We start from the raw sequence: 115,343 nt of genomic DNA, 5'->3' as shown, positions 1-115,343 counted from the left end.
TCATTTTTTGAGGAGCTTGTGCAAAAAGTATACTGAAAGTAGATAATAATAGTACGATAAGAGTAGTTTTTTTCATTTTGTTAATTGTTATTTTTTGATAATTTTAAAAGTTTTTATTGTCTTTAAACCATTTGTTATGGTAAGAAAGTAAATACCGCGTTGTAATTCTTGCATCGATATGCTTGTTTCAGAAGTTATCATTTTTTGAAGTTTTGATAATGTTTTGCCATTAAGATCAAAAAGCTGATAAGACATCCCGCTCCATTTTTCATCGCTCACTACAAGATTAAGAACATCTATAGTTGGGTTCGGATATGCAGACATGACAAGGTTAATTTCTGCAAAATCATTATTGCCCAACGTTACAATTTCATAAGCTTGTTGAACTCCTGCAGTAACATTTCCGCCAGAACTTATTTGACTTGTAAAAGTTGTTTGCCCAATAGAGTAACTGGCAGTTCCACCCGTTCCTGTTGCAGTACCGCCAGAAACAGTCACGCTTTCTTGCGAATAGCTTTTAACGACTGAAATACTTGTGAGAAATAGAATAAATAGATAATAATTGTTGTTTTTCATTTTAAATATAGTTTTTTAATGAAATTAAGACTACGAACTTTACAAAGGTGCATTTACAATCTTCTTGTATTATAACACCTGCAATTTGAACCAATTTAATTTCTTGCACAATACCCACTTTTAATGATATTGTACAAAAAAAATAGGACAAACTTGCCCATAAACAAATTTGTCCTCTTCTTTTTTTTAAAACCAAAATTTTACATTTTCTTCCTCATTCTCGCTACAGGAATATCCAGTTGTTCTCTGTATTTTGCAATGGTTCTTCTTGCAATTGGATACCCTTTTTCTTTAAGAATTTCGGCCAGTTGATCGTCTGGAAGTGGTTTTTTCTTGTCTTCTTCTTCAATGGTGTTTTGTAGAATTTTTTTGATTTCTAATGTCGAAACGTCTTCACCTTGATCATTTTTCATAGCTTCTGAGAAGAATTCTTTGATCAATTTAGTGCCATATGGTGTTTCTACGTATTTACTATTGGCCACACGAGAAATGGTAGAAATGTCAAGACCCACCATATCAGCAATGTCTTTTAAGATCATTGGTTTCAACTTGGTTTCATCACCATCAAGAAAGAATTCTTCTTGGTAATGCATGATCGCATTCATGGTAACAAATAAAGTTTCCTGACGTTGACGAATGGCATCAATAAACCATTTAGCCGAATCCAGTTTCTGCTTAATAAACTGCACTGCATCTTTCTGCTGCGCTGATTTATCGCGTGAATCTTTATAGGTTTGCATCATTTCCTGATAATCCTTGGAAACGTGCAGCGATGGCGCATTACGTCCATTAAGAGTCAGCTCCAGTTCGCCATCTACAATTCTAATGGCAAAATCAGGAACTACATTTTCGGTTACTTTATTGTTTCCGGTAAATGAACCGCCTGGTTTTGGATTCAGTTTCTCAATTTCGTGAATGGCTTTTTTAAGCTGTTCATTAGAGACACCGTATTTTTGAAGTAATTTGTCGTAATGTTTTTTAGTAAAAGCATCAAACTGATTTTCGATGATATCGATAGCTAAATCAACGGACTCAGTAGGTGTTTTGTGCTTGAGTTGTAGCAGTAAACATTCTTGCAAATCTTGTGCACCCACACCTGATGGTTCTAGTTCGTGGATAACATGGAGCATTTTCTGCACCATTTTTTCATCAGTGTAAATGCCTTGCGTAAACGCCATATCATCAACCATATCCGCTATACTGCGGCGGATATATCCCATGTCATCAATACTTCCTACTAAGAATTCAGCAATTTCGCGCTCTTCATCATTTAAGATAAAAGTATTCAACTGATTGATTAAATCTTGGTGAAAACTAATTGGCGCAGCAAATGGTGTTTCGCGATCATCATCATCGTCACTGTAATTGCTGGTTTGTGTTTTATAATCAGGTGTTTCATCGTTGCTTAAATACTCATCTATATTGATATCTTCGGCATCAATTCGTTCTGATTCGGCATCGTCATAATCATCGTAATCTTCGTTTTCGAACTCGTCTTTTTCGTATTCATCTTCTTCCTTTCCTGATTCCAGTGCAGGATTTTCGTTCATTTCTTCGAGTAAACGTTGCTCAAAAGCTTGCGTAGGCAATTGAATTAACTTCATCAGCTGGATTTGCTGTGGAGATAATTTTTGTGATAATTTTAAATTTAAGAATTGCTTTAGCATTTTATATTTTGTTGTTTTTGTTTCAGGTTTAAAGTTTCAGGTTGTTGAACTTGAAACTTTAAACCTTGAACTTGAAACTTTTTTTAGAATTCCGCATTCATTGGTGTTCTTGGAAAAGGAATTACGTCACGAATGTTAGTCATTCCGGTTACGAACAATACCAATCTTTCGAACCCAAGTCCAAAACCAGAGTGAACTGCAGATCCGAATCTACGAGTGTCTAAGTACCACCATAATTCTTCTTCGTCAATTCCTAAGGCTTTCATTTTTTCGACTAAAACATCAAAACGCTCCTCACGCTGAGATCCACCTACGATTTCTCCAATTCCAGGGAACAAGATATCCATAGCGCGAACTGTTTCTCTGCCAGGTTCTGTATTGTCATTCAAACGCATGTAAAATGCTTTGATATTGGCTGGATAATCAAACAAGATTACCGGACATTTAAAGTGTTTCTCTACCAAGTAACGCTCGTGCTCACTTTGTAAATCAGCACCCCATTCGTTGATGATATAGTTGAATTTTTTCTTTTTATTTGGTGTAGAATCTCTTAAAATATCAATAGCTTCTGTATAAGAAACGCGCTTGAAATTGTTCTCTAAAACAAAATTCAATTTTTCTAGCAAAGCCATTTCACTGCGCTCCGCTTGTGGTTTTGATTTTTCTTCTTCTAACAAACGACCTTCTAAGAATTTCAAATCCTCTGGACATTTGTCCATTGTGTATTTTATCACGTACTGAATAAAATCTTCAGCTAAGTCCATGTTGTCATTCAAATCATTGAAAGCAACTTCTGGCTCAATCATCCAAAACTCCGCAAGGTGTCGCGAAGTATTTGAGTTTTCAGCTCTAAACGTTGGTCCAAAAGTATAAATCTGACCCAAAGCCATTGCAAAAGTTTCTCCTTCTAATTGTCCAGAAACCGTAAGATTGGTTTCTTTTCCAAAGAAATCTTCTTTGTAATTTACTTTCCCATCCTCAGTTCTTGGAGTGTTGTCAAATGGCAAAGCAGTAACTTTAAACATTTCACCAGCACCTTCAGCATCAGATCCTGTGATGATAGGTGTGTTTACATACACAAAACCTTTCTCTTGAAAATAGCTATGAACGGCATAAGAAAGTACAGAACGTACTCTCATAATAGCACCAAAAGCATTCGTACGCACACGCAAATGCGCATTTTCACGCAAGAATTCTAGTGAGTGCTTTTTAGGTTGCATTGGGAATTTCTCCGGATCAGAGTCTCCTAAAATTTCCAATTTTGTAACCTGAATTTCAAATTTTTGACCTGCTCCTTTACTTTCTACCAAAGTTCCCGTTACAGATACTGCAGCTCCGGTTGTAACACGTTTTAAAGTTTCGTCTGGCGTATTTTCAAAATCCACCACGCATTGAATATTATTGATTGTTGAACCATCATTCAACGCGATAAATTGATTGTTTCTAAAAGTTCTCACCCATCCTTTTGCATTTACTTCATGAAGTGTCGTTGTACTGTTTAGTAAGTCTTTAACTTTTGTATGTCTCATTTTATGTGAATTGTTGATATTAAAAATTGTCTCGTGACTGAACTGCAAATATAAATGATTTGTTTGAAAAGTCCTTGTGTAAAATTTAGGAATGAGGAGCTGCTTCCCGCTATTCATTACAATCTTATTGTTTTTTGCAAGCAACAACAATAAGGATTTCCATTTCTATCGGGGCTAGGGAGCTAGTTTCAGGACCTATTTTAGATTAATAATTGGAAGTATCTTCTTTTTGAAGCTGTTTAAAAACTTGGCTATCCGCACAACACTTTGTATTTTTGCCCCATGAACGACAATTTTGTAACAGAGTATTTCGGCATTGGCATCCAAAACGGTAAAACACCCGAAAATCTTGGTGTATTGTGGCGCACCGCACAAAACCTGGGTGCAAGTTATATTTTCACCATAGGAAATCGATATGCCAAACAGGCTTGTGATACGCACAATGCTGTAAAATCTTTACCGTATTTTCATTACGAAAATTTTGAGGATTTCTACAACAACTTACCCAAAGGTGCTCGATTGGTAGGCGTGGAACTTGATGAACGCGCTACCGATTTAGAAACATTTGAACACCCTAGACGCTGTGTCTATTTATTAGGAGCTGAGGATAACGGACTCTCCAAGGCTGCTATTGCCAAATGCCATCATTTAGTCAAATTCAAATCTGAGAAAAGTTTGAATGTATCTGTTGCAGGCAGTATTGTACTTTACGATCGTGGCCTTGCAAAACCAAGATCGTAAAGCATGAAGTGAAATTCTAATACTGATTTAATTTATTTTTTTTGTTCTAATTCGTCAATTTCGGCATCGCTAGGTTCAATGATGTCAATTTTAGGCTCAATAAAATCTTGTTCGTTTGCCAATGTTTTATTTAAGGTAAGCACCAATGCAGGTAGTAACATTAAATTAGATAGCATTCCGAATAATAATGTCAAGGAAATCAATCCGCCTAGTGCAATAGTACCTCCAAAACTAGACAACATAAATACCGAAAAACCAAAGAACAATACAATAGAGGTATAAAACATACTCAAGCCCGCATCCGTAAAAGTTGCATAAACGGATTTACGAATCTTCCAGTTATTTTTCTTTAATTCCTCTCGATATTGCGATAAGAATCGGACGGTGTCGTCTACTGAAAGTCCAAACGCAATTCCAAAAACCAATATGGTTGACGGTTTTAAAGGAATATCAAGAAAACCCATCAATCCAGCGGTAAGCATCAACGGAAGTAAATTTGGAATAATAGAAACCAAAACCATCTTGAACGAACGGAACATAAATGCAATTAAAAGCGCCGTTAACAAAAATGCAAATGCCAGCGACGAAAGTAAATTATCTAGCAAGTAACCAGTTCCTTTTTGGAAAACCAAAGCTTTTCCTGTAATGGTTACTTTATATTGATTGGCTGGGAAAATCTTATCCGCTTTCTTCCGAATTTCCGCTTCTATTTTAGCAATTTTATCGCCACTTTCATCACGCATGAAAGTAGTAATTCGGGCATATTGACCGGTTGCATCCACATAGCTTTTCATTACATTATCTTTCGAATTTTTAGTCGAATTTTTAGCATACGATAAAATAAAAGATTGTTCCTGTGAGCTAGGCAATTCATAATAATCAGGATTTCCGTTGTAATACGCTTGCTTGGAATACTTAACCAGATTGACAATTGAAATAGGCTTAGACAATTCTGGAACCTCATCAATAGCTTCCTCAAGTTCCTCCATTCGCTTCAGGGTAGACAATTTCATAACCCCTTTTTTGCGCTTGGTATCAATCATAATTTCAAGCGGCATCACTCCATCAAACTCTTTTTCAAAAAAAACAATATCCTCAAAAAAGGCTTCTTTCTTAGGCATGTCCTCTATTAAACTTCCCGAAATTCGCATTTCATATATCCCTATAATACTCACAACTAATAGAGATACGGCTACTACATAGATTGAAAATCGATTGTATTTTACATTTCTTAAAATCCAATCCATGAAAACTTTAACGTAGTTGCGATCCAAGTGCTCAATGTGACGCTCCTTAGGTGCTGGAATAAAACTATGAAAAATAGGGATTACAATGATACACAAAAAGAAAAGCGCCATAATATTGATGGATGTTACCACTCCAAACTCTAATAACAATTGATTGTTTGAAGCAATAAAGGTGGCGAAACCTATGGCTGTGGTAAGATTAGTCATTAAAGTTGCCATTCCTACCTTTGTAGTTACACGTTGTAAGGCTTTAGCCTTATTATGGTGAATTTTATATTCTTGATGGTACTTATTGGTCAAGAAAATACAATTCGGGATTCCAATTACGATGATTAAAGAGGGAACTAAAGCCGTTAAAACCGTAATTTCATAATTCAACAATCCTAAAAACCCAAAAGACCACATCACACCAATAATTACAATAATCATAGATATTAAAGTGGCTCTAAAACTTCTAAAAAAGAAAAAGAAAAGCAATGAAGTTACCAGTAAAGAAGCACCTATAAAAATGCTAATTTCATCCGTAATGGTTTTTGCATTCAAGGTCCTGATGTATGGCATGCCCGAAACTCGCAAATCAATTCCGGTTTCTTTTTCAAAAACTTCGACTGCAGGGACTAGTTTCTCTAAAATAAAATCTTTTCTGGCGGCTGTATTTACAATTTTCTTGTCCATGTATACCGCAGAACGAATACTTCCTGATCTTTTATTAAATAGCAAACCCTCATAGAAAGGCATATCATTGATAAGTTCCTTCTTTATGGTTTGTAAATAGGCAGGATCCAATGTTTTATTTTGGTCAATAAAAGGAACTAGTTCAAAGGTTTCAAGGGATTCATTTTTTTGAAGCTTTTTTAAATCATTAAGAGATACCACAAGATCTACAGCGGCATCCTTTTTTAAAGAATTCATCATTCTAGACCAAGAAGCGAATGCCTTTGGGGTGAATATAGCATCATCTTTGACACCTATAATGACAAGATTCCCTTCTTCTCCAAATTTATTTAAAAAAGCATCGTACTCAACGTTTACAATATTGTCATTAGGTAATAAATTTGCCTCGGTAAAAGTAAAATGAATATTTTTCCATTGTAAAGCTAAAAGTGCTGTTATTACCACAATAATAGACAGCATTAAAATTCTATTTCTAAGGACAATACGAGCAATTAACTCCCAAAATCCCAAACTAAACCACTTGATCATATTTCCTATTTATCGGGCGCAAAGGTAATTAAATCGACTTCAAATCATGGGTAATCTTTAAAAGTTTTTCTTGTGTTTACTGGATTTTAACGGTTGTTTTTTATATTTACAATTAATTAATTTTAAACTGTAAAATTTATACATTTGGTTTTACCATCTTTGTCATAATTAAAAAAATAATTTGTATCCACAACACTATGAAAAAATATAAAAACTCAATTTTTTACTTGGTTGTGACTGGCGTATTTCTCTTTTTGATGTATCTCATTATCAATAAAGGAAAAACGCTCGAAGCTAATGAAACAATTGTATCCCCAATTAGTGACAAAGGATCTTGGGGCGATTTCATTGCCTCTATGCTTCATAATTTTCAGGATCCATTGGCCATACTATTGGCTCAAATTATCACTATTATTCTTGTAGCACGCATATTTGGATGGATTTTCAAAAAAATTGGTCAGCCCTCAGTAATAGGAGAAATTATTGCTGGTATTGTTTTGGGACCCTCTTTATTGGGTTTGTATTTCCCTGAAGTATCTGCTGCATTGTTTCCAGTAGCATCTCTAGGAAATTTAAAATTTTTAAGCCAAATAGGACTGATCCTTTTTATGTTTGTAATAGGTATGGAGCTGGATTTAAAAGTCTTAAAAAACAAAGCTAACGAAGCCATTGTAATCAGTCACGCTAGTATTATTATTCCGTTTACACTGGGCATAGGGCTTGCCTATTTTGTGTACAATCAATTTGCTCCAGAAGGCGTTAAGTTTTTATCTTTTAGTTTGTTCATGGGTATTGCACTAAGCATCACTGCTTTTCCAGTACTGGCGCGTATTGTGCAAGAAAGAGGCATACACAAGACAAAATTAGGCGCTATTGTAATTACTTGCGCAGCAGCAGATGATATTACTGCTTGGTGTATTTTAGCAGTAGTAATTGCAATTGTAAAAGCGGGAACCTTTGTCAGTTCACTATACATTATCATGCTTGCAGTACTATATGTTGCAGCAATGATCTATATCGTAAAACCATTTTTAAAGAGAATTGGAGATTTATATGGAACTAAAGACAGCATTGTAAAACCTGTTGTAGCCATCTTTTTTTTGGTGTTAATTGTATCCTCTTATGCAACAGAAGTAATTGGAATTCATGCTCTTTTTGGAGCTTTTATGGCAGGAGCTATTATGCCAGACGTGCCTAAATTTAGAACCATATTTATAGAAAAAGTAGAAGATGTTGCCCTTATCCTACTTTTACCGCTATTCTTTGTGTTCACAGGATTAAAAACCGAAATTGGTCTTTTAAACGATCCTTATTTATGGAAAATAACGGGTTTCATAATTCTTGTAGCCGTTGTAGGTAAGTTTTTTGGAAGCGCACTAGCAGCCAAATTTGTGGGTCAAAGTTGGCGCGATAGTTTTACAATAGGAGCCTTGATGAACACCCGAGGATTGATGGAGTTAATTGTATTGAATATAGGTCTAGAACTAAAAGTACTTACACCCGAAGTTTTTACAATGATGGTTATAATGGCACTCGTAACTACATTTATGACAGGGCCTGCACTAGATCTTATTAATTATATTTTTGACACAAAAGATGGTCCCGAACAAGCTGATCTATCAGATGATTCCAAGTTTAAAATACTAATCTCTTTTGGCAACAATGAAAAAGGAAAATCACTGCTGAGAATTGCAAATAGCTTGGTAAAAAAACAAAAAAATACCGCTAGCGTTACCGTTATGCACTTGTCTTTAAGCGACGAAGTACATAGTTTCAACCTAGAGGACAAAGAAAAAAACAGTTTTCACCCTTTGGTTGAAGAATCTCAAATTCTAAAACAAGAAATCACTACCGTTTTCAAGGCTACAACAGATATTGAAACTGAAATTGCCGATGTTGCTAATCAAGGAGATTATGATTTATTGCTAATAGGTTTAGGAAAATCTATTTTTGAAGGTACTATCCTCGGAAAAGTGATTGGGTTTACCACTAGAATCATTAACCCTGACCGTTTAATAGATAAGTTTACAGGTAAAGAAGGCTTGTTTGAAAATTCACCATTTGATGAGAGAACAAGACAAATCATTTCCAAAACCAAAATGCCGATTGGAATTCTTATTGATAAAGATCTACAACAAGTAAATCAAGTTTTTATTCCGGTTTTTAGTTCTGAAGATTATTTTTTAATGGACTATGTTCAAAAATTAATTTACAATAATAATTGCAAAATTATACTCTTAGATGTTAATGGAAGATTAACTACTAATTTTGTGATGAATAGCGCCATCCAATCACTAGAACAACAATTCCCGAACAACATCAGTGTTATTACCGATAAGATTATCAAAAAAGATTTCTTAGATCAGCAAGATTTAATGCTTATTAGCCTTGAGAGCTGGAAAGCACTTGTAGATTCAAGAAGTACTTGGTTGAGTGGTGTTCCTTCGGTATTAATTGTTAAGCAATAATTATGAATTGGGTCTTACTGGTAATTGGGGGTCTTTTTGAAATAGGTTTTGCAACCTGTTTGGGCAAAGCCAAAGAAAGTTCAGGTGCTACAGCAACAATATGGTTGATAGGGTTTTTAGTGTGCTTATCTATAAGCATGCTATTACTTTACAAAGCCTCTCAAACATTACCCATAGGAACTGCCTATGCCGTTTGGACAGGAATTGGCGCAGTAGGAACCGTTCTTGTTGGGATTTTTGTATTCAAAGAACCCGCTGATTTCTGGAGGATATTTTTCATCACGACCTTAATAAGCTCCATCATTGGATTAAAATTGGTGTCCAGTCACTAATATTTACATGACTGTTAACCCAATTAGGATGGAAAATGATTACTTATCGTACTTTTTAATTTCAAAATTCTCTCCATCAAAAACGCCATAGGTAAAATATACAATCCAATCTCCTAAGTTGACATACTCTGCATTTTTACCAACGGAAACTTTCATCGGTAAATGGCGGTGACCAAAAATAAGGTAATTGTAGTGCTTGGTTTCTAGTTTTCTTTTGGAATACAGAATAAGCCATTCTTTGTCTTCGCCAAGAAAAGTCACATCTTCATCACCCGAAATCAGTTTGTTTTTGACCGATAAATATTGTGCCAATTTCACTCCAATATCCGGATGCAACCACCTGAAAAGCCATTTGAAAAAAGGATTAGTAAAAACTTTTTTCATGCGTTTGTAACCCTTATCACCAGGACCTTTTCCGTCTCCGTGACCAATGAGGAATGTTTTGTCTCCAAAAGTGTATTCTTGATTGTCATGAAAAACTGGAATGTTCAATTCCTTCTGGAAATAATCAGCCATCCACAAATCATGATTTCCCACGAAAAAATAAATAGGAATCCCACTATCTCGCAGTTCTGCAAGTTTACCCAAAACACGGATGAAACCTTTTGGGACAACCGTTTGATATTCGAACCAAAAATCAAATAAATCGCCTAATAAAAATAGGGCATCGGCATCACTTTTAATTTCGTCCAGCCACGCTACAAATTTTTGTTCTCGGGGATAACTTAGCTCAGGCGTTGGCGCACCAAAATGCTGATCAGAGGCAAAATATATTTTTTTGTTAGGAGGTACAGTCATGAAAATAAACTAAATTTTAGATATTGTCGCTCGCAAACCATTCTGCAAAAGACGATTCAGTTTCTTGTAATTTCAACGAAAAGAGCGCAATTCCTTCTGGAAGTCTATTACTGATACGTTGCGCAAAATCAATAACCATGTTCTCACTTGTGGGTTGATAATCAACTAGAATAACATGATGCCCGCGGGCGATCAACTCATTAGCCAGATCAATATGAGGTGTTGTTCCGTTAAAAACTGTGGCGTGATCAAATTGATCTACAATTTCTTCTTTTACAATTTTCTTTAAATCCGTAAAGTCAATTACCATTCCGAATTTCACGTTAGAACGGTCAGTAATTGGCGTACCTATCACGGTTACTGACAATTTATAACTATGTCCGTGCACATTTTTGCATTTGCCGTCATAGCCATACAAAGCGTGACCAGTCTCAAAACTAAATTGTTTTGTAATTCTAATATTGCTCATTGGGATACATTTTGGTGCAAACTTAGTGATTTTTTGAGTTCCCGAATAATCTTTATGCACCAATACACTTTAATCCCAATAAAACGGCTAACTATCAGAAATAAACACATTAGAATAACAGGTTATATCCGATTAAAATTTACAATAAATTAACACACTAAAACTATTTTCTTACATTTATATTTTATATTTGATATTCAAATAATTGATATTAAAACGGTAGCCTTTTTATTTTATATAAAAAGTGCCTAGTAGGCATTTTCAATAATTTGAGTAAACTAACTAACCAATACTATTTACTTTTATGAATAAAATTACTTTAGCTTTTTTTCAAGCAAAAAACAAAACAACAATCAAAGGATTGTTACTATTGTTTGCCTTTTTATTTTTGAATACACAAGCGAGTTGGGGGCAGGTTAACATTACTCCTGTTCGTACAGATGTTTCAGGTTTTGCAACTTGGACTGATACAGGTCTAGCGGGGACTACTTATCTACAGTTGTTGACTGCATCATCGCAAACAATTAGCCCCGCTATGGATTTTGATGGCTACACAGGTGAAACTTTAAATTTTAAGGCAAGAACTTTTGGAACAATAACTTCTGGTGAGCACGTAATCACTGTTTGGATTTCTATTGATAATGGAGCAAATTGGACTAATTTGGGAACAGTAACTCCAACTTCTGGAACTATGACTGCACAAACTCCTTTTAATATAAGTTCATATAGCGGTACTCAAGTCAAAATAAAATTTACTGTTGGTGGAACTTCAAATACCATTGGAGTAGGTATTGACGACATTTCAATAACAGGAATTGTATCTTCTTCTGGCCCCGAAATCAACATAAAAGGAAATGCTGTTTCTATTGTTGATGGAGCAACACCAGCATCTACAAGTAACGCTACGGATTTTGGTACAGTTGCCACAAGCACCAATGTTACCAAAACCTATACAATAGAAAATACTGGCTCTGCAGATTTAGTTTTAACATCCCCTTTTGTACAAAAGTCATTAGGACTAACAGAATTTACAATCACACAACCAACATTAACTACAATTCCTGCAGGAAGCTCAACTACTTTTTCGGTTGCTTTCAACAGTTCAACAGCAGGAACTTTTAACGAAAATATTGAAGTATTGTGTAATGACACAGACGAAGGTGTGTATAATTATGCCATCAAAGCAATAGCAGAAGTGCCAACACCAAACATTGCTGTCAAAGGGAATAATATTAATATCGTATCAGGAGACAGTACTCCAAGTGCTACAGACCTAACTGATTTTGGTACTTCAATTATTAATACAAGCTCATCTAAAAACTTTACAATAGAAAATGCTGGAACCGGTCCTTTAACTGTTAATAGTATTACAATGAATACTGGGACTTCATATACTATAGCAGGTATTGCACTTCCTGCAACAATAGCGGTAGGTGGCTTTACTACATTTACTATAAATTTCAACAGTTTGGTAGCAGGTACTTTTACAGATACTGTGATTATTACAAATGACGACCCAACGGACTCCTCTTATACTTTTAGAGTTACTGCTAAAGCTGTTCCACTCAACTTTGGAGTTGGCGATATTAGCATTATTGCTATGACAACAGATGTTCCTGATAGTTTCTCTTTTGTAAACTGGGTGCCTATTCCTGTAGATGCTGAAATAATTTTCACAGATAACGCATTTGAAGCAGGAGCATTAAAAAACAATGAAAATTCATTAATTTGGAAAAACAACACAGGTACAACAATTTCAATTGGGACAGTTATTCTTATAAATGACACACCATTAACAGATTTAGGTACAATTGTTAGTGGTAACTTGAACGGTTTATCTTCTTCATCTGAAAATCTTTTTATTTACGAAGGATCAGCCTCCAGTCCAAACTTTATTTATGGCTTATCAAACCTTAGTTGGATAACTAGTGGTACGGCAAACACCAATAATTCGTATCTACCAACAGCTTTAAATACCACAAACGGTAATATTGTAACTGGCGATTCTGACAATGTTGAATATAGCGGAACTTTATCTCCAAAGGACGAAAAATCTTCATTCATAGCATACAAAATATTGGTTAATGACCCTGCAAATTGGACAAAAAACAATACTTATTTCGCCCTAAATAGTATAGATTTTGAACTAGCATCCGTATGGGAAACTGCTGCTTGGACAGATGGACTAACTCCAACACTAGCTTTAAAAACGGTAATAAATGATACTTACGGTACAAGCACAAACGGCACATTTACTGCCAAAAAATTAACTGTAAATTCAGGAAAATCTTTGACAATAAACTCTGGAACAAACCTCACTATTCAAAACGAAATCATAAATAATGGCACCGTTACATTAGAAAATAATGCCAACTTAATCCAAGTAAACAATACTTCAAACACAGGTGAAATCACTGTCAATAGAAACGGAGCTTCACTTATGCTTTTAGATTACAGTTTATGGTCTTCACCAGTAAGTGGTCAAAAATTAAAAGCTTTTTCACCTAATACGCTAGACAATCGTTTTTATACGTACAATTCAACCACAAACATTTATGTACCAGTGGCTGCTCCAGCTACTACTGATTTTGCATCAGGAAATGGGTATTTAATTCGTGTTCCAAATGATCATCCTACCACACCTACTATCTGGAGCGGAATCTTTAGAGGGGTTCCAAACAATGGAAACATCTCTGTTCCTGGTTTGACTTCAGGAACTTTTAATGCAGTAGGAAATCCTTATCCATCTACCATCAGCGCTGATGCTTTTATCACTGTTAATAACCTTACAGAACCGTTGTATTTTTGGAGAAAAACAAATGCTGCTACAGGAACTGCTTACGCTACTTATACAATGGCAGGAGCTGTGGGGACACCAGGTAATGGCGGAATCACGCCAAACGGAACTATTCAAGTAGGACAAGGATTTATTGTAAAAACAACTTCAAATTCAGTTGCATTTGCTAATACAATGCGTACTGCCAACAATTCAAATCAAATACTAAAAACTACTACAACTGAGAAAAACAGAATCTGGTTGAATCTATCTAAAGGTACTGAACCTGTGAACCAAATGATGGTTGCTTACATGGATGGCGCCACTAGCGAAATTGACAATACATTAGACGGAAAATACATCAATGATAATGAAACTGCTCTAACCAGTTCTTTAAAAGGAGAAGAATTTGTTATTCAAGCCAAAGGATTACCATTTGATTCTGGTGACATTGTTCCTTTAAGCTTTAAAACAGAACTTGCGGGTAGTTTTACCATTGCAATAGACAAGGTAGACGGTTTGTTTTTAGGAAACCAAGAAATTGTACTTAAAGATCTAAAAGCAGGAACAGAGCAAAACCTTAAAACAGGTTCATACACATTTACCAGTGAAGCGGGAACTTTTAAAAACCGTTTCGAAATTGCTTTCAAAAACAACCAAACTTTAGATATCAACACTCCTTACTTTGATGAAAATAGCGTAATTGTCTTCAATCAAAACGGAACATTAAACGTATCTACAGGAAAAAATGCTATCAAAAACATCCGCGTTTTTGATATAAGAGGCGTTTTAATTGCAGAACAAAAAGAGGTAAATGCAAATACAGCAAGTATCAAAAACGTTACGGCAAGCAAACAAGCTGTTTTAATCCAAATTACTTCAGAAGATAATAAAACGGTAACTAAAAAAGCTATTTTTTAGGCTGTAGCCAATAAAAAACACATACTGGAATTAAAATTTTAAAATTAAATCATGAAAAACATAGTAATACAATTTTATATCGTTGCTTTTTTTATACTCTCTAGTGTTACCATGCTAGCACAAGCTCCGGGAGACACTGATGGTACAACCGGCGGACTAGAAGGAGCTGATGCTCCTGCAGCACCAATAGATGATTACCTTTTGCCAATGGCACTAGTGGCTATTTTTGCGGGATATAAATATTCTAAAAACACGGCTCAAAAAACAGTTTAAATAGAGTTGATTTTAAAACTGTAACCCAATAAAACCCCCCGAAAAAATAATTTTCGGGGGTTTTGCTATTTTATATTGAGATACTAAATCATGAATTTGAATGGCTCGTTATTTCATTCTATTTTTTAAACTGTGCTAAAGCATTTTTAGTAAATTCAGACAAAACCAACTTCCCCGAAATAGCGGCACGATCTAATAAAAGCGTGTCCCAATGTTGTGTTCCTTCCCACAGTACTTTTTTCATTTCCAGTAATGCCTCGGGGTTATAACTTGACAAGGTATTGCTAAAGTTACTTACTGCAAGATCCAGCTCCTCTATACTATCACAAACTACGGCATAGAGCCCTTTTGATTTGGCCCAGTCAGCCGACTTCCACTCTTGTGCCGCAAGAGTCATTTCAGACATTGCTGTTTTCCCTATTTTTCGGGTCACAGCAGGTTCAATTACAAACGGACCTATTCCTATGGCTAGTTCTGATAATTTAATTGCGGCATGCTGCGTAGCCATCGCGTAATCACAAGCCGATGCAATTCCTACTCCACCTCCTACTGCTTTTCCATGCACTCTACCAATAATAAGTTTAGAACAGTTGCGCATGGCATTTATCAAGTTTGCAAAACCAGAGAAAAAATGTGTCCCAGCAGCTTCATCTTGTACTGCAAGCAACTCATCAAAAGAAGCACCTGCACAAAATACTCCAGTACCACTACTTTGAATCACAATTACAGACACGTTTGGGTTTTGGTCTAATGTGCTAAATTCAGCTGTCAAGCGATTTAATAGTTCTCTTGGAAAGGAGTTACTCGAGGGATGACTAAAAGTTACCGTTGCTACTCTATTATTGATGCTGGTCTCTAAGGAACCCATTGCGTTTTCAGAAATCATACTTTTTTTGGGTAAAGTTAAAAAAAGTAATGCGGAATTCACCAACTCCTTGTAAGAATGAATTTGTCTTTAAAATTTGTTTTTTGGTAGATTTAAATAGTATATTTGCGCACACCTTGGGGGATTAGCTCATTTGGCTAGAGCGCTTGCCTGGCAGGCAAGAGGTGGTCGGTTCGAATCCGATATTCTCCACCAATGATAACAAGGCTTTACAGAAATGTAAGGTCTTTTTTAATTTTACGACTGCAACTATACTGCAACATTTTATATTTTTGTATTTATGGCTGACCAACAAAACTATATTATCCTTTTTAATTTACAAAATCTACTAACTTTTAAAAATATTGATTTTTTGAAAGAAACATTTATTTTGAAAAATCTAAAACATGAAGAAACTCCTATACATTTAAATACTGACATTGGTATAATTGAATACTATGACGATTATAATGAAGAATACATAACGATAAAATTTGAAGACCATTTAAAAGAGATACTTTGGAATGAAACTCAAATTATTAAGAAGGATATAGATTCAGTAATTATTTCATCAGATTCAATTCAGAAGAATAAATTTATAGAATATATAAAAAAAACTATCAGCTATATTCAAAGTAAAGAGGATGATTTGCTTCAAAAATTCACTATTTGCCAGAAACCCTTTGAAGAAATTGTTTCATATTTGAACGAAAAATATAAAATTGATTTATATAATACAGCTTTAATAAACTTGACCAATTCTTTCTTTAAAGTTAAAGTAAACATTAAAAAGAGTAAGTTTTACGAATTATATAATATTACTGCTGATAATGACATAATTGATGCCGACCAAATTTCTAAAGAATCTTTTGTTTCGGTTTTAACCGATAATGACACTAATGAAAAAATTCAATTCAATTGTAAAAACGGATTAGCAATGAAATATCTTGAAACAATAAATGTTTTATTTGATAATTTAACTGGTAAATCAATTGAAAGTTCTAAAAGATTTTACACAAAAGGAGGTAAAACACTAATAACCGAAACTAATTACAACAAGGCAAAAAATGATATTTCAGATAAGGAAATTGATAAACTATCTTCATTTATTAAAGATTTCAAACTATTGTAAGCCAAAAACATTACACTTCCCCTTACACCTTTCTTACACTTTTTCATAATACGCTTTTTTGTAAATTATCTTTGTACAAGATTTTTGCAAAAATCAACGAGTTTTCTTTTAATAATTTAATTTTAAGAATATGGAGAAGAACACTTTATCAATAAGTGATGAGTTCCAAAATATGGTAATATTACCACAAAAGGAAATGTTGAGTTTCAAACAAGCATTGGATTATTTAGACGTTAGCATTAGTATGTTGTACAAACTAACATCAAGTAGATTGATAACTTATTCCAAGCCAAATGGTGGCAAACTCTACTTTAAAAAATCCGATTTAGATGATTGGATGAAACAAAATGAATTAAAATCTATCAGAGTTTTAGAGAATGAAATAAATAACCATTTAAAAAAATAAAGATGGAAAGAAGATTAATTAGTAAAGAAATTTACAAAAACTTACCAGAGGAATTAAAATCAATAACTGAATCATTTGAAGGTCGAGAAAAGGATATTGTTTTAATGTCAAGTATTGGAGTATTGAGTAATTGTTTACCAAACATTAAAGGTTATTATGATGGCGATGATGTTTATTCAAATCTTTATGTTTTAATAGTCGCCCCACCTGCTAGTGGAAAGGGTGTTATGAATTATTCGAGAATTTTAATAGACAAAATCCACAACAAAATATTAGAAGACAGCAAAGCTGAATTAATTTTGTGTGAGAACAGCAAAAAAGGGAATAAAGAATCAAAAAATGAAGTTTGCCCTAATATCAAAATAAAAATTTTACCAGCAAATGTAAGTACAGCAGAAGTATATTCATTCTTAGGTAGTTCAGAACACGGATTATTAATAATGGAAAGCGAAGCCGACACACTTTCCAGTATGTTAAATAATGATTGGAGTAATTATTCTGATGTCCTGCGTAAGGCTTGGCACCACGAACCTCTTTCTATTAGCAGAAAGATGGATAGTGTTTTTGAAGAAATCAGTGAGCCGAAATTGTCAATGGTAATTTCAGGCACTCAAAATCAACTACAACCACTAATAAAATCAAAGGACAATGGTCTTTTTTCAAGATTTATAGTTTACAGCTTCGATGAAATAGCAGAATTTAAAAATGTATTTGCTGTAAAATCAAAAGAAAACAGAATCGCATTTGAAAATTTATCAAATGATATTTTTAATTTATACGGTGAATTATCAAACTTGAAAAAGCCAATAGAATTTCAATTTACAGAAAATCAAATAAAAAGATTTACCAGTAGGTTTAAATATATTAGAGCATTTATAATAGATAAACATTCTGAAGCTTTCTTGTCTAATCTTAACAGACATGGATTAATTATGTTCAGAATATCAATGATTCTAACTGCATTAAGATTTAAAAGTAAACTTGCAGAAACAGAAACTTTAGTTTGTACAAATAGAGATTTTCTAATTGCATTAGAATTAACAGATACTCTTTTAAGACATTCTCAGTTTACTTTTGACACCATTGAAAGTGGCGTTTTATCAATTCAAGATGAAGAAATTTTAGATGAATTGAGAGACCAATTTACAAGACAAGATGTGTTAGAAGTTGGAATAAAAAGAAATATCCCGAAAAGGACAATTGATGATAAATTATCACAATTTCAAAAAAAGAGATTTATCAAGAAAGTTAAAAAAGGAGTTTTTAAAAAATTATAATGTAAGTATGTAAGACCTGCAACTTATGTAATACCGCCCCTATCCTTGGGGCGGTTTAATCTAAAAATTTAAGAAATTATGACAAATGCAAGTATCAAAATCGTACTTGGTAGTAAACCTATGTCCAATGGTTATCATACGGTATATTTAAGTGTAATAAAAAATAGGAAACGAAAAAATATCAGTTTGGGATTAAAATGTTTAAAAGAAAATTTTGGAAACGAACAATTCACAAAAAAGCACAATGACTATAAAGCCGAAAATTTACTTTTAAACAATTATAAATCAAGGGCAAACCAAATTATTAGAGATTTTCAATTAGATAATTTAAATTATACTTTGGCAGATTTTGAAGTAAAGTTTAGAGGAACTGATGCTATAGAAAAAGACATCAATGTTATTGATTTTTACAATGAAATTATTGATGAAATGACAAGGTCAGGAAATATAAGTAATGCCAGAGCATATCAAAGCACCCGAGATTCAATTGTAAAATTTAAAGGAAAAAAAATAAAATTCAAAGATATAAACACAACATTTTTAGAAAAATATGAGGTGTTTCTTCGTGAAAATGGAAATCAAAATGGCGGAATATCATTCAAAATGCGAGGCTTTAAAGCACTATTCAATAAAGCAAGAAATAGGCAAATTATACCTAAAAATCCTTACCCATTTGAAAATTACAAAGTTTCAAAATTGAAAGGGGCTACTACTAAAAGAGCATTGACGATTGAAGATGTTAAGAAGGTTTTAAAAATAAATATCTTGGAATATCCACATTTACAAAATACGTTTAATTATTTCTTGTTTTCTTATTATTGCAGAGGCATTAATTTTATTGATATGATGAAATTAAAATGGTCTAATATACAGGGGGAAAATATTTACTATACTAGAAGTAAAACCAAGAGACAATTTGTTATAAGAATACTTGAACCAGTTAGTTTGATTTTAAACTATTACAGAAAATCACAAATTAATTCACAATTCATTTTTCCAATTTTAGTCGATGAAAATATGAATCCGACACAATTTGCAAATAGGAGAATAAATACTTTAAAAAAATTTAATAATGACTTAAAGGAATTAGCAAAAATAGCTGGAGTTGATAGTAATATTTCCAGTTATGTAATCAGGCATTCATACGCAACAAATATGAAGTTTTTAGGGGTATCGTCTGACATTATCTCACAATCTATGGGGCATTCAAACGTAGAAATTACACAATCTTATTTAAAAGAATTTGAGAATGTTACGTTAGATATTGAAAACGAAAAATTACTGGATTTATGATGAATTTTAACCTGTTTACTCAAGATTTGGATATTATTGTAGGTCCGAATAAATTTCACAATTTTAGAGAAGCTGCCGAAATTATTAATCAAAAAGGTCTAGGTCAAAAAAATCTCTTTAAACTTTTGCGAGAGAAAGAAATACTTGACAGATACAACTTGCCATTAGACGACTGGAAAGAAAGTGGTTTTTTTGAGGTTACTCAAAACCGTTACCTTACTGTTTTAATATCATCATACGGTATAAAGTATATTCAAAAATACATTTTGTAATTATACAACTTACATTTTTAACCAAAGGTTAATTTCATTTTGAGATTAACCTTTTTTCATTTAAAAATTAATCAATTCAAATTAATATTAACAATTTTAAACATTTAACTCATGGAATTAAGGAAGTCAGAAAGGAAGAAAGCCAAAATAAAAATGGCAATACAAGGTCCTAGCGGGTCAGGTAAATCGTACTCAAGTTTACTTTTAGCACAAGGACTTACAAATGGAGATTTTAGTAAAGTAGCTGTAATTTGTACAGAAAACGGTAGTGCAGACATCTACAGCCATCTTGGGCAATATAATGTACTTACATTGAAACCTCCTTTTACTTCAGAAAATTATGTAAAGGCTATTGAAGTTTGTGAAAAAGCAGGAATGGAAGTAATAATCGTCGATTCTATGTCACATAACTGGGAGTGTTTGTTAGAATATCACAGTTCATTAGCTGGAAATTCGTTTACCAATTGGTCAAAAATTAAACCATTAGAGAAATTGTTTATTGACAAAATTCTTCAATGTGATGCCCACGTTATAGCTACAATTCGCACAAAACAAGACTACGTTTTAAATCAAAAAGATGGAAAGTTCATTCCTGAAAAAGTTGGCTTAAAAAGTATTCAACGTGATGGTATTGATTTTGAATTTACAATTGTATTCGATATTGATATTAAAAATTTTTGCGTCAGTTCAAAAGACAGATCAGGATTATTTTTTGGTAAACCAGAGTTTATAATCAATTCCAATACAGGTAAAAAAATATTGGATTGGTGCAATAGTGGAACTAATTTACAAGATGCAAGAGGTAAAATCACAGCCACTAAAACCATTGATGAATTAAAAGTTCTCTACAACCAATACAGCAGTTGGAGGGAATTATTGGAGTATGATTTCAAACTTCAAAAAGAAACTATCAATGCAAAAGAATTATTGTTAAACCCTCAAACTTTCTCAACAAATGGACACACTCACCATTGAATCAAGAATTAATCAGGATGTTTATGTATTACAACCTGTAAAGCCAGTTTTAAATTTGGAAACTATCAGTAATCATTTTAAACCTACTGGTAATTTAGAAGTTCCAACCGTTACCACAACAGTAGTAAAAAAATCTATAAACAATCCTTTTATCGAAGCCAATACAGAAGTTTCAACTTTATATCAATTAGAAAATGAATGTACTACAAGTATTTTTGCCAAAGATAACGAATTGACAATTCCACATCAGGATTTTATAAAAGCTACCCAAGATTGTGTTCATGAAGTTTTTGGTAACGAAGAAATATTAGAACCTGATATTCGTGTGTCCCATATTTTAAAAGGGAGGACAGCCGAAGCATTAAGAAAACCAGTACATGAACTTTTGCCACATGAAAAAACTTTGAATTGGGAACGTATGGCTTTTTGTATAGAAATTCCATCAATTACTAGAGTGATTGGCGGGAATACGTTGACTTTATGCGTTGGTGGTGTGAGAGCTTTGAATCATCAAAATTTGTACAGTAAAAAAAGTCCAGAACGCTTTAAAGCATTTATTGGCTTCAGGAATTTAGTTTGTTTAAATACTTGCATTTCTACAGATGGTTTTTTGAGTGATGTAAAAGTTATGAGTGTTGATGAGCTAAAAAAGCATATTTTGCAATTACTCAGTTCATACGATATGGAAAATCACTTTACACAAATGCAAAGTTTAGAAAACCAGTATTTGACTGAAACTCAATTTTGTCAAATCTTGGGTAGAGGAAGATTATATCAACATTTACCAAAGAATTTAAAAACAGAAATCCCAGAACTTCAATTTAATGATGGTCAGTTAAATGCAATTGCCAAAGCCTATCTTGAAGATGAAAACTTCTGTAAAGAAACCAATGGCAAAATAAGCCTATGGAAATTCTTTAATCTTTATACTGGTGCAAACAAATCAACTTATATCGATTCATTCCTAGAGAAAGGATTGAATGCGTTTGAGTTTACTCAAGGCATTCAAAAAGCACTAGTTGGTAGTGGAGACTACAATTGGTTCTTGAATTGAGAAGAACCCAACTCCTTAATTGGGGTTGGGTTTTATTTACAAAAAAGCAATAAGAATTTTTTAAATATTAAGTTTTTAAACACTGTTTTATCTCCATAAAAAGTATTTGGCATAAGGCTTTTATCCACTTTAAAACTCCATAAATTAATATCTTTTTTTTGGCATAAACTGTGTAAAGTAACCAAATTATGATGAAATTTATACAAAGAAAAACTTAGTTCATTCATGGTTTGAAAATTCCAATCTGGAGTAAAATAATAACCTTCTATTTTTTCTTTTCTTCTATTAATAAATTCTTTAACCCTATGATTTCCGTCAACGACAATTAAATTACCAATTGGTAAATAATAGGAAACGTAAATTGGTTTAAAATCTTTTTCATCTTTATTTGAATAAAAAAGGGATTTATTTGGGTCAAGATTTTCTATATCTGAAAAAAGACTTTTAATATTAAAATGTACTTTTGGCAAATTATTTTTAGAAACTAAATTATCTATTTTCCCAATTAACCAAGAAACAATATAATGGTCATCTTTTATTCCAGTATCTATTACTTGAAAGTATTCTTGAAATAAATCAATATTTGAGTTTTGTTTATCAGAATTATAAATTATTTGATTATACTGTGAAAGCAACTCTTCCTTAAGCTTTGGAAAAACCCTAAAAAGTTTTTTATTTTCAAAAAATGAAAAATAAAAATCTATGGTGTTTTTTAATTGCATATTTCTTTTAGGAAATCTGATTGTTTTGTATTTACTAAACCCCAAATACCATTATTAAAGTATTTAAAAATATTACAGTCATTGCTTTAAGATGTCGTTCAAAAGATTTACAACATTAAATAAACTCAATTGGTTTACACAAATTATTCCCCATTCCGAAAGGAACTAATTTTAAATGTTGTAATCGTCCAATTATAACAGCTGGATGGGTTTGAAATTTTTTGGCAAATCTAATTACATCTGTTTCAGTTAATCTATGATTGCTAATAATTTCATTTTCTTGCCCTTTATTCAACAATAAATCAGCAGAAAAAGCATCAGCTTCTTTCTCGTAAACTTGATTTTCTCCATCATATTCAATATTTTCAATTGAAATGTATTTTTTACCGTGAAGCAAAATATGCCCTATTTCATGAAAAAATGTAAACCAAAAAATATCATTTCTTTTATAGCGCCCACTTAATTGAACTAATGGAACATCATTTAACCATCTTGTAGAACCGTGAATTGGTGCTTTTGGCAAACAAGGCGTATGTACAACCTTTACGCCTGCATAATTGCATAATGATTGAATCTGACTAAAAAAATCATTTGGTTGAGATGCCATTATTGCTTTTAATTTTGGTAAAATCTCGGTTAACTTCTTTTTATCAAATTCTGGAATATTAAAAGCATCTGCTTGAATTTCTCCTTGTCTTAACCAAGCAGCTATAGCTCCCGCATTTTCATTTTCTTTTAATGAAATTCTAAAATTGACTAAAAGCTTTTGATTATGGTAAAAATCAAAATATCCTTTAGTATTTGAGACTTGAAAATATTCAAATAGATTAATGACTTTTACTTCTTTTTTTGTAGTTGGTTTTACCCAACCTAATGACGCCATTTTTGCATAAGGAAAAGTTTTTGACCATTCTATACCTTCTTCTATTGTTTTTTGATATTCAACTCTTGCTAAAAATTCATCATAAGTTCGTTGCCTATTAATCCAAAAATGAGAAGGAATTTTTAATACTTGTTCAAATAAAATCCCCATTTCGGGAGTAATACTGCTTTTTCCATTCAAAACATCCGAAATTGTTTTTTCTGGTTTTCCTGTTCTAACCGCAAATTCTTTTGCTCCCATTTCTTTTTCAACTAAAATCTCAGCTAAAGTTGTACCGGGATGCGAAACTGTTTGAGGGTAGTATTGATTTAATGTTGCCATTTGTTTTTTTGTTAGTGATAATCTTCAATTTCAATTATTTCAACTCCTTTTATCTCTATCCAGAGATATTGACCGTCTTCATTTGTTGGGATTGGGTCTTCGTGAGGCTCAAAAATTAATCTGTAAGGATGAACTAAATTACAAGCCCATTGTCCTTTTCTGTTCCCAACTAATTCATGGTATTTGCCAGGTAAATTTCTAACATCTTCTAAAGTTTGTGCTGCTTCTAAATCATCTAGTCGCTGTTTGTATAATACAGCTTCACGTTTGCCAAGCTTCTTTTCTGCTAATCTATCGTCATTAGCATACTTCTTTAATTTGTTATTATCAAACGTAATTTTCATGCAAATATATTTTTTTTTGTTAACAGATAGTGTTAATAAAAATATTTTTTTGTTAATATTTTATTATTTATAATTGATTTAAATAAAATAATTTTATTTGAATTCTTTCAATCAATTGTATGCTGTGCTAATCTGAAGTTTTAGGTTTTTGAAAATTTCAACATTCAAATCTATACTTTATACAAAATGACTATCCTTTAGAAACACTCATAAATCCTAGCTTGCATTCGTTTTTTAAGTTATTGTAGTGATATTTTCCAAAGGCACTATCTATTCGATTACTATTGTTTAATTTTCATTAATTATTTCTTCGGAATCTTCATATACTTCAAGTTCCTGATTTGAAGTTTCTTGAGGTATAATCATTTTATTAAGTGCATTTGCAATTCTTTTTAATCGATTGTTGTAAAATAAATCGTAATCATTTTCCCAAATACCATCTTTTTCAATATCAATAAAATGAGTTTTCATTGTTTCTGCTAATTCATCATTTTTTGAATTAAAGCTTTTCATATAAGTTGCTGGACTTTTTGCTTTTATTACATTCTTATTTAAAAAATCATCTACGATAGTTATATTAACAATATGATTTACAAAAAAATAGTCTTTTTCTTTTTTATTTTTAGCCATCCATGATTTTGGAAAAAAATGATGGTAATTTTTACTAGAAGCAATTTTTAACCAACTATTGTCAATAATAACATCTAAATTATTATCAAATGATTTCGGTTTTTGTTTTGCAAATAAACATAAAATTGCCTTATTGAAAGATTTACCAGTACTGAACCAACCTTGAGACTCAACAAACTCTTTATTAACAGTAACACCCCATTCATATTTTGGCAATTCGTTAGCAATTATTTTATCAATTTTTGCAATGTCTTGAACTAATTTACCTTCAACTCCCGAAGAATACCTAAAACCTAATGAAACACGCCAAAAGAAATCTTCTAATCTTTTTTTCATATCTCCAGTTGGATTATTCTTGTGTTTATAAAAGAAATAACTAAAAGGTACTAATAAAGCATTATACGGTAAAATTCTTCCTACTACAATTCCATAACCTCTAAAAAAATCTATACTACTTTTAATACAGTTACAAGCATCATCCCAAATTTGAATAAATTCCATTTTATCAAGTTTTAGAATTGTTTTTCTGGTACAATCTTTTTCTAATAAAATTGAAACGACTTGTAATATTGTTGCTGAGGGGATTGTATCATAATGACTTGCACTTAATTCGGCTGATAATTCTTCATATTTAACTGATAAATCAAATATTGCTTCTTCATCATTGCTTTTATTTTTTTGTTGAAAAATATGATATGTTTTTGCTACCATAATTTCAAATAAAGTTAAAGCCTTACCACCAACGTTCAATCTTGTGAATACTTCGGTTGCTACATCAATTTGAGCGTTTTTTAAATTAATAACAGAAAAAGTATAACCTGTTAAGACTTCCTTTAAATATTCTAATTTTGTATGATATTCCTCAGGATACAATTTAAAAATTGCATAACCACCTTTCATTAAATCTGTTATTTTTATTATTTGTTGTGGATTTCTTCCTTCAATTTCGGTTGTTACAATTTCATCATCTTCAACGGCTAATAAGTCAACATAAATTTCTGAATAATCAGTTGTTTTACCATCTTCTTCACCAATTCTAACACCTTTTAATGCCGCATAAAGCGATGTTAATCTTTGTTGACCATCTAAAACATAATTTACAAATTCACCATTGTTTGGTTCTGGCAAAGTAATATTTCCTAAATTTCTAACAGACCTTAAACGCTCATTAGTTCTCCAATAAATAAAAGTCCCAATTGGGTAACCTTTCATTATACTATCTAGCAATTTTGCAGAAGCTTTTATGCCCCAGACGAACTTTCTTTGAAATTGAGGTATTTTTACTTGCCCTGTTTCTATTTCACTTAATAAGTCAGAATATTTAACTGATGTGTTTTGTAATGATGTATTCATATATTTATTTTTATTGAATTTTTATATATTAATTTGGTTTTTAGTAGTTCACTTTTCTTTAGTAATTAGAATTATAAACATAGTGTAATATGGTTTAAAATTACTTTTTCCAATCATACTTTGCAGCATCACAACCACAGCGAATTTTTTGAGCTACATTATCATAATTTTGTAAACTTACTTTTGGTCGTTTACAATTTACTTCTTGACAAAGAAATATTTTTTCTAATTCAATAATATCATTCCAAAATGCTTTAAGATCTCCCAATTTAGGATTAAACGGATTATCGTGTGAAAGTAAATTACCCATCAGTGCAGAATTACCTACACGTTCAATTATTGGTATTTTTACTTTAAGCTCTGAACTTTTACCATTAATTCTAGATTTTATCTCACCAATAAGTTCATCTACCATTCGCTTTTCGTTTTTATCATTTAATCTAAAACTAACTTTAACATCAAGATTTAAACAAATTTCCTTTAAAAAATGTTCAAGATATATTCTAATCGGGTTTCCTAGATTTTCTATGTTACTATTTGCAATAGAATTTTCAATGAAAGTTCTTGTTTCAATTGGTTCTTCTTCAATATGAGTTCCTTTGGTTTCTGTCCATTTAATTTCATTTGTAAGCCAACCTTTTTTCTTTGCAAGTGGACTTACAATATTTGTGAACCATTCTTGCTCGTGGGTAAGCAAAATTATTTGATATTCTGCAAATTTTTCAAATAACAATTCTGCAAATCTTTTACGATGTGTTGAATCAAAGCTAGAAATTACATCATCAAGCACAATAAATTTATTTTCTTTATTGAATGCCTCTACAGATGCTAAAAAAAAGGATAATCCAAAACAATTCAAATGTGATTCACTGAAATATTTTTGAGGCGGAGAAACCCATTTTTCATTATATTTATATTGTATCGTGATACCATCTAATTCATCATCTTCTCCAATAGTAATAATTTTTATTTCATGAAAAGGCTCGTCAGGATTCATATATTGATAAAACTCATTAATTTTTCCAGAGAATGTATTTATAAAATTTTCAAGACCTTCTTTTTGCTTTTTCACAAACTCATTATAAATAATCTCTAATGTTTTACGTTGTTTTTCTAATATATCTTTTTGATTTTCATACTTTTTTATATTTAAAAACGCATCTTTTGAAGCCGTAATATTTGAATATAAGACCGTGGCGTTATCTCCTTTTTGTAATTCCTGTATTTTTAAAACTCTGTCATTAATTTCTTTTTGAATATTATAATCAACAACTTGTAATTTTAACTTTTCAGCAGTTTGCAATTTTTCGCCTGATGTAACTTTTACAATACTAGCTTTTTGATATTCGGATATTTTGGTTTTAACAGCAATTATTGCGTCTTTTATCTCCTTGTTTTCTTCTTTATTTATTTCGTTATTTGCAAGTATAAAATCTAATCTTTTAATTCTCTCTAATGCAATATCGTTAACTATTTTTTTTGCTTTTTCAAATTCAGCTTTTTTCTTTGATGATTCTTCAATTTCAATCAATCTTTCTTGAATTTCTATTTGAAGATCATTGGTGTTTTTTGTTTGTAAACAAAGCGGACAACTTTGGTCTTTATGATACTCTTTAGATAAAACAGTTTTTCCTATATTAAGTAATTCACCCAAAAATGTCTTCATTATTGCATCAACATCATTGGCTATTTTTTCAAATTCCTTATAATATTTCTCATACTCTGAATTAATTAAATCTGTTTCACTGATTAGGACAGCCAAAGCATTTTTTGTGTCTTCTAAAAACTTTAATTCAACTTGTTGGTTATTATTGACAGACTTGTTTAAGTGATTGAGTAATGTATTTATTTCCTCAATAGATTTTACTTCTATACCAGTATTTAGTTTTTTAGCTTTATCATTAATAGTGTCAAAAAGATTTTTTTCTTGACTAATTGATGCACCTAGCTTATCAATTAGAATCTGCTTTTGATTATTTATTTGATTTTCAAAGTTTTGGGCTTTAATTTCACTTTTTAATGAATTATGAGATTTTTGCAATACAATTTTTTTGTTGGTTACTTCTTCAAATCCTATTATATCAGATAAGTATTTTAGTTTTTCTCCAAGTGTATTATCAACAAAATTTCTAATGTCCTGGTATCGTAATGATAAATTTTCACTTTCTGAATCAATAATATATTTTCCAAATTCATCAGAAGTATTTAAAATTTCTGTTATTAATTTATTCTTTTTGAAGGTAAGGGTTTTTGTTACGTTAAAATTTGATTTACTAAATGAAATTGCTACTTCGGATGTATCCAAATCAGTTAAAGTGGCGTTTCTAATAGCATCCTTTAAATCTATTTCTTTGCTAGATAAATGAGAAACCTTATCAGTATAAAACCATTCAATAGCATCTGAAATACTACTTTTTCCAGTACCATTATCGCCATAGAGTAAAATAGATTTTCCGTTTAATGGCAACTCTAAAGTTTCTTTTGCACCTCGAATACCTTTAATTTTGAGATTATTAATTTTAATTGCCATCTTTTATTCGAAGTTTTGGAAGTTCATTTTTAACATTCACATCAGTAAGCTTATTTTGCTTGTACAAGTCTGCCAGCATTTTTGCTATGTCTTTATCAACATTTTCGATGTTTTCAATATTTTCAAAAAAATCATCTAATATTTCTTTACCAGATTTTACTTTATTTTCCATAGTATGTTATTTAAAATAATCCCAATCAATTTTAAAACTTGTTGAGAGTGTATTATTTAGAATTTCAAATCCTGTTTTGTTATTACAAATAGGATAGACACCATAATGCTCTACAAAATTTAATAAAAAAAAACTTTCTAAATCTTCAATCCTAAAATGCCAAATATTTTGTAACATTTCAAAATTGATATAAGTAAATAAAAGAGGCTCAACTTTTCTATAATTTGTTAGCCCTATGTTTTTGGATTTACCATCAAAATGCCCAGATAATCTACTAGCTATACTATTTGTCTTTTTTTCGCTCATTCCAATATATAACAATTTTGATTTATCGAAAGGATATTGAATATCAATAGATTGACTAAATATAAAATACAATCCAGCAATCCCATTTAAAGGTCTTATGTTAGCCAGTTCAAATGATTTTGGACTATCAAAAAATATAGTTACTTCTATACTCATTTCTAAAAAAATTGTTCAAATAATTATAATTCTTAAAATATTTTTTCTTTCAAATATTCTTTCTGAAAAGTTGGGAAAGAAACTTCTTTTTTTACATTTCTATTAGCAATATTCTTCCTCTACGTTTTTAATAATTCTGGAATAAAATACAATTGAATTGGTTTCTTTTTTATTAAATAAATTACCCTTGTTAAAATACCAAGCATCTAAATAACTTCCGTAAATTTTGACCAAATAAGGGAAATCTAAAATTAAATTACCAATAAATTCAATATTGTTTTTTGCCAATGCAAGTATAAAGTAGCCTTCAATAAGTTCCTTATGGTCGATAGTAAATTTTGTGTTTTCTTTTAAAAAATATTGATGGTGTTTTTCGGCTTCTTTAAACTTATCATTCCATAATAAAACACAGCAAATTATATGAAATCCTGCTGCTTTACTAAATTCATCATTATCATTCAAACACATTTCAGTAGCAATATTTACACTTTCTAAAGCAAAAGATTTTAGCGTTTTTATTTTTTGACTTAGTATGAGATATGATAATTTAATTAATGCGGTATGACTTTGATTGCTATTTATAGTTTTAAACAATAAATTTATAGTATCATTATTTACAACTCCTAAATTGAGTTCGTTTGTGGCTATAGTTTCTGAAATTACTGCAACAAAATCTTCATCTAAAAACGATAATTCGCTTATTTCATCTAATGCTTTTATTAGATATTCATTAGATAACTTTTTGTTGTTTAAATTTTTATGCGCGAAACCAATGATAATCCCAGAATAAGGAAATATGTCAATTATCGTTTCAAGTATTCCTATACATTTTAAATTATCGGTTCCTAAATAACTGTATCCTAAATTATAAACCTCCTTTGTACTCTTTTTTGATAGTTGAACAATAAATTTATTATCTAAAATATCATAGGTTTTTCCTTCATCAATTTTATCTAAAAGCAGTAAAAATTTTATTACTATATTTTTTTGATTATCAATTGTAAATTCAAAATTATCGGCTAACTTAAAAATATTTAGAAACCCTTCAAAACAAAAGTTTCTCCAGTTAATATAATTATTTTGATAGTATTTTTTGTGTACTATTTCGTTATAAACTGTTTCAATAAAAGTGCCTTTAATTTTTGTAGCCTTCCAATTTACTAAAAATTCAAAATGGGAACTTTTATATGTCATGGATAAGTTTAGCTTTGTTTCGGTATTTAAAATAGTATAGTTTGGTAAAACTGCTATATCGTGCAGTAAACTATTGAAGCCTTTACAGTAATTATCGTTTAAATTGAAATGTTTAGAAATAACACTGGTGTTAATATTACTGTAAATACTTTTCCACATGAAGTCATTATAAAAATACTGTTTCTCCATAACTAGCTTTTCTCTACAATTTCTATTTCATCATCACTTAACCCATACAACTCATAAACCTTTTTATCAATTGCTTTATCAGTAGTGTCAATTTCATTTTTTAAGACTAAAACTTTGGTGGCTTCTTGCGTAAAATAATCTTCCCATTCTGCTTCTTGCGAAAGGCCAAGTTTTATTTTTAGTTTGGTTAACTCTTTTACAAAATCTGTATAAGACAATAAATACCAATCTTGTAGTTTTTTAGGCAAATTTTCAATCTCAAATTTTCTTTGAATGGTTCTTTGAAACTTTTGGGATTGTTGAATTAACTCTTTATTCAAAGACAACATTAAATCCACTTTTTCAATAAATGGCTTCTGTTCTATTGTAGGTATTTTTTTTATTGGCAAAGGATCAATATATATGATTTTTACTTGAGCAAAAACTTTTCCTCCTTCATTAATTTGAGATTCATATAAAAATCTTAATAATTTACTATTTAGAATTGAAAGAATAAACTTCAAACTAAACTTATCATTGATTAATAAGCCATTGTGAACAGTATCTAAAGTGTAATGCTTTTCATTATCAATCATACAAATAGGATATGCCCCAGTTTGTCTTAATAAAATTTTCTCTTCAACTTCAAAAACTTCTCTTTTTCTTGGTCTATGCAATTCCTTTGTATCATATAATATTAGCTGATTCGTGTCATGTAATAAATACCTATTAAAATCTGAACCTGTTAATATTTTTTCTGTGATTTCAGATTTTACAGTAGTTAAGTATTTACTATTTCCCCCTGTAATTATGCCTTGATTGAAATTTACTATTTCCTTTAATGGAATTGTGTTTTTTGTAACCCTTTTAATTAATTTGTCATTTATTGTAATAAGCATTGATAAATCTTCATTTGATAATATTTCAGACAACTTAAAATTATCAATTGTATAAGATTGGTTTTCAAATGATTTTATATTTGAAATCTGTTTAAACTCATATTTATCACTAATTTTCTTTTCAAGAATTAATATTATTGAATCAACAGCAGCATCTTGAAAAACTAAAATACCTTTGAAATCTATTAATTCTATTATTGTTGAATTTTCAAGTATAAACTTTCTGGATTCTTTATAATATTGATTTTTTAATATAGTGTATGGGGTAATGTAACCAAGAACTCCATTATCGCTCAATACTTTTAATCCTTTTTCATAGAAAATAGGATATAAATTCATTCTACCATATGCAGATTGATAATTTTTTTCTAAATAAACTTTATCATCATCACTTATATATTCAGTTGGAACATAAGGAGGATTCCCAATAACCACATCAAAACCCCCTTTTTCAAATATTTGAGGAAATTCATTTTGCCAATTAAATGCTTTGTCTCCTGCAATTGTGGCATCGTCTATCAAAGAGTTACCACATTTAATATTGTTGTTTAAATCATTTAGTTTTCTGTTGGGTTGTGCAGTGCGCAACCATAAAGATAGTTTGGCAATTTCTACACTTTCTTCGTTTAAATCTACTCCAAACAAGTTATTCTCTAAAATGCTTTTTTCAACATCACTTAAAATTAAGGCATCTCCAAAAAGTTTGGCTTGTAATTCATCTATATAAGTGTGTTCAGCAATTAAAAAATTTAATGCTTCATTCAAAAAAGCACCAGAGCCACAAGCAGGGTCAATAATAGTAATTTGTAATAACCAGTTGCGGTATTGGGTCAGTTTGTCTAATAAAGGTTGTTTGGTTTTATTGGTTCTTTTCTTATCTGTAAAATAATCTGCTTCTGTAATAATTATTTCCAATTTCTTTTCGGTACACAATTTACCAACTGTGTTTTCTACTATATATTTGGTGATGTATTTTGGGGTATAAAAAACGCCATCTTTTTTGCGTTTAGTTGTGGCTTTTTCAATGATAGCGCCTTCTAGTTGGGCTTTCATCTCATCTAATTCATTAAGAGAATTCTCGAAAATATGCCCTAAAATATTCACATCAACTTCGCTAGCAAAATCATAACCAGAAAGTTTTAAAGTGTGATTGTATAATAAATCATCGTCAATTTTAATGTCGTCTAAAATTTCATCAGGTTTAAAAAGTCCACCATTATAGGCAAAAACATCATATCTTTTGCCTTTGTAACCTGTGTTGAGGTATTCAAAGTATTTTTTAAATCTATCGTATAAAGGGATTTCTACATCTCTATCTTGTAAATCTTTCCAATCGGCAAGTATCAATCTTACCGAGTTTGGAGGTAACAATTGTCTGTCTTCTGCAAAAAAAAGAAATAAAAAGCGGTCTAATAATTTTTGTGATTTTTTAAACAATTCTAAAGGTTCATAATTAGCATTTAAAGCCGTTAGATTATGAAATAAATTGTTTTTAAAAAGAGAATAATCCTTGTACAATTCCTTTGTTATTTTATCCTCTTGGCTCAAAGATTCCTCTTTAAGTTTCTTGGGTATATGCGCAGAAATATTGGTATAAGCCAAACACAAATGCAATATTTCAAATTGGTTGTAAGTCAATTGAAATAAGTTAAACTCTATGTGTTCAATAGCATTGTCAATATAAAAACGTAGTTTTTCAAAGTTAGAAGTAATTACATAAACACAATCTTTCTGATTGTTTTTATAGCCAAATGCCTGAACTTCAATTTTGTTTAAATCGGTGGTGTTTGTTCCTTTTAGTTCTATTACACCAAAAACTTTGTCATTTACAATAATTCCGCCATCGGCTTTTTTGCTGTCTTTTTCGTTTTTTAATTCGGTAGTTAAATTAAAATTTGGAGTCGGATTTTTGGTATAGCCCAAAACATTCACAAACAAATCAATAAGAAATTCGCCTTGATATTGTTCTTCTTTACTATTCCTAATATTCTCTTGAATAACAGGATTTAGAAAATGATTTTTGTAAATAGTCCATTGCTGTAAAATAGTGTTTTTATCTTGCGCATTGCTATATTTGGTAACTACGGAGTTTTGGAATAGAGGCATAAAAAAAATTAAACGCTAAATATACTACCTTTTTTTAAATTTTTTTTGGTAAAATTTTCGAGAGCTCAACTTACCCCAAACAAATACCCGCACCAATGTTGGCATCTGAAACTCCCCGCCCAATATTTATCAAGTTACTTTTTTTACCAGGAGTAAATTAAACTTTAAAAATATTCAATTCCTTTACAATTCAAATCAAATATTTTCAACCTTGAACAATAAAAATATAGTTCATTTTAAAAATGAATGACTTCATAAACATATAATTCTATTGACTACTGGTACAATTGTTTATGATAGAAATCTTGTTGAAATATAAAAACTGTATTAACCAAATCTATATTATTTTACAAAAGCCCAACCTCCTTAAAAACCCTCACTTATTTTGAGCAATGACAATCATTGTGCTAAAAGTTATATAGATAATAGGCTCAAAATTCAAGGTGATAGTTGAAATTTCAGAAAAATTGAAAATATTCCTTTGGCAAAAAACTCAATTCAAAGACTCAAAAAATGGTAACAATTATTAATTTTAAAGAAAGAGAGACAGAAGATGGAAAATCATTTTTTGTTTTAGAACTGCAAGGTGGCATAGAAATGGTGCAAAGCAAAGCCACAGGCAAATTTTATGCAACAGCAAGGAAAACATCAATTGCAACAACCTTTGATGAAATGACTTGCAAAGCACTTATTGGCACTCAAATGCAAGGAGAAATCATTAAGGAACAATGTGATGCTTACGAATTGACTGTAAAGGAAACTGGCGAAGTGATGCTATTAAACCACAGATTTGTTTATACCCAACAAGTACCCGAAACCAAAAAGCCACAAGAACCAGTTTATGAAAACTTGAAACCTAATGTTGAAAGTTTCTCGAAAAATGGCAAACACGAATTAGAATATGCTTAACAAATTAGGAATTAACCTGTTCTATATTGAATTGATTTTCAATATAGGGCAGGTTTTCCTTTTTTTTAAAATTTTAATTTATGGAAGTAGCAGAAATAACAGTTTCCTATTCTACCAGTAACGATAACAAGATTAAATTATCTACTTGTAGCCAAACATTTGAATTTATTTTATCTCAATGGAATTTGGATATTATAGAATTTCAAGAAGAATGTAAAATTATACTGCTCAATAGAGCAAATTTTGTTTTAGGTATTCACGAACTCTCTAAAGGTGGCATTTCAGGAACTGTGGTTGATATTAGAATTATTTTGAGCGTTGCTTTAAAATGCAATGCATCAGGTATTATTTTAGTACACAATCATCCAAGTGGAAATTTAACACCAAGTGAAGCAGACAAGAAAATTACTAGAAAGTTGTTTGATGCTTGCGAATTGATGGAATTTGTTCTGCTTGACCATTTCATTATTAGTAAAAACGATTTTTACAGTTTTAAACGAGATGGTTTTTTCTAAATTACCTATTCGTGAAAGTAACTTGATTTCTGATTTTTAAGGTAATTTAAAAAACCTGAAAAAATCAATTATAGGTATTAATAGCGAAAACTTTAAATGCCGAGAGGTTTAAAGTTCAATAATTCCGAAGTTTCAACATTAAGTTTTAATGAAATAGAATACAAAACGTAGGCAGATGGATTTATGTTTCCTGCTTCAATTCTATTCATATTTGACCTTTCAAACTCACACAAGTTGGCTAGTTCAGTTTGAGACAAATTTCTTTCCTCTCGCAACTGCTTTATCCTTTTACCAACCAATATTTGAAACTCTTTTTTAGTCAAAACTTTTGAAAATTAATTTTCAAAATTTGAACTAATTATTAAATTTGTTGTTATCGGATTGGTTAACAACGTATATTTGTAAACTTTTTAAAAATTAATTTTATGAGAAAATATCTGTTACTACTTCTAATACTTATGGTTAATGAAGTTTTTAGTCAAAAAAATATTGGAGTGCCAATTTCGAGTATTAAGAAAAAATATAAAGAATCGAAATATCAACTTAAACAAAATAAGGAAGATAACGGCACAATTACAATAGATATTAGATTACAAAATGCAGCTGCGACATATACTTTTGATAATTCAAAATTAAGCACAATGCTTGTTATTACTCCTTTTGACCGAAAATCGTTGAATAAATACATTTCAGAATATGATTCAAAATACAAGCGATTAAATTCAGAGACTACAAAATGGGAAGTTGAAACCAAATATAGTGAAGAGGTATCTATTGTAGAACATATTATATTATCACAAATAACAGCAAAAAATGGAGAAATTTGGTATAACCTAATTTGGGTATTTGAATGATTTTCCAATTTCCTTAACATAAACAAAACAACTACTTTAAAACTCTTAAAACAAAACGTATGTATTTAATTTATTGCCTAATTGCAGTGCTAAGTTACTTTTGGTTTATTGCAAATTATGAAATTGCCGAAAAAGAAAAAAATTTCGCATCCATAAACAAATCTTTAGGAATGGCTTGGTTTGGGATTACAGGATTACTTTTACCAGTAATCGTTTTATTCTATAATTTGAAATGGTATATAGCGATTTTGTATTTTATCGGAATTGTGGTAATAATAAATTTTTTATCTAAACTTTTGATTGGAATTTATGATTCATTTTTTCCGCCAACATTCACTAGAATAGATTTTAGACCAACCGTTGTATTGAGTTTATTGTCAATATTTTTACTTGTATTTATTGCATTTAGATGAATCCAAAAATCTCACTACAAAATCATTTCAAATTCAGTTATAAAAAAGAAATTGATAAAGTATATCAATTATCTGCAATTAATAAAATTTTAGAAAAGTGGAAGGATGATTATAAATTAATGGTAGAAATTGACAAAAACAATAAATGTATTTGCAATTCAGAAATGCATTGGATTCACAAACTTCAATGTCCAGAAAAAGTTTATAGTGAAGGTTATGAATTTAAAAGACTTTATGAATCATTAGTTTTTGCCACCGAGGTTGGAAAAATAAACAAAGATTGTTTAAATCTTTACAATGAATATTTAAGTTTTCAGCACAGCCCAACTCAACTAATTGAATGGGAGCAAAGAATGGAGTATTTCGTCAATATAAATAAATCAATATTTGATACTATTTGGTTTAAGCTTGTTTTCAAATACCAAGATGGTAATAAGTTATCATCGGCAGAGCCATTTTTAAGTGATGATTTTGATTTTGAAATTCAGATTAGTCCTGATAATTTTCAAGGAGTATCGTCTTTGTTTGGACTTTTGTATTCTGATTATCCGCAACATATTAAAATTTAAAAATTAACTAATAAATACATCTAAACATGAAGAAAACAATCTATTTTATTAACATGCTATTAAGTTTAGCTTTTTTTACCAATTGCTCAAAAAATGATGATACAACAACACCAACTTTAAATGAAAATGGGCAAAAATTAATTGGGCAATGGTATTTTAAAGACCCAAGTACAAATCCTACAACAAATAACAGTTTTACTTTCTCAACTGATGGAAAAATAATTTACAGATATTCAATTCCAAGCGGTACTAGCTATGATAGTGAAACAGGCACTTATATTGTAAATGGGGATAAACTAACAATGACATATCCTCAAACTGTTACTTTAGCATATATTCAAAAAATGGTTTTTATAACAGACAAAAAAGTGCAATTTGTAGCAACAGGAAATCCTAATGAAACCCCTTATAATGGAACTTATTACAAGGTTAATTAAACTTAATTTTGTAAATGTTTAAAAACTGACAAAAAAGTAATTGATGTAAAATTATTTTATTAGTTTTACACCAATTGCAAGAGTTACATACTTACATTAAATAAAATGTTTTTAAATTTTGACTGCAACTATACTGCAACAAATTGCTAAATAAATGAAATTTAATGAAAAAAAATGAAAATCAGAAACAACTTAAATTGTTCAATTTCAAATAATTGAAAGAGAATGAGAAGAAATGAAAACGAATTATTTCTGCCTGGCAGGCAAGAGGTGATCGGTTCGAATCCGATATTCTCCACTAGTAAAATTTAAGCCTTACAGCAATGTGAGGCTTTTTTTATTTTAAAGCCTATGTTTTATACTTACATTATTTTTTCTAAAACTTTGGATAAATATTACACTGGGTCCTGTGAAAATATTCAAAATAGACTTAATGATCATTTAAATAGTAGAAGTGCTTATACAAAAGTGGCTAAAGATTGGATATTAGTTTATTTTGAAATTTTTGATTCTCGTTCATTAGCTGTAAAAAGAGAGATGGAAATCAAAAAGAAGAAAAGCAGAAAATATATTGAATTTTTAATATCAAATAAATCATTTGAATAGAGCGTCCCGAAAGCCTTCGGGAAGGTAATCGGTTCGAATCCGATATTCTCAACCAATACAATTAAGCCTTACAGCAATGTGAGGCTTTTTTGCTTCATATCACTTTAATATAAAAGTTTTTTTGATTTCAAAACACAAAAAAACTGTAATAACTACTAACTAGCTATTACAATTTTTTTTTACAAATCTACTCTATAACCCCAAGACCTACTTAGGATAATTGACTTTACCTACAGTCCTCATAACCCTAACAATTTTAGCTTTTCGGTTGTTAATATACGTTGAGGAACTTGTTGCTGAGTATTTACGCGGGTTAGGTAATATGGCAGCTATACCAGCAGCTTGCTTCGGGGTCAAGCTTGAAGCTCCTTTTCGGTACCAGTGTTCGGCTGCAGCTTGCGCTCCGTAAACACCATTACCCATTTCAATACTGTTCAGGTATACCTCCATGATGCGTTCTTTGTCCCATATAAGTTCAATCAAAACTGTGAAATACGCCTCTAAACCTTTTCGTAAATAACTACGGCCTTGCCATAAAAATACATTCTTAGCTGTTTGCTGTGAGATAGTGCTTCCGCCCTTAATACGCCTACCCCGTTCATTATTTTTGAAGGCTTTTTGCATGGCAACAAAATCAAAACCATTGTGCGTCAAGAACGTCCCATCCTCACTAGCAATAACTGCTTTTTGTAAATTCATGGAAATATTCTCAATGGGCTCCCAGTCGTGACTGAAAAAAACTTCTTTACCAGCAACTTTATTTTCAAAAACTCTAATAACCATCAAAGGCGTAAAGGGCACTGGGACAAACTTAAAAAAAACCACAAAAAAAAGAGATAGCCCAAAAAACCAAAGTAATACTTTGAGCAAAAACCTACTGATCTTACTGCCAATAGAGCTTGTGCTTTTTTTGACGGGTTGTTTGGATTTTTTTGGTGTAATTCGTGTTCCCATTATAGTAAATCTGCTAATTCTGTACCTATTAAACTCCCTATTGCCACACCCATCCCTCCTAGACGCACACCGCAATATACGTTGTCTGAAAGAGCCGAAACAATGGGATTCTTACTTGTTCCTATTCCCATGATTCCGCTCCAGCTATGCGCTATTTTAAAATCATGATTTGGTAAAATTACTTCTTTTAAGAGTTGTTCCAATTTTTTTTGTATAATTTCTGTCTGACCAAATTCAGTGGTGTTTTCTGTTGCAAAATCTAGATTTCTGCCGCCACCTAATAAAATCCTATTGTCAATATTCCTAAAATAATAATAACCTCGGTCTAGATGAAAAGTTCCTTTTATGTCTAAATCAGCTATCGGCTCTGTAATAACAACCTGAGCTCTTGCTGGCTGCACCGCATTTTCTGTTAATTTTTGAGCAAAACCATTGGTAGCAAAAAACAATTTTTTGGTATTAAAACTAAACGATCCTAAAGCTACAGTAACCTGGTTTCCATCGTCATGAAAATCAGTAACCGTTTGTGTATTTAGGATTAAAATATTCTTATCTATCGCCTCTTTGAGCAGGGCATGCATCATTTTTCCGGTATCAATTTGTGCCTCAAAAGGATTAAAAATAAGGTATTCATGAATTCCTTTAAACCCAAAACGATCTATTTCTTTTGCAAAAACATCCGATTTAAACAAAGGTTTTAAAACATCATTCACAAAAGGGAGTTTCACCATACAGTCCTGAAAAACATCTTGGTCTCCGTCTAGAAAAAGCTCATAACCGCCATGAGGTTTAAAATCAATGGCAGCATCCCCAAGTTTGTTTCTCAGTAATTGAAGTCCTTGCCATCTTTTCTGTATCAATTGAACAACTTCTTCCTCTGTGTGTGTTCTTAAATCGTCTATAACCTCAGAAAGACTACCAAAACAAGCAAAACCAGCATTCTTAGTGCTTGCTCCCTGTGGCAAAACACCTTTTTCAAGAACTAAAATCTTACTGTCTGGAAATCTTTCGCGCAAGCGCAAAGCAGCATGCAAGCCCACGATACCACTTCCTACAATGGTATAATCTACATTAGTAAACCAGTTTTTCAATTCCCAGTAACTCAGGTCCATTTCGAAATTTTTTTATAAAAATAATACTTTTTAGGAGCTAATCCCGCTATCCGTTGCAATCTTTCTAGTCTTACACACATTTCAGCGACCTGAAATACGTGTAAGACTAGAAAGGATTTCCACTGCTATCGGGGCTAAAAAACCTTCCTCTACAAGACTAAAATAGGAAAAAAAGAGCTATTTTTAACATCCTAAAAAAGCAATTTTACCCATGAAAAAAACACTTTTTATATCCTTACTAATGATCAGTTTAAACACAATGGCACAAAATACAATGACTCCAGAATTACTCTGGAAACTAGGTCGAGTAACCCCACTAGGAATCTCCTTAGATGGTAAAAATGTGATTTACAAAGTAAGCACGCCTTCTGTTTCAGACAATAAATCGGAATCAAAAATGTATGCGCTTCCCTTAGATGGTGGAAATCCTACTGAAATTAAAGATACAAAAGACATTCTGAAAGACAAAAATATTTCGCCAGATGGGAAATACGTGGTGTACCACGAAGAAGTAAAGGTTGAAAAAGTGCACGGAAAAGATTTTTATCCAGAACTTCAAAAATCAGAGGTACAAATCTACGATGGATTGAATTACCGCCATTGGGACACTTGGAATGAAGGCAAATACAACCATGTTTTTTTTAAAGAAAATAAGGAAGGTGCACTAGGAATTGACATCCAAGAAGGAGAAAATTTTGATAGTCCACAAAAACCTTTTGGTGGTGACGAAGATTATATTTGGTCGCCAGACAGCAAAAATATTTATTACGTGTGCAAGAAAAAAGCGGGGACTGAATATGCTATTTCTACCAACACCAATATCTTTGAGTACAATCTAGAGTCAAAAAAAACTACAAACATAACCGAAGAAAACCAAGGTTATGACACTACTCCACAGTTCTCACCAAGCGGAAATTTAACATGGCTACAAATGAAACGCGATGGCTATGAAGCGGACAAAAATGACATCATTGTTCTCTTTAAAGGAATAAAAATAAACCTTACCGCAAATTGGGATGGCACAGTGGATCATTATATGTGGAGTGCTGATGGAAAGAAAGTTTATTTTGTAGCCCCAATTGATGGGACAAAACAGCTTTTTGAAGTGAATTTTCCAGGTGCAACACGCATAGCCATAACCGTTCGTCAACTAACTGAAGGTGATTTTGATGTAAATGATCTTATTGGTTTAACTGGTGAAAACATTCTAGTGACACGCACCGATATGAATCATGCTTCAGAAATATATTCTTATAATTTGAGTAAAAACACTTGGAAACAACTATCGAATGTTAACACCACTACGTACTCCACTTTGGCGCTAAGCAAAACAGAGAAACGATATGTAACCACTACAGATGGTAAAAAAATGTTAGTTTGGGTGGTACTTCCTCCTAATTTTGACGCTTCAAAAAAATATCCAACACTCTTGTATTGCCAAGGCGGACCACAATCTGCATTGACACAATTTTATTCCTACAGATGGAATTTACAATTAATGGCCGCAAATGGATATATTGTAGTAGCTCCTAATCGTCGTGGAATGCCGGGTCATGGAGTGGCTTGGAATGAGGAAATCAGCAAAGACTGGGGCGGACAGGTTATGGATGATTACCTATCAGCCATTGATGCTGTGGCCAAAGAAAATTATGTAGACAATACTAGATTAGGATGTGTGGGAGCGAGCTATGGAGGGTATTCTGTTTTTTATTTAGCAGGAATTCACAACAACCGTTTCAAAACATTTATCGCCCACGATGGGGTCTACAATACTCAAAGCATGTTTGGAACAACTGAAGAAGTTTTCTTTAGCAACTGGGATTTTGGTGGAGCATATTGGGAGAAGAACAATACCACTGCTCAAAAAAATTATACCACATTCAACCCTATGAATTTAGTAGAAAAATGGAACAAACCAATTTTAATTATCCAAGGTGGGAAAGACTTTCGTGTACCAATAGGACAAGGACAGGAAGCTTTCCAGGCAGCTCAACTTCGCGGTTTAAAAAGTAGATTTCTATACTTCCCCGAAGAAAATCACTGGGTTTTAAAACCTCAAAACGCTTTAGTTTGGCAAACTGAATTTTTCAAATGGCTGAAAGAAACGTTGTAAAATAGGTAAACAATAAATCAAAAAATCCCGTCAAAAAAATATTTGACGGGATTTTTTATTGTGATCTAAACAGATTCTTATTCAGGATCGTTCATTTTAAAAGTATCCATAAAAGCAGTAGTATAATCTCCTGCAATGTAGCGTGGATCATCCATCAATTGTCTGTGGAATGGAATGGTAGTTTTTATACCTTCAATTACAAATTCATCTAATGCTCTTCTCATTTTACTAATTGCTTCTTCACGAGATTGAGCAGTAGTAATAAGTTTTGCAATCATAGAATCGTAATTTGGAGGAATTGTATAACCAGAATACACATGTGTATCTAAGCGTACACCATGTCCGCCTGGCATGTGCAACGTAGTAATTTTTCCTGGCGAAGGACGAAAATCATTATAAGGATCTTCGGCATTAATACGACATTCAATAGCGTGTAGTTGCGGTAAATAGTTTTTACCAGAAATAGAAACACCAGCAGCAACAAGGATCTGCTCACGTATCAAATCATAATCAATTACTTGCTCAGTAATAGGATGTTCTACTTGAATACGCGTATTCATTTCCATAAAGTAGAAGTTACGGTGCTTATCTACTAAGAATTCTACTGTTCCAGCACCTTCATACTTGATAAACTCAGCAGCTTTTACTGCTGCAGCACCCATAGCTTGACGCAATTCGTCAGTCATGAAAGGCGAAGGAGTTTCTTCGGTAAGTTTTTGATGACGTCTTTGTACGGAACAATCTCTTTCAGATAAGTGACAGGCTTTACCGTAAGCATCACCCACAACTTGAATTTCGATGTGACGAGGTTCCTCGATTAATTTTTCAAGATACATTCCGTCATTACCAAAAGCTGCAGCCGACTCTTGACGAGCACTTTCCCATGCTTTCAATAAATCTTCTTCTTTCCAAACGGCACGCATTCCTTTTCCACCACCACCGGCAGTAGCTTTTAACATAACTGGAAATCCAAATTCTCTTGCTAACCCTAAAGCTTGCTCATACGATTCTAAAATTCCAACTGAACCTGGAACACATGGAACACCTGCTTCAATCATAGTTGATTTAGCAGAGGCTTTATCACCCATTCTATCAATCATTTCTGGCGAAGCACCAATGAATTTGATTCCGTGTTCTTGACATATCTTTGAAAATTTTGAATTTTCAGATAAAAAACCATACCCTGGATGAATTGCATCTGCGTTTGTAATTTCGGCAGCTGCAATAATATTTGACATTTTTAAGTAAGATAAATTACTTGGAGGAGGTCCTATGCAAACCGCTTCGTCAGCAAATTTCACGTGCAAACTATCAGCATCAGCAGTAGAGTATACTGCAACTGTTTTTATGCCCATTTCTTTACACGTTCTAATAACGCGCAATGCAATCTCACCTCTATTTGCAATTAGTATTTTTTTAAACATCTTATTTGAAATTTTAAATGTAAATTTTAAATCTAAGTTCTATTGATTTTCGAAATATTCGATATCAAAAATAATTTTATAGTTTAAAATTTCTTTATGATGGATCAACTAAAAATAACGGTTGATCAAACTCAACTGGCGACATATCGTCTACCAATATTTTAACAATTTTACCTGAAACTTCAGACTCAATTTCGTTAAATAATTTCATGGCTTCAATTACACATAAAACATCACCTTTTCCAATTGATTTACCTACTTCAACAAACATTGGTTTGTCTGGTGATGGTTTTCTATAAAAAGTTCCAATAATTGGTGACTTAATAGTAATATAATGTGCGTTTTCTACAACTGCTGCTTCTGGAGTTGCTGCAACTGGAGCAATTTGCTGAGGCGCTACTGCCTGAGGAATTGCAGCCTGAACTGGCATTTGTTGCACGTACGTAGTCTCAGTTACATTTCCTTCTAAAGTGGTTCTAATGGTAATTTTTACATCATCCATTTCTAATTTAACTTCTGCAACACCTGAATTTGCTACAAACTTGATTAGATTTTGAATTTCTTTTAAATCCATGATTATTTGTTTTTAGTTTAAATTTATTTTTTATCGTAAGCCCATTTTAAATAAATAGATCCCCAAGTGAACCCACCACCAAATGCTGCTAAAATTATGTTATCCCCTTTTTTTAACAAGTGCTCAAAGTCATATAAAACTAAAGGTAAGGTAGCTGACGTGGTATTGCCATATTTCTCAATATTCACAAGTACTTTAGAGTCTTCAAGCTCCATTCTGCTTGCTGTAGCGTCAATAATACGTTTATTTGCTTGATGAGGAACCAACCAATCAACATCAGTATTGGTCAAATTATTCCTTTTTAGTATCAATTCACTAGCATCGGCCATGTTAGTTACTGCGTATTTAAAAACAGTTTTACCATCTTGTACTATACTGTGTTTTTTATCTCTAACTGTTTCAAATGATGTAGGGGTTATAGACCCACCGGCATCTATCTTCAAGAAATCTCTACCTACTCCATCGCTACGCAAATACTCATCTTGCAACCCTAATCCTTCGTAATTAGGTTCAAAAAGTACCGCTCCAGCACCATCACCAAAAATGATACAAGTAGCTCTATCTGTATAATCTACAATAGAGGACATTTTATCAGCACCTATTAATAGTACTTTTTTATATTTTCCTGAAGCTATGTAAGCAGATGCAGTAGACATCCCGTATAAAAAACTAGAGCAAGCAGCTTGCAAGTCATATGCAAATGCATTTGTAGCACCTATTTGGGTGGCTACATAAACCCCAGTAGAAGCTACAGGCATATCTGGTGTAGCTGAGGCCAATATCACCATATCAATTTCAAGAGGATCAATATTAGCTTTTGCTATCAAATCTTGAGCAGCTTTTATAGCTAAAAAAGAGGTTCCTTTATCGGTATCCTTAAGTATTCTTCTTTCTTTAATTCCTGTACGTGAAGTAATCCATTCGTCATTGGTATCAACCATTGTTTCTAATACTTTGTTCGAAAGTACAAAATCAGGTACGTAGGCACCAACAGCGGTTATTGCGGCTGTGATTGTATTCATTGTTGCATTTATTTCAAGTCAAATGTTTCCATTTGAAAATTTTTTAAAAGACGTGAAAATTACAAAAAAAATTTCATTTTTTTCTGAATGTGTTGTTTTATAATTAGCTCTAATTATGATCAACAAAAAAAACTCTCACGATGTGAGAGTTCGAATATCATTTACCGTAATGTATTAAGCAACAGCTACAGATTTATCTATAACAACTTGCCCTCTGTAATACATTTTACCTTCGTGCCAGTATGCTCTGTGGTATAAGTGTGCTTCTCCTGTGATAGGACAAGTTGCAATTTGTGCTACAGTAGCTTTATAATGTGTTCTTCTCTTATCTCTTCTTGTTTTGGAGATTTTTCTCTTAGGATGTGCCATTTTACTATATTATTTATCCGTTAATAGTTGCTTTAATTTGTCCCATCGCGGGTCAATATTTTCTTCTTCTTTAATTTCTTCTTTCTCTTCGCTTACAGCAAGTTTACTAAGTTTTTGCAAAGCTTCTGTTTGCAAAGTACCATCTTTTACGCCAGGATGAACCCGTCTTAAAGGCACTGACAACACAATCATTTCATAAATATACTGCGCTACGTCAATCTCAAACTCTCCGTGAGGAAGTATTAATAACTCCTCATTATCATTATTAAATTCTTCACCAAAACGAACTATAAGTTTCATTTTTCCTTTTACAGCCAAGTTAAAATCTTCACTGGTCAAGTCACAAGGAACATTTACGTATCCTTTGTGTTTAAAACTTAATTCTAGAAATGTACTTTTTTTATCTAAAACTACATTTACTTTGATATTTGAATCTTGATATTCATTGTAATCAAAGATTTCAAAGAACTTATTATCAATTTGATATTCAAAATTATGTTCCCCTAGCTTCAAACCTATAAAAGGTATCAAATATTCTTTCGTGTTCTTCATTTTAACCACAATTTGACCCTAAACTTCGGGAGTGCAAAGATATAAATTTATTGCAAATCTAATAATCTTATTCACTTTTTTTTGTTCACAACTGTTTTTCTTTTATTCTAAGCGGTTTTTTACTGATTTCCGCATATTGATTTCTAGAATGAAACACGTCTATAGCTAAATAAACCGCCTCTTTAAATGAATTGAAATCAGCAATACCTTTACCCGCTATTTCATAAGCAGTTCCATGATCTGGCGAAGTTCTAATTTTATTTAAACCTGCTGTATAATTCACTCCTTTACCAAAAGACAATGTCTTAAAAGGTATCAATCCTTGATCATGATAGGTTGCTATTATGGCGTCGTATTTTTCATATTGATTGCTTCCAAAAAAACCATCTGCTGAAAAAGGCCCAAAAACAAGTGTTCCTTTATCAAATATTTTTTTCAAAACAGGATTCAAAACTAAGTTTTCCTCATTCCCTATTACTCCACCATCACCACAGTGAGGATTCAACCCCAACACTGCAATTTTAGGCTTGTTTATACTGAAATCTTGAATTAAAGACTGCTTGATTGTTTCAATCTTTCTAACAATTAACTCCTCAGTAAGATGCGCTGCTACTTCACTTAAAGGAATATGATCTGTAAGCAAACCTACCCTCAAATTATCTTGAACCATCAACATCAATGCATTTCCCTCTAATTCTTGATCCAAGTAATCTGTATGTCCCGGAAATGCAAACTCTTCAGATTGTATGTTAGATTTATTAATAGGAGCCGTCACTAACACATCAACTCCACCTTCCTTTAATGCCTTTGTAGCCGCAACAAAAGACTTTATTGCATACTCTCCTGCTTTACCATCAGATTTACCAAAATTTAACTCAACTCCTTCTTTCCAAACATTTAAAACATTGATTTTTCCATGGACCAATTGGTCTAATTTATCAATTCCGTGCAATAAAGAAGTTGATTGAAATGATTTTTTTACAAAAGACAACATTTTTACATTTGCAAAAATAACCGGAGTACACATTTCTAACATCCGAGAATCCTCAAATGTTTTCAAAACCACCTCGCTTCCAATACCGTTTAAATCTCCTATAGAAATCCCTACAATTATATTTTCTGCATTTTTCACCATGACTACCGTTATTTATTGCTAATTTTGAAGTGCAAATTTAGTAAAATAAAACAAGAAATGTTTACAGGAATCATAGAAACACTTGGCACCATCCAAGAAATAAGAAAAGAGAATTCTAATGTGCATATTACCATCAGCTCCTCTATAACAAACGAACTTAAAATAGACCAAAGCGTAGCACATAACGGCGTATGTCTGACAGTAGTAGCCATACAAGATGACCGCTACACAGTAACTGCTATAGATGAGACTTTACAAAAAACCAACCTATCTCACTGGAATGCAAACGATATTGTAAACCTGGAACGCGCCATGAAACTCGGCGATAGGCTTGACGGACATATTGTACAAGGTCATGTTGACCAAGTAGGAACTTGCATTCTTGCCGACGAAACCAACGGGAGTTGGAAATACACATTTGAATACGACAGTAATTTAAATAACATCACAATCGAAAAAGGATCGATAACAGTAAACGGCGTAAGCTTAACCGTAGTAGATTCGCAAAAAGATAGATTTAGCGTTGCCATTATCCCGTACACGTATGAACATACCAACTTCAACACTTTTACAATTGGCACAAAAGTAAACTTAGAGTTTGATGTTATTGGCAAATACGTATCCCGACTTCATCAAACAAAATAAGACACATATAAAAAAAGAAAACCTTTAGCAAATCTAAAGGTTTTCTTTTTTTATATGACGTCCAATGAGGTAATATCCTAAAAACACCGCCCCGATTACTGCTATAAAAACATAATCATCAACTGGAAACTCTGGTGGATCACCAGGTGGTGGTAAAATTGGCGGCTGAGCCTTTGCAAAAATCACAAAAGCCAACGAGAATACGAATGAAAGGTGGTATTTATTTAAAAGTCGCTTCATATCGCAACAAATATAAACAAACTTCACCACACAAAAAAACAACTAACATATATTAACTTGTTTTCCACCAATACCATTGCCTTTTTTACAACAAAATAACCATTATCGTACAAGAATAATAGTCATCAAGCGTTCGTAAATTTTATTTCTGATTCTGATTTTAAAATAGATTAAATAAAACTTTAAGCACTTTACTAACTTATTAAAACAAACAAAAAAGCCTCTACATTTCTGTAAAGGCTTGATTTTAAAAGTGGTCCCACCTGGGCTCGAACCAGGGACCACCTGATTATGAGTCAGGTGCTCTAACCAGCTGAGCTATAGGACCGGTTATGAGGTTGCAATATTACTACTATTTTTTAATTACTACAAATAAATTTGACATAGTTTTTTAGTGTTTTATAAAAAAAAACACAAAGCAAACCGAATGCATTGACTACTAACAACCTACATTTTACAAAAATTCTAATTACTGTATTTCTTGACACAATTCTATTAAAACACCATTGGTACTTTTAGGATGCAAAAACACAACTAACTTGTTATCAGCTCCTTTTTTTGGAGTTTCATTAAGAACCACAAAGCCTTCTTGCTTTAATCGAACAATTTCGGACTCAATATCTGCTACATCAAAAGCAATATGATGAATCCCTTCACCTTTTTTCTCTAAAAACTTAGCTATTGGACTGTCTGGATGGGTTGCAGCCAGTAATTCAATCTTATTAGGACCGCTCTGAAAGAATGAAGTAGTAACGCCTTCGCTCAACACTTCTTCAAATTTATAGGCGGGAGCTCCAAACAATTTTTCAAAAACCAAGTTAGAAACCTCTAAATCTTTTACAGCAATTCCAATGTGTTCTATTTTTCTCATGAATGAATTTATTTTTATTTTAAAAAATCCTGTATTTTACCTCAATAACCAATTCTGTAAAATTAGTATTTATATTCATAGACCAAAATTATCACTAATCTATTGCAGCTACTATTGATAATAAATCCTTAAAAAATTTCGAAAGCATAAATTATAGTCGTTATTTTGTAAATTGAAATCAGAATTTATCATGTTGAAAAACAATCTCAAATACACATTTTTTTTAATTGCAATACTCCTTGCCAGTTGTGCAAAAAGAGGAAACATCACTGGAGGTCTCAAAGACACTATTGCGCCAGTGCTAAAAGTTAGTTTTCCTAAAAATTTCAGCACTAATTTCACAGGAAACAAGATTCAGTTGGTGTTTGACGAAAATATTAAATTGAAAAACTTAAACAAGCAACTTATCATTTCTCCACCCATGAAAAATGAACCTCTTGTTCTTCCTACTACGCCTACAAAAACGTTAACAATTACGCTCAAAGATACTTTACAACCTAATACTACTTACAGCCTAAACTTCGGTCAAAGTATTGCTGATAATAACGAAGAGAACCCACTAAATCAGTTTAAATACGTGTTCTCTACAGGAGCAACCATTGATTCTTTGCAACTAGGAGGAACCATAAAAAGCGCCCTTGATAAAGAAGTAGAATCTTTCGTTTCGGTTATGCTGTATGAAGTAAACGAAAAATTTAATGACTCTGTAATTTACAAACAAAACCCAAGATACATTACAAATACTCTTGATAGTTTGAAAACTTTCAAATTAGAAAACCTTAAAGCAGGGAAATATTTACTTGTAGCACTTAAGGACTACAATAACAATAATAAATTTGACCCTAAGAAAGACAAGATTGGGTTTGTAAAAGAATTTATATCTGTACCAAACGATACGCTTTATGAACTTGAGATCTTCAAAGAAAAGCTACCATTTAAGGCTATTAAACCAGTACAAGCCGCTGGAAATAAACTTATAATGGGTTTTGAAGGAACAGTAGACAACCTAAAGGATCTACCTAAAATAACACTGAAAAACAATAATACCGAAATAAATCACTTGGTTACCAAATTTCCAAAGAAGGATTCACTACAAATATGGTATAAACCTATAAAAACAGATTCCTTGAAACTTTTTGTAAAAAAAGATAAGTATGAAACTAAATTTTCCTTTAAAATTAAGGATCAAAAAAAAGACACTTTAAGTATTACTTCTTTACAAATGGGCGACTTGAAATTCAGAGAGCAGTTTACTCTTGAGACCAGCACACCGTTAATCAATATTGCAAACGAGAAAATAACTTTATTGGATAAAAACAAAAAATCAATTCCATTCAAAACTGAGTATGATGAATACAATCAACGCTTGTATTTTGACTTTAAAAAAGAACCTTCAGAAAACTACGTAATGACCGTTTTACCTGAAGCTTTCACTGATTTTTTTGAAAAGAAGAACGACACCTTAACGTATAAATTCAGCACTAGAAACACCTCAGATTATGGAAATTTGAGTGTGAACCTTCAAAAAGTTAAAAGTTATCCTGTACTTATTGAGTTAACAAATGCAAAAGGAGATGTGCTAGCCTCTGAATACACCACAGAAAACAGCACTGTCAATTTCAACTTAGTAGAGCCCGCACAATACACGCTTAGAGCCACTTATGATTCCAATAAAAACGGCAAGTGGGATCCGGGAGATTTCCTTAAGAAACTGCAAGCCGAAGAAGTGATCTATTTTTCGAAAGAAATGGATGTGCGCGCCAATTGGGATGTTAATCAACTCTTTGATCTAAGTATTCCGTACACCCCCGAAATTAAAAAGAAAGCAACAAACAAAAAACGACTTTAGTTATCTTTGATCTCAAATGCATCACGATCATTTAGAAAACCAAGTTTCTGTCTCGTTTCAACTAACTTTTCCTTATTTAATGTTACTACAAAACTACCTTCAATTTGGGTAGGCTCTTGTAAATAATGACCTAAAAAATCAACGGCTTGAGAATGCCCTACATATTCATACCCATTACCATCAGCTCCTAATCTGTTAACTCCTACAACATAACACATGTTCTCAACAGCTCGAGCCTGAAGTAAAATATCCCAAGCATTTACCCTTGTTTTGGGCCAGCTTGCTACATAAACTAATAAGTCATAATCCTCTGTGTTTCTGGAAAAAACAGGAAAGCGCAAATCATAACAAATTAAAGGACAAATTTTCCAACCTAAATAGTCAATAATACACTTTTCTTTACCTGCTACATAGGCTATATTTTCACCAGACAATGTAAACAAATGTTTCTTGTCATAATACTCTACCTTTCCAGTAGGCGCAACAAAAACGAACCTGTTAAAAAAATGATCATCCTCTGTGATCACGAGACTACCCATAAAAGCACAATTTCTACTAGAAGCAAGTTGTTTTAACCAAGTTAAGGTTTCACCCTGCATACCTTCAGCAACACGTTCAGGATTCATGGTAAAACCACTAGTAAACATCTCTGGCAAGACTATTATTTGTGCATCAAGTTGTATTTCATTGATTATGGATTCGAAATACACACGATTTTCCAAAGGGTTTTCCCATGATAACGGAGCTTGAATGAAGGCTATTTTCATTTTTTCTAATTTTCTATAAAAATAACAATTCTATACGAACCATAACTTCCTTACATTAGCAAAAAAACAACTCATGAAAAAAATATTAGTTGCCCTTGTGCTATTAACTCAGTTAATACTTCAAGCACAAGAAAAAACGGGCGCGCAACAATTTTGGGAAAACCTACAAAAACAGTGTGGTAAATCGTTCGAAGGAGAAATCAAAGAAGGTGCTTCTAATGATACTTTTAGGGATAAAAAACTAGTAATGCACGTAAGAAGCTGTACCAAAAATACCATTAAAATTCCGTTTTTTGTTGGCGAAGACAAATCAAGAACTTGGGTTTTAACGCTTGAAAACGACAAAATTAAACTTAAACACGATCACAGACACGAAGATGGAACTGAAGATAAAGTAACACAGTACGGCGGTACTAGTCCTAATTACGGCAGTGCTGGTATTCAATTTTTTCCAGCAGATCAAGAAACATTAAATTTAATTCCGAGCGCCGCAACTAATGTTTGGTGGATTACAATTGATGAGACCTCGTTTACCTATAACTTAAGACGCATAGGATCTGATAGATTGTTTACCGTAAAATTTGATCTAACAAAAACAGTATCAACACCCACTGCTCCATGGGGATGGATAGACTAGAACACTTTTTAACCCTAACATTTAGATAAAAATTTATTTAAAAAAAAAAAAAACGCATTCAACTTTGAAATTGAATGCGTTTTTTATAATTATGAATTGTTTGTCCTAAGAATTTAATTATTAAGACTAACTGATTAACCTTTTAAACTAGCCGATAAATATTCTCTATTCATTCTGGCAATGTTTTCAAGAGAAATTCCTTTTGGACATTCTACTTCACATGCTCCAGTATTAGTACAGTTACCAAAACCTTCAGCATCCATTTGAGCAACCATGTTCATTACACGATCAGCAGCCTCAACTTTACCTTGTGGTAATAAAGCATACTGTGATACTTTTGCAGAAACGAACAACATTGCCGATGAGTTTTTACAACTTGCAACACAAGCTCCGCAACCAATACAAGTAGCCGCATCAAATGCTCTATCAGCATCGTGTTTAGGAATCAAAATAGCGTTAGCATCTGTTGGTTTTCCTGAAGTATTTACTGATACAAATCCTCCTGCATGTTGAATTCTATCAAAAGCACTTCTGTCAACAACTAAATCTTTAATTACTGGAAAAGCTTTCGCTCTAAAAGGCTCGATAAAAATGGTATCACCATCTTTAAACATTCTCATGTGTAATTGACAAGTTGGTACACGTCTGTCTGGACCATGTGCTTCACCATTGATATACAAAGAACATGAACCGCAAATTCCTTCGCGACAGTCATGATCAAAAGATACTGGTAAATCTCCTTTCTCTATTAAGCCTTCGTTAAGCACATCTAGCATTTCAAGGAAAGACATGTCCTCTTCAATACCATCTAATGGATACTCTACGATTTTACCTTCTGCTTTGGCGTTGGCTTGACGCCATATTTTTAATGTAAGTTTCATATTTTCTTTCGTTTGAAAGTCAAAGAGCATAAGCGGATTTCATTCCATTTATTGCTCAAGGACAGATTCCTATTTATAACTACGCGTTACTAGTTTAACATTGTCATAGACTAATGGCTCCTTATGAAGTATAGCTTCACTTGGTTTACCCATGTACTCCCATGCAGCAACATAAGCATAGTTCTCATCATCTCGTTGTGCTTCACCATCCTCAGATTGGTATTCTTCACGGAAGTGACCTCCACAAGATTCGTTACGGTGCAATGCATCTTTAGCAAACAACTCTCCTAACTCTAAGAAATCAGCAACACGACCAGCTTTATCAAGCTCTTGATTGAAACTGTATGCATCTCCAGGAACTTTTACATCTCTGTAAAATTCTTCTCTTAATGCTGCAATTTCTTCAATTGCTTCTGTTAATCCTTTTGCGTTACGAGCCATACCCACTTTGTTCCACATGATTTTTCCAAGTTTCTTATGGAAATAATCAACAGAATGCGTACCGTTGTTATTGATAAACTGATCAATACGTGCTTTTACATTTTTCTCAGCTTCAACAAATTCAGGTAAATCAGTAGAAATTGTTCCTGTTTTAATGTCTGGAGCTAAGTAATCACCTATTGTGTATGGCAATACAAAATACCCATCAGCCAAACCTTGCATTAAAGCAGAAGCTCCAAGACGGTTGGCACCGTGATCAGAGAAGTTAGCTTCTCCAATACTGAAACAACCTGGAATTGTAGTTTGTAAGTTATAATCAACCCAAATACCACCCATAGTATAGTGTACTGCTGGATAAATCATCATTGGGGTTGTGTATGGATCCTCATCAACGATTTTCTCATACATTTGAAATAAGTTTCCGTATTTATTAGCCACGATAGCAGCTCCTAATTTTGTTACTAACGCTTTGTCATTGGCATCAAAACCTTTAACATAAGCTTGTTCTTTACCGTAACGCTCAATTGCTGCTGCAAAATCTAAGTAAACTGCTTCACCTGTTTTATTCACACCAAAACCAGCATCACATCTTTCTTTAGCAGCACGAGAAGCGATATCTCTAGGTACTAAGTTACCAAAAGCTGGGTAACGACGCTCTAAATAATAATCTCTGTCAGCTTCGGCGATTTGTGTTGGCTTCAATTTACCTTCACGAATAGCTTGTGCATCCTCTAATTTTGCAGGAACCCAAATACGACCATCATTACGCAATGACTCAGACATCAAAGTCAATTTAGACTGGTGATCTCCAGAAACTGGGATACAAGTTGGGTGAATTTGTGTGTAACATGGATTAGCAAAGTAAGCTCCTTTTTTGTGCACTTTCCAAGCTGCAGTAGCGTTACTACCCATTGCATAAGTTGACAAGAAAAATACGTTACCGTAACCTCCAGAAGCAATTACAACTGCGTGTGCAGAGTGACGCTCTAGCTCACCTGTTACCAAGTTACGAGCAATAATTCCTCTCGCTTTACCATCAACAAGAACTAAATCTTGCATTTCATGACGTGTGTATGATTTTATCTTACCACGACCAATTTGACGATTCATTGCAGAATAAGCTCCTAATAATAATTGCTGTCCTGTTTGTCCTTTTGCGTAAAAAGTTCTAGCCACTAATGTTCCACCAAAAGAACGATTGTCTAACAAACCACCGTACTCACGAGCCAAAGGCACACCTTGCATTACACATTGGTCAATAATATTTACAGAAACCTCAGCAAGCCTGTGAACGTTTGCTTCCCTAGAGCGGTAATCTCCACCTTTTACCGTATCGTAAAACAAACGGAAAGTAGAGTCACCATCACCTTGATAGTTCTTTGCTGCGTTGATACCACCTTGTGCAGCAATAGAGTGCGCACGACGAGGTGAATCTTGAAAGCAAAAAGTTTTAACGTTATATCCTAATTCAGCTAAAGTTGCAGCAGCAGAACCACCTGCAAGTCCCGTTCCAACAACAATAATATCAATATTACGTTTGTTCGCTGGGTTTACTAAATTAATGTGATTTTTATAATTTGTCCATTTGTCCGCTATTGGACCATTTGGTATTTTTGAATCTAAAGCCATTTATAATTTAATATTAATGATTAAAATGATGAAATAATGCAATGAAAATAAAGCCAACAGGAACTACAATTGCAAAAGCATATCCCAATTTGTGTAATGATCTAGAGTATTTATTGTTGAACCCTACAGATTGAAACGAAGAGTTGAAACCGTGCCACAAGTGCAATGATAACAAAACAAATGACACACAATAAATAGCAGTACGGATAGGATCAACAAATTTATGTTGCAACTCACCAAAATAACGAGTCTCATCAAGTGGATTTACCTCTACATACTTGTAAACCATTTCTGGAATCCAAAAATCGTAAAAGTGTAAAAGCATAAAAGCCAATACTACTAAACCAGAAATAATCATGTTACGTGACGCCCATGATGAACTTGCTGCACCATTATTTTTCACATATTTAATAGGTCTAGCACTTTTGTTTTGAAAATCCAAAACGATACCCATGATAAAGTGAAAAATAACACCTATAATAAGGATCGGTTGAATAACAAACTGCACCAACGGGTTATTTCCCATAAAATGAGAAATAGAGTTAAAAGTATCAGGACTAAAAACCGAGGTACTGTTTATAAAAAAATGTTGTGCTAAAAATAAAATTAAGAAAAGTCCAGAAAGCGCCATAGCAACTTTTTTTGCAATCGATGACTTTAATAATGAAGATTTTGCCATAAGAATTTAGTTGTATTAATTTAAAAAATCATACAAAAATAGGGCAATTAGAAATGAACTACAACCTTTTCGCTATAATTTATAATCATTTTAAAGTGTTGTATCACAAAACTAAATAAACCCATATAAATCAAGACCTAGAACAATACAAAACAAGAATTTCGTTAGACAAAACCAAAGAAATCAAAAATCTTTACGAATCAAACAAAAACATAATTCTTAAAAAATTTCAGGTTTTTTATGACATCAATAATATATGTAAATCAAAAATTTAAATTTACTAAAAGTAGACCGAAGGCAGTTTAAAAAACACAAAATAAAAAAAGATTAGCGCGCTTATTTCTAATTTTATAGTCAAAACAATTTAAAATGAAAATCGGAATCGATGCCATCACTTATGATGTTGCAAAAATACATTTATCAATTGGCGCATTGGCAAAAGCCAGAAATATTGACCCTGAAAAACTGCAAAAAGGACTTGGATTAGAAAAAATGACTCTTCCGGATGCACACCAAGATGTTGTAGTTTTTGGAGCCAATGCCTTGACCAAGTTAATCCTTGACCACAACATAAATCTAAATGAAATAGCTCGTATTTATGTGGGTACCGAGAGTAGTATTGACAACTCAAAACCCATTAGTTCATTCTTAATTTCATTGATGGAACAAAAATTTGGAGAAAACACTTTGTCAGAATGCGATGTGGTTGATTTTACTTTTGCCTGTATTGGCGGCGTAGATGCGATGCAAAATTGTATCGATTTTATTCGACTCAACCCAACTAAAAAGGCCATTGTTGTAACGACAGATTTTGCCAAATACGATTTAAACTCTACCGGAGAATACACGCAAGGTGCCGGAGCTGTTGCCCTACTAATAACCTCAAACCCCCGAATTATCGCTTTTGGAGAGGCTTGGGCAACGAGTACCAAAGGTGTTTTTGATTTTTTTAAACCTTACAGAACATTAGCAAAAACGGCCATAACTGGAAACCAAGCAAACGACGCTTGGTTTGATAATTTAGAAAGCGAAATAGAAATCCACAAGGATCAACCTGTTTTTGACGGTCAGTATTCCAATCAATGTTACATGGATAGAACCCGAGATGCTTATTTTTCGTTCAAGAAATTAAAAAAATTATCTCAAACGGTTTATGACACATGGACCAGCATTGTCATGCACTTACCTTACGCGTATCAGGGCCGCAGAATGCTTAGTGAAATTTATGCTTTGGATGCCTCCAATAGTACCTTTTCAGTAAGTCAAGATACTGCAACCTACCAAAACAAACTCAAAGAAATCAGTAAATCAGAGGCGTACTCAGAATTTGTGTCTAAAAAATTAAAGCCAGCAGAATTAGCTTCGTCATTGATAGGGAATCTTTATACAGGTTCTATTTTTATGGGCTTACTATCAACATTAGCTCATTTTTATAATTCTAAAAAAGAAATTTCCGGAAGTGTATTTGGCTTTCTAGCGTATGGAAGCGGCTCGAAGTCAAAAGTATTTGAAGGAACCATTCAAGCAGAATGGAAAGAAGCACTGGAGCGTGTATCCTTATTTGAAACCCTCGAAAAAAGCTTTGAAATTGACTTTAAAACTTACGAAAAACTCCATAAAAAAGAACAACACCAAAGTATTCGTAGCCCAAAAAACGAATGGATTTTAGATCGTATTGAAAGCGAAAAACCCAACTTACTAGGCGCTCGTTATTACAAATGGGTTGAATAATATGGTTTTTAAAAAGAAAATTCTATTAAAAAAAAACACCGATTTCACCGATTTAAAATATCCATCGGCGGAATCTGTGTTTAATATTGGTACTTAATTTAAAGCTCTTTTTTAACTAAACTTCGTCATGTATTTCTGGACAATAGCTTCGGTGTTTTCATTTCTTATTTTTTGTTCCAATTGAACAGGAGGCGAAGCACGTTCTAGACAATCTTTTACAGCACAAGTTTCACAAGTAACTCCTACTATTTGCTTTTTGAGCGATTCATTCTCGATGAACGTAAATTTCTTTTTCATTCCCGGCGTAATTAATATTCCAACAGAAATACTTCGAATACAATTCGTTTTAAAAGGATCTGGCGTAGCCGATGAAAAAACAAGATACTCATTTTTACTGTTTTCGTAACTTGAGATTTGAGCGTCAAAAAAATGACTCTTATCCTGTTTTATAGACTCTTCAATCGTACGTATAGAAACCCACCTACGACAATAATGCTCATTCATTTCATTAGCATGCGGCTCTTGTTGATTAGTAATGTGCAACTCTTTGTTTATTTGATAGGTATCTGTTCCTTTTTGATGCGAAAGTCGTAAGAAGAACAAATTTTTGAGATTAAAATCTTTTGGTAAAATATTAGTTAAGCGCTGGTAAAAAGATTCGGGAGACACATTAAACTGATTCATCAACTGAACCATTTGTTGCGGTTTAGGATCTTCAAGAGCTAAGAACACATTTAGCTCATCTATTAGATGTTGACGCGGCAACAATAAAGCGCCTGCAAAATAAGAGGCATAAAAATTATTCAAAACTTGGTCAAAATTATCAAATTTAATCCAGCTAAAAGTATACAAACGCTCCTTGATTTCCATGAAGTTGTACGCTATTTCTTTAGCCAAAATAAACGCTTTTTGCCCTTCATCAATATCCTTTGAGAGCAACAAGGTTTTACTAGAGGCTACAAAAATGGAACGTAAATCACCCAAAGCTTCGTGCTCTGTAAAAACCAACTCCTGTATGGTGTAGCCGTATTCCTCAACCAAAATTGCCTCAAGCTCTGTGATAGAAATATTAGTAGTTAAGTCAACATGAAACGCTTTGCAGAACAAAAGAACTTTCTCCTCTAAATCTTCAAAATAATTATTATGGGCCTCTTGATAAGAACGAAGCGCTGCCAAGAAAAAACTTTCTCTGGTGAGGTTATAGTGTTGCGCGATTTCGATAATGGTACTTATAAAAGCATTGACTTTAGCAGGTGCATTGGCAATAATATCAATTAAATCAGCTTCTTGAATTCCAAACAGCTCCAGCGGAATCTCTTTTAAAATCCCTGATTTTAGTATTTCACCAATAGGCGCCAAATTATTATCCAGTTTCAATGAAACCATGTGATCATAAGTAACATCTAATTTTTCAGCCAGTAAAATAATCTTATCGGTTTTAGGATATTTCTTTCCTTTCTCTATTTCGTTCAAATACGATTTGGAGAGCGCTGTGATTTTGGCCAAACCAAATAAAGATAGATTTTTAACGGTACGCGCCTGCTTTAATTTCAGCCCAAATATAAGTTTGATATAATCTTTCTCTATGTTCATATCTCAAAGATAAGACAAATAATATTTTCGCCAAAAAAAATATTTTTAAAAAATAGCGTACGTTCGCTTTTTTAATCAAAAACTTTTTGTATCATTGCAGTGTTAAAAAATAATATTGACAACAAAAAAAGATATTTAGTTATGGAAACAAGTCGAAAAACAGAAATTAAAGAAATATATTCAAGTAATATGTTAAATTTTTCAATAGAGACTACAGAGCGCTATCCTGAAATTTTAACCGATGAAGCAATAACATTCCTTTCATTACTTCATGAAAATTTCAATAATGAACGTTTGTTACTATTACAAAACAGAATAAAACAACAAGACCTATTTGATGCAGGTGCACTACCTACTTTTCCATTGGAAACAAAAGAAATTAGAGACAACAACTGGGAAGCAGCAACTACACCAGATGATCTAGCTGACCGAAGAGTTGAAATAACAGGACCTGTAGATCGTAAAATGGTAATCAATGCCCTTAATTCTGGTGCCAAAACTTTCATGGCTGATTTTGAAGACAGTACCTCACCAACATGGAGCAATCTTATGACAGGGCAGCAAAACCTGAAAGATGCAGTAAACAAAACAATTAGCCTTGAGGATCCTATAAAAAACAAAAAATACAGTTTAAACGAAAAAACTGCCGTATTGTTAGTTCGTCCCAGAGGATTGCATTTGCCTGAGAAGAATATTTTAATTGGCGGTGTACAAACTTCAGGATCACTTATTGACTTTGGGCTATATGCTTTTCACAACTATAAAAAACTTATTGAAGATGGTACAGCACCTTATTTTTACATCCCAAAACTAGAACATTATCTTGAAGCAAGATGGTGGAACGAAGTTTTCCTATTTACACAAGAGTATTTAGGAGTAAAAAAAGGGACATTCAAAGCAACCGTTTTAATCGAAACTATAACCGCCAGTTTTCAATTGGACGAAATTATTTATGAACTGAAAGATCATATTGTTGGTTTGAATTGCGGCCGATGGGATTACATTTTTTCATATATCAAAAAATTACGAAACAATCCTAATTTCATTGTCCCAAACAGAGATCAAGTAACCATGACAGCTCCGTTTATGAGTGCTTACTCACAACTGGTAATTCAACGTTGTCACAAACGCAACATACACGCTATAGGCGGAATGGCAGCACAAATTCCGATCAAAAATAATGAAGAAGCCAATGCTATAGCTTTTAACAAAGTAATTGCCGACAAAGAACGTGAGGTTAAAAATGGTCATGACGGTACTTGGGTAGCACATCCTGATTTGGTTCCGCTTGCCATGACTGTATTTGACAAATATATGCCTGGCAAAAACCAAATTGATGTAAAACGAGAGGACGTTCACGTAACCGAAAGCGATTTATTAGAGACTCCAAAAGGAACCATCACCGAAGAAGGAGTTCGAAAAAACATCAGCATTTCTGTTTTATACATTGCATCGTGGCTTAATGGCCAAGGAGCAGCAGCATTGCACCACTTGATGGAAGATGCTGCAACTGCGGAAATTTCTAGATCACAACTGTGGCAATGGCTACAAAACAAGGTTACGCTAGAAAACGGAAAACAACTAAACACAAATTACTACCATAAACTAGCCATGGAAGAATTTGAAAAAATAAAAAAACTAGTTGGGGATGAAAATCACGAGAAACAAAAATACATTCTAGCGGAACAATTATTAGATCAACTGGTGGTAAACAAGAATTTCATAGACTTTTTAACCCTACCAGGATACAAATACATTTAAAAAACAATTGCAATAAAATATTAAACACCAAATAAACCATATAGACATTATGAAAACTACAGAAACAAGAATTCAAGAATTAGTTGCAGACTGGATTTCAAACCCAAGATGGAAAGGCATTGAGCGTCCGTATACTGCTGAAGAAGTTGTTAAACTACAAGGTTCTTACCAAATAGAACATAGCGTTGCAAGACTAGGAGCTACTACTTTATGGAACAAACTTAATTCGCAAGATTTTGTGGCAGGACTTGGCGCACTTACAGGAAACCAAGCTATTCAAGAAGTAGAAGCTGGACTTGAAGCCATATACTTGAGCGGATGGCAAGTAGCTGCCGACGCAAATGTAGCCGGCGAAATGTACCCTGACCAATCATTATACCCTGCCAATAGTGTTCCACTTGTAGTAAAACGTATTAACAATGCGCTCTTAAGAGCAGATCAAATACAAGTGGTAAACGGAACTGCGGATAAAAAAGACTACCTAGTTCCTATTGTAGCTGATGCCGAAGCTGGTTTTGGAGGAAATCTAAATGCTTTTGAATTAATGAAATCGATGATCGAAGCAGGAGCAGCAGGTGTTCACTTTGAAGACCAATTGAGTTCTGCTAAAAAATGCGGTCACCTTGGCGGAAAAGTATTAGTTCCTACGCAAGAAGCGATCAATAAATTAATTGCAGCTCGTTTAGCAGCTGATGTTATGGGAACGCCTACGCTTGTTGTTGCTAGAACTGACGCTGATGCAGCTAATTTATTGACCAGCGATATTGACCCGAGAGACGCCAAATTCATTACAGGAGAAAAAACTGCTGAAGGCTTTTTTTATGTGAATTGTGGAATTGAACAAGGAATTGACCGTGGATTGAGTTACGCACCGTATGCTGATTTAATTTGGATGGAAACTAGTAACCCTGATTTAGCATACGCTAAACAATTTGCAGAAGCTATTCACGCACAATTTCCAGGAAAAATGCTTGCTTACAATTGCTCTCCATCTTTTAACTGGGCTGCAAAACTATCTGTAGCTGAAATGGAAACTTTTAGAGAAGACCTAGCAGCTATGGGCTATAAATTTCAATTCATTACATTGGCTGGATTTCATGCCTTAAATACAAGTATGTTTGAACTTTCAAAAGCTTACAAAGAAAGAGGAATGGCGGGCTACTCTGAGTTACAAGAAAGAGAATTTGCTTTACAAAAACACGGTTTCAAAGCGGTAAAACACCAAGGATTTGTAGGAACTTCTTATTTTGATGCGGTACAAAATACCGTAACAATAGGAAAATCAAGCACTACAGCCATGAAAGATTCTACTGAAACGGCACAATTTTAAATTTCTAAAGAGCATAAAAAAACACGATTTCTTACGGAATCGTGTTTTTTGATTTCTGAGAAATGATATTTATTTCGATTCGAAAATTTCTAGATCAGCCACTACTTTCTCTTTGGCTTTTTGAATACTAACTTTGCTTACAGAAACGGGTAAATAATACTTTCCGTTTTTAGCTGCTTCCCATTTCATTTTTTTGTTTTTAGCCAAAGCTTTTTCAACAATTTCCTTTGGAACGGATAAATCATAAACCTGCTTGTTTAATCCTTTTTTTGCCAATATTTTTTGAGAAAAAAGGATCTCTTTATTACTGTTTTCAATTTGCAACACCACTTCGGCATCTTCATTAGAGTAAAACCAAATTTCAGCTTTAGGATCTGTTGGTTTAGCCCAAGCACTCCAACTATTACCCCATTCTCTTGATTTTTTTATCTTTTTCAATTCAAAAATATGAATAGTAGAAGCTAAAACTTTGTCATTTATATTTTGGACTTGATCCAAATTAACTTTGTAAATAGAACGCCCATGAGTTCCTACTACAAGATCTTTAGCTTTCTTTTGAATTACTAAATCGTGTACCGCAACATTAGGCATTCCATTGGAGAAATCCTCCCAAGTCTTTCCTTTGTTCAATGAAACATACAATCCGTTATCAGTCCCTAAATACAATACATTCTCATTGTTTGGATCTTCTGCAATTACATTCACTGGACTTACAGGAATATTACTAGCTATACTAGTCCAAGTTTGTCCGTAATCATCGGATAGGTATACATAAGTTGTAAAATCATCATTACGATATCCGTTTAAGGTGGCATAAACGCGTTCTTTTTTATGTACCGATGCAACTACTCTAGTTACCCAACGGTTTTGTGGCAAAGTTTCTGAAATTTTGTTCCAGCTCACACCTCCATCTTTCGTCACCTGAATTAGTCCGTCATCACTACCGGTGTATAGCAAACCAAATTGCAAATTACTCTCACTAATTGTAGCGAGTGTACCAAAGGCTACATTACCTTCCTTAACACCTTGGGTCAAGTCAGGCGAAATCGCAGTCCAAGTTTGACCTTGATTCATGGAGCGGTGTAAAAAATTCGACCCCATGTACAAGATATCTTGATTGTGTGAGGAAAGCAAAATCGGTGTTTGCCAATTAAAACGGAATGGTTTCTCATCCTTCTTTGGCTTTGGAGAAATATACTCTCTTTTGTTATTGGCACGATCTATTCGGTAATAATTTCCAAACTGAAATCCTGTAAAAACAATATTAGGATTGCGTTTGTCTATTTGAGTTTGCATTCCATCACCTCCCATTAAATTTTCATAAGGATATTTCCCTGTTTGTAACCACTCTGAAGAGAATTGATAGTTGCTTGGTCCAACCCATACCCCATTATCCTGCATTCCGCCATAAATATTATACGGCTCTTGCTCATCAACATTTACAGCATAAAACTGACTCACACTATGCGAATTGCCTTTGAACCAGTGTGCTCCATCATCATAAGAAATGTTCAAACCACCATCATTACCATTAATTAAGTGCCCAGATTTATTAGGATTTACCCATACTACATGGTGATCTGCATGCACATTTTCTTCGCTAATACTAGAAAACGTTTTCCCACCATCATCTGATTTAATTACCGGTACTCCCGATAAGTAAATTTTATTTGCGTTACTTGGATCTACTGAAATAGCTGCAAAGTAATATCCATAAGAATAAAATAAATCGTCAATGAAGTTTTGGTGTGTTTTTGTCCAACTTGTTCCCCCATTTGTAGATTTATACACTTCGGCACCAATAACCTCGGCTTCAGCCAGACTATTAATAGATGCTAAGACTAATTTTCCGGCTTCACTTGGTTGCAAATACCCATTTTGCACCCAATGTTTGATATTCTCAGCTCTGTATTTTTCGGTTAAACCATAGTTTTTTAGAATAGAGTTTAAACTTTTATTGGGTAATTTAAGAAACTCATCTCCAGGAACAGCAAAGGCTGCTGGTAATGAATTGCTTTTTTTAGCGTCTAAAGGTCTCTTGAATTGGTTGTCCAGAACGGCATAAACTGTAGCATCATCATAAACGGCTAAGCCAATTCTACCTGCACCTTCACCTGTGGGAAAACCACTATTGGCGTTAGAATACAATTTCCAAGTTGCTCCAGCGTCCTCACTTTTGTAAATTCCTGATGCTGATCCATTACCTTTAAAATCCCAAGCTTTTCTGTCTTTACTCCATGCAGCAGCATATTGTATTTTGAAATTTTTTGGCGAAACAGCCACATCAATAATTCCTGTTTCGTTGTTTACAAAAAGTGTCTTGCTCCATGTTTTTCCACCATCTGTGGTTTTATAAATACCTCGTTCTTCATTTTTAGTATACAAATGTCCCACCGCACCTACTACAATTTCATCCGAATTAACTGGATTTATCAAAATTCTACTAATATGGTGCGTGTCATGCAAGCCCATATTTTGCCAAGTCTTTCCTTTATCCGTTGATTTTAAAATCCCAATTCCAGCATAGGAAGAGCGCGAAGAATTCACCTCTCCAGTTCCTACCCAGATAGTTCCTTGTTTCCAATCTATTGCAATATCGCCCACGTTTTGCGTTGGCGCACTATCCATAACCGGTACAAAACTCATTCCGTTATTATTGCTATACCACAAACCTCCTGATGCGTAACCTACATAAAATTCGGTAGGGTTTTCAGGATTAACATCAACATCTACTACACGTCCGCTCATAACAGTTGGACCTACATTTTGTAAACTTAGGTTTTTAAAAAGCGATTGTTCTTGCAGTTGTTTTTTGGATACTAAACTATTTTGAACTGCCTCAGGAGAGACTTGTGCAGAGGCAACGGTTTGCGCAATAAAGGCAGCTAAGAGTATTCCTTTTTTCATAGAGTTGGATTTTGATGCCGAAATTTAAGGATAAAACAACGGACCAAAAAATTTTATACTCTAATTAACACCTGTTTCTCTCAAAGTTACTATTTTTGAATAATCAATAAAAAATATGGATTAGCATCTAATTGTTTTAAATTAAAGAGATAAATAAGCCATTCCAATTACATTTCACACCCATAAAAAACAAAACTCAACTCATGAAATACCATCAAATTGACCGCAATTTATTTATAAAAAACAGAGCCAAATTCATGGCTCAAATGAAGCCAAAAAGTGTAGCTGTTTTTAATTCGAATGATATTTATCCAGTTTCTGCTGATAGTACGTTGCCTTTTGCACAACACCGAGACATCTTTTATTTGAGTGGTGTTGACCAAGAAGAAAGTATTTTACTCTTATTCCCTGACGCACCTTATGAACACCAACGCGAGATGGTTTTCTTGAAAGAAACTAGCGAGCACATTGCCATTTGGGAAGGCGAAAAATTAACCAAAGAACGTGCTTACGAAGTAACCGGAATCAAAACCGTGTATTGGTTACAAGATTTTGAAAAAGTGTTATTCGAAATGATGACGCATGCCGAAACCATTTACATCAACACCAACGAGCATTACCGCGCCACGGTAGAAACCGAAACCCGCGAAGCACGCTTTGTAAAATGGTGGAAAGAAAAATATCCTGCACACGCCGTTGCAAAAAGCAACCCTATCCTACAACGTCTTCGTTCTGTAAAAGAAAGCGAAGAATTAGATTTGATTCAAAAAGCCTGTAACATCACCGAGCTTGGTTTCAGACGATTGTTGCCTTTTGTAAAACCAAACGTTACTGAATACGAAATCGAAGCTGAATTGATTCACGAATTCATCCGCAACCGTTCTCGTGGTTTTGCTTATACGCCTATCATCGCATCGGGTAACAATGCCAATGTTTTGCACTACATTGAAAACAACCAACAATGCAAAGCAGGCGACTTAATTTTACTTGATGTAGCTGCTGAATATGCTAATTATTCTAGTGATATGACGCGCACCATTCCCGTTTCTGGTCGCTATTCTACTCGTCAAAAAGAGGTTTACAACGCCGTACTTCGTGTAAAAAACGAAGCTACTAAAATGTTAACCACTGGCACACTTTGGAAACAATACCACATCGAAGTTGGGAAAATAATGACCTCAGAATTATTAGGTTTAGGTCTTATTGACAAAGCCGATGTCCAAAACGAAAACCCTGATTGGCCCGCTTACAAAAAATATTTCATGCACGGAACCTCACACCACATGGGGTTAGACACCCACGATTATGGTATTTTGACCGAGCCAATGCAAGCCAACATGGTCTTTACCGTAGAACCTGGGATTTACATTCCTGCCGAAGGTTTCGGAATTCGTCTTGAGGACAACATCATCGTTCAAGAAAACGACGAACCTTTCAACATGATGCGCAACATCCCTATCGAAGTCGAAGAAATCGAAGACCTCATGAACGCATAACAACTCTTTCCCATCCATAACAAGCAGTCTAGCGCAATCTAGGTTGCTTTTTTTTTGGGGAGCAGTAAATGTAATTTTCAAAACCACGACCTGTCCTGCTGTTCGTTATATTCCCACTTAAAAAACTACGGCACAAAAGCCTTGTTTTTTATAAGCGGGAGATACCACTGCCATCAGGGCTATCATTCACAGATCATTTTCAGTAGTCAAAATGTTAAAACAATTCTAAAGTTGTAACGTTACAAAACAGTCAAAGACTTATTCTTAAAATCGTTATCAACAACAATTAAAATATTAACTAGAAAAAAACTAAAAACATAAAAATCATGCAAGCACACGAAATTGATTACCACATTTACGGCGAAGAAATGCAGTACGTAGAGATCGAACTAGATCCTCAGGAAGTTGTCGTTGCCGAAGCCGGAAGTTTTATGATGATGGATAACAACATCCAAATGCAAACCATTTTTGGAGACGGTTCTGGACAAGAAAACGGATTGTTTGGCAAACTTTTAAGCGCTGGAAAACGAGTACTTACTGGAGAAAGTCTCTTTATGACCGCATTCATAAACCAAAACAATACCAAAAGTAAAGTTTCATTTGCATCGCCATATCCTGGAAAAATCATCCCAATTGATTTGATGCAATTTGGAGGTAAATTTATTTGCCAAAAAGACTCTTTTTTATGTGCAGCCAAAGGCGTATCAGTAGGAATCGAATTCTCTAAAAAATTAGGAACTGGGTTATTTGGCGGAGAAGGTTTCATCATGCAAAAAATTGAAGGTGACGGAATGGCCTTTGTGCACACCGGCGGAACATTAGCCAAAAAAGAATTAGCCGCAGGTGAAGTCCTAAAAGTAGATACCGGTTGTATTGTAGGATTTACAAAAGATGTAGATTATGACATCGAGTTTGTAGGCGGAATCAAAAATTCTCTTTTTGGTGGCGAAGGATTATTTTACGCTACACTACGCGGTCCAGGAACAGTTTATATTCAGTCCTTACCTTTCAGTCGCCTTGCCGATAGAATCATTGCATCGGCACCAAGGGCAGGCGGAAGCAGCCGTGACGAAGGCAGTTTATTAGGCGGTTTAGGCCGATTAATAGACGGCGATAATAGATTTTAAGACTCAAAGGCTCTCAGAAATGGGAGCTTTTTTATTTTAATGGTAGTTTAACTTGAGGTAATGGTTGACAAAGTGTTTTATTAACTATTTTCTCTCGCATTAATTTTTTCTTATTAAAGTGTCTAGATATATTTTGAATAATTTCTGTGTAATTATCTTTGATAACTTTCCCATTCTCATCTTTAATTTCATGATAAAACACTTTTATTGATCTACAATTAGAATGCTCAAAAATGGTATTTAAAAGAGTTCTATCTGATAATCCGCAAGAATGCCCCATAATTATAACTTGAAACTTATTGACATTAATAAAATCAAGTAGATTTTTATAATTAGAGTTCTGTGAGTAGAGAAATGATTTAAAATTTTTTAAATATTCATTATCATCTAAATTTTCGATTATTTTATAATCTTCATCCATTTCATCTCCGAAACCAAAATTAATCTGATTACTAAAATCATTTAATCTTCCGTGAATTTGTAAATTATAAACTTGTCCAAAACTCCTGTCTTTCCCAGATTCCGTTGTGTAGTTAATGTATTTATCAATCGTTTTTGTGTAATTGAAATTCAAACAAAAGGTGATTACTTCTTTTCTTTTGTCTGGGCTATCTTCAATATAAAAATCCTTTAGAACCTTATAATCTTGATTTGAAAATTCAGCAAAATATTCATCTGTTCCTCTATTAATTTTTAACAACTCAATAAATGATGATAAAATTTCTTCATTAATAAAGACTCTATTTTCGAGATAAGATACTAAGCAGTTTTTTACTTGATCAAACTCCTTATTTAATCTCAATATTTTGTTTCTGCGTAATAATTCAAATTCATCTTTATCTTGTGAAATACCAACCTGCTTAAAATCAACTATGCTTTTCAGTTGTTTATAATATTCATTTTCAATATCAACCCAATTCTGTACTGATTTTTGATTGATCAACTTAAAAAAATGATTCTTATAGTTGAGTATCTGTAATCTTGGATATTTACCACTGTGATTATTACCATACTCTTTGTATATCTCAGCATCCAAAAATTTAATCTCTTGATCCAATTGAAAAATACAATTTGCCAATCCTTTTAAATTCTCAACTTTTTCAAATTTAAAATGTTGATCTAAATTTTGAAATGAAATAAAGTCATCATCGTGATTTGTGCACACCACTTTCTTCCAATAATCATCTATAAAATCTTTGTAAGAAGTCGGTAAACCATGAGCTAAATCAAATCCGTTTCCAATTATAACAAGTCTATTCATTTTTCTAAGTTGCTTTACTCAAATATACTATTTTTAATACAAGTGAATTTATAAAATACTTACATGACCTTATATTTCTTATATGGTTAAAATCCTTTTTAGTTATATTGACATTTAAGATGACAGTTTTAGTTTGAATCACCCAAAAAAATCTAAAACTTAAATGGCTTATATGTTTTGAAAAAAATTAAAGCTTTAGCTTTGCATAAACATTACAAAATTGAAACAAATCCTCTTTAAAAACACCACTATTTCCTATACCAATACTGGAAAAGGAACAGCCATTGTTTTACTTCACGGTTTTCTAGAGAACAAAAGCATGTGGGATTTTTATGTCCCAGAATTGGCGCAAAAAAATCGTGTTATTAGCATTGACTTGTTAGGTCATGGCGCCACGGAATGTTTGGGTTATGTGCACACCATGGAGGATAATGCCGATGTGGTTCATGCCGTTTTATCAGAATTGCGCATTCGCAAAGCTATTTTTGTAGGGCATTCTATGGGAGGTTACGTGGCTTTGGCTTTCGCCGAATTGTATCCCGATACTGTCAAAGGATTGGTTTTACTCAACTCAACCGCAAGAGCCGACAGTGAAGAGCGCAAAAAGAATCGGGATCGCGCCATTAAAGCTGTGAAACAATCTTTTGTAAATTTTATTTCTCTTTCGATTGGTAATTTATTTAGTGAAAATAATAGAGAGCGACTAGCTGCAACGATTGAAAACGTCAAAAAAGAAGCTTTAAAAACGCCTTTGCAAGGAATTGTTGCCTCACTAGAAGGCATGAAAACCAGGCAAGATCGAGAAGTTTTGCTGCACCTTACGCCTTTTCCGAAACTTTTAATTTTAGGAGAAAAAGATCCTGTTTTGAATTATGAAGAAACCAAGGAACAAATAGAAAACACGGCGGTCCAACTTATCACTTTTCCTGATGGACACATGAGTCACATAGAAAATCAAGACGAATTATTAGCTGCTCTATTGTCTTTTTTTAAAAGTATTTAGAGCATACCAAATTTTAAATAACCTTTTTCAACGAGTTCGTTTTTATCTTTTAAATGATGCATTTTCCCATCTTTCATTAATGCCAGTTTGGTCGAAATTTGAATCACATTTTCATAATTATGATCGGTGATCAAAATCCCTTTTTTAGCAGACATTGTTGTGATTAACGCATTTATGTTTTCAATCATGATGGGTGACAATCCATTATAAGGCTCATCAAGCAGTACAAATTTTGAATCATTGTTCAGGATTAATTTAATTTCTAGATACCGCAATTCCCCACCAGATAAATGTTTGATTTTTTTACCCAACATAGACTGTATCATGGCATCTGCACAAAATTCTTTTACTTTCGCTTTGGCAATGCACAATTGAATGGTTTTATGAATGGAAAAAGAATTTGGAATAAAAGAATCCTGCGGTAAATAGCTTATTTCCTTTAACAGCTCACTTGTTTTTGACAGCACTTTTCCACCAACCCGAACAAACTTAAAATCAGCTGGTTCTATCCCGAAAATAATCTTCAATAATGTAGATTTACCAGAACCATTTCGACCCAAAATCCCGAGAACAGTACCCGTTTCACATTTCAAATACACATCCGAAAGGATAATTTTTCCTTTGTATTGTTTTTGTACGCTATCTACTTCTAAAATACATGTTGTCATAGGAAATTCAACATAAGATTCACAACAAGAATGAAGATCATCGAAAAGAAAAAATTAATGAGGAATCCATAAACAATCAACTGAATTTTTGAAAGACCGTTGTTGTAATAAAACAAGTATTCGTTTTTAGCATTCACCTCTTTAATCAAAAGACTAATAAAAAATCCAAAAAATAAGAGCACATATTTAAAGGTTTCAAAACCTCCAAAAACCGCCGCCAAAGTACTTATAGCGACGTTTATGGCTAAAGTACTTTTGTAAAACTCGAAACAATTAATTAGCTTTCTGATAGTAGTTGAATTAAATTATTTTTTCTTTGAAAGGCGTATTCACATCCAAAATTTCACTTAATAAAAGTACCAATTGTTCCAGATAATTTCTCAAAATATCATCGGTGATACTGCTATTAACAATTTTATCTACTTTAAAATTAAACGGTAAAAAACCTGCTTTTAGATTTTTAAAAGAGATAATACCTGCTTCGATGGTTTTTCCTTTTGCTTCCGTTTCGTACATGTACGCGTATGCAAGCACCTGTATGATTTTATCACTTTTAATATCTTCAATGAGTCCGTTCCAAGATTTTAAAGTCACATTGGCTTTATCCACTTTTCCCGTTTTATAATCGATGATTCGGATGTTTCCATTGCGTTCTTCAATTCGGTCCACATTTCCTTTTATCAATACTGGAAAAGGCAAATTAGGATGATGCAAAACACGTTCAAAAGTTTGTTCCAAAGCAATAATTTTGATCGCATCACCATTTTTGATGCTTTCTAATTCTACTTTCAAGAAATTAGAAACATTACGCTTGGCTACTTCAAAGGCTAATAAATTACGTCCTTTTTTGATTTCGCCTTCCTTGTATACTACTTTAAATTGCTTTAGAACCTCAACGTCTATTTGCTTAAAACAATTTAAAATATCGCTTTCTGAAATAAATTTATCAATAAATGGTTCATATAAAACACGCAAGGTCTCATGAATAATGGTACCCAGCGTATTCAAAGCAATATTTTCCTCTACCTCTTCGACTTCGCTAATGCGTAAAATCTTTTGGAAATAAAACTGAATCGGATTACGGATATAACTGGTCAAAGCAGAGGGTGAAAATCCTTTTTCAGCAATTTCTTTCAATCGTAACATCACACTATCCGACTTAGAAATTACAATAGGTTGGTACGCCGTATCGGGTAAAACCGCATTATAAATTTCATGAGTAATCGTGTGATTGTTTTGCTTTTCTACTTCCAGTTGCGTAATAAATCGACTTTTTTCACCAGCATCCAAACCTTCACTTTCGGTGTTATACAACAAGTAAATAGTTTTGGCACGCTGCAATAAATGATAAAAATGATAGGTATAAATAGCGTCTTTCTCCTTAAAAGTTGGTAAACCTAACTCCCTCTTCACGTCATAAGGAATAAAGGAATTTTGAGATTTACCAGCAGGGAATTTACCTTCATTCATAGAGGTGACAATGACTGTGTCAAAATCCAAAACTCTGCTTTCTAACACACCCATAATCTGCAAACCATTTAATGGTTCTCCCTCAAACGATACTTCGGCAAGATCAATAACCTGCTTATAAATAGAATATAGCGTTTCTATTTTATCAATATGTTCGTGTTTAGAATAGTAGTTAATAAGTTTATTAATTACTTTAAAAATAGCAAAAACAAAGGCCTTCGTGATTTTTTCTTCCTCATTATCGTTGCTTAAATTCTCTTTTATAGTTTGCAATAATTTAGAAATTGTTTCTAAAACAGGAATCGATCCGTTTTCCCATTTTTGAAATAACAACAAAAACAATTCACTAGGCTCAACTTGCAACTCCATCAATTTATGATGTGTAATGAAGGTATAATTATTTAGATTGATAATTTTTACGAGCGCATTGGTATTTGCATACGGTTCCACTAATGGATGTGTTAGAATATCTAAAACATCTTTATAATACAAAACGTAACTTTTAGCATTTCTTGAAAGTGCATTGGTATGCATTTTAAATAATTTACTTATCAAGATTTGAGCCGGATTATTCTTGCTGGAATAACCCATTGTAATATTTAAAGCGCCAACTGTTGATGGCAACGAATATAAAAGTGGCACCAAGAGATTTTCATCTCCTAATACAACTGCAACTTTATCAAGATGATCATCAATTCCTAACGTATTAGATTCAAGGATGACATTTTCAATTATACTTCCTGCTATTTTTGCTTGACCTATTGTTTTGGGTGTGCCAATAACCTTTATGTTTTTGGTTTGCGAAAAATCATCAACTATCCATTCAAAAGGGTTTACCTTATAATGTTTCCAGCTTTCTTTAAATCTTCTCACAAAAAGTCCTGCATCATGATACGGATCGTTGAGAAAAGTTTGATCTACGTCCCAAAAAATTTCAGCTTGTTCACCTGCTATTAGATGTTGAATTATTTTTTCTTCGGCAGCATTTAGTGCATTAAACCCCGCAAAAAGATACTTTTTATCTTGAACACTTTCTGAAAAATGAATTAGATTATGAACTGCTTCTCTATAAATTAATCCCTGATAACCAACTCCTTTATTTAGCAAATGACTGTACAGATTTTGGTAATAAACGGGTAATAATTTCCAAAAATCAATGTACTTTTCTAATAAAGTCGTTTTGTTTTCCACCTCAATTCCCCATTTTTTGATGTCTTCAATATCTTTCAAATAGGACAATACATATGTTGGATCTAATAAATACCGATCAATTTCATTAAAATCCTGCAATAAAGTTTTGGCCCAATTGGCAAATAACTCAAAGGTTTGTTGACTAGCCTTATCAGTTATAGATAGATACACTTCATAAAACTCAAATAACAACTCAATAGGATCAATAGTACGAATGCTTGCAATGTCTTGAATAAAATCCTCAATACTAATAATTTCTGGAGCGAAAACATTTGTAGTCACCTGACGTTTTAGAGCTTCAATAAGAAATATTTTAGCTCGTTTATTAGGCAGCACTACAATGGTATCCGAAAAACGAGTTGCATATTTTTCTATTAAAACTGTAGCTATTTTATCTAAAAAGGTAATATTTGTCATTTTATAAAAATAAAAAAAACGCCCCGATAAATCGAGGCGTTTTCTATAAATATTTTGAGGAAATTATTCTTTGATCAAAGAAATCTCAACTCTTCTGTTTTCAGCTTTTCCTTTTGCAGTTTTGTTTGGTGCAATTGGTTTAGTTTCTCCAAAACCTGTAGATTTTAATCTTTCAGTAGCAATTCCGTTTTCAACTAAATAGTTTTTAACAGCAGCTGCTCTATTTTCAGATAAAGATTGGTTTAATACATTACTTCCATCGCTATCAGTGTGACCTTCAATTTGGAAATTAGAATTTGGATATTCTTTCAAGATTGCAGTAATAGACTGTAAAACAGCATAAGTACCTTGTTGGAAAGTAGATTTAGCAGAATCAAATAAGATTACTTTACCGTAGTTATTTAAAGTTTTCATCACTTCTTCAGAAACTTCAGGACAACCTTGGTTAGCAACTGTACCTTTTACAGAAGGACATTTATCATCTTTGTCTAATACACTGTCTCCATCAGTATCTGGCCAAGGACAACCTGCGTTATCTCTAGGACCTGCTACAGTAGGACATTTGTCATTTTTATCAGCTAATCCATCTCCATCAGTATCAGGACAACCTTTTAATGAAACTGGACCAGCTTCGCTAGGACAAGCATCATCTTTATCAGCTATACCATCTCCATCAGCATCTGGACAACCATTTAAAGCTGGTAAACCTGCTGTATCTGGGCAAGAGTCAGCGCTATCTTGGATTCCGTCTCCATCAGTATCAGGACATCCGTTGAATTGCTTTAAACCAGCAACATCTGGACAAGCATCTTCTTTATCGTAGATTCCGTCTCCATCAGTATCTTTAGCTCCAAATTTGAAGATAATACCAGCAGAGTGCTGAAAGTGAGATCTTTGCAATTCTGCATCTCCGAAAGATTTTTTGTATCTTGTTACTAACTCAAGACCTACATTCTCAGTGAACCAGAAAGTTAAACCTGCTCCAGGATTTAAAGTTCCAAAGCTAGTATCTCCTAAGAAAGTGTATCCACCACCTACAGAAAGAGAAGGATCAATAACTTTTGATTTGATCATGTTCATGAAACTATATTTAATAGTAGCATCAATTCCATAATACATTAAGTCTCCAGGATTGCTTACTACATATCCACGAGAATCTCTACCAGCAGCAGTTGGATTAAATCTTACCCATTTATCAATTTTATTCACAGATCCTGAAAGACCTACAGAGAAATTATCTCCAACATATTTCGATACGCTTAGGTACGATACTGATGGTAAAATATTCCAGTTGTCTTTTACAGCAAATGGTTGAGAGAAATGACGATCAGCCCATCCTTTTCCTCCTCCTGCACTAGTTTTAGTATCTATAGCATTTACCCCGAAAGATATTGCAATAGGATTGTTGCTATCTTGTGCTTGAGATGTAAATCCCACCACCATCATCGCAGCAACAAAAATTTTGTTAAGATGTTTCATACTTAAATTTTTTAATTACATTTAGTTAATTATAAACAAAAGTAGCACGTAAATTTTAAACTACAAAACGAAATGTTAAAAAAAATCGATTTACGTGCTCAATGTGGGAATTATATAATATTAAGCATTGTACCCACTTCAACAAATGCTTGAATTGCCTTATCTAAGTGCACTTGTGTATGTGCTGCAGAGAGTTGCACTCTAATTCTTGCTTTATCTTTTGGAACTACAGGAAAGAAGAATCCAATTACATATATGCCCTTTTTCAGCAATTCATCAGCCATTGTTTGTGATAATTTTGCATCATAAAGCATTACTGGTACAATTGCCGAATCACCATCTATAATGTCAAAACCAGCTTTTTTCATTCCGTTTTTGAAATAATTTGTATTCCATTCTAGTTTATCACGTAAAGTGGTATCTTTCTCTAATAGTTCAAAAACCTTTATTGAAGCACCTACAATTGATGGCGCTAGTGAATTAGAAAACAAGTACGGTCTTGAACGTTGACGCAAGATTTCTATAATTTCTTTTTTTGCTGTAGTGTATCCGCCCATAGCTCCACCTAGGGCTTTCCCTAGAGTTCCTGTAACAATATCTACTCTACCCATTACACCTTTTGCCTCGAGCGTACCTTTTCCGGTTGCCCCAATAAAACCTGCAGCATGGCACTCATCTACCATAACCATAGCATCATACTTATCCGCTAGATCACAAATTTTATCTAATGGAGCCACTAATCCGTCCATAGAGAAAACACCATCAGTTACAATTAACTTGAATCGGGTTCCCGCCTCAGTAGCTTTTATCAGTTGCTGTTCTAAATCCTCCATATTTGAGTTTTCGTAACGGTAACGAGCTGCTTTACACAAACGCACACCATCTATAATAGAGGCGTGATTTAAACTATCCGAAATTATGGCATCATGCTCCCCCAATAATGGCTCAAAAACACCACCATTAGCATCAAATGCAGCCGCATATAATATTGTGTCCTCTAAACCGTAAAACTCAGATATTTTTCTCTCTAATGTTTTATGTATGTCTTGTGTACCACATATAAAACGAACAGATGACATCCCAAAACCATGTGTATCAAGCGCATCTTTTGCTGCCTGAACTACTTCTGGATGAGATGACAATCCTAGATAATTGTTTGCACAAAAATTAAGTACCGTTTCTCCCGTTGCTATTGTAATTTCGGCACCTTGTGGTGAGGTTATTATTCTTTCTTTCTTAAAAATCCCGTTATCTTCTATGGTTTGCAATTCTGCTTGAAGATGTTCTTTTATTTTTCCGTACATAAACTAATTATTAAAAGTTCTATTTTTTGCGAATTATTCATTTTTGAGTTACAAATTTACTACTTCGATTTCTTTTCCGATATAAATAAGTGCTTTTTTTGTCACTTTATAACCCATCAACTCTATTGCCGACTGATAACTTTCTAATTGTTGTTGGTACTTTACATTATGAGACCCTGTTTTATAATCTACCAACAGCACTTCTCTATTTGGAGTGACCACCATACGGTCTGGTTTTATAGATTTTGCTTGTTTTTGAATGATGGTTTGCTCATTTAAAACCTGATTCCCCTCTGAGAAACAAATTTCTAATTCAGGATGATTCACAATTTCTTGAATGGTAGCCAAAACCGTTTCTTGCTGCTGATAGGAAATTAAACCATTTTCTAATGCTTTTGTAATGGCTATGTCAACATCCTTTTTTGTTTTTACAAAGGATAAAATTTCATGAATTAAATTTCCGTATTCAATGGCTTCTTGTTGCTGCGTTCCCCACATTATAGATTCGCGTTGTGCAATTTTAATATTCTTTGGATTCAAAATTTCTGAAACAACAGGAATTGTTTTTGAAGTATCAACATGTTGCTTTACCAAGGACAACTTGACTGGTACACCCAATTCATATTCTAATTTTTGCTCATCAAAACCAATTTTATGATCTAGATAATTAATGAAAAAGCTACACATATTATTCTTTGGAATTTCGCCTTTACTAGATAGATTCATATTTGAAATCACATACAACTGTTCCTCTGCACGAGTTAAAGCCACGTATAGAACATTAATATTATCAAGCAATTCTTCCTGTTTTTTTTGATAGTATACCGCTGCTGCCGCTTCACCAAATCCCTCTACTGCACTACTATTATCAATTAAAACTTTTGGCAAACCAAAATCCTCCTCCTCAGCATGCAACCAAAGTTTGTCTTTTGGTTTTCTATTGTAATCTTCCTCGGCAAAAGGAAAAATAACAACTGGAAACTCCAATCCTTTTGATTTATGAATGGTCATTATTCGAACGGCATTCGTTCCCTCTGGTGAAGGAATACTAAATTTCTCTGCATTTTTATCCCAAAAATTCAAGAAATCTGAAATTCCTGCTTGATTGCGAATATCTCTTTCCAGAACAATGTCTAAGAAATACTGAACGTAGGCATTCCCCTCCCCTCCCGAAGCGTCGGGACTCCCCAAAAGGGAGGGAGATGAAACTGGAGCAATAATATCTAGAGAATTCTCCTGAACCATTAGCTCCTTTTTGATTTCTTTTAAAACCTCTGATATATTTTTTAACACTTGACCATTAGTAAATCGGATAACTTTATATCCTAACTTATTGAGCGTATTGGTTCTATTACTATCTAGCACAGCTTGTTCATCGGTAAAATGATACTCTCCATCTACTTCAATAACTAGTTTTTTTGACAAGCAAACAAAATCAACAATAAAATCATCTATTAAGTGTTGCTGCCTAAATTTATGATCATCTAGTGACTTAGATTTAAGCTCCATCCAAAGAACTTTCTCAGCAGGCGTTGGCTCTTTTCTCTTTTCTTTTGCTTTTTCGTTTAAAAGATGAGCATAATTTCCACCGGTCATGTATCCTAACTTATGTGATTCAGCTATAACATTTTTATCCAAACCATTAGCCGCTTCGTCACCCTTTCCTTTGGAGAGGGATGGGGAGAGGAATTTACTAATTATAGTTTCTACCGCCTCATACAATGATTTTTTTCGAATGTTTTGAAACGAAAGTGAAACATCAAAGCCGAGTAACCACGTTTCAAAATCAATTTCTTTATGCAAAGCCATTCCTTGGGCAATAAAATCATGAACAGGCAGCTTGTCTTGACTGTTTTGAGCTATGTATTGAAGGAAATTTGCCTTAGACTCTAAATCGGAGCTGTTTTTTAAATATTTTAATAAATGAATAATCAATCGTACTTCGGTGGCATTTTGAATCATCAAAGTCTCCGATGACAAAAGTGGAACTCCTTGCTCTGTTAAATAATTAGCAATGGCAATTCCTTGACTTCGTTTTCTGGTGAGTACCACAATATCTTTATATTGAAAACCTTGTTGAAGCGTTTTTTGAATGGTTTTCAAAGTGGCTTCAACGTATAAATCTATTTTGCTCTTACTTTCCTCATCTAGATTTATATCATATTCCTCTTCTCCTTTTTCTGGTTTTGGGATAAATGAAATGTTTACATGCCCTCCTTTTTTATCATTCGTTTTTTGATAGCTGTGGTTTTCATACAAATCTTTATAATCTGGGTGCTCAAATTCATTTGAAATTAACTTAAAAAAATCATTGTTAAACTCAATTATCTGGGAATAGGAACGATAATTTTTGTCTAAATGTTCCAGTCTTTTATCCGGATTACTAAATGGGTTTTGATCCTTACTTAATTCAATAAACTGTTCTGCTTTACCACCACGCCATCTGTAAATAGATTGTTTGGGATCTCCTACTATCATCAAAGTCCCTTTTACTCCGTAATCGTCCTGACCTGAAAGTGCATTGTCAATTAACGGAATCAGGTTTTGCCATTGCATTTCGGAAGTATCCTGGAATTCATCTATGAAAAAATGTCGGTAACGCTCTCCTAATCTCTCGTATATAAAGGGCGCTGGCTGATTTTGAATTTCTCTATGAATGATGGCATTAAACTCAGCTATTGAAAGGACATTTTGCTCCTGTTGTATTTTGGCCAATTCATTACTTACTGTATTCAATAATGATAAAGGTGTAATGTTTTTTAAGAATGCTTTGTAAAAATTTATTTTATCATGCAGTTTATAAATACTGTCTAAAAGCTGAAGTAAATTAGGAATGATACTTTCTATTACGGCTCTGTCTTGTGCTGTTTTATTAATTTTTATATCATCAAATTCATGATAGGTTTTATTTTTAGGATTGTATTTCCCCTCTTTAATGGCAACTAAATGATTGGGGAAATGTCCTGCCGAAAAGGATTTAAGATTGATTCCGTTTTTATCAATTATTGCCAACGCTTCTTCAGCTAAAACGATGCTCTCTTTTTGAAGAATCTTACAGGTTTCGGCTAATTTTTTTTTGACTTCGACAAATTCAGTGATGGATTTATCTTGAAAATGGGTGATTTCATTTCGGTTGTTTTCATTCAAGACCAGTTTCCCAGTTTGAAGAATTTCCCGAGATATATCCCATGACTTATCATCATCTGTTTTTTCCATTGTGAAATCAATTAACAATTTTGTTAATGTTTCATCTTCTCCAGCTTGAGCAATAATGGCATCAACAGCTTCTGTCAATAAATTTTCAGTGTCCAAAGTGACTTCAAAAGTCATGGGAAGATTCAGGTCATGAGCAAAAGCCCGAATCACTTTGTGGGTAAATTTATCAATGGTAGAAATATCAAAGGCAGCATAATTGTGAATAATATGCTTAATGATTTGCTGTGATTTGGTTTTGATTTGGATAATAGAGAGTTTGGTATCTGAAGCTAAATCCTGCATTAAGTCCTGCGCCTTTTGGTTGGGTTCTTCCTTTGCAAACTCAGATAAACTGCCTACGATCCGGGATTTCATTTCGTGTACCGCTTTATTGGTAAACGTGATGGCCAGAATGTTGCGATAGGCATCGTTTTTTGTTGCAACAAGAATTATCTTAAGGTATTCTTTGACTAACGCATAGGTTTTTCCAGAACCTGCAGAAGCGTCATATATAGAGAAAGAAGGTTTCCCCTCCCCTACCGAAGCGTCCGGACTTCCCAAAGGTGAGGGAGCCGAAACTGGATTTATTTTAGGTTCCAAATTGATATTTTTAAATATTGAATTTTACTTATCATTTTATAGAAATAGCGCACTACTGCACGGGATCTCCTAGCCCTGATGGAAACGGCATCCTTTTTATGAGGTGATTTTTCATCACCTTATAAAAAGATATAGTGAACAGCAGGAAATAGCTCCTAAAAATACGTGTATTAATAGGTTACTTTTTAAAATTTGCGCCGAAACTTCGGGATAAAACTTAAAAGTAGTATTTTTGCAGCATGGAAACAAATAGACAGAAAAAAATAGGTGGGGTGATCCAAAAAGATTTGGTTGACATTCTGCAAGGTGAAGTGAGAAAAAACGGATTGGCAAACTTAGTCATTTCGGTATCCAAGGTTACGGTGACTACAGATTTATCAGTAGCTACGGTGCATTTAAGTGTATTTCCTCAAGAAAAAGCAAATGAAATTCTGGAGGCTGTAAAATCAAATTCTAAGAATATAAAGCATGACTTGTCTCAACGTGTTCGTTTGCAATTGAGAAAAGTACCAAATTTGGTTTTCTTTATTGACGACTCTTTAGACTATATTGAAAAAATAGACAATGCTCTTGCTAACCGAGACAATCCTATTGAAAACAGAGATTTATTAGACAAACGTAGATTTCAATAACCTTTGAATTTTCCGCTTTATATAGCCAAACGTTACCTTAAAAGCAATAGCAAAAATAATGCTATTAACATCATCAATCGGATTGCCAGTTTGGGAATTATTGTTGGTGCGATGGCTTTATTTGTGGTTTTATCAGTGTTTAGCGGACTTAAAGTGTTTAGTCTTTCGTTTGCAAATGATATAGATCCTGATTTAAAAATAGGCAGCACTCTGGGTAAATCTTTCTTTGTTTTACCAAGTCAGGAAAAGCAGATTAAAAAAATTGACGGCATTGTTACTTATTCCAAAATTATTGAAGAGCGGGTTTTGTTTACTTTTGATGGAAAGCAAGAAGTTGCTACTCTTAAAGGAGTGGACCACAATTTTAATAAAGTAAATGCCCTTGATACAAAACTTTTTAACGGGCAATGGCTTAGCCCAGATACATACCAAGTAGTTGTAGGCTATGGAATAGCTCAAAAATTCTCCATGGGATTGTTGGATTTCAATAATCAACTGGAAGTTTTAGTTCCAAAACCAGGAAAAGGCGCCATTGAAAATCCTGAACAAGCCTTTAATAAAACCGGTGTAATACCTGTAGGCATCTATAATATTAACGATGACTTAGACTCAAAGTATGTTTTTGCTGACTTGGGTTTAGCCCAAGAATTACTGGAATACAAACCCAATCAAGTTTCGGGAATAGAATTTAAAGTATCTAAAACAGCCGATGAAAAGGCAATTACATCTCAATTAAACTCCATTTTTAGCCATAAAATCACGGTAAAAAACCGAGCCCAACTCAACGAGGCTCTTTATAAAATGCTAAACACAGAGAATATTGCTGTGTATTTAATTTTTACATTAGTGATTGTGGTGGCACTTTTTAACTTAATTGGCGCTTTGATAATGATGATTTTGGACAAAAAAGGGAATTTAAAAACACTATATAACCTGGGTACTGAAATAAAAGATTTACGCAAAATATTCTTACTTCAAGGTACTTTATTGAGTGTTTTTGGTGGCATTATAGGATTAACTATTGGGATTATTATTGTTTTGCTTCAAGAGCATTTCCAGTTGATTATGATTACTCCTACACTAGCCTATCCCGTTGTTTTCTCTCTTGAAAATGTTCTCATAGTGATGGGAACCATTGTATCGCTGGGTTTTATTGCTTCACTGATAGCAAGTAGCCGCGTGAGTAAGCGGTTGTTAGACTAAAATTCACACTTGAATATTTAATGCATTCATATTGTGACTACAAACAGCCAATAACTTTTATCTCAAAAAAGAAGCTGATAACCCTAAAATAAATTTTACAATTGAAGTCACTTAAACTTTTTTTAATTGATTGCAAAATTTGCTTTTGCCCCATATTTTAGTTTTTGCTATTCGGTAGTCCAGAAACGCAATAAAAAAAACCTTTCCAAAAAAAATAGTTTTGAAAAGGTTTTTTTTTATTAAAACAATACTAGTTTCTACTGTTTAATTTACTGAGCAATCTAAGGAATTCTATGTAAAGCCATACCAGCGTTATCATTAAACCCATTGCGCCATACCATTCCATATACTTAGGCATTCTCTCTTGAACTCCTTTTTCAATTCTATCAAAATCTAAAAATAAATTTAGAGAAGCAATTACAATTACAAAAACACTTATTCCTATGCTTATCCAAGAATTACCATGATGTACAGGAACAAAACTAGTAAACATTGACAGTAACCAAGAAATTAAATAGTACGTTCCTATAGCTAGTGTTGCAGCTATAACAACCGATTTGAATTGTTCATTTACCTGTACAATTTTATATTTATACAAACCAAGGCAGATCATAAAAGTAATAAAAGTAGCGCCAACAGCTTGAATTACTATACCCGTATATAACGCCTCAAAAATAGCCGAAACTGCACCAATAAATAAACCTTCAAAAAGGGTATATCCTGGCGCTAAGTAAGGCGACAATTGCGGTTTAAAAGCAGCTATAAGGACTAGTACTAATCCTACTACCGCACCACCAATAGCTGGGACAAATGGATTCATTCCATTAAAAGTAAGCCACCAGATTACGGTAGCCGATCCTATTAGAATCATAAACAATAGTAAGCTCTTGTTTATTGTACCAGAAATGGTCATTTCATCATTGTAATCAATGATTGTTGCTTGATTTATCTCTTCACTTTTTGAAACAGCAGTTGAAAATCTTTTACTATTTAAAAACGGGTTATTTGAATTCAAACTCATAATTTTAATGTTTTTTTTACCTTCAAATATAATTGTATTTCCTGTAAATTCATACTTATGATTTCGGTTTTTTAGCAAAAAAAAACCATCCACAAAATGTAAGGGATGGTTTAGATAGGCTGTAATTAGTGTTATTCTATTTCAGATACTCTCAGGGTGTTTACCATTCCTTTATCTTTGATAGGCATTGCTGCTAGATTGATAAGGAAATCTCCTTTTTGAACAAAGCCTTTTTGTTTCACAATCTCGTTTACATCTGTTACTGTATCATCTGTGCTTACATCTTTAGTGTACATGAAAGATTTTACTCCCCACAATAAATTAAGTTGCGTAAGGATTCTTTCATTTGATGTAAAAACTAAAATGTGTGCATTAGGTCTCCAAGCCGAAATTTGAAAGGCAGTATAGCCACTATTTGTCAACGTACAAATAGCTTTTGCTTTAATAACATTCGCCATAGTTGCAGCGTGATGACAAATTGTTTTTGTAATAAAACGATTCGTTTTGATTTGTGGTGTGTTTTGAGGAACTTGAATTAGCGGAGAATCCTCAACTGCTTCAATAATTTGAGTCATTTTTTGAATCACTTGAACAGGGTAGTTACCGGTTGCAGTTTCGCCAGAAAGCATTACTGCATCTGCCCCATCCATTACAGAGTTTGCAACATCATTTACCTCTGCACGCGTAGGAGTCAAGCTAGTGATCATAGTCTCCATCATTTGGGTAGCTACAATTACTGGAATTCGAGCTGTTTTTGCTCTTCGAATTAATTCTTTTTGCACTAAAGGAACTTCATGAGCTGGCAATTCAACTCCTAAATCCCCACGAGCCACCATAAGCGCATCGCAATAGGCTACAATTTTATCAATATTTTCTAATGCTTCAGGCATTTCGATTTTTGCCACAATAGGAATTTTATATTCAGAATGTTCTGCTATTAATTCCTGCAAATCTTGTAAATCTCTCGGTGTTTTTACAAATGATAAAGCAATCCAATCTACATTTTGTCCAATAGCAAAAATAGCATCTTCGATATCTTTATCAGTCATAGCTGGCAGAGAAATCTTTGTATTAGGTAAATTTACTCCTTTTTTAGATTTAAGTTCACCACCTTGTATTACTCTTGCAACAACCTCAGATTTTTTATCAGTTTCAACAATTTCAAAAATAAGTTTACCATCATCAAGTAATATTCTTTCTCCTGGATTTACATCATTTGGAAAGTTTTTATACTTCATGAATACTTTTTTTGCAGTACCAAGAATGTTTTCGGCAGTGGTAAATGTTATTAAATCTCCATCATGAACAACAACGCCTTCCTCCATTACACCTACGCGTAATTTAGGACCTTGCAAATCACCAAGAATTGCGGTTGTATAGCCAAACTCTTTATTTAAACCGCGAATAATATTTATTTTTTCCTTTACATCTTCGTAGTCTGCATGCGAAAAATTTACACGAAACACATTGACTCCTGCATCAATCATGTCCTTGATGGTTTCTCTTGTACTACATGCTGGCCCTAGTGTAGCTACAATTTTAGTTTTTTTGTTTGTAAGCATTTGTATTAAAAAATTAAATTGTTTTTAGATTTTATTTTAGTTGTCTCTACGCTGTAAACTGCAGAAACTTTATTTATGGTATTTAATAATGTTTTTATTTCGTTCAAATTCAAGGTGTCATCTGTATTTTCAATTTTAAAAAAATAGTCTACTTTTTTAAACTCAGGTAATAAAAATACTTTTGTAGCTACTTCCATCTTGATATCAGAAAATAAATTTTGAGAAAATTCTTTTTGTTTCTCTTGAAGCACTTCATTTTTATTTTGGATTAAATCCCAAGAAATTTCATTTTCAGGACCTTCATAGAAAAATCTTGAAAAATTTGTTTCTCCCTCTTTAATCTTAATTTGAATTTCATTACTACATTTACTCAAATTGACAGCTAATTTTTGATTGATAAAGTAAGCCAATCGATAATCTTCTAAAGAGGTATGTATTGCAATTAGATGATAGTCTATTGCATCAAATTCACCTAAATTAAGTTTAAGATTTGCCATTTCATCAAAAAATAAGATGTAAATATAGCATTTCTATTGAAGTGTATAGCCCTCTAAATAAGATGTTTTTGTTAATTTATGAACGAAAACGATATAGTTTTATAGAAAATTGTATTATTTTCTGTCCATTTTTTCTTGAAATGCAAAATAGGCGCGTTGGGATGCTTTTTCTTCTGCTTTCTTTTTGGAGGTAGCCCTTGCTTTTGCAATGACTTTGTCGTCAATACTAAGTTTAACACCAAAAAAACGTTGGCCATCAATAGAGTTGTCATCAAAAATATCGTAATGAAATATTTTTTTCTCTTTTTGACACCATTCAATAACTAAGCTTTTATAGCTAATTACCTTGCCTTCAAGGCGGGCTATATCTACATAAGGAGTAATAACTCTGTTTCTAATGAACTTTTCACAAAATTCGTAGCCTCTATCAAGGTAAATAGCACCCACTAGAGATTCAAAAATATTGCCATGAATATTTTCTCCAAAATGTTGAACAGGAACTTTACTCTCTATAAACTGAATCAAATTTAAGTCTTTCCCTAGTTCATTTAAATGTTCTCTACTTACAATTTTAGAGCGCATTTTGGTAAGATACCCTTCATCACCTGATGGTGCTTCATTAAATAAATGAGCGGCAATTACTGCACTTAACATAGCGTCTCCTAAAAATTCTAAGCGTTCATAATTGATGGGATTGCCAGATAAATCAAGTCTATTAGATGATCTATGAGTGAAAGCTTTGGTATAAAACTCAAGATTTAAGGGAGGAAATCCTAGGATTTTCTGGATAGAATCAAAAAAAATCCCGTCAGTAGCCGAACGGGATTTTTTAAATATTTTTCTAATTATGTTCATACAATTAGATGTCTAATTTTTTTACCAAAACGCATGCATTATGACCTCCAAAGCCAAATGTATTGCTCATCACTACATTCATATCTCTTTTTTGAGCTTTGTTAAATGTAAAGTTCAATTTTGAGTCAATATTCTCATCATCAGTAAAATGATTGATAGTAGGAGGTACTAAGCCGTATTTTAGAGAAAGTATAGCAGATATAGTTTCTACAGCACCTGCAGCACCTAGTAAGTGACCTGTCATTGATTTAGTAGAATTTAAATTCATGCTATAGGCATGTTCGCCAAATACGTGAAGAATAGCTTTTGACTCTGCCATATCACCAAGTGGAGTTGATGTTCCGTGCATGTTTACACCATCTACATCAGTAGGTTTTAATCCAGCATCTCTAAGACAGTTTAGCATTACATTTTTAGCACCAAGTCCTTCTGGATGTGGAGCTGTAATGTGGTAAGCATCTGCAGACATACCGCCGCCACCTATTTCGCAATAAATGGTTGCGCCACGAGCAACAGCATGTTCGTATTCTTCAAGAACCAAGGCACCTGCTCCTTCTCCTAGAACAAAACCATCTCTGTCTTTGTCCATTGGTCTTGAGGCCGATTTTGGATCGTCATTTCTTGTTGATAGTGCATGCATAGCATTAAAACCTCCCATACCAGCAATCGTTACTGCAGCTTCAGAGCCACCTGTAACCATAGCATCGGCATGGCCAAGTCTAATATAATTGAAAGCATCTATAATGGCATTTGTAGAAGAAGCACATGCAGAAACAGTTGTAAAGTTAGGTCCTCTAAAACCATATTTAATGGAGATATGTCCACCTGCAATATCAGCGATCATTTTTGGAATAAAGAAAGGATTAAATTTTGGCGTCCCGTCTCCTGCAGCAAAATTAAGAACTTCAATTTGAAAAGTCTCTAATCCGCCAATTCCTGATCCCCAAATAACACCCACGCGGTCTTTATCAATTTTCTCCATATCAAAACCGGCATCTTTTACTGCTTCTTCAGATGCAACCATGGCATATTGAGCGTATCGGTCCATTTTACGGGCTTCTTTACGGTCAATGAAATTTTCAACATTAAAGTTTTTAACCTCGCATGCAAAGTGAGTTCTAAATTTAGAGGCATCAAAGTAAGTGATAGGTGCAGCTCCGCTAACGCCATTTATTAGCCCGTCCCAATACTCTTGTACAGTATTTCCAATAGGAGTAAGAGCGCCTAATCCTGTTACTACAACTCTTCTTAATTCCATAAATTCTTTGTTATGTTATCTTTAAACAAATAAAACCCATGCTGATACAGTATGAAATACTACAAAATAGCTATGGGTAATATAATAATATCTTTTGGATTGGAGTTCAATCTTGAATTTAATATTTTTAAAAAATAATAACACCCGTTCACATGAATGCAAGCGGGTGTTTGATTTATTATTTTTTAGCTTCCTCGATGTAAGAGATTGCTTGACCTACAGTAGCGATGTTTTCTGCTTGATCGTCTGGAATTTGGATATCAAATTCTTTTTCGAATTCCATAATAAGCTCAACAGTGTCTAATGAGTCAGCTCCTAAATCATTAGTGAAGCTTGCTTCTGTTACAACTTCGTTTTCGTCAACGCCTAATTTGTCTACGATAATCGCTTTTACTCTTGATGCAATGTCTGACATAATCTTTAATTTTAGAATTTAATTTGTTGGCAAAAATAAAAAACTTTATTTTAAAACAACTATTTAGTTAATAAATGTGACATCTAATTTATGAAATATATTTTGACAAAGGTGTCACAATGTTATTTATTTTCAATTATTATGCTTTTTTTTGTGGCTTCAAATAGAATGTAATTATGAAAAAAATCGTGATTTTTGCCTCCGGATCGGGTACAAATGCTGAAAATATTATCCAATATTTCAAAAAAACAAGCTCAGCAGCTGTTGTTGCAGTGTTTACAAATAATCCTAAAGCGGGTGTGATTACGAAGGTTCAAAAATACAATTTACCAATAGAGATTTTTACCAAATCACAATTATTTGAAAATGAAGTACTACAAAAAATTCAAGCTCTCCAACCAGATTTGATTGTTTTAGCTGGTTTTTTACTCCAATTTCCTTCAAATATCATTAATGCCTTCCCTAATAAAATCATAAACATTCACCCCGCATTATTACCTAAATATGGCGGAAAAGGAATGTATGGAATGCATGTGCACCAAGCAGTTCTTGATAATAAGGAATTAGAAACAGGAATCACGATACACTATGTGAATGAGAATTACGATGAAGGTGCTATAATTTCACAGCAAAGTGTTGCATTATCTGCGGTAGATACGGTTCCAACAATCGCCGAAAAGATACATGAACTAGAGCAAGAATTTTTCCCAATTATTATAGAGCGCATTTTAAACCAAAGTTTATAATTGTAATGGAACACGATGTACACATATATACAGATGGTGCTGCCAAGGGTAACCCAGGAAATGGCGGCTATGGAGTGGTAATGGAATGGATAGGAAAACCGTATAAAAAAGAATTTTATGAAGGCTTTAGGCGAACTACGAATAATAGAATGGAATTACTAGGCGTAATTGTAGGACTTGAAAAATTAAAAAATCCCAATACGAGAGTATTAGTAGTTTCGGATTCTAAATATGTAGTAGATTCTGTAGAAAAAAAATGGGTTTTAGGCTGGGAAAAAAAAGGTTTCGTTGACAGAAAAAATACTGATTTATGGAAACGGTTTTTACTAGTATACCGCAAACACAAAGTCGATTTTAAATGGATCAAAGGGCATAACAATCATGCTCAAAACGAAAGGTGCGATGAATTAGCCGTTATGGCATCCATGCAAAAACAACTTTCTGTGGATGCTTTTTATGAAAAAGAAGAAGCCAAATTGTTGTAAATATGTTGTTTAAATTAGCAAAACTTTACATGTCTTGCGCTTTGCAACTTTACAACTTATAAACTATCTTTGCCCCTTAATTTGAAACGTATATAATGAATAAATTATTGATTGTTGGAACAGTAGCTTTTGACGCTATTGAAACTCCATTTGGGAAAACTGATAAAATTTTAGGTGGTGCAGGAACATATATTGGTTTGTCTGCTTCTTTTTTTAATGTGCAATCAGCCATTGTCTCTGTAGTTGGAGATGATTTTCCTCAAGAATATTTAGATTTATTAACTTCAAGAAATATTGATATCTCTGGATTAGAAGTAGTACAAGGTGGTAAAACATTCTTCTGGAGTGGTCGTTACCACAATGACTTAAACTCAAGAGATACACTAGATACACAATTAAATGTTTTGGCTGATTTTCAACCAAAAGTACCACAAGATTATAAAAATGCTGAGATTGTAATGCTAGGGAACTTACACCCATTGGTACAAAGCAGTGTTTTAGATCAAATGGAAACTCAACCTAAATTAGTAGTGCTAGACACGATGAATTTTTGGATGGATTGTGCTCTACCTGAATTGTTAGACGTAATCAAACGCGTTGATGTAATCACTATCAATGATGAAGAGGCTAGACAACTTTCTGGAGAATATTCTCTTGTTAAGGCTGCTGCCAAAATTCACACCATGGGTCCTAAATATGTGGTAATTAAAAAAGGAGAGCATGGCGCACTTCTTTTTCATGATAAAGAAGTTTTCTTTGCTCCAGCATTACCACTAGAAGAAGTGTTTGACCCAACAGGGGCAGGAGATACTTTTGCAGGAGGATTTGCAGGTTACTTGACTCAAAGCGAAAACATCTCTTTTGAGAATATGAAAAACGCTATCATTCAAGGTTCTAACTTAGCTTCTTTTTGTGTAGAAAAATTTGGTACCGAGAGAATGCTTACTTTAGAAAAAGCTGAAGTAGTGTCTCGATTAAAGCAATTCAAATCGCTAACACAATTTGACATAGAATTATAATATCTTAAAACCTCGGAAACGGGGTTTTTTTGTTTAAAAACGGTAGTCTAAAATTTTAAGTATTACCGTATTAAAAGTAAAAATTACCTACTATTTTTTTTAGAATAACACAACAACACAACAAATTACACTACAATGAGCGATGCTTTACAACATGAATGTGGAATAGCTTTAATAAGATTATTAAAACCGCTTGAATATTATAAAGAGAAATATGGAACCGCATTTTACGGAATCCAAAAAATGTATCTCTTAATGGAAAAGCAACACAATCGCGGTCAAGATGGCGCTGGTTTTGCAAGTATAAAACTAGATGTAGAACCTGGTGAACGGTACATCAGCCGCGTACGATCAAATCATGCACAGCCTATACAAGATGTCTTTGCACAAATAAACGACAGGATAAACGAAGAAATGGCAGCACACCCTGAGTATGCTGATGATGTAGCTTTACAAAAACAAAAATTACCATATTTAGGTGAATTGTTTTTAGGACATGTGCGTTATGGAACTTTTGGTAAAAATAGTATTGAAAGTGTTCACCCCTTTTTACGTCAAAACAACTGGATGCACCGTAACTTGATCTTAGCAGGAAACTTTAATATGACTAATGTTAAAGAGCTTTTTCAAAATTTAATAGATCTAGGACAGCATCCAAAAGAAATGGCTGATACTGTGACCGTCATGGAAAAAATAGGACATTTTCTAGATAATGCAGTTACAGATTTGTATCAAGATTGCAAAAACGAAGGATTGAGCAAGAGAGAAGCATCACCTGTAATTGCGGAACGATTAGATGTAGCAAAGATTTTAGCACGCGCAGCTAAAAATTTAGATGGAGGATACGCCATGGCTGGACTATTAGGTCACGGTGATTCTTTTGTATTTAGAGATCCTGCCGGAATTAGACCTGCTTATTTTTATCAAGATGATGAAATTGTGGTGGTAGCATCAGAACGACCAGTTATCCAAACCGTTTTTAATGTTCCTTTTGAATCGGTGCAAGAAATTGAACCAGGAAACGCACTAATCATTAAAAAAAACGGTACGATTTCTATGAAAGAAATTTTACCGCCAACGGTTAAAAAAGCATGTTCTTTTGAACGAATTTATTTTTCAAGAGGTAGCGATGCCGAAATTTACCAAGAACGTAAAACCTTAGGGAGATTAATCTTGCCCGCAGTTTTAAAATCTATAGATGAGGATACTGACAATACCGTTTTTTCATACATACCTAATACAGCTGAAACTTCCTTTTACGGATTAGTAGAGGCCGCTCAAGATTTCTTAAATCAAAGAAAAAACAATTTCATCCTTGAAAATAGAAATACCTTAACCAAGGAAACATTACAAGAGTTGCTTTCGGTTAAAATACGTACCGAGAAAGTAGCTATAAAAGATGCAAAATTAAGAACTTTTATTACTGAGGATAGTAGTCGTGATGATCTTGTAGCGCATGTATATGATGTAACGTATGGTGTAATCAAGCCTACAGATAATTTAGTTATTATTGACGATAGTATTGTAAGAGGTACTACCTTAAAAATGAGCATCATCAAAATGATGGATCGTTTGAATCCAAAACGTATTGTAATTGTTTCATCGGCTCCACAAATACGTTATCCTGATTGCTATGGCATTGATATGGCTAAACTAGAGGGATTAGTAGCTTTTAGAGCAGCGCTTGAATTACTCAAGGAAAGGAATTTATATCATATTGTAGATGAGGTATATGCTAAATGTAAAACACAAGAAAATTATCAAGATAATGATGTTGTAAATTATGTAACGGCTGTATACGCTCCTTTTGAAGCTCAAGAGATTTCAGATAAAATTGCAGAAATGTTAAGCTCACCAGAAATTAAAGCCGACGTAAAAATTATTTTCCAAACAGTTGAAGATTTGCACATAGCATGTCCAAAAAATTTAGGAGATTGGTATTTTACAGGAGATTATCCTACCCCAGGAGGAAACAGAGTAGTAAACCGAGCTTTTATGAATTTTTATGAAGGTAAAGATGCTCGCGCCTATTAAAAAATAGATTAAATGAGGTTTTAATCGATTTTATAGGTTTTTTATCTATTTTATTTGTTTAATCGGTTTTAATTGTATATTTTTATTTCACCATAATATTAGTAGGTTAAATTTATGGTAGATTTGGGGCAAAAAGGGTGGAAGCAATTCCACCTTTTTTATTGGAATAAAGTCAGGAAAGAAGAAAGAGCAGAGAATAAAGAGAAAAGACGAGCAAATTAGGTTATTTGGCTCGTCTTTTTCTGTTAGAATAAAATTTTGAGAATAGAAAGTTAATTTTGAGAATAAAAAAAATAGACAAACAACCTTTCAGTCATTTGTCTATTCTCTATGTTCTTTATTCTATTCTCTTAAAAGATTATTTCTCTAAAGCAAATCTTCTTGAAACTTCAGTCCAATTGATTACGTTGAAAAATGCTTCAATATAATCAGGTCTTCTGTTTTGGTAGTTTAAGTAGTAAGCATGTTCCCAAACGTCCATTGCCAAAATAGGAGTTCCGCCACAACCTACTCCTGGCATTAATGGATTGTCTTGATTAGGTGTACCGCAAACCTCAAGTTTCCCTCCTTTTTGTACACAAAGCCAAGCCCATCCTGAACCAAATTGTGTAGCACCCGCTTTGCTAAAACTAGCTTTGAACTCTTCAAAAGTTCCAAAAGCACTTTCTATAGCAGCAAGTAAATCACCAGTAGGTAAACCGCCACCATTAGGTGTCATTACAGTCCAAAATAAGTTATGGTTGTAAAATCCACCACCGTTGTTGCGTACAGCTGCGTTTTTTAAATCCAGATTAATTAAAATATTTTCAATGGTTTTACCTTCCATATCTGTTCCTGCAATGGCAGCATTCAAATTGGTTGTGTAAGCATTGTGGTGCTTAGAATGGTGGATTTCCATTGTACGAGCATCAATATGTGGTTCTAATGCATCGTATGCATAAGGTAATTGTGGTAATTCAAAAGCCATGATATAATTGTTTTATAAGTGAATTAATATATTATTCAAATTTAAACATTAAAGTTTGGAAACGGAAATTCTATTTCGTTATAATTTCATTAAATTAATTGACAGTCTGCTAAGTGGGATTATTACAGCTATTCTTGATATTGTCCCTCCATTGCGACCAAGACCTTGACCCTATCAAGACGTTTTGCATTTGCATTATCTTTTAATATTAAACAACAGCAACGAACCAAACATACAATTTGGCTCTTTGGTTGCTGTTTTTTATCTACATGGTTAGTAAAAGCGTTTAGTTACATATTTCCAGCTTTTTAAATTCACTTTCAGTAAAAATATAAGTGAATTTAAAATTATTGTCTGAAATTTTTTCATACCTATAGTTGGATATCACTAAAGGGCCCTCTCCTTCGATTAATGAAATGCTTTTATATGTTTTACACATGTCATTATTTACTTTAATTATTAGAATATCTCTAAAAGGTGGTAAATAATCATTTGCTTTCACTGCACACGAACCTAGATAATCATATTTTTCAGATAATTGAGAGTTAGGCAAAATTTTACCAATAGGTGTTTCTAAACTATAACTAGAACTGTTTATGTATACAAATTCGGAGATAACTAAACAATCCTTCTCTTCTTGAGAACAAGATATATTTAATCCGAATAACAATGTACTAAAAATCCCAAGTATTAAATAACGCATCCAAATTATTTTCTGTAGCATTGTTATATCTGTTTTTAATGTTATTTCTCCAACTTATCCATGACTTTTCACCATTTAGAGCGTCTTCGATTTGTCTTATTGTATATCCTTCTACCTGATCATTACCACCTACTACATCAATCATATCCACAACTACTCCTGTATATCTGTTATTATAGCCTCTGCTGTAATTGGGATAAACAACTCTTGTCAATTCCCACTCAACGCCAGCGGCCCAAGATTCTTTGATTCGAGATTCAGAGTCATCGAAACTACTTCTATTCATATTCCAATGCGAGGCATGTGCTAGTTCATGTATAACCGTGGAATAAGTACTCACTGCTCCACGTTGATAAGTATAAATCTTTACTTGAGCACCTAAAAATCTTCTTTCTTCTTTGTGAGTGCCCAAATTACCATCGCCTGAAACATTTTCTAAAAAAGCCTTAATTTTCATCTTTGTTTTCCAAAATGAATTTTGTGGAGGTCTTCTAAGCCCTTTAATATCTTTATAGTAATAATGGTGTGCTGCTCTAAAAATCGTAGCGTAATATTCTTGCTTATCGTCTCGAAGGTTTAGATCCCAATTGCCTTCTCTTTTTGGACCATTGAATGTAGCGCCGTTGAGCCAGTGGTCTTGCAATGCAAAATCATACCGATCCCAGTCTATACTATAATTAGCGTCTCTTTTAAAAGTGCCGTCACAGGAATAAAACCCATCAGCACCAACCCATCCTCTATGAGTGGTAAACCATCGTCTGGCTCTCACCTGAGCACCTTCTACGCCAACAAAGGTTTGCATAGAATCGTCCCATACTCTAATTCTGCCAGCGGGTCGCCAACTATTGTTCATTGTTTTACCGGTTATATTTGCGGTGCTTGATATGCCAAGATTATTGGTAATTCTTAGTGCTTCTTCTACTAATGCATCGATCAGTGCTACCGAGACCATTTTGCCGTTTATTTTTCGCATCGTAGCCTCTGGCTTCTCACTATTTCCAATTCGACTAGTAGGAGCATAATATACATCAGGAATAAAAAGTTCTTCTAGGATGATTGTTTTAACAGTACGTGATTCTGCAACTGATCCATCTGGATTATAAACAACAGTATTATCCGTGACTACATCATCAGTTACTTCTACAGCGCAGTATTGCGGTGTTGGTTGGTCTGCTGGGGTTTCTGGATCACGATAGTAATCCCCAGTAAGTTGAATTTCATAATCTAATGGATAATCATAAAGTACAAGGGTCGAATCTACCGTTAGATTATCCAATTCTTGCTCTGTTTTTGGCGCAAATTTGATATATAAATGCGTTGCAACAATTTCTAAATCTTCGGTAGCCATTTTAGCACCTAATTTTGATTTTTTCAAGTTCTCCAACGCTTTTTTCATATTCTTTACCGAATAAGGATTTTCTAATTTCCTGCCCAATTGCGTAGCCACTCCTTTTTGTTCCCTAGAGATAGTGTCATCCTATGAGTTGGATTCAATGTCGCTACACGGTGATACAACAGTTGCCAGAAATAATCCTAAAGCAATCATTTTAAATTTTTGTGTCACAGTTTTTTATTTTTTGGTTTCTCAAAGCTATGAAACCTATTTTAATTTGTAGCTATCATGTTGTAAGATTTTTTCTTTTTATACCTATTGTTAATTTTGATGCTAAAAGACGCCAGTAAAAAGACTATTGCTTTGTGCTGTAAACAGTTAAAATTAATAAAATAGTCAAAAGATTTATCATTAAAAATGCTGGCAGCTTTTTTTTTGAATATACAAATCAGCTTTATAACTAGGGTAAATAAATACCTTATTACATGTTGTTTTTAATTTGACCATAACTCTAGATTTAGAACTAAAGGAGTTGTACAATTTTGAAAATTAGAAATACTCAACTTTGCGCCATAGCCATACAAACAATACTTATCTTTGCTCCAGGAATTTTTAACAATGCCCTAGAGCAGGCTTCAAGCGTAGCGCCTGTAGTAATTACATCATCTACAATAAGAAAATGTTTGTTGTGATCTTTTTCATCAAATACAACATCAAACACGCTTTCTATTCCCTCAGTGCGGCCTAGTAGATTTTTCTTTGATTGTGTTTTTGAGTATATATTTCTGTGTAAAATAGTATCGTTGTAACTAATTTTTAAGTTTGATGAAAGTGCTTTCCCAAAAGTAGTAACTTGATTATAACCTCTTTCTCGAAGCTTCTTTGGGTGTAAAGGAACCGGAATTATGGCATCTACATCTTGTAGAGCTTCAACTTTTTTTAATTCATGAGTATACCAATCCCCAATAAGTGTTCCTACTTTTTCATGACCTTTGTATTTTAAATTGTGAATGAGTTGCTGGACAATGCCTTTTTTTCTAAAATAAAATAAAGCTGATGCATGAATTACAGGAATTCGTCCATAGAATTTTTTGAACGCTTCATTGTTTTCCATCAAATGATGATTTGTCAAGGGAATGTTGTGTCTGCAAAGGGTACAAATCACTAATTCATTGGCAACCAAAAAAGAATTGCACCCTGAACAAACTTTTGGAAAAAAGAGATTTATAAAGCTTTCAAACATAGAATCAGGTATTTATTGATAAAAATAAACAAATCAATGGTCCATTGACTCATAATTTTCTTTTTTTTATGTTCACTTTTTATATTTTTGCAGTACTATGGCAAAACAAGAAGATTTATTTAAGAATGTAATTTCGCATGCAAAAGAGTACGGATTTATTTTTCCGTCAAGCGAAATTTACGATGGTTTAAGTGCAGTCTATGATTATGCACAAAACGGAGTAGAATTAAAAAAGAACATTCGCGAGTACTGGTGGAAAGCAATGGTGCAAATGAACGAAAATATTGTAGGCCTTGATGCTGCAATATTGATGCATCCTACCACCTGGAAAGCCTCAGGTCACGTTGATGCTTTTAATGACCCGTTGATAGACAACAAAGATTCAAAAAGAAGATACAGAGCCGATGTTTTAATAGAGGATTATGCCGAAAAATTAAATGTAAAGGCAAAAAAAGAAATCGAAAAAGCAAAAGTTCGTTTTGGAGATGCTTTCAATGAGCAAGAATTCATTACAACTAATGCGAGAGTGGTGGAATATTTAGCCAAAGAGAGAGAAATTCTAGAAAGAATGGGTCGCTCATTAGGCAACGGAGATCTTGAGGATGTGAAGGCTTTGATAGAAGAGTTAGAAATTGCTTGTCCAGAATCTGGTTCTCGTAATTGGACCGAAGTGCGTCAATTCAACTTGATGTTTGGTACTAAACTAGGAGCCTCAGCAGATACGGCAATGGATTTATACTTGCGTCCAGAAACGGCTCAAGGTATTTTTGTAAACTTTTTAAATGTGCAAAAATCTGGACGAATGAAAGTTCCTTTTGGAATTGCACAAACCGGTAAAGCGTTTAGAAATGAAATCGTAGCGAGACAATTCATCTTTCGTATGCGTGAGTTTGAACAAATGGAGATGCAATTTTTTGTGCGTCCAGGCGAAGAAATGAAGCATTATGAGTTTTGGAAAGAAGCCCGACTAAAATGGCATTTATCTCTAGGTTTAGGGAAAGAAAGATACCGCTTTCACGATCACGAAAAACTAGCACATTACGCTAATGCTGCTGCTGATATAGAATTTGATTTTCCTTTTGGATTCAAAGAATTAGAAGGAATTCACTCTAGAACTGATTTCGATTTGAAAGCGCATGAACAATTTTCAGGTAGAAAATTACAGTATTTTGATGCTGAATTGAATCAGAATTACGTGCCGTATGTGGTAGAAACTTCGGTAGGATTAGATAGAATGTTCTTGGCGGTTTTTGCAACTTCGTTAAAAGAAGAAACGCTTGAAGATGGATCTACTAGAACAGTACTTAAATTACCTTCAGTGCTTGCTCCTACAAAAGCAGCTATTTTACCATTAGTTAAAAAAGATGGATTGCCAGAAATCGCTAGACAAATTATTGACGATTTGAAATGGGATTTCAGTGTATCGTATGATGAAAAAGATGCAGTAGGAAGACGTTACCGTAGACAAGACGCATTAGGAACTCCATTTTGCATTACCGTAGATCATCAAACTATTGAAGATCAAACAGTAACTATACGTCATAGAGATAGTATGAAACAAGATCGTGTAGCTATTGCGGATTTAAAAGCCATTATTGAAAATGAAGTTTCAATGAAAAATTGGTTGATGAAAATGTAATACATGATTATTATAGCATAAGAAAGCTTCTCAATTGAGAAGCTTTTTTGCTTAGAAACGGTAGCCTAATGTTATACCACCACGTGGTACAAGATCATAAACGTTATTGTTAAATAAATTTTGCCCTACTCCTGCATTGATTTCAAAGACAAAGCCACAATTGTTAATCCATTTAGAACCAAAACCAAACCTTAAGGACAAAACCTAAGGCAACAGCAGTAAGTCTTTTATCTCGTTGATTATAGTTTTGACCATCATTAAAGGAATAAGTCTCTACCTCAGAATTTATCAGACCAAATCCTTCTATAAAAAATCCAACAACTGGTTTTTTTTGTAATATAAGTACGGTTGTATGGTGTTACATAATAAAAAGAACTAACATCTTCTCATTTTCCATAAAGAAAAGATATACCAACACCAGCATCCTTAGTAACCAGCCGTTCCATACGTTATTTCTACTACACCCGCTATTAAAAATATAGCATTTCTTTTTTCTAGACGGTTGGCATTTCTTTTTCGTGGCTGAACATTATACAGCAGTAGAATAAGGATAATCAAGCACTCATTTTTCCCATAATATTTTTTTGATTAAAGTCCGATGAATTTAAATTAAAATCATTTTTACTGCAAAAATATCTTCATGGTTTTTGATTCTTTTTTTAGATGTGACATCATTAGATATTTAAAATTGCTAAAAAAAATTAGTGTTACTCGGTTTTAAATTGTTTCTACTAACCAACATATTCATTCTTCAATCTAGGTAGATTTGGTAGACAGAAAATTCATTTCCATAGTTTTTTAGAACCGAAAAGGTAATATTGTATATTTATATTGTTATTTTAATTACAATAAAAACAGTATTCTTTATTTGTTGAAAAACATGAAATAGAGTGAATTACACAATTTAAAAACTACAATGCAATATAAATACATAATTATAGATGACGACCCAGAAAGTCTCTTGGAAACCAAAGCCGTTGCTGATGGTTTTCCAGAACTACATTACTTAGGTTCGGCATTTAATGCCACCAATGGCTTAGATCTTGTATTAGAAAATAAACCTGAGATCGTTTTTATTGAGATAGATCCTATAGACCACAATTCTAATTTGGGATTGCACTTTATAGATAGTCTTTACAAATATTTGCCAATACTACCCATTATTGTAGTTATTACTCGTGATAAAAAACTAGCGTATGACTCTTTTCAATATGGTGTTAGAGAATATTTGGTTAAACCAGTTGAGCCTTCCACCATGGTAAAATTTTTGTTAAGATTGAACAAAAAGGTAGAAAAGGATGGAATTACAAATGAGATTGCAACATTTCACCATCAACTGTTTCCAGAAGGAAGTTCAGTTCCTGAAGTGCAATCCTTGCGGTTGTGTATTAAATCATACGGTGACTACCGGTACATTGATGCAAAAGACATCTGTTTCCTCAAAGCAGATAACAATTCTACAGATATTCATTTGAACAATGGGGAATTAATAACGGCTTTTAAAACCCTAAAATACTTTGAAACAGTTTTGTCTCAACCCTTCACGAGGATTCATAAAAGTTACATTGTGAACAGAAATTACATTTCTAGAATTCATAGCGGGAATGCTCTTTGCTACATAAAAAACTCCAACGCACGTATACCTTATTCTAAAATGTACAAAGTAAATGTTGACCAAATCATCACTGATTTTGCTAATGGAAATTATTTAGAAATATAAATTCCTACATTTTACCCTAGTTTCATACCCGTACACTCGTACACAGACTTGTTCTACCATTAACCCATTTTTATTGGTTGTTGTTTACTTTTTGTATAGTAGTTTTACCTCACGATAAGCTGTTAATCAGCATTATAAAGAGTTAAAATAATATAAATATAAAACCCCAAATCATGAAAAAATCAATTACAACATTAGGATTATTCGCATTACTATTGGCACTTACATCGGTAGAATCAAACGCACATATTACTCCATTAAGTAATAACAACGGACAAATCGAGATTTTGAATTTAAATACGATGAAGTTGGAACATGGTGGTAATGGTTCTGTTAATAACGATAAAAAAGATGATGACCGTCCTAGGCAATCACCTACTTTATTAGACAAAATTTCTGACTGGTGGGATAGTTTATAATTGTAAATAAAGCACGATTGACAAAAATCATTTTTAATATTTATTTATGAAAAATACAATTATTACAAGTTTATTTGTGCTCATGATATTGGCGCTAACTTCCTTTACGTTTAAAACTAAATCTATTTCTACAATTAAAAAAGAGTCTAAAAGAACAGTATACCAAATTGATAAACTTAAAAGAGATCTTAGTGGGAATACATCAATAGGAGGAAATAAAAAAAATGATTAATTCCTTTTACTGTTAAAATTAATTAAAGCTGTCAAATTCATGACAGCTTTTTTTTTGACAACCGTTTAATTCCCTATTTTTGATAGTTTAATACCTAATTCTATTGAAAAAATATTTTTTTGTTGTTTTATTATTTTATTTTCTGTGTAACGGTTGCACACAAAAAAAAACACAGACCATGGATAAGACATATTCAAAGGATAGTTTAGAGATATTTTTTTCTTTAGCTAATAATTTTGATTTAACACTTCATCAAAGACTAACTTACATACAAAAAGCTTCTACAATAGTTGATCGTCAAAGTAATGATTCTATTTATCGGAATAATTTGTTTAAAATAGCCAATCGATATTATAATTTAGATCGTTTTGAAGATTTTAAAAATACAGCTCATCAAATTATAAAAAAAGCGGAAGAAAAAAAAGATGCATATGGTATAGCAAAAGGCAATGCTTATTTGGGGGATTATTATTTGCTACAAGTAAAAGCTGATAGCACTTTTTATTATTATAACATTGCTGAGAATAAATATGTAGAGTTGAACGATACTTATAATGTTGCGTTAACTATTCTTAACAAAGCTACATTACAATATAAAGAGAGTGATTTTCTAGGTTCAGAACTGGCAATTTCTAAAGCTTTAAAGTTGATTAAAAATAAAAATTACAATGATATTCGTTATGATTGTTTTAATATTTTAGGCCAAATTTATAACGGACTTGAGGATTATGACCGAGCTGTTGCTTATCACAATATGGCTTTGGCAAGTATAGATGATTATCTTTTAAAATCATTTTCACAACCCAAAGCAACTTCATATAACAATATAGGTTTTGTATATTTAAACCAAAAAAAATATAAATATGCAAAAAAGTACTTTGAAGAGGGACTAACACAGGAAAACGTTTTTAAAGATAAGCCTTCTCTTTATGCAATGTTATTGAATAATTTAGCATATACTAAGTTTAAACTTGAAGAAAACAAAGGTCTTCCACAATTGTTTTTTAAATCGTTACAAATCCGAGATAGTTTACAAATAACAACTGGTATTATCGCTAGTAAACTAAATATTTCGGAATATCTTCTCTGGAAAAGAGATACTTTAAAAGCAAAACAATTTGCTAATGACGCTTTAATTTTATCAAAAAAGACCAATAATTATCGTGAAATTTTAAATTCTCTCAAACAACTCTCAATCATAGAGCCTAGAAACGCAACAAAATACACTAGAGAATATATCATTGTTAGTGAAAAACTTCAAAAATCAGATCGAGCGATAGGAAATAAATTTTCAAGAATTGAATACGAAACAGAAGAAGTTATTGAAAAGAATGACTATTTAACCACTAAAAATAGGAATTTATTGTACGGTTTAATTTCATTTGGAGTTTTTGGACTATTGTTATATCTTATTAAAAATCAAAAAAATAGAAACAAGGTATTGCTTTATAAACAAAGACAACAAAAAGCAAATGAAGATATTTATAATCTAATGATTTCGCAACAAAGCACGATAGACTTAGGTAGGGTTAAAGAAAAGAAAAGAGTGGCTCAAGAGTTGCACGATGGAGTTTTGGGTAGAATATTTGGTCTTAGGATTAACTTAGATACCTTGAACCAATTTGATGATTCAAATGCTATTGAAAAACGAAATGGATATTTAGTAGAACTGCGTAATATTGAGCAAGATTTACGAGAAATATCTCATGACTTGAGTCGAGAAAATAAAGAATTGATCAATAATTTTGTTGTCATATTGCATAATCTTCTCGACGAGCAAAGAAAAACATTCAGTATTCCTGTACAGAGCAGTATTGATAATAGTATTAATTGGGATACAATAAGTAATTCTATCAAAATCAACATTTATAGAATTGTGCAAGAAAGTTTACAAAACATAAATAAATATGCACATGCTAATTCCATACAAGTGAAGTGTTTAAAAAATGGAGATCAATTAATTTTAGAAATTATTGATGACGGAATTGGTTTTAACACTATCAAAGCAAAAAAAGGAATAGGTTTGCAAAACATCAGGTCAAGAGCCTTAGATTGTAATGGAACTGCAATAATTAATTCTATTATTAGTAAAGGAACCCACATTACAATAACAATACATTTAGTATAAAACCTTAATACTAGAAAAGAATGACAATTGAAGCCCCAGCTCAAGTACAATTTAAGAATAATATATTAATCGTAGACGATCACCCTTTTATAATTGAGGGGTACAAGAATGCAATTACTCGTTATAAAACCGATCAATACATATTTAAAATTGATCAAGCCAAAAACTGCGAAACAGCTTATGATATTATTACTAGTCCCGAAACGGCTCCTTTTGATATTGCTTTCCTTGACATCAGTATGCCTCCTTTTGAAAGTAAAAATATTTTCTCAGGTGAGGATTTAGCTAAGTTACTCCAAACATACATGCCGAATTGTAAAATTATTTTACTGACCATGTACACTGAATTATTGAAAATCAAAACGATTGTTAAAACCATCAATCCAGTAGGTTTGATTGTAAAAAATGATCTTAATTTTGAAGTTTTGATTTTTGCAATTGACACGATTATCAACAATAAAAAATACTACAGTGATTCTATTGTAAGTATGTTGGAATTAGTAGATGCAGATGCAGTTGAGATAGACGTTTTTGACAAACAAATATTATTTCACTTATCTAAAGGAACAAAAAAAAGTGAATTACCACAATATATTCTTTTATCAGCAGGTGCAATTGAGAGAAGAAAGAAAGATTTAATGTTACTCTTAAAAATTGAAAGCGGATTAGATAAAGATCTGGTTCAAGAGGCTAAAGCTAAAGGTTTGTTATATTAATTATTTTGTACCAATTTTATTTTGAATCAACATCAAAGGGCATTAGTATACAACTATATAGAGATTCTTTTTATCAGATAAAAAATGCCCCAAAAAGTCTTGAACTTCTTGGGGCATTTTTAAATAGGTATTGTTTTTAACCTCAGTAGTTATTCACTTAAAGCATCCCATCCACGTGCTTTGAGTGGAATCTTGGTATTTGCACGCGTAATTAAATGAATTCCTTCACTTTCTTGGGTCATGTGACCAATAATTGTAAAGTTTGGATTGGCTTTTATTTTCTCAAAATCTTGTATTGAGATGGTAAATAGCAACTCGTAATCTTCGCCGCCATTGATGGCAACAGTAGTACTATCTATATTAAACTCTTCGCAAACATTGATAAACTGCGGGTCAATAGGTAATTTATCTTCATATAAATTACAACCTACTTTTGATTGTTTGCAAATGTGCATGATCTCTGATGATAATCCATCTGATATATCAATCATAGCTGTGGGTTTTACTTCTAAAGCATGCAATAATGTACGCACATCTTTTCGAGCTTCTGGCTTTAATTGACGTTCTATCAAATAAGTATAAGCGTCTAAGTCAGGTTGATTATTTGGATTCACTTGAAACACTTGTTTCTCTCTCTCTAGGACTTGTAAACCCATGTAGGCAGCACCAATATCTCCAGTAACAACTAGTAAATCAGTTTCCTTAGCTCCATTTCTATATACGATTTCGTCTTCATTGGCTTCGCCAATAGCTGTAATACTTATGATCAATCCTTTTTGAGATGAGGTAGTATCTCCGCCAATCACATCTACTTTATATTCTGCAGCGGCATGTGTAATACCGTCAAATAATTCTTCAAGAGCTTCTAGTGGAAATCTGTTAGAAACTGCAACCGAAACGGTTATTTGAGTTGCCTTAGCATTCATGGCACAAATATCCGAAATGTTAACAACTACCGCTTTGTATCCTAGATGTTTTAAAGGCATGTATGCCAAATCAAAATGCACTCCTTCAATTAACAAGTCAGTAGATACTACTACTTTTTTGTCCTTGAAGTCTAAAACAGCTGCGTCATCACCAATTCCTTTTAGAGTAGAAGCTTGTGTAATTTCGAAGTTTTTTGTCAAGTGATCTATTAGGCCAAATTCTCCTAGTTGAGCAATGCTGGTGCGTTGTGGGTTTTTATCTTCTATCATGTAGCAAAGGTACAAAGGATTTTTGTTTGTCGCAAAGACTCATGCTGTCGAACTATTTTTGAATCATAATAGATCAAATGTTTTATGGTTCTAAAAGTAGGTTTAAGTTAACAGGAATTCATTTTTTTTACTTTGGTATTGTCATAAGGAACAGTAGTTTGCAATGCGACAAAGGATAAAATAGTACTAAAAATAAGAAATAATTGGTAACATTTTAGTAAATGCGATACTAATCTGACTTAACTAAACCAATAAATCATGAAGTTAAAGATTAGTAACTTGAGCAAGACGTATAGCAATGGTGTAAAAGCATTGGATAATTTGAATTTAGAAATAGGAACAGGAATGTTCGGACTTTTGGGTCCTAATGGAGCGGGTAAATCTAGTTTGATGCGTACCATAGCTACTTTACAAAAACCGGATTCAGGTTCCATAGAATTTGATGGAATTAATGTTCTTGAAAATCAAATGGAATTGCGTAAAATTTTGGGATACTTACCTCAAGAATTTGGGGTTTACCCTAATATGTCTGCAGAAGATTTACTAGATTATTTTGCCCGATTAAAAGGAATTTCATCTCAAAAAGAGCGAACAGTAATTGTCAAACAAGTATTAGAAGTTACTAATTTGTATGACGTTAGAATGAAGAATGTAAATGGCTATTCAGGTGGTATGAAACAGCGTTTTGGTATTGCGCAATTGTTGTTAAATAATCCAAAGTTAATCATTGTTGATGAACCTACTGCTGGTTTAGATCCTGCGGAAAGACACCGTTTTTTAAACGTACTAAGAGAAATAGGTACAAATCATACCGTTATTTTTTCAACGCATATTGTTGATGATGTAAAAGAATTATGTAATGAAATGGCCATTCTAAATGGTGGAAAAATATTAAATCAAAGTACTCCAAAAGCTGCAACAGCTGAGCTTTCAGGTCAAATTTGGACCAAAATTATTGAAAGAGAAGCTTTAGAGCAAAACGAAAAAGACTTTAATGTAATTTCTTCTAATTACAACCAAGACAACACGCTAAACATTAGAGTGTACAGTCAAGAAAAGCCAAATGAAAGTTTTGTTCAGGCAGAACCTCAGTTAGAAGATGTATATTTTGTTGCACTAAAAAAAGACTTATAAAATGTTTGGAACCTTATTTACTTTTGAATTAAAAAGGTGGCTAAAAAATCCAACTTTTTATATATACGCCGGAATTTTCATGGCATTTTCTATGTTAATGATGGCTAGTAGTCTTGGAATTTTTGATAGTTTTAAAACTACTACGGCCTCTAACGCTATGGCAAATTCGCCTATAGCATTAAACAATATGTTAAACGCATTGTCAGTTTTCATTTATTTTTTATTGCCCTCCATTATAGGTGCGTCCGTTTATCGTGATTTTAAATATAACATGCATTCTATCTTGTTTTCGTATCCATTTAGCAAATGGGATTACTTAATGAGTAAGTTTTTCAGTTCCTTATTAGTTGTTATTTTAATCACCCTTTGCGTTGGTTTAGGTGCTTTTTTAGCTTCATTTTTACCAGGAGTAAATCCACAGTTATTGGGTCCGCATAGTTTTATGGCCTATTTGCAAAGTTATTTGATATTTGTAATCCCTAATTTGGCGTTTTTTGGTGTAATTGTTTTTTCAGTAGTAACAATTACCCGTAATATTTCGGTTGGTTTCATTACTGTCTTACTACTTTTATTTGTGCAAGGTATTGTAAGTAGTTTTACAAAAGAAAATGAGAATCGATTTTTGGTTGCGCTTTTTGATCCTTTTGGTAGTGAAGCTTTAAGTTATTATACAAAGTATTGGACTGTTTACGAGAAAAATGAAAATTTACTACCTTTTAAGGGAGCTATTATTTACAATAGGGCAATTTGGTTGACTGTTTCTATGGTAATTCTAGGTCTTATGTACCGTTATTTTTCATTTACTCAAACAGCATTAACATTAAGAAAAAGTAAAGATAATGAGCGTATTACAAAGAACAATTTTGGTGGAATCACTAAAATCAACTTGCCTAAAGTAGGGTATGATTATTCAACCAAACAAAATTTGAAAACAGCATGGAGTTTATCTCAAGTAGATTTTAAATTTATTGTGAAAAACTGGATATTTATCAGCATAGTGCTTGTGGGAATGCTTTTTATTTTAATTACAGCTTTATCTTCGGGTGCATTTTTTGGAACAGAAACCTATCCGGTTACATGGCAAATGCTCGAAATTCCTGGAAGTACTTTTGGGTTGTTTATCAATATTTTAACCTTTCTTTTTTCTGGGATTTTAATTCATCGTGCTACTACCACTAGAATGTTTCATTTAATAGATGTAACTCCTACTCCTAACTGGGTTTTACTTTTGTCAAAGTTTATGGCCATTGTCAAAATGCAAATGGTGTTACTTTTAGTAATTATGTTTTCGGGGATTTTGTTTCAGGTGTATAAAGGTTATTTTAATTTTGAAATAGGTCATTATCTATTTGAATTGTATGCCTTAAAATGGATCGAATATATAATTTGGGCATTAATGGCAGTTCTTATTCAAACATTAGTTAAAAACTATTTGTTAGGATTCTTTATCCTTTTACTTTTTTACATCGGATTAAGTTTTCTGCCGGCAATAGGGGTTGAGCAACTAATTTATCAGTTTAATAGTGATACGGGTTATAGTTTTTCTGATATGAATGGTTATGGTCACAGATTGTCATCTTATTTTCTCTATAAAATATATTGGTTAGCACTTGGAATTATTTTCTTTGGTTTAGCATTGCTTTTTTGGACTAGAGGTACGGTACAATCTTTTAAGGGTCGTTGGTCTGATTTTAAAATCAGATTTACAAAGCAAATTGCATTGCTACTGGTAGCGGCAACATTCGTTTTTTTAGGAATTGGTGGAGCGTTGTATTATCAAGATAATATTTTAAACGAAAATAAAAGCGGAAACGAACAGGAGGTAGAAATTGTAAATTGGGAAAAGAAATACAAAAAGTTCGAGAACAAAATTCAACCAAGAATTACAGATATTAAAATTGATATGGATTTGTTTCCAGAGGAACGCAATTTTGTTGCTAATGGGAAATACATTTTAAAAAATAAATCAACCCAAGTAATTGACTCCATTTTTGTAGATTATAAAGAAGGAACCCAAGTTAGTTTCAATGTCAAAAACAAGCTGGTTTCTAAGGATACACTTTATAATTTTAACATCTATAAATTAGAGCAAGCGTTGCAACCTGGTGATTCTATCCAAATGAGTTTTGTTATTAAGAACAAGCCAAATACTTTCTTTAAAAATAACTCTCCCGTTTTATATAATGGAACGTTTATTAATGAGGAAATTTTTCCTTCTTTAGGATATTCAGCTAAAAGTGAATTGATAGATGATGATGTTCGAAAAAAATACGGGCTGAAACCAAAAGATCGAATGGCTAAACCAACAGATAGTATTGCTAGGAAAAACACTTACATCAGTTCTGATGCGGATTGGTTAACATTTGAAACCACAGTAAGTACCTCTGGAGATCAAACAGCTATAGCACCTGGGTATTTAAAAAAGAAATGGCAGAAAAACGGACGAAATTATTTCCATTATAAAATGGATAAAAAAATGCTTAATTTCTATGCTTTTAACTCTGCTCGATATGAGGTTAAACGAGACAAATGGAAAAATGTAAACATTGAAATATATTACCACAAAGGACACGAATACAACTTAAATCGAATGATTGCAGGTGTAAAGAAATCCCTAGAGTATTATACTAAAAATTTCAGTCCGTACCAGCACAAACAAGTTCGAATTATTGAATATCCTAAAACACAAGGTCAATTTGCACAATCATTTGCTAATACGATCCCTTACTCTGAAGCCATAGGTTTTATAGCTGATGTAAATGACGACAATCAAGACGCTGTTGATTATCCTTTTGCAGTTACATCACACGAGGTAGCGCATCAGTGGTGGGCTCACCAAGTTATAGGTGGCAATGTTCAAGGGGTAACATTACTCTCTGAGAGTTTGTCAGAATACAGTTCATTAAAAGTTTTAGAGCATACGTATGGAAAATCTAAAATGCGACGGTTTCTAAAAGATGCACTAGATAAATATTTGAAACAACGAACTTTTGAAAGCAAAAAAGAACAGCCTTTAATGTTTAACGAAAACCAACAATACATTCATTATGAGAAAGGATCATTGGTATTGTATGCCTTAAGTGATTATATTGGAGAACAGAAAATGAACAATACCTTAAAGAGTTATATAAGTAAGGTAGCTTTTCAAGATGCTCCCTATACCAACTCAATAGAATTGGTAAACGAATTTAAAAAAGCAACTCCAGATTCGTTACAATATGTTATTAATGATATGTTTGAGACAATAACTTTATACGATAACAGAATTAGTAATGTGACTTCTAAAAAAATGCCTAATGGCAAATTTCAAGTTACGATTCAGTTTGAAGTTTCAAAGTATAAAGCTGACGAGGAAGGAAAAAGAATCTTCAAAGATCCTAAAGGAAAAACATTAAAGTTCACTAGGAAAGGTGACAAGTATCCTACAGAATCGTTTCCTTTACAAGACTATGTAGAAATTGGAATTTTTTCGGAGCAAACCATTAAAGGAAAAAAAACAGATAAAGAATTGTATCTAAAAAAATTAAAAATTAATACTATTGATAATAAAGTGGTGTTGATGGTGAACGAAAAACCAACAGAAGTTGGCGTTGACCCTTACAATAAGTTGATCGATGCAAATTCTGATGATAATAGAAGGAAATTGTAAAAAGAAAGCGAAGTCTATTTAGATTTCGCTTTCTTTTTGACTAAATTTATTTTTCTTTCAACAATTTAATTTGATTACATGAAAATGAAACCCATTGTAACACTAACCATAAACCCTTCCTTAGATAAATCGACTCATTTTACTGGACTTATCGCTGAGCAAAAAATTAGATGCGGAAAACCGCGCTATGACGCTGGTGGTGGCGGTATAAATGTATCTAAAGCCATTGCAAAATTAGGAGGTGCGTCCAAATGCATTTTTACTTCTGGTGGTTCTTCCGGCGAATTGCTCGAAGAATTAATTACAAAAGAAGGTTTGCAACTTGAATTGATAAGAACGAAAAGCTGGACACGAGAAAATTTTATTGCTTTTGATTCCGAAACACAATCGCAATACCGTTTTGGTTTTCCCGGAAATGAGTTATCTCCAGCTGAACAAGATGAAATTTTGCAAAAAGTAAAAGATTTAAAAACAGATTATCTTGTCATTAGCGGAAGCTTAAATGAAGGATTAGCAACTGATTTTTACCAAAGAATAGCCCAAATAGCAAAAGCTTCTAACATCAAAGTTATTGTAGATACATCTGGTGAACCGCTGGAAAAAGTGTTAGAAACAGGAGTCTACTTGATTAAGCCCAACATTGGCGAATTAGCAAAATTAATTGGTGTAGATCGATTAGAATTACCAGAGGTTGAAAAAGCGGCTAAACAATTAATAGTAAATAAAAGTGCTGAAATTATAGTAGTTTCACTAGGAGCTGATGGAGCCATTTTAGTCACTCAAGACGAAACTCATTTTGTTCAGGCGCCAAAAGTAGAAAAGAAAAGCACCGTAGGAGCTGGTGATAGTATGGTAGGTGGCATGGTGTGGGCATTGTCTCAAAACAAAACTTTAAAAGAAGTTATTCAGTGGGGAGTTGCTTGTGGTTCTGCAGCAACTATGAACGAAGGAACTCAATTATTTAAAGTAGAAGATGTGATGCGATTATTGGAGCTGTTTCAGAACAAATAGGTTTTACAGTCCAGAGAAAATAGTATCACTTGCCGTTGACTTTAGTCAAGGGTTTTAGGTTTAATGTTTTTGCAGAACAAATAGGTTTTAAATTAAAGAGAAAATAGTATCAATTGCCGTTGACTTCAGTCAACGGTTTTAGATAATGTTTTTGCAGAACAAATAGGTTTTAAATTAAAGAGAAAATAGTATCAATTGCCGTTGACTTCAGTCAACGGTTTTAGATTCAATTATTGATTGGCTTTAGCCAAAGGGATTGTGCTAATTGGTTTAAAGCCAGAAAAAAATCTCTATTTTACCTTTGGCTAAAGCCAAAGGCAATTGAACTCATCGAATGTTTGTGAAAACAAGATTCAAATCATCTATGCTTTAAATTTTCTAAAGGACTGAATCATTTCATAGATGCTAGAGGCGATAACTATTTTGCCAAAAATAAAAAACAAACCAGCTTAAAATTTTGTTCGTTTTAAATCTTATATTTCTACCAGACCATTAAAAAACACTACTGATGAATGTTAAACTTGGAATGTCTTCAACTGAATTAATGCAATAAAAGTTTATAGTTGTTATTTTTATTTCTTTGCCAATAAAACTGCTTGTTGTAACTCAAAATCATCTATGATCTCCATAATTTAAAATAATTACTCTGCCAAAAATAAACAGAAAAAACCTGACAATTTTTACATCATCAGGTCTTCTCTATATTTTTTGTTCTTTATTCTATTTTCTAAAAACAAGATTAATCATTCAATTTCAACACCCTTATAAATACAACTTCATCTACTAGCGCTAATTTATAACTTACAAAAGGTTTTGGTCAAAGGTGTTCCATCATTTTTGTATAATAGGAATGTGAAATATAGATCTCTTATTTGATCAAAACACTACTTCTTTCAAAGTATAAATTTATTTAAACAAACTAATGTTAGTGATGTAGGATATTCTAACGGTTGGATTACTTTCTTGTAACGTATTCGTGTAATTCCAAATGTTCTGATGGATATAGCTCAGTTGAATTTGTTGGTTTTTATCAATATTATAGCCTAAACCTCCAATAATTCTATTTTGATTGAAGAACGTTTTTCCAGCATTGGAACCAATATTGAAAAAAGCTTCATCGCCTAGAATCCCGAATAATTTTACTTTGTCCTCTTTCTTAGTTAAAGTATAATTCATCAAGAACATATATCGCAATCTGTTTCTATAATCGTAATGATCAATGGAATATTCTGTACCATTTTTTACTGCAATTCCAACAAACCTATTTTCATCTCTTAAACGATGCGTGAATTTAAATTTCCCATTCGAGTGAACAAAAGTTCCTTGAATCCAAACATGATCTTCAGGAATGTCTGTTTTGTTTAAAGCCGGACTTCCATATACATACGTGCTGTAATGCGAGTAACCAATGCTACCATTGAATTTTTTAGAAAACTGATAATCAAAAGAGGGTCTCACAAAATATTGTTGTTTTTCTGAAACTCCGTTGGCATATCGCATAGTGGCTTCTAGTGTAAACGATAACTTTTGGCTTAACATGTTTTTTCCAACATAATGAAACCAAACATCGTTATTACTTGTTTTTACTTGTGCGTTTGAACTATTTGGCAACAGAATTCCTATTAGCCCAACGAGAGCTACTAAGAAATTACTATATTTTTTCATTTGTTAATTTATAAAATTTAAATTTTTTCTTGAAGATTTTGGATGAGCCGAGAAAGCCGTATGGTTTTCTAATCCTACAATGGTTATTTTTCCTCCATTCGATTCATAATCATGAACAAAATGTTCTAAGTTTTCCATAACAGAATTGTCAACAAGCTTAGTATTTTTCAAGTCGATGGTAACATTAAATCCGTATGGGATTTCTTCTAATTTTCTTTTAATTCCTAAGAAATTAGTGAAAATTGCCGCTTTGCTAATCGTAACTAAATACTCATTTCCTTCGAAAGAGACCTCAGTTGGCGCTTTAAAAAATGATGAAATTGGAGTTCCGTGTAATAAGTGAATAATCATGTTTAAAACCATACCTGCAGCAATACCCACTAATAAATCTTCAAACAAAGTAAAGAAAATAGTCACTAAAAATATGGCTAATTGTTCTTTTCCAATTTCAAAGGTATGAATGAATTCTTTTGGATGTGCTAATTTTATTCCAACCGTAACTAACATCGCTGCTAATGCGGCATTCGGAATCATTTCTAATAAAGGAGAAGCGACTAATAAAAATGCTAAAATGAAAAAACCATGAAAGAAGTTTGCCCAACGTGTTTTCCCGCCATTGTTCACATTGGATGAGCTACGAGCTACTTCTGCAATCATTGGCAAACCACCTAAAAATGCAGCAAAAACATTTCCAATTCCAACCGCAATTAAATCTTTATTAGCGTCCGATTTTCTTTTGAAAGGATCCGTTAAGTCAATAGCTTTTACGGTTAATAAACTTTCAAGCGTTCCAACCAAAGCAAACATAATGACGAATTTGATAAAAGTTCCTGTTTGTGAAATACCAGCAAAACTAGCATTGAAATTAATATTATCTACTAAATTTCCAATTTTTACCAAAGAATAAGTAGGTTCAGTGTGTGCGAAATCCATGTATAATTCGGCAGGAATAGCAAATAATAAAACTACAAGTGGTGCTGGAAACATTTTGATATACTTGTTTTTGATGTATGGCCAACCTAACATAATAGCTAAACTCACCACACCAATAATAGTCGCTTTATAGTCTAAATTCATAATGAAATTCGGAATATTAGCTAGTAATTCCAACGGACCTTTTCCTTTTGCAAGTGTAGGATTATCGTTTAATAATACTGGAATTTGTTTGGCAATAATAATAATTCCAATGGCGGCTAACATACCATGAATGGCTGAAAGCGGAAAGAAATCGGCAAGTTTTCCCAATTTTAAAACACCAAATAAAATTTGAACTAAACCTGCAATAACCATTGCGCCTAAGGCTAATTTCCAACCTAAAATTGGATCGCCTTTTCCAAATTCAGCAACAGCACCGGCAACAATTACAATTAATCCAGCTGCTGGGCCTTTTATGGTTAATCGTGAACCAGAAATTAAACTGACTAATAAACCACCAATAATGGCAGTAATTAATCCCATAATTGGTGGAAATTCTGATGCTTTGGCAATTCCTAAACTTAAAGGAAGCGCTAATAAAAATACGATAAAACCAGATATGGCATCTGATGAGAAATTTTCTTTTAATCCCGCAATTCCGTCTGCAGGGATGAATTTTTTTATTTTTGAGTTCATATAAATGAATGTGTTTTTATTAATAATTTAAATATTTACGAAAAGTCTATAATCTTATTTCTTCTTATGATGATTTATAAGGTAATTCGTGATAGGTTTTAATGTGTGTTCCCAAGAAAAGTCTGGTGTAAATTCTAACGCCAGCTATTCCAGAAACCACAAAACTACTTGCCACTAAAAATGCTAAAACTACTTGGTGACTTTCAATATGGCTAAACAATAAATCTTCGCCAATAAAAGTGGAAGTAATTGGAAAACCTGTAACGCCAAGTGCTGCTAATAAGAAAAAGAAAGCAAATTTTGGATGTTCATAAACGTGTCCAGAATGTTGACTTAATAAAATTCTCTTTTCCATTGTTTTTAATTTCAATAAAGCGATGTAACCAATAATTCCCGCAATTACAATTCCTGTGATATAAAGGGATATTTCATAATAGCTTACTTTTTCGTTAAACAAAATGGCTAACACAATCCAGAAATGATTAAAAACAATTAGTAACCAAGCTACAAACGGACTTTTTCTTTCTGAAAAGGCTTTGAAAACAAATACCAATCCAATTGCAGCGAAAACTTCAGGTAAATAATTAGTCACGTAACTTGGAATTGAATTCTTGTAATACAAAGTGATGCTTCCGGCTAAATACGTGCTTAAAAACAAGAAGAATAATTTTCTTAGGTTTAAGAAATTTAATTTGTTACCAATTGTATTCAAAGGATTCCAAAGGAAAATTCTAATTATTTTTTCCAAGTGAAATTCGTTGATACTTAAAACATATAAAGCATTTTCTAATTTTTTAGGAAGGATGCTTTTGCTTACTTGTTTAGGTACGAAATTGTAAAATTGTTCTCGGATTAAATAACTTACCACAGATGGTGAAACCAATAATTGATAAGTTCTTAAAAACGCATTTCCAGTGATATGAAATAAAGCTAATGTTTCGAATCCTAAAGCAATTTCAATAAATATCAATCCAATTTGAGAAATCGAACTATAGGCAATTTGACTTTTTACGGAGGATTGTACTCTTGCTATTAATGTGGTAATGATACTTGTGGTGAATCCCATTACGCCAATAGCAATTCGCATTGAAGTTTGGTGTTCCCAAAAAGGCATGGTTCGTAACATTAAAAAAGCACCTAAATGCACCGAAAGTGAACCGTAAAAAATAGCACTTGATGGCGTAGGACCTTCCATTGCTCTTGGTAACCAAGAAGAAAAGGGAACTTGAGCTGATTTTACTGCAGCCGCACATGCCAAACATAAGGCAATGAACGATCCAATTAAGGTGTGATTTTGCAAATGTTCGTTGACCAATTCGTAATTGTGTAGTCGGATAAAAGTGATGTTTTCATGAAACAAATGATGACTAGCCCACATCGCTAAAATAATTCCAACATCTCCAATTCTATAGATTGAGAATACTCGGAAAGCATTTTTCACAGGCAAATAACGTTCTCTGTA

98 protein-coding genes and 2 tRNA genes (2 of these 100 running past the window's edge) are annotated in these 115,343 nt (G+C 33.0%); 45 read left to right on the top strand and 55 right to left on the bottom strand.

The window, feature by feature from the left end:
• The 4 genes from FJV36_RS02705 to asnS all read right to left on the bottom strand — a co-directional run.
• Positions 1-76 carry the 5' end (the start) of a hypothetical protein gene (locus FJV36_RS02705; protein WP_158730217.1) on the bottom strand. The gene continues 1,025 nt to the left of window position 1, outside the view, so 76 of the gene's 1,101 nt are visible here — the first part of the coding sequence; it begins with the start codon at positions 74-76; its stop codon lies beyond the left edge, outside the window.
• Positions 77-87: 11 nt separating this feature from the next.
• Entirely contained in the window at positions 88-576 is a 489-nt protein-coding gene (locus FJV36_RS02700) for a T9SS type A sorting domain-containing protein (RefSeq protein ID WP_158730218.1), read from the bottom strand.
• Between the two features lie 200 nt (positions 577-776).
• Positions 777-2,243 (bottom strand): RNA polymerase factor sigma-54, encoded by a 1,467-nt coding sequence (gene rpoN / locus FJV36_RS02695; RefSeq protein WP_158730219.1) that lies wholly within the window; start codon positions 2,241-2,243, stop codon positions 777-779.
• Between the two features lie 83 nt (positions 2,244-2,326).
• Positions 2,327-3,772 carry an asparagine--tRNA ligase gene (gene asnS, locus FJV36_RS02690; protein WP_158730220.1) on the bottom strand — a complete coding sequence of 482 codons (1,446 nt, stop codon included), beginning with the start codon at positions 3,770-3,772 and terminating at the stop codon, positions 2,327-2,329.
• Positions 3,773-4,054: 282 nt separating this feature from the next.
• On the opposite strand from asnS, the gene FJV36_RS02685 reads away from it, so the two are divergent.
• Positions 4,055-4,513 carry an RNA methyltransferase gene (locus tag FJV36_RS02685; RefSeq protein ID WP_086454513.1) on the top strand — a complete coding sequence of 153 codons (459 nt, stop codon included), beginning with the start codon at positions 4,055-4,057 and terminating at the stop codon, positions 4,511-4,513.
• Positions 4,514-4,545: 32 nt separating this feature from the next.
• Here FJV36_RS02685 and FJV36_RS02680 read toward each other — a convergent pair whose 3' ends face one another.
• Positions 4,546-6,963, bottom strand: a complete 2,418-nt coding sequence (locus tag FJV36_RS02680; protein ID WP_158730221.1) for an RND family transporter — start codon at positions 6,961-6,963, stop codon at positions 4,546-4,548.
• A 197-nt stretch (positions 6,964-7,160) separates the two neighbouring features.
• Here FJV36_RS02680 and FJV36_RS02675 point away from each other — a divergent pair, with 197 nt between their 5' ends.
• Both FJV36_RS02675 and FJV36_RS02670 read left to right on the top strand, forming a co-directional pair.
• Positions 7,161-9,431, top strand: coding sequence for a cation:proton antiporter (locus tag FJV36_RS02675; RefSeq protein ID WP_158730222.1), 2,271 nt, complete (start codon positions 7,161-7,163; stop codon positions 9,429-9,431).
• A 2-nt stretch (positions 9,432-9,433) separates the two neighbouring features.
• The gene (locus FJV36_RS02670) at positions 9,434-9,763 is read left to right on the top strand and encodes a multidrug efflux SMR transporter (RefSeq protein ID WP_086455006.1); all 330 of its coding nucleotides are present in this window, start codon (positions 9,434-9,436) and stop codon (positions 9,761-9,763) included.
• 39 nt (positions 9,764-9,802) lie between these two features.
• On the opposite strand, the gene FJV36_RS02665 is transcribed toward FJV36_RS02670, so the two are convergent.
• Together FJV36_RS02665 and FJV36_RS02660 are read right to left on the bottom strand one after the other, a co-directional pair.
• A complete protein-coding gene (locus FJV36_RS02665) occupies positions 9,803-10,561 on the bottom strand; it encodes a UDP-2,3-diacylglucosamine diphosphatase (RefSeq protein ID WP_158730223.1) in 759 nt (252 codons plus the stop codon).
• A 16-nt stretch (positions 10,562-10,577) separates the two neighbouring features.
• Positions 10,578-11,030, bottom strand: coding sequence for a 6-carboxytetrahydropterin synthase (locus FJV36_RS02660; RefSeq protein WP_158730224.1), 453 nt, complete (start codon positions 11,028-11,030; stop codon positions 10,578-10,580).
• Positions 11,031-11,334: 304 nt separating this feature from the next.
• On the opposite strand from FJV36_RS02660, the gene FJV36_RS02655 reads away from it, so the two are divergent.
• Both FJV36_RS02655 and FJV36_RS02650 read left to right on the top strand, forming a co-directional pair.
• The gene (locus tag FJV36_RS02655) at positions 11,335-14,727 is read left to right on the top strand and encodes a choice-of-anchor D domain-containing protein (protein WP_158730225.1); all 3,393 of its coding nucleotides are present in this window, start codon (positions 11,335-11,337) and stop codon (positions 14,725-14,727) included.
• Between the two features lie 51 nt (positions 14,728-14,778).
• On the top strand, positions 14,779-15,000 hold the full coding sequence (locus FJV36_RS02650) for a hypothetical protein (RefSeq protein WP_158730226.1): 222 nt from the start codon (positions 14,779-14,781) through the stop codon (positions 14,998-15,000).
• 118 nt (positions 15,001-15,118) lie between these two features.
• Here FJV36_RS02650 and FJV36_RS02645 read toward each other — a convergent pair whose 3' ends face one another.
• Positions 15,119-15,886, bottom strand: a complete 768-nt coding sequence (locus FJV36_RS02645) for an enoyl-CoA hydratase/isomerase family protein (protein ID WP_158730227.1) — start codon at positions 15,884-15,886, stop codon at positions 15,119-15,121.
• A gap of 118 nt (positions 15,887-16,004) precedes the next feature.
• Here FJV36_RS02645 and FJV36_RS02640 point away from each other — a divergent pair.
• The 8 genes from FJV36_RS02640 (at position 16,005) to FJV36_RS02605 (ending at position 22,274) form a co-directional block, all read left to right on the top strand.
• Positions 16,005-16,081: transfer RNA gene (locus FJV36_RS02640), tRNA-Ala, on the top strand.
• Positions 16,082-16,238: 157 nt separating this feature from the next.
• Positions 16,239-16,997: a hypothetical protein gene (locus tag FJV36_RS02635; protein ID WP_158730228.1), complete on the top strand. Its 759-nt coding sequence runs from the start codon at positions 16,239-16,241 to the stop codon at positions 16,995-16,997.
• Positions 16,998-17,127: 130 nt separating this feature from the next.
• Positions 17,128-17,403 (top strand): helix-turn-helix domain-containing protein, encoded by a 276-nt coding sequence (locus FJV36_RS02630; protein WP_158730229.1) that lies wholly within the window; start codon positions 17,128-17,130, stop codon positions 17,401-17,403.
• Positions 17,404-17,405: 2 nt separating this feature from the next.
• Positions 17,406-18,680 (top strand): DUF3987 domain-containing protein, encoded by a 1,275-nt coding sequence (locus FJV36_RS02625; RefSeq protein WP_158730230.1) that lies wholly within the window; start codon positions 17,406-17,408, stop codon positions 18,678-18,680.
• A gap of 78 nt (positions 18,681-18,758) precedes the next feature.
• The gene (locus tag FJV36_RS02620) at positions 18,759-19,973 is read left to right on the top strand and encodes a site-specific integrase (RefSeq protein WP_158730231.1); all 1,215 of its coding nucleotides are present in this window, start codon (positions 18,759-18,761) and stop codon (positions 19,971-19,973) included.
• Positions 19,970-20,245, top strand: a complete 276-nt coding sequence (locus FJV36_RS02615) for a phage antirepressor KilAC domain-containing protein (RefSeq protein WP_158730232.1) — start codon at positions 19,970-19,972, stop codon at positions 20,243-20,245. The genes FJV36_RS02620 and FJV36_RS02615 overlap by 4 nt, the downstream gene beginning before the upstream one ends.
• Before the next feature lie 111 nt (positions 20,246-20,356).
• Complete coding sequence (locus tag FJV36_RS02610) at positions 20,357-21,220, top strand: AAA family ATPase (RefSeq protein WP_158730233.1); 864 nt, start codon at positions 20,357-20,359, stop codon at positions 21,218-21,220.
• Positions 21,201-22,274, top strand: a complete 1,074-nt coding sequence (locus FJV36_RS02605) for a DUF3871 family protein (protein WP_158730234.1) — start codon at positions 21,201-21,203, stop codon at positions 22,272-22,274. The genes FJV36_RS02610 and FJV36_RS02605 overlap by 20 nt, the downstream gene beginning before the upstream one ends.
• Before the next feature lie 32 nt (positions 22,275-22,306).
• On the opposite strand, the gene FJV36_RS02600 is transcribed toward FJV36_RS02605, so the two are convergent.
• The 9 genes from FJV36_RS02600 to FJV36_RS02560 all read right to left on the bottom strand — a co-directional run bounded on the left by FJV36_RS02600 (position 22,307) and on the right by FJV36_RS02560 (position 34,058).
• The gene (locus FJV36_RS02600) at positions 22,307-22,996 is read right to left on the bottom strand and encodes a hypothetical protein (protein WP_158730235.1); all 690 of its coding nucleotides are present in this window, start codon (positions 22,994-22,996) and stop codon (positions 22,307-22,309) included.
• 115 nt (positions 22,997-23,111) lie between these two features.
• Positions 23,112-24,200, bottom strand: a complete 1,089-nt coding sequence (locus tag FJV36_RS02595; protein WP_158730236.1) for an ImmA/IrrE family metallo-endopeptidase — start codon at positions 24,198-24,200, stop codon at positions 23,112-23,114.
• An 11-nt stretch (positions 24,201-24,211) separates the two neighbouring features.
• Entirely contained in the window at positions 24,212-24,544 is a 333-nt protein-coding gene (locus tag FJV36_RS02590; RefSeq protein ID WP_158730237.1) for a type II toxin-antitoxin system RelE/ParE family toxin, read from the bottom strand.
• Between the two features lie 288 nt (positions 24,545-24,832).
• Positions 24,833-26,527, bottom strand: a complete 1,695-nt coding sequence (locus tag FJV36_RS02585) for a DUF262 domain-containing protein (RefSeq protein WP_158730238.1) — start codon at positions 26,525-26,527, stop codon at positions 24,833-24,835.
• 100 nt (positions 26,528-26,627) lie between these two features.
• Complete coding sequence (locus FJV36_RS02580; RefSeq protein WP_158730239.1) at positions 26,628-29,057, bottom strand: AAA family ATPase; 2,430 nt, start codon at positions 29,055-29,057, stop codon at positions 26,628-26,630.
• On the bottom strand, positions 29,047-29,229 hold the full coding sequence (locus FJV36_RS02575; protein WP_158730240.1) for a hypothetical protein: 183 nt from the start codon (positions 29,227-29,229) through the stop codon (positions 29,047-29,049). Before FJV36_RS02575 ends, FJV36_RS02580 begins: the two co-directional genes overlap by 11 nt.
• Before the next feature lie 6 nt (positions 29,230-29,235).
• Positions 29,236-29,691, bottom strand: coding sequence for a hypothetical protein (locus FJV36_RS02570; protein ID WP_158730241.1), 456 nt, complete (start codon positions 29,689-29,691; stop codon positions 29,236-29,238).
• Between the two features lie 102 nt (positions 29,692-29,793).
• Complete coding sequence (locus tag FJV36_RS02565; RefSeq protein WP_158730242.1) at positions 29,794-31,074, bottom strand: hypothetical protein; 1,281 nt, start codon at positions 31,072-31,074, stop codon at positions 29,794-29,796.
• A gap of 2 nt (positions 31,075-31,076) precedes the next feature.
• Positions 31,077-34,058 (bottom strand): TaqI-like C-terminal specificity domain-containing protein, encoded by a 2,982-nt coding sequence (locus FJV36_RS02560; RefSeq protein WP_158730243.1) that lies wholly within the window; start codon positions 34,056-34,058, stop codon positions 31,077-31,079.
• A gap of 513 nt (positions 34,059-34,571) precedes the next feature.
• Here FJV36_RS02560 and FJV36_RS02555 point away from each other — a divergent pair.
• Together FJV36_RS02555 and FJV36_RS02550 are read left to right on the top strand one after the other, a co-directional pair.
• The gene (locus FJV36_RS02555; RefSeq protein ID WP_158730244.1) at positions 34,572-34,967 is read left to right on the top strand and encodes a hypothetical protein; all 396 of its coding nucleotides are present in this window, start codon (positions 34,572-34,574) and stop codon (positions 34,965-34,967) included.
• Positions 34,968-35,047: 80 nt separating this feature from the next.
• A complete protein-coding gene (locus FJV36_RS02550) occupies positions 35,048-35,482 on the top strand; it encodes a JAB domain-containing protein (protein ID WP_158730245.1) in 435 nt (144 codons plus the stop codon).
• Positions 35,483-35,574: 92 nt separating this feature from the next.
• Here FJV36_RS02550 and FJV36_RS16420 read toward each other — a convergent pair whose 3' ends face one another.
• Positions 35,575-35,781: a helix-turn-helix domain-containing protein gene (locus tag FJV36_RS16420; protein WP_255470323.1), complete on the bottom strand. Its 207-nt coding sequence runs from the start codon at positions 35,779-35,781 to the stop codon at positions 35,575-35,577.
• 126 nt (positions 35,782-35,907) lie between these two features.
• Here FJV36_RS16420 and FJV36_RS02540 point away from each other — a divergent pair, with 126 nt between their 5' ends.
• The 5 genes from FJV36_RS02540 (at position 35,908) to FJV36_RS02520 (ending at position 38,361) form a co-directional block, all read left to right on the top strand.
• The gene (locus tag FJV36_RS02540) at positions 35,908-36,336 is read left to right on the top strand and encodes a hypothetical protein (protein WP_158730247.1); all 429 of its coding nucleotides are present in this window, start codon (positions 35,908-35,910) and stop codon (positions 36,334-36,336) included.
• Positions 36,337-36,395: 59 nt separating this feature from the next.
• Positions 36,396-36,749: a hypothetical protein gene (locus FJV36_RS02535; RefSeq protein ID WP_158730248.1), complete on the top strand. Its 354-nt coding sequence runs from the start codon at positions 36,396-36,398 to the stop codon at positions 36,747-36,749.
• Positions 36,746-37,318, top strand: coding sequence for a hypothetical protein (locus FJV36_RS02530; RefSeq protein WP_158730249.1), 573 nt, complete (start codon positions 36,746-36,748; stop codon positions 37,316-37,318). The genes FJV36_RS02535 and FJV36_RS02530 overlap by 4 nt, the downstream gene beginning before the upstream one ends.
• A 26-nt stretch (positions 37,319-37,344) precedes the next feature.
• On the top strand, positions 37,345-37,755 hold the full coding sequence (locus FJV36_RS02525) for a lipocalin family protein (protein ID WP_158730250.1): 411 nt from the start codon (positions 37,345-37,347) through the stop codon (positions 37,753-37,755).
• Between the two features lie 351 nt (positions 37,756-38,106).
• On the top strand, positions 38,107-38,361 hold the full coding sequence (locus FJV36_RS02520; protein WP_158730251.1) for a GIY-YIG nuclease family protein: 255 nt from the start codon (positions 38,107-38,109) through the stop codon (positions 38,359-38,361).
• 207 nt (positions 38,362-38,568) lie between these two features.
• On the opposite strand, the gene mtgA is transcribed toward FJV36_RS02520, so the two are convergent.
• Both mtgA and FJV36_RS02510 read right to left on the bottom strand, forming a co-directional pair.
• Positions 38,569-39,315: a monofunctional biosynthetic peptidoglycan transglycosylase gene (mtgA, locus tag FJV36_RS02515; RefSeq protein WP_158730252.1), complete on the bottom strand. Its 747-nt coding sequence runs from the start codon at positions 39,313-39,315 to the stop codon at positions 38,569-38,571.
• Entirely contained in the window at positions 39,315-40,427 is a 1,113-nt protein-coding gene (locus FJV36_RS02510) for an FAD-binding oxidoreductase (protein WP_158730253.1), read from the bottom strand. The genes mtgA and FJV36_RS02510 overlap by 1 nt, the downstream gene beginning before the upstream one ends.
• A 211-nt stretch (positions 40,428-40,638) precedes the next feature.
• On the opposite strand from FJV36_RS02510, the gene FJV36_RS02505 reads away from it, so the two are divergent.
• On the top strand, positions 40,639-42,540 hold the full coding sequence (locus tag FJV36_RS02505; RefSeq protein WP_158730254.1) for a S9 family peptidase: 1,902 nt from the start codon (positions 40,639-40,641) through the stop codon (positions 42,538-42,540).
• Positions 42,541-42,617: 77 nt separating this feature from the next.
• Here FJV36_RS02505 and accC read toward each other — a convergent pair whose 3' ends face one another.
• The 6 genes from accC to pdxA form a co-directional block, all read right to left on the bottom strand.
• Complete coding sequence (accC, locus tag FJV36_RS02500) at positions 42,618-43,964, bottom strand: acetyl-CoA carboxylase biotin carboxylase subunit (RefSeq protein ID WP_158730255.1); 1,347 nt, start codon at positions 43,962-43,964, stop codon at positions 42,618-42,620.
• A gap of 94 nt (positions 43,965-44,058) precedes the next feature.
• Positions 44,059-44,538, bottom strand: coding sequence for an acetyl-CoA carboxylase biotin carboxyl carrier protein (accB, locus tag FJV36_RS02495; protein ID WP_158730256.1), 480 nt, complete (start codon positions 44,536-44,538; stop codon positions 44,059-44,061).
• 23 nt (positions 44,539-44,561) lie between these two features.
• Positions 44,562-45,560, bottom strand: coding sequence for a beta-ketoacyl-ACP synthase III (locus tag FJV36_RS02490; RefSeq protein WP_086455150.1), 999 nt, complete (start codon positions 45,558-45,560; stop codon positions 44,562-44,564).
• Positions 45,561-45,734: 174 nt separating this feature from the next.
• Positions 45,735-45,929 (bottom strand): 50S ribosomal protein L32, encoded by a 195-nt coding sequence (gene rpmF / locus FJV36_RS02485; protein WP_007137315.1) that lies wholly within the window; start codon positions 45,927-45,929, stop codon positions 45,735-45,737.
• Positions 45,930-45,938: 9 nt separating this feature from the next.
• On the bottom strand, positions 45,939-46,481 hold the full coding sequence (locus tag FJV36_RS02480) for a DUF177 domain-containing protein (RefSeq protein ID WP_158730257.1): 543 nt from the start codon (positions 46,479-46,481) through the stop codon (positions 45,939-45,941).
• An 85-nt stretch (positions 46,482-46,566) separates the two neighbouring features.
• Entirely contained in the window at positions 46,567-47,616 is a 1,050-nt protein-coding gene (gene pdxA / locus FJV36_RS02475) for a 4-hydroxythreonine-4-phosphate dehydrogenase PdxA (RefSeq protein WP_158730258.1), read from the bottom strand.
• Between the two features lie 57 nt (positions 47,617-47,673).
• Between pdxA and FJV36_RS02470 the strand changes: the two genes are divergently transcribed.
• Positions 47,674-48,261 carry a riboflavin synthase gene (locus FJV36_RS02470; RefSeq protein ID WP_158730259.1) on the top strand — a complete coding sequence of 196 codons (588 nt, stop codon included), beginning with the start codon at positions 47,674-47,676 and terminating at the stop codon, positions 48,259-48,261.
• 33 nt (positions 48,262-48,294) lie between these two features.
• Here the strand turns inward: FJV36_RS02470 and FJV36_RS02465 are convergent, their stop codons facing one another.
• The 3 genes from FJV36_RS02465 to mce form a co-directional block, all read right to left on the bottom strand.
• Positions 48,295-48,501, bottom strand: a complete 207-nt coding sequence (locus tag FJV36_RS02465) for a hypothetical protein (protein ID WP_158730260.1) — start codon at positions 48,499-48,501, stop codon at positions 48,295-48,297.
• Between the two features lie 254 nt (positions 48,502-48,755).
• Positions 48,756-48,829, bottom strand: a tRNA-Ile gene (locus FJV36_RS02460).
• A 141-nt stretch (positions 48,830-48,970) separates the two neighbouring features.
• On the bottom strand, positions 48,971-49,372 hold the full coding sequence (mce, locus tag FJV36_RS02455) for a methylmalonyl-CoA epimerase (RefSeq protein ID WP_158730261.1): 402 nt from the start codon (positions 49,370-49,372) through the stop codon (positions 48,971-48,973).
• A gap of 172 nt (positions 49,373-49,544) precedes the next feature.
• Between mce and FJV36_RS02450 the strand changes: the two genes are divergently transcribed.
• Positions 49,545-51,221 carry an Ig-like domain-containing protein gene (locus FJV36_RS02450; RefSeq protein ID WP_347752953.1) on the top strand — a complete coding sequence of 559 codons (1,677 nt, stop codon included), beginning with the start codon at positions 49,545-49,547 and terminating at the stop codon, positions 51,219-51,221.
• Here the strand turns inward: FJV36_RS02450 and FJV36_RS02445 are convergent.
• Positions 51,218-51,988: a nitrilase family protein gene (locus tag FJV36_RS02445; RefSeq protein ID WP_158730263.1), complete on the bottom strand. Its 771-nt coding sequence runs from the start codon at positions 51,986-51,988 to the stop codon at positions 51,218-51,220. The two genes, FJV36_RS02450 and FJV36_RS02445, sit on opposite strands and share 4 nt — an antisense overlap.
• 73 nt (positions 51,989-52,061) lie before the next feature.
• Between FJV36_RS02445 and FJV36_RS02440 the strand changes: the two genes are divergently transcribed.
• A complete protein-coding gene (locus FJV36_RS02440) occupies positions 52,062-52,625 on the top strand; it encodes a hypothetical protein (protein WP_158730264.1) in 564 nt (187 codons plus the stop codon).
• 134 nt (positions 52,626-52,759) lie between these two features.
• On the opposite strand, the gene FJV36_RS02435 is transcribed toward FJV36_RS02440, so the two are convergent.
• From FJV36_RS02435 to FJV36_RS02425, 3 genes are all read right to left on the bottom strand, one after another.
• Entirely contained in the window at positions 52,760-53,506 is a 747-nt protein-coding gene (locus tag FJV36_RS02435) for a succinate dehydrogenase/fumarate reductase iron-sulfur subunit (RefSeq protein WP_086453870.1), read from the bottom strand.
• A gap of 69 nt (positions 53,507-53,575) precedes the next feature.
• Positions 53,576-55,576 carry a fumarate reductase/succinate dehydrogenase flavoprotein subunit gene (locus FJV36_RS02430; RefSeq protein WP_158730265.1) on the bottom strand — a complete coding sequence of 667 codons (2,001 nt, stop codon included), beginning with the start codon at positions 55,574-55,576 and terminating at the stop codon, positions 53,576-53,578.
• Positions 55,577-55,589: 13 nt separating this feature from the next.
• Positions 55,590-56,255 (bottom strand): succinate dehydrogenase cytochrome b subunit, encoded by a 666-nt coding sequence (locus tag FJV36_RS02425; protein WP_158730266.1) that lies wholly within the window; start codon positions 56,253-56,255, stop codon positions 55,590-55,592.
• A gap of 369 nt (positions 56,256-56,624) precedes the next feature.
• On the opposite strand from FJV36_RS02425, the gene FJV36_RS02420 reads away from it, so the two are divergent.
• Positions 56,625-57,986 carry a hydroxymethylglutaryl-CoA synthase family protein gene (locus tag FJV36_RS02420; RefSeq protein WP_158730267.1) on the top strand — a complete coding sequence of 454 codons (1,362 nt, stop codon included), beginning with the start codon at positions 56,625-56,627 and terminating at the stop codon, positions 57,984-57,986.
• A gap of 111 nt (positions 57,987-58,097) precedes the next feature.
• Here FJV36_RS02420 and FJV36_RS02415 read toward each other — a convergent pair whose 3' ends face one another.
• On the bottom strand, positions 58,098-59,579 hold the full coding sequence (locus FJV36_RS02415; RefSeq protein ID WP_158730268.1) for an ImmA/IrrE family metallo-endopeptidase: 1,482 nt from the start codon (positions 59,577-59,579) through the stop codon (positions 58,098-58,100).
• Between the two features lie 141 nt (positions 59,580-59,720).
• Between FJV36_RS02415 and aceB the strand changes: the two genes are divergently transcribed.
• Positions 59,721-61,340 (top strand): malate synthase A, encoded by a 1,620-nt coding sequence (gene aceB, locus FJV36_RS02410; protein ID WP_199250932.1) that lies wholly within the window; start codon positions 59,721-59,723, stop codon positions 61,338-61,340.
• Between the two features lie 49 nt (positions 61,341-61,389).
• Complete coding sequence (aceA, locus tag FJV36_RS02405) at positions 61,390-62,670, top strand: isocitrate lyase (RefSeq protein ID WP_158730269.1); 1,281 nt, start codon at positions 61,390-61,392, stop codon at positions 62,668-62,670.
• Positions 62,671-62,739: 69 nt separating this feature from the next.
• Here the strand turns inward: aceA and FJV36_RS02400 are convergent, their stop codons facing one another.
• Positions 62,740-65,577: a sialidase family protein gene (locus FJV36_RS02400; RefSeq protein WP_158730270.1), complete on the bottom strand. Its 2,838-nt coding sequence runs from the start codon at positions 65,575-65,577 to the stop codon at positions 62,740-62,742.
• A 203-nt stretch (positions 65,578-65,780) separates the two neighbouring features.
• On the opposite strand from FJV36_RS02400, the gene FJV36_RS02395 reads away from it, so the two are divergent.
• Positions 65,781-67,073: an aminopeptidase P family protein gene (locus FJV36_RS02395; RefSeq protein WP_158730271.1), complete on the top strand. Its 1,293-nt coding sequence runs from the start codon at positions 65,781-65,783 to the stop codon at positions 67,071-67,073.
• Positions 67,074-67,399: 326 nt separating this feature from the next.
• On the top strand, positions 67,400-68,200 hold the full coding sequence (locus FJV36_RS02390) for a TIGR00266 family protein (protein ID WP_158730272.1): 801 nt from the start codon (positions 67,400-67,402) through the stop codon (positions 68,198-68,200).
• A gap of 31 nt (positions 68,201-68,231) precedes the next feature.
• Here the strand turns inward: FJV36_RS02390 and FJV36_RS02385 are convergent, their stop codons facing one another.
• Positions 68,232-69,461: an AbiH family protein gene (locus FJV36_RS02385; RefSeq protein WP_158730273.1), complete on the bottom strand. Its 1,230-nt coding sequence runs from the start codon at positions 69,459-69,461 to the stop codon at positions 68,232-68,234.
• Between the two features lie 220 nt (positions 69,462-69,681).
• Between FJV36_RS02385 and FJV36_RS02380 the strand changes: the two genes are divergently transcribed.
• The gene (locus FJV36_RS02380) at positions 69,682-70,464 is read left to right on the top strand and encodes an alpha/beta fold hydrolase (RefSeq protein WP_158730274.1); all 783 of its coding nucleotides are present in this window, start codon (positions 69,682-69,684) and stop codon (positions 70,462-70,464) included.
• On the opposite strand, the gene FJV36_RS02375 is transcribed toward FJV36_RS02380, so the two are convergent.
• From FJV36_RS02375 to FJV36_RS02355, 5 genes are all read right to left on the bottom strand, one after another.
• The gene (locus tag FJV36_RS02375) at positions 70,461-71,132 is read right to left on the bottom strand and encodes an ATP-binding cassette domain-containing protein (RefSeq protein WP_158730275.1); all 672 of its coding nucleotides are present in this window, start codon (positions 71,130-71,132) and stop codon (positions 70,461-70,463) included. The genes FJV36_RS02380 and FJV36_RS02375 overlap by 4 nt on opposite strands.
• A 300-nt stretch (positions 71,133-71,432) precedes the next feature.
• Positions 71,433-74,210: a PD-(D/E)XK nuclease family protein gene (locus FJV36_RS02370; protein ID WP_158730276.1), complete on the bottom strand. Its 2,778-nt coding sequence runs from the start codon at positions 74,208-74,210 to the stop codon at positions 71,433-71,435.
• A 63-nt stretch (positions 74,211-74,273) separates the two neighbouring features.
• The gene (locus tag FJV36_RS02365; RefSeq protein WP_158730277.1) at positions 74,274-75,689 is read right to left on the bottom strand and encodes an OmpA family protein; all 1,416 of its coding nucleotides are present in this window, start codon (positions 75,687-75,689) and stop codon (positions 74,274-74,276) included.
• Between the two features lie 110 nt (positions 75,690-75,799).
• Positions 75,800-76,993 (bottom strand): glycine C-acetyltransferase, encoded by a 1,194-nt coding sequence (kbl, locus tag FJV36_RS02360; RefSeq protein ID WP_158730278.1) that lies wholly within the window; start codon positions 76,991-76,993, stop codon positions 75,800-75,802.
• Between the two features lie 48 nt (positions 76,994-77,041).
• On the bottom strand, positions 77,042-80,749 hold the full coding sequence (locus tag FJV36_RS02355; RefSeq protein ID WP_158730407.1) for an exodeoxyribonuclease V subunit beta: 3,708 nt from the start codon (positions 80,747-80,749) through the stop codon (positions 77,042-77,044).
• Positions 80,750-81,027: 278 nt separating this feature from the next.
• Here FJV36_RS02355 and rbfA point away from each other — a divergent pair, with 278 nt between their 5' ends.
• The gene (gene rbfA / locus FJV36_RS02350; RefSeq protein WP_086453295.1) at positions 81,028-81,420 is read left to right on the top strand and encodes a 30S ribosome-binding factor RbfA; all 393 of its coding nucleotides are present in this window, start codon (positions 81,028-81,030) and stop codon (positions 81,418-81,420) included.
• A 3-nt stretch (positions 81,421-81,423) separates the two neighbouring features.
• Positions 81,424-82,623: an FtsX-like permease family protein gene (locus FJV36_RS02345; RefSeq protein ID WP_158730279.1), complete on the top strand. Its 1,200-nt coding sequence runs from the start codon at positions 81,424-81,426 to the stop codon at positions 82,621-82,623.
• A 250-nt stretch (positions 82,624-82,873) separates the two neighbouring features.
• On the opposite strand, the gene FJV36_RS02340 is transcribed toward FJV36_RS02345, so the two are convergent.
• The 6 genes from FJV36_RS02340 to FJV36_RS02315 all read right to left on the bottom strand — a co-directional run bounded on the left by FJV36_RS02340 (position 82,874) and on the right by FJV36_RS02315 (position 88,231).
• Complete coding sequence (locus tag FJV36_RS02340; protein ID WP_158730280.1) at positions 82,874-83,644, bottom strand: Bax inhibitor-1/YccA family protein; 771 nt, start codon at positions 83,642-83,644, stop codon at positions 82,874-82,876.
• A gap of 131 nt (positions 83,645-83,775) precedes the next feature.
• Positions 83,776-85,206, bottom strand: coding sequence for a pyruvate kinase (pyk, locus tag FJV36_RS02335; RefSeq protein ID WP_158730281.1), 1,431 nt, complete (start codon positions 85,204-85,206; stop codon positions 83,776-83,778).
• Positions 85,207-85,211: 5 nt separating this feature from the next.
• On the bottom strand, positions 85,212-85,703 hold the full coding sequence (locus FJV36_RS02330; RefSeq protein ID WP_158730282.1) for an IPExxxVDY family protein: 492 nt from the start codon (positions 85,701-85,703) through the stop codon (positions 85,212-85,214).
• Between the two features lie 114 nt (positions 85,704-85,817).
• Entirely contained in the window at positions 85,818-86,558 is a 741-nt protein-coding gene (gene rnc / locus FJV36_RS02325) for a ribonuclease III (protein ID WP_158730283.1), read from the bottom strand.
• Positions 86,559-86,562: 4 nt separating this feature from the next.
• The gene (gene fabF, locus FJV36_RS02320) at positions 86,563-87,816 is read right to left on the bottom strand and encodes a beta-ketoacyl-ACP synthase II (RefSeq protein WP_158730284.1); all 1,254 of its coding nucleotides are present in this window, start codon (positions 87,814-87,816) and stop codon (positions 86,563-86,565) included.
• Positions 87,817-87,994: 178 nt separating this feature from the next.
• Positions 87,995-88,231: an acyl carrier protein gene (locus FJV36_RS02315; protein WP_007137004.1), complete on the bottom strand. Its 237-nt coding sequence runs from the start codon at positions 88,229-88,231 to the stop codon at positions 87,995-87,997.
• Between the two features lie 176 nt (positions 88,232-88,407).
• Between FJV36_RS02315 and FJV36_RS02310 the strand changes: the two genes are divergently transcribed.
• The 4 genes from FJV36_RS02310 to FJV36_RS02295 all read left to right on the top strand — a co-directional run bounded on the left by FJV36_RS02310 (position 88,408) and on the right by FJV36_RS02295 (position 92,515).
• Positions 88,408-88,977 carry a phosphoribosylglycinamide formyltransferase gene (locus tag FJV36_RS02310; protein WP_158730285.1) on the top strand — a complete coding sequence of 190 codons (570 nt, stop codon included), beginning with the start codon at positions 88,408-88,410 and terminating at the stop codon, positions 88,975-88,977.
• A gap of 5 nt (positions 88,978-88,982) precedes the next feature.
• The gene (rnhA, locus tag FJV36_RS02305; protein WP_158730286.1) at positions 88,983-89,462 is read left to right on the top strand and encodes a ribonuclease HI; all 480 of its coding nucleotides are present in this window, start codon (positions 88,983-88,985) and stop codon (positions 89,460-89,462) included.
• A gap of 95 nt (positions 89,463-89,557) precedes the next feature.
• Positions 89,558-90,481, top strand: coding sequence for a PfkB family carbohydrate kinase (locus FJV36_RS02300; RefSeq protein WP_086454298.1), 924 nt, complete (start codon positions 89,558-89,560; stop codon positions 90,479-90,481).
• Positions 90,482-90,616: 135 nt separating this feature from the next.
• On the top strand, positions 90,617-92,515 hold the full coding sequence (locus FJV36_RS02295; RefSeq protein ID WP_158730287.1) for an amidophosphoribosyltransferase: 1,899 nt from the start codon (positions 90,617-90,619) through the stop codon (positions 92,513-92,515).
• Between the two features lie 358 nt (positions 92,516-92,873).
• Here FJV36_RS02295 and FJV36_RS02290 read toward each other — a convergent pair whose 3' ends face one another.
• The 4 genes from FJV36_RS02290 to FJV36_RS02275 all read right to left on the bottom strand — a co-directional run bounded on the left by FJV36_RS02290 (position 92,874) and on the right by FJV36_RS02275 (position 96,761).
• A complete protein-coding gene (locus FJV36_RS02290) occupies positions 92,874-93,482 on the bottom strand; it encodes a superoxide dismutase (protein WP_158730288.1) in 609 nt (202 codons plus the stop codon).
• Positions 93,483-93,768: 286 nt separating this feature from the next.
• Positions 93,769-94,185, bottom strand: a complete 417-nt coding sequence (locus FJV36_RS02285; protein ID WP_158730289.1) for a hypothetical protein — start codon at positions 94,183-94,185, stop codon at positions 93,769-93,771.
• Positions 94,157-95,560 (bottom strand): hypothetical protein, encoded by a 1,404-nt coding sequence (locus tag FJV36_RS02280; protein WP_158980818.1) that lies wholly within the window; start codon positions 95,558-95,560, stop codon positions 94,157-94,159. Before FJV36_RS02280 ends, FJV36_RS02285 begins: the two co-directional genes overlap by 29 nt.
• A gap of 517 nt (positions 95,561-96,077) precedes the next feature.
• Positions 96,078-96,761 (bottom strand): ComF family protein, encoded by a 684-nt coding sequence (locus FJV36_RS02275; protein ID WP_158730291.1) that lies wholly within the window; start codon positions 96,759-96,761, stop codon positions 96,078-96,080.
• Between the two features lie 97 nt (positions 96,762-96,858).
• On the opposite strand from FJV36_RS02275, the gene FJV36_RS02270 reads away from it, so the two are divergent.
• From FJV36_RS02270 to FJV36_RS02245, 6 genes are all read left to right on the top strand, one after another.
• Positions 96,859-98,400 (top strand): glycine--tRNA ligase, encoded by a 1,542-nt coding sequence (locus FJV36_RS02270; RefSeq protein WP_158730292.1) that lies wholly within the window; start codon positions 96,859-96,861, stop codon positions 98,398-98,400.
• A gap of 916 nt (positions 98,401-99,316) precedes the next feature.
• A complete protein-coding gene (locus FJV36_RS02265; RefSeq protein ID WP_158730293.1) occupies positions 99,317-100,120 on the top strand; it encodes a LytTR family DNA-binding domain-containing protein in 804 nt (267 codons plus the stop codon).
• A 173-nt stretch (positions 100,121-100,293) separates the two neighbouring features.
• Positions 100,294-100,539 carry a hypothetical protein gene (locus FJV36_RS02260; protein ID WP_158730294.1) on the top strand — a complete coding sequence of 82 codons (246 nt, stop codon included), beginning with the start codon at positions 100,294-100,296 and terminating at the stop codon, positions 100,537-100,539.
• Positions 100,540-100,585: 46 nt separating this feature from the next.
• Positions 100,586-100,771, top strand: coding sequence for a hypothetical protein (locus tag FJV36_RS02255; RefSeq protein ID WP_158730295.1), 186 nt, complete (start codon positions 100,586-100,588; stop codon positions 100,769-100,771).
• A 103-nt stretch (positions 100,772-100,874) separates the two neighbouring features.
• Complete coding sequence (locus FJV36_RS02250; RefSeq protein ID WP_233264615.1) at positions 100,875-102,899, top strand: ATP-binding protein; 2,025 nt, start codon at positions 100,875-100,877, stop codon at positions 102,897-102,899.
• 20 nt (positions 102,900-102,919) lie between these two features.
• Positions 102,920-103,615 (top strand): response regulator, encoded by a 696-nt coding sequence (locus tag FJV36_RS02245; protein ID WP_158730296.1) that lies wholly within the window; start codon positions 102,920-102,922, stop codon positions 103,613-103,615.
• Between the two features lie 149 nt (positions 103,616-103,764).
• On the opposite strand, the gene thiL is transcribed toward FJV36_RS02245, so the two are convergent.
• Entirely contained in the window at positions 103,765-104,811 is a 1,047-nt protein-coding gene (gene thiL, locus FJV36_RS02240; RefSeq protein WP_158730297.1) for a thiamine-phosphate kinase, read from the bottom strand.
• Between the two features lie 258 nt (positions 104,812-105,069).
• Between thiL and FJV36_RS02235 the strand changes: the two genes are divergently transcribed.
• From FJV36_RS02235 to FJV36_RS02225, 3 genes are all read left to right on the top strand, one after another.
• Positions 105,070-105,945 carry an ABC transporter ATP-binding protein gene (locus FJV36_RS02235; protein ID WP_086455109.1) on the top strand — a complete coding sequence of 292 codons (876 nt, stop codon included), beginning with the start codon at positions 105,070-105,072 and terminating at the stop codon, positions 105,943-105,945.
• Between the two features lies 1 nt (position 105,946).
• Positions 105,947-109,594 (top strand): M1 family aminopeptidase, encoded by a 3,648-nt coding sequence (locus FJV36_RS02230; protein ID WP_158730298.1) that lies wholly within the window; start codon positions 105,947-105,949, stop codon positions 109,592-109,594.
• A gap of 78 nt (positions 109,595-109,672) precedes the next feature.
• Entirely contained in the window at positions 109,673-110,605 is a 933-nt protein-coding gene (locus FJV36_RS02225) for a 1-phosphofructokinase family hexose kinase (RefSeq protein WP_158730299.1), read from the top strand.
• A 906-nt stretch (positions 110,606-111,511) separates the two neighbouring features.
• Here the strand turns inward: FJV36_RS02225 and FJV36_RS02220 are convergent.
• From FJV36_RS02220 to FJV36_RS02210, 3 genes are all read right to left on the bottom strand, one after another.
• On the bottom strand, positions 111,512-112,270 hold the full coding sequence (locus tag FJV36_RS02220) for a DUF2490 domain-containing protein (RefSeq protein ID WP_158730300.1): 759 nt from the start codon (positions 112,268-112,270) through the stop codon (positions 111,512-111,514).
• A gap of 3 nt (positions 112,271-112,273) precedes the next feature.
• Positions 112,274-113,881, bottom strand: coding sequence for a SulP family inorganic anion transporter (locus tag FJV36_RS02215; RefSeq protein ID WP_158730301.1), 1,608 nt, complete (start codon positions 113,879-113,881; stop codon positions 112,274-112,276).
• Positions 113,882-113,945: 64 nt separating this feature from the next.
• Positions 113,946-115,343, bottom strand: the 3' portion of a protein-coding gene (locus FJV36_RS02210) for a proton-conducting transporter membrane subunit (protein ID WP_233264617.1). It continues 474 nt past the right edge of the window; only the last 1,398 of its 1,872 coding nucleotides appear in the window; the start codon falls outside the window, past its right edge; the stop codon is at positions 113,946-113,948.

The organism is Flavobacterium sp. I-STPP5a (genome assembly GCF_009764685.1).
Taxonomy (GTDB): Bacteria; Bacteroidota; Bacteroidia; order Flavobacteriales; family Flavobacteriaceae; genus Flavobacterium.
The sequence above is the reverse complement of the archived record's forward strand: the minus strand, read 5'-3'. Positions and strand labels throughout refer to the sequence as shown.

What these genes read in the sequence shown, in the direction of transcription:
- FJV36_RS02700 (WP_158730218.1), bottom strand. Translation starts at nt 576, where the DNA reads ATGAAAAACAACAATTATTATCTATTTATTCTATTTCTCACAAGTATT.
- rpoN (WP_158730219.1), bottom strand. Translation starts at nt 2,243, where the DNA reads ATGCTAAAGCAATTCTTAAATTTAAAATTATCACAAAAATTATCTCCA.
- asnS (WP_158730220.1), bottom strand. Translation starts at nt 3,772, where the DNA reads ATGAGACATACAAAAGTTAAAGACTTACTAAACAGTACAACGACACTT.
- FJV36_RS02685 (WP_086454513.1), top strand. Translation starts at nt 4,055, where the DNA reads ATGAACGACAATTTTGTAACAGAGTATTTCGGCATTGGCATCCAAAAC.
- FJV36_RS02680 (WP_158730221.1), bottom strand. Translation starts at nt 6,963, where the DNA reads ATGATCAAGTGGTTTAGTTTGGGATTTTGGGAGTTAATTGCTCGTATT.
- FJV36_RS02675 (WP_158730222.1), top strand. Translation starts at nt 7,161, where the DNA reads ATGAAAAAATATAAAAACTCAATTTTTTACTTGGTTGTGACTGGCGTA.
- FJV36_RS02670 (WP_086455006.1), top strand. Translation starts at nt 9,434, where the DNA reads ATGAATTGGGTCTTACTGGTAATTGGGGGTCTTTTTGAAATAGGTTTT.
- FJV36_RS02665 (WP_158730223.1), bottom strand. Translation starts at nt 10,561, where the DNA reads ATGACTGTACCTCCTAACAAAAAAATATATTTTGCCTCTGATCAGCAT.
- FJV36_RS02660 (WP_158730224.1), bottom strand. Translation starts at nt 11,030, where the DNA reads ATGAGCAATATTAGAATTACAAAACAATTTAGTTTTGAGACTGGTCAC.
- FJV36_RS02655 (WP_158730225.1), top strand. Translation starts at nt 11,335, where the DNA reads ATGAATAAAATTACTTTAGCTTTTTTTCAAGCAAAAAACAAAACAACA.
- FJV36_RS02650 (WP_158730226.1), top strand. Translation starts at nt 14,779, where the DNA reads ATGAAAAACATAGTAATACAATTTTATATCGTTGCTTTTTTTATACTC.
- FJV36_RS02645 (WP_158730227.1), bottom strand. Translation starts at nt 15,886, where the DNA reads ATGATTTCTGAAAACGCAATGGGTTCCTTAGAGACCAGCATCAATAAT.
- FJV36_RS02630 (WP_158730229.1), top strand. Translation starts at nt 17,128, where the DNA reads ATGGAGAAGAACACTTTATCAATAAGTGATGAGTTCCAAAATATGGTA.
- FJV36_RS02625 (WP_158730230.1), top strand. Translation starts at nt 17,406, where the DNA reads ATGGAAAGAAGATTAATTAGTAAAGAAATTTACAAAAACTTACCAGAG.
- FJV36_RS02620 (WP_158730231.1), top strand. Translation starts at nt 18,759, where the DNA reads ATGACAAATGCAAGTATCAAAATCGTACTTGGTAGTAAACCTATGTCC.
- FJV36_RS02615 (WP_158730232.1), top strand. Translation starts at nt 19,970, where the DNA reads ATGATGAATTTTAACCTGTTTACTCAAGATTTGGATATTATTGTAGGT.
- FJV36_RS02610 (WP_158730233.1), top strand. Translation starts at nt 20,357, where the DNA reads ATGGAATTAAGGAAGTCAGAAAGGAAGAAAGCCAAAATAAAAATGGCA.
- FJV36_RS02605 (WP_158730234.1), top strand. Translation starts at nt 21,201, where the DNA reads ATGGACACACTCACCATTGAATCAAGAATTAATCAGGATGTTTATGTA.
- FJV36_RS02600 (WP_158730235.1), bottom strand. Translation starts at nt 22,996, where the DNA reads ATGCAATTAAAAAACACCATAGATTTTTATTTTTCATTTTTTGAAAAT.
- FJV36_RS02595 (WP_158730236.1), bottom strand. Translation starts at nt 24,200, where the DNA reads ATGGCAACATTAAATCAATACTACCCTCAAACAGTTTCGCATCCCGGT.
- FJV36_RS02590 (WP_158730237.1), bottom strand. Translation starts at nt 24,544, where the DNA reads ATGAAAATTACGTTTGATAATAACAAATTAAAGAAGTATGCTAATGAC.
- FJV36_RS02585 (WP_158730238.1), bottom strand. Translation starts at nt 26,527, where the DNA reads ATGAATACATCATTACAAAACACATCAGTTAAATATTCTGACTTATTA.
- FJV36_RS02580 (WP_158730239.1), bottom strand. Translation starts at nt 29,057, where the DNA reads ATGGCAATTAAAATTAATAATCTCAAAATTAAAGGTATTCGAGGTGCA.
- FJV36_RS02575 (WP_158730240.1), bottom strand. Translation starts at nt 29,229, where the DNA reads ATGGAAAATAAAGTAAAATCTGGTAAAGAAATATTAGATGATTTTTTT.
- FJV36_RS02570 (WP_158730241.1), bottom strand. Translation starts at nt 29,691, where the DNA reads ATGAGTATAGAAGTAACTATATTTTTTGATAGTCCAAAATCATTTGAA.
- FJV36_RS02565 (WP_158730242.1), bottom strand. Translation starts at nt 31,074, where the DNA reads ATGGAGAAACAGTATTTTTATAATGACTTCATGTGGAAAAGTATTTAC.
- FJV36_RS02560 (WP_158730243.1), bottom strand. Translation starts at nt 34,058, where the DNA reads ATGCCTCTATTCCAAAACTCCGTAGTTACCAAATATAGCAATGCGCAA.
- FJV36_RS02555 (WP_158730244.1), top strand. Translation starts at nt 34,572, where the DNA reads ATGGTAACAATTATTAATTTTAAAGAAAGAGAGACAGAAGATGGAAAA.
- FJV36_RS02550 (WP_158730245.1), top strand. Translation starts at nt 35,048, where the DNA reads ATGGAAGTAGCAGAAATAACAGTTTCCTATTCTACCAGTAACGATAAC.
- FJV36_RS02540 (WP_158730247.1), top strand. Translation starts at nt 35,908, where the DNA reads ATGAGAAAATATCTGTTACTACTTCTAATACTTATGGTTAATGAAGTT.
- FJV36_RS02535 (WP_158730248.1), top strand. Translation starts at nt 36,396, where the DNA reads ATGTATTTAATTTATTGCCTAATTGCAGTGCTAAGTTACTTTTGGTTT.
- FJV36_RS02530 (WP_158730249.1), top strand. Translation starts at nt 36,746, where the DNA reads ATGAATCCAAAAATCTCACTACAAAATCATTTCAAATTCAGTTATAAA.
- FJV36_RS02525 (WP_158730250.1), top strand. Translation starts at nt 37,345, where the DNA reads ATGAAGAAAACAATCTATTTTATTAACATGCTATTAAGTTTAGCTTTT.
- FJV36_RS02520 (WP_158730251.1), top strand. Translation starts at nt 38,107, where the DNA reads ATGTTTTATACTTACATTATTTTTTCTAAAACTTTGGATAAATATTAC.
- mtgA (WP_158730252.1), bottom strand. Translation starts at nt 39,315, where the DNA reads ATGGGAACACGAATTACACCAAAAAAATCCAAACAACCCGTCAAAAAA.
- FJV36_RS02510 (WP_158730253.1), bottom strand. Translation starts at nt 40,427, where the DNA reads ATGGACCTGAGTTACTGGGAATTGAAAAACTGGTTTACTAATGTAGAT.
- FJV36_RS02505 (WP_158730254.1), top strand. Translation starts at nt 40,639, where the DNA reads ATGAAAAAAACACTTTTTATATCCTTACTAATGATCAGTTTAAACACA.
- accC (WP_158730255.1), bottom strand. Translation starts at nt 43,964, where the DNA reads ATGTTTAAAAAAATACTAATTGCAAATAGAGGTGAGATTGCATTGCGC.
- accB (WP_158730256.1), bottom strand. Translation starts at nt 44,538, where the DNA reads ATGGATTTAAAAGAAATTCAAAATCTAATCAAGTTTGTAGCAAATTCA.
- FJV36_RS02490 (WP_086455150.1), bottom strand. Translation starts at nt 45,560, where the DNA reads ATGAATACAATCACAGCCGCAATAACCGCTGTTGGTGCCTACGTACCT.
- rpmF (WP_007137315.1), bottom strand. Translation starts at nt 45,929, where the DNA reads ATGGCACATCCTAAGAGAAAAATCTCCAAAACAAGAAGAGATAAGAGA.
- FJV36_RS02480 (WP_158730257.1), bottom strand. Translation starts at nt 46,481, where the DNA reads ATGAAGAACACGAAAGAATATTTGATACCTTTTATAGGTTTGAAGCTA.
- pdxA (WP_158730258.1), bottom strand. Translation starts at nt 47,616, where the DNA reads ATGGTGAAAAATGCAGAAAATATAATTGTAGGGATTTCTATAGGAGAT.
- FJV36_RS02470 (WP_158730259.1), top strand. Translation starts at nt 47,674, where the DNA reads ATGTTTACAGGAATCATAGAAACACTTGGCACCATCCAAGAAATAAGA.
- FJV36_RS02465 (WP_158730260.1), bottom strand. Translation starts at nt 48,501, where the DNA reads ATGAAGCGACTTTTAAATAAATACCACCTTTCATTCGTATTCTCGTTG.
- mce (WP_158730261.1), bottom strand. Translation starts at nt 49,372, where the DNA reads ATGAGAAAAATAGAACACATTGGAATTGCTGTAAAAGATTTAGAGGTT.
- FJV36_RS02445 (WP_158730263.1), bottom strand. Translation starts at nt 51,988, where the DNA reads ATGAAAATAGCCTTCATTCAAGCTCCGTTATCATGGGAAAACCCTTTG.
- FJV36_RS02440 (WP_158730264.1), top strand. Translation starts at nt 52,062, where the DNA reads ATGAAAAAAATATTAGTTGCCCTTGTGCTATTAACTCAGTTAATACTT.
- FJV36_RS02435 (WP_086453870.1), bottom strand. Translation starts at nt 53,506, where the DNA reads ATGAAACTTACATTAAAAATATGGCGTCAAGCCAACGCCAAAGCAGAA.
- FJV36_RS02430 (WP_158730265.1), bottom strand. Translation starts at nt 55,576, where the DNA reads ATGGCTTTAGATTCAAAAATACCAAATGGTCCAATAGCGGACAAATGG.
- FJV36_RS02425 (WP_158730266.1), bottom strand. Translation starts at nt 56,255, where the DNA reads ATGGCAAAATCTTCATTATTAAAGTCATCGATTGCAAAAAAAGTTGCT.
- FJV36_RS02420 (WP_158730267.1), top strand. Translation starts at nt 56,625, where the DNA reads ATGAAAATCGGAATCGATGCCATCACTTATGATGTTGCAAAAATACAT.
- FJV36_RS02415 (WP_158730268.1), bottom strand. Translation starts at nt 59,579, where the DNA reads ATGAACATAGAGAAAGATTATATCAAACTTATATTTGGGCTGAAATTA.
- aceB (WP_199250932.1), top strand. Translation starts at nt 59,721, where the DNA reads ATGGAAACAAGTCGAAAAACAGAAATTAAAGAAATATATTCAAGTAAT.
- aceA (WP_158730269.1), top strand. Translation starts at nt 61,390, where the DNA reads ATGAAAACTACAGAAACAAGAATTCAAGAATTAGTTGCAGACTGGATT.
- FJV36_RS02400 (WP_158730270.1), bottom strand. Translation starts at nt 65,577, where the DNA reads ATGAAAAAAGGAATACTCTTAGCTGCCTTTATTGCGCAAACCGTTGCC.
- FJV36_RS02395 (WP_158730271.1), top strand. Translation starts at nt 65,781, where the DNA reads ATGAAATACCATCAAATTGACCGCAATTTATTTATAAAAAACAGAGCC.
- FJV36_RS02390 (WP_158730272.1), top strand. Translation starts at nt 67,400, where the DNA reads ATGCAAGCACACGAAATTGATTACCACATTTACGGCGAAGAAATGCAG.
- FJV36_RS02385 (WP_158730273.1), bottom strand. Translation starts at nt 69,461, where the DNA reads ATGAATAGACTTGTTATAATTGGAAACGGATTTGATTTAGCTCATGGT.
- FJV36_RS02375 (WP_158730275.1), bottom strand. Translation starts at nt 71,132, where the DNA reads ATGACAACATGTATTTTAGAAGTAGATAGCGTACAAAAACAATACAAA.
- FJV36_RS02370 (WP_158730276.1), bottom strand. Translation starts at nt 74,210, where the DNA reads ATGACAAATATTACCTTTTTAGATAAAATAGCTACAGTTTTAATAGAA.
- FJV36_RS02365 (WP_158730277.1), bottom strand. Translation starts at nt 75,689, where the DNA reads ATGAAACATCTTAACAAAATTTTTGTTGCTGCGATGATGGTGGTGGGA.
- kbl (WP_158730278.1), bottom strand. Translation starts at nt 76,993, where the DNA reads ATGTACGGAAAAATAAAAGAACATCTTCAAGCAGAATTGCAAACCATA.
- rbfA (WP_086453295.1), top strand. Translation starts at nt 81,028, where the DNA reads ATGGAAACAAATAGACAGAAAAAAATAGGTGGGGTGATCCAAAAAGAT.
- FJV36_RS02340 (WP_158730280.1), bottom strand. Translation starts at nt 83,644, where the DNA reads ATGAGTTTGAATTCAAATAACCCGTTTTTAAATAGTAAAAGATTTTCA.
- pyk (WP_158730281.1), bottom strand. Translation starts at nt 85,206, where the DNA reads ATGCTTACAAACAAAAAAACTAAAATTGTAGCTACACTAGGGCCAGCA.
- FJV36_RS02330 (WP_158730282.1), bottom strand. Translation starts at nt 85,703, where the DNA reads ATGGCAAATCTTAAACTTAATTTAGGTGAATTTGATGCAATAGACTAT.
- rnc (WP_158730283.1), bottom strand. Translation starts at nt 86,558, where the DNA reads ATGAACATAATTAGAAAAATATTTAAAAAATCCCGTTCGGCTACTGAC.
- fabF (WP_158730284.1), bottom strand. Translation starts at nt 87,816, where the DNA reads ATGGAATTAAGAAGAGTTGTAGTAACAGGATTAGGCGCTCTTACTCCT.
- FJV36_RS02315 (WP_007137004.1), bottom strand. Translation starts at nt 88,231, where the DNA reads ATGTCAGACATTGCATCAAGAGTAAAAGCGATTATCGTAGACAAATTA.
- FJV36_RS02310 (WP_158730285.1), top strand. Translation starts at nt 88,408, where the DNA reads ATGAAAAAAATCGTGATTTTTGCCTCCGGATCGGGTACAAATGCTGAA.
- rnhA (WP_158730286.1), top strand. Translation starts at nt 88,983, where the DNA reads ATGGAACACGATGTACACATATATACAGATGGTGCTGCCAAGGGTAAC.
- FJV36_RS02300 (WP_086454298.1), top strand. Translation starts at nt 89,558, where the DNA reads ATGAATAAATTATTGATTGTTGGAACAGTAGCTTTTGACGCTATTGAA.
- FJV36_RS02295 (WP_158730287.1), top strand. Translation starts at nt 90,617, where the DNA reads ATGAGCGATGCTTTACAACATGAATGTGGAATAGCTTTAATAAGATTA.
- FJV36_RS02290 (WP_158730288.1), bottom strand. Translation starts at nt 93,482, where the DNA reads ATGGCTTTTGAATTACCACAATTACCTTATGCATACGATGCATTAGAA.
- FJV36_RS02285 (WP_158730289.1), bottom strand. Translation starts at nt 94,185, where the DNA reads ATGCGTTATTTAATACTTGGGATTTTTAGTACATTGTTATTCGGATTA.
- FJV36_RS02275 (WP_158730291.1), bottom strand. Translation starts at nt 96,761, where the DNA reads ATGTTTGAAAGCTTTATAAATCTCTTTTTTCCAAAAGTTTGTTCAGGG.
- FJV36_RS02270 (WP_158730292.1), top strand. Translation starts at nt 96,859, where the DNA reads ATGGCAAAACAAGAAGATTTATTTAAGAATGTAATTTCGCATGCAAAA.
- FJV36_RS02265 (WP_158730293.1), top strand. Translation starts at nt 99,317, where the DNA reads ATGCAATATAAATACATAATTATAGATGACGACCCAGAAAGTCTCTTG.
- FJV36_RS02260 (WP_158730294.1), top strand. Translation starts at nt 100,294, where the DNA reads ATGAAAAAATCAATTACAACATTAGGATTATTCGCATTACTATTGGCA.
- FJV36_RS02255 (WP_158730295.1), top strand. Translation starts at nt 100,586, where the DNA reads ATGAAAAATACAATTATTACAAGTTTATTTGTGCTCATGATATTGGCG.
- FJV36_RS02245 (WP_158730296.1), top strand. Translation starts at nt 102,920, where the DNA reads ATGACAATTGAAGCCCCAGCTCAAGTACAATTTAAGAATAATATATTA.
- thiL (WP_158730297.1), bottom strand. Translation starts at nt 104,811, where the DNA reads ATGATAGAAGATAAAAACCCACAACGCACCAGCATTGCTCAACTAGGA.
- FJV36_RS02235 (WP_086455109.1), top strand. Translation starts at nt 105,070, where the DNA reads ATGAAGTTAAAGATTAGTAACTTGAGCAAGACGTATAGCAATGGTGTA.
- FJV36_RS02230 (WP_158730298.1), top strand. Translation starts at nt 105,947, where the DNA reads ATGTTTGGAACCTTATTTACTTTTGAATTAAAAAGGTGGCTAAAAAAT.
- FJV36_RS02225 (WP_158730299.1), top strand. Translation starts at nt 109,673, where the DNA reads ATGAAAATGAAACCCATTGTAACACTAACCATAAACCCTTCCTTAGAT.
- FJV36_RS02220 (WP_158730300.1), bottom strand. Translation starts at nt 112,270, where the DNA reads ATGAAAAAATATAGTAATTTCTTAGTAGCTCTCGTTGGGCTAATAGGA.
- FJV36_RS02215 (WP_158730301.1), bottom strand. Translation starts at nt 113,881, where the DNA reads ATGAACTCAAAAATAAAAAAATTCATCCCTGCAGACGGAATTGCGGGA.